The 115,343-nt window shown below is 58.4% G+C and carries 91 protein-coding genes, 1 tRNA gene and 1 pseudogene; 36 read left to right on the plus strand and 57 right to left on the minus strand.

Annotated features, from left to right (window positions below):
• Window positions 1-93: 93 nt before the first annotated feature.
• Complete coding sequence (locus tag KGB03_RS03185; RefSeq protein ID WP_218538353.1) at window positions 94-1,446, minus strand: HD domain-containing phosphohydrolase; 1,353 nt, start codon at window positions 1,444-1,446, stop codon at window positions 94-96.
• Window positions 1,447-1,703: 257 nt separating this feature from the next.
• Here KGB03_RS03185 and KGB03_RS03190 point away from each other — a divergent pair, with 257 nt between their 5' ends.
• The 6 genes and pseudogenes from KGB03_RS03190 (at window position 1,704) to KGB03_RS31280 (ending at window position 10,094) form a co-directional block, all read left to right on the plus strand.
• Window positions 1,704-4,010, plus strand: a complete 2,307-nt coding sequence (locus KGB03_RS03190) for a putative bifunctional diguanylate cyclase/phosphodiesterase (RefSeq protein WP_223526325.1) — start codon at window positions 1,704-1,706, stop codon at window positions 4,008-4,010.
• Window positions 4,007-5,896 (plus strand): putative bifunctional diguanylate cyclase/phosphodiesterase, encoded by a 1,890-nt coding sequence (locus KGB03_RS03195; protein ID WP_223526326.1) that lies wholly within the window; start codon window positions 4,007-4,009, stop codon window positions 5,894-5,896. The genes KGB03_RS03190 and KGB03_RS03195 overlap by 4 nt, the downstream gene beginning before the upstream one ends.
• Before the next feature lie 33 nt (window positions 5,897-5,929).
• Window positions 5,930-6,889, plus strand: a complete 960-nt coding sequence (locus KGB03_RS03200; protein WP_223526327.1) for a cytochrome-c peroxidase — start codon at window positions 5,930-5,932, stop codon at window positions 6,887-6,889.
• Window positions 6,886-8,697: a DAHL domain-containing protein gene (locus KGB03_RS03205; RefSeq protein WP_223526328.1), complete on the plus strand. Its 1,812-nt coding sequence runs from the start codon at window positions 6,886-6,888 to the stop codon at window positions 8,695-8,697. Before KGB03_RS03200 ends, KGB03_RS03205 begins: the two co-directional genes overlap by 4 nt.
• Window positions 8,698-9,287: 590 nt before the next feature.
• Window positions 9,288-9,374: pseudogene (locus tag KGB03_RS31275) on the plus strand (hypothetical protein); the annotation flags it as partial.
• A gap of 57 nt (window positions 9,375-9,431) precedes the next feature.
• Window positions 9,432-10,094 (plus strand): ATP-binding protein, encoded by a 663-nt coding sequence (locus KGB03_RS31280; protein WP_411739836.1) that lies wholly within the window; start codon window positions 9,432-9,434, stop codon window positions 10,092-10,094.
• Between the two features lie 110 nt (window positions 10,095-10,204).
• Here the strand turns inward: KGB03_RS31280 and KGB03_RS03215 are convergent, their stop codons facing one another.
• Both KGB03_RS03215 and KGB03_RS03220 read right to left on the minus strand, forming a co-directional pair.
• A complete protein-coding gene (locus KGB03_RS03215) occupies window positions 10,205-11,530 on the minus strand; it encodes an APC family permease (RefSeq protein WP_218538347.1) in 1,326 nt (441 codons plus the stop codon).
• Between the two features lie 223 nt (window positions 11,531-11,753).
• On the minus strand, window positions 11,754-12,575 hold the full coding sequence (locus tag KGB03_RS03220; RefSeq protein ID WP_218538346.1) for a carbon-nitrogen hydrolase family protein: 822 nt from the start codon (window positions 12,573-12,575) through the stop codon (window positions 11,754-11,756).
• A 125-nt stretch (window positions 12,576-12,700) separates the two neighbouring features.
• On the opposite strand from KGB03_RS03220, the gene KGB03_RS03225 reads away from it, so the two are divergent.
• The 4 genes from KGB03_RS03225 (at window position 12,701) to KGB03_RS03240 (ending at window position 19,434) form a co-directional block, all read left to right on the plus strand.
• The gene (locus KGB03_RS03225; protein WP_111452018.1) at window positions 12,701-13,501 is read left to right on the plus strand and encodes a helix-turn-helix transcriptional regulator; all 801 of its coding nucleotides are present in this window, start codon (window positions 12,701-12,703) and stop codon (window positions 13,499-13,501) included.
• Between the two features lie 271 nt (window positions 13,502-13,772).
• Window positions 13,773-15,416, plus strand: coding sequence for a glucan biosynthesis protein (locus KGB03_RS03230; protein WP_218538345.1), 1,644 nt, complete (start codon window positions 13,773-13,775; stop codon window positions 15,414-15,416).
• Window positions 15,417-15,430: 14 nt separating this feature from the next.
• Window positions 15,431-17,725, plus strand: a complete 2,295-nt coding sequence (locus tag KGB03_RS03235) for a glycoside hydrolase family 3 N-terminal domain-containing protein (protein WP_223526330.1) — start codon at window positions 15,431-15,433, stop codon at window positions 17,723-17,725.
• 89 nt (window positions 17,726-17,814) lie between these two features.
• A complete protein-coding gene (locus KGB03_RS03240) occupies window positions 17,815-19,434 on the plus strand; it encodes an FMN-binding glutamate synthase family protein (protein ID WP_218538343.1) in 1,620 nt (539 codons plus the stop codon).
• A gap of 157 nt (window positions 19,435-19,591) precedes the next feature.
• Here the strand turns inward: KGB03_RS03240 and KGB03_RS03245 are convergent, their stop codons facing one another.
• From KGB03_RS03245 to KGB03_RS03260, 4 genes are all read right to left on the minus strand, one after another.
• Window positions 19,592-19,966, minus strand: coding sequence for a GtrA family protein (locus KGB03_RS03245; protein ID WP_218538342.1), 375 nt, complete (start codon window positions 19,964-19,966; stop codon window positions 19,592-19,594).
• Window positions 19,967-20,115: 149 nt separating this feature from the next.
• Window positions 20,116-21,624: a glucosyltransferase domain-containing protein gene (locus tag KGB03_RS03250; protein WP_223526331.1), complete on the minus strand. Its 1,509-nt coding sequence runs from the start codon at window positions 21,622-21,624 to the stop codon at window positions 20,116-20,118.
• A 1-nt stretch (window position 21,625) separates the two neighbouring features.
• Window positions 21,626-22,567 carry a glycosyltransferase family 2 protein gene (locus KGB03_RS03255; RefSeq protein ID WP_218538340.1) on the minus strand — a complete coding sequence of 314 codons (942 nt, stop codon included), beginning with the start codon at window positions 22,565-22,567 and terminating at the stop codon, window positions 21,626-21,628.
• A complete protein-coding gene (locus tag KGB03_RS03260) occupies window positions 22,564-22,938 on the minus strand; it encodes a GtrA family protein (RefSeq protein WP_111452022.1) in 375 nt (124 codons plus the stop codon). The genes KGB03_RS03255 and KGB03_RS03260 overlap by 4 nt, the downstream gene beginning before the upstream one ends.
• Before the next feature lie 242 nt (window positions 22,939-23,180).
• On the opposite strand from KGB03_RS03260, the gene KGB03_RS03265 reads away from it, so the two are divergent.
• On the plus strand, window positions 23,181-24,305 hold the full coding sequence (locus tag KGB03_RS03265; protein ID WP_218538339.1) for an OpgC family protein: 1,125 nt from the start codon (window positions 23,181-23,183) through the stop codon (window positions 24,303-24,305).
• Window positions 24,306-24,377: 72 nt separating this feature from the next.
• Here KGB03_RS03265 and KGB03_RS03270 read toward each other — a convergent pair whose 3' ends face one another.
• Entirely contained in the window at window positions 24,378-25,796 is a 1,419-nt protein-coding gene (locus KGB03_RS03270) for an amino acid permease (protein ID WP_192410271.1), read from the minus strand.
• Between the two features lie 628 nt (window positions 25,797-26,424).
• On the opposite strand from KGB03_RS03270, the gene KGB03_RS03275 reads away from it, so the two are divergent.
• Both KGB03_RS03275 and KGB03_RS03280 read left to right on the plus strand, forming a co-directional pair.
• Window positions 26,425-26,883 carry an REP-associated tyrosine transposase gene (locus KGB03_RS03275; protein WP_218538338.1) on the plus strand — a complete coding sequence of 153 codons (459 nt, stop codon included), beginning with the start codon at window positions 26,425-26,427 and terminating at the stop codon, window positions 26,881-26,883.
• Window positions 26,884-27,162: 279 nt separating this feature from the next.
• On the plus strand, window positions 27,163-30,279 hold the full coding sequence (locus KGB03_RS03280; RefSeq protein ID WP_192410269.1) for a transglycosylase domain-containing protein: 3,117 nt from the start codon (window positions 27,163-27,165) through the stop codon (window positions 30,277-30,279).
• Window positions 30,280-30,350: 71 nt separating this feature from the next.
• Here KGB03_RS03280 and KGB03_RS03285 read toward each other — a convergent pair whose 3' ends face one another.
• The 5 genes from KGB03_RS03285 to KGB03_RS03305 all read right to left on the minus strand — a co-directional run bounded on the left by KGB03_RS03285 (window position 30,351) and on the right by KGB03_RS03305 (window position 36,021).
• Window positions 30,351-30,851 (minus strand): CS1 type fimbrial major subunit, encoded by a 501-nt coding sequence (locus tag KGB03_RS03285; protein WP_074873991.1) that lies wholly within the window; start codon window positions 30,849-30,851, stop codon window positions 30,351-30,353.
• A 32-nt stretch (window positions 30,852-30,883) separates the two neighbouring features.
• Window positions 30,884-31,630 (minus strand): molecular chaperone, encoded by a 747-nt coding sequence (locus tag KGB03_RS03290; RefSeq protein ID WP_192410268.1) that lies wholly within the window; start codon window positions 31,628-31,630, stop codon window positions 30,884-30,886.
• Window positions 31,631-31,689: 59 nt separating this feature from the next.
• On the minus strand, window positions 31,690-32,910 hold the full coding sequence (locus KGB03_RS03295) for a hypothetical protein (RefSeq protein ID WP_223526332.1): 1,221 nt from the start codon (window positions 32,908-32,910) through the stop codon (window positions 31,690-31,692).
• A gap of 4 nt (window positions 32,911-32,914) precedes the next feature.
• Window positions 32,915-35,437: a CS1-pili formation C-terminal domain-containing protein gene (locus KGB03_RS03300; protein ID WP_223526333.1), complete on the minus strand. Its 2,523-nt coding sequence runs from the start codon at window positions 35,435-35,437 to the stop codon at window positions 32,915-32,917.
• 107 nt (window positions 35,438-35,544) lie between these two features.
• On the minus strand, window positions 35,545-36,021 hold the full coding sequence (locus KGB03_RS03305; RefSeq protein ID WP_192410265.1) for a CS1 type fimbrial major subunit: 477 nt from the start codon (window positions 36,019-36,021) through the stop codon (window positions 35,545-35,547).
• Between the two features lie 507 nt (window positions 36,022-36,528).
• Between KGB03_RS03305 and KGB03_RS03310 the strand changes: the two genes are divergently transcribed.
• The gene (locus tag KGB03_RS03310) at window positions 36,529-37,104 is read left to right on the plus strand and encodes a PadR family transcriptional regulator (RefSeq protein WP_192410264.1); all 576 of its coding nucleotides are present in this window, start codon (window positions 36,529-36,531) and stop codon (window positions 37,102-37,104) included.
• Entirely contained in the window at window positions 37,101-37,886 is a 786-nt protein-coding gene (locus tag KGB03_RS03315) for a siderophore-interacting protein (RefSeq protein WP_223526334.1), read from the plus strand. Before KGB03_RS03310 ends, KGB03_RS03315 begins: the two co-directional genes overlap by 4 nt.
• Window positions 37,887-38,011: 125 nt before the next feature.
• Here KGB03_RS03315 and KGB03_RS03320 read toward each other — a convergent pair whose 3' ends face one another.
• Both KGB03_RS03320 and KGB03_RS03325 read right to left on the minus strand, forming a co-directional pair.
• A complete protein-coding gene (locus KGB03_RS03320; RefSeq protein ID WP_223526335.1) occupies window positions 38,012-38,668 on the minus strand; it encodes a Pr6Pr family membrane protein in 657 nt (218 codons plus the stop codon).
• Window positions 38,669-38,670: 2 nt separating this feature from the next.
• Window positions 38,671-38,901, minus strand: coding sequence for a VF530 family DNA-binding protein (locus KGB03_RS03325; RefSeq protein WP_111452034.1), 231 nt, complete (start codon window positions 38,899-38,901; stop codon window positions 38,671-38,673).
• Window positions 38,902-39,301: 400 nt separating this feature from the next.
• On the opposite strand from KGB03_RS03325, the gene KGB03_RS03330 reads away from it, so the two are divergent.
• From KGB03_RS03330 to cmoB, 7 genes are all read left to right on the plus strand, one after another.
• Window positions 39,302-40,684, plus strand: a complete 1,383-nt coding sequence (locus tag KGB03_RS03330) for a carbohydrate porin (RefSeq protein ID WP_218538333.1) — start codon at window positions 39,302-39,304, stop codon at window positions 40,682-40,684.
• A gap of 214 nt (window positions 40,685-40,898) precedes the next feature.
• On the plus strand, window positions 40,899-43,310 hold the full coding sequence (locus KGB03_RS03335) for a glucose/quinate/shikimate family membrane-bound PQQ-dependent dehydrogenase (RefSeq protein WP_223526336.1): 2,412 nt from the start codon (window positions 40,899-40,901) through the stop codon (window positions 43,308-43,310).
• 545 nt (window positions 43,311-43,855) lie between these two features.
• The gene (lon, locus tag KGB03_RS03340) at window positions 43,856-46,273 is read left to right on the plus strand and encodes an endopeptidase La (RefSeq protein ID WP_223526337.1); all 2,418 of its coding nucleotides are present in this window, start codon (window positions 43,856-43,858) and stop codon (window positions 46,271-46,273) included.
• A 203-nt stretch (window positions 46,274-46,476) separates the two neighbouring features.
• Complete coding sequence (locus KGB03_RS03345) at window positions 46,477-46,869, plus strand: protease inhibitor I42 family protein (protein WP_150658656.1); 393 nt, start codon at window positions 46,477-46,479, stop codon at window positions 46,867-46,869.
• A 2-nt stretch (window positions 46,870-46,871) separates the two neighbouring features.
• Complete coding sequence (locus tag KGB03_RS03350) at window positions 46,872-47,507, plus strand: lysoplasmalogenase (protein ID WP_223526338.1); 636 nt, start codon at window positions 46,872-46,874, stop codon at window positions 47,505-47,507.
• 153 nt (window positions 47,508-47,660) lie between these two features.
• On the plus strand, window positions 47,661-48,440 hold the full coding sequence (gene cmoA, locus KGB03_RS03355) for a carboxy-S-adenosyl-L-methionine synthase CmoA (protein WP_223526339.1): 780 nt from the start codon (window positions 47,661-47,663) through the stop codon (window positions 48,438-48,440).
• Window positions 48,437-49,393: a tRNA 5-methoxyuridine(34)/uridine 5-oxyacetic acid(34) synthase CmoB gene (gene cmoB, locus KGB03_RS03360; protein WP_218538328.1), complete on the plus strand. Its 957-nt coding sequence runs from the start codon at window positions 48,437-48,439 to the stop codon at window positions 49,391-49,393. Before cmoA ends, cmoB begins: the two co-directional genes overlap by 4 nt.
• A gap of 135 nt (window positions 49,394-49,528) precedes the next feature.
• Here cmoB and tadA read toward each other — a convergent pair whose 3' ends face one another.
• The 7 genes from tadA to treP form a co-directional block, all read right to left on the minus strand.
• Window positions 49,529-50,026, minus strand: coding sequence for a tRNA adenosine(34) deaminase TadA (tadA, locus tag KGB03_RS03365; RefSeq protein WP_008042399.1), 498 nt, complete (start codon window positions 50,024-50,026; stop codon window positions 49,529-49,531).
• On the minus strand, window positions 50,026-51,402 hold the full coding sequence (locus tag KGB03_RS03370) for a multicopper oxidase family protein (RefSeq protein ID WP_223526340.1): 1,377 nt from the start codon (window positions 51,400-51,402) through the stop codon (window positions 50,026-50,028). The genes tadA and KGB03_RS03370 overlap by 1 nt, the downstream gene beginning before the upstream one ends.
• A 243-nt stretch (window positions 51,403-51,645) precedes the next feature.
• Window positions 51,646-51,933, minus strand: coding sequence for a PTS transporter subunit EIIB (locus KGB03_RS03375; protein ID WP_223526341.1), 288 nt, complete (start codon window positions 51,931-51,933; stop codon window positions 51,646-51,648).
• 2 nt (window positions 51,934-51,935) lie between these two features.
• Complete coding sequence (gene ptsP / locus KGB03_RS03380; protein WP_223526342.1) at window positions 51,936-54,470, minus strand: phosphoenolpyruvate--protein phosphotransferase; 2,535 nt, start codon at window positions 54,468-54,470, stop codon at window positions 51,936-51,938.
• A gap of 62 nt (window positions 54,471-54,532) precedes the next feature.
• Window positions 54,533-55,756, minus strand: a complete 1,224-nt coding sequence (locus KGB03_RS03385; protein ID WP_223526343.1) for a maltoporin — start codon at window positions 55,754-55,756, stop codon at window positions 54,533-54,535.
• Window positions 55,757-55,862: 106 nt separating this feature from the next.
• A complete protein-coding gene (treC, locus tag KGB03_RS03390; protein ID WP_223526344.1) occupies window positions 55,863-57,509 on the minus strand; it encodes an alpha,alpha-phosphotrehalase in 1,647 nt (548 codons plus the stop codon).
• Between the two features lie 117 nt (window positions 57,510-57,626).
• A complete protein-coding gene (gene treP, locus KGB03_RS03395) occupies window positions 57,627-59,069 on the minus strand; it encodes a PTS system trehalose-specific EIIBC component (RefSeq protein ID WP_223526345.1) in 1,443 nt (480 codons plus the stop codon).
• Between the two features lie 237 nt (window positions 59,070-59,306).
• Here treP and treR point away from each other — a divergent pair, with 237 nt between their 5' ends.
• The 3 genes from treR to KGB03_RS03410 all read left to right on the plus strand — a co-directional run bounded on the left by treR (window position 59,307) and on the right by KGB03_RS03410 (window position 66,377).
• Entirely contained in the window at window positions 59,307-60,011 is a 705-nt protein-coding gene (gene treR / locus KGB03_RS03400) for a trehalose operon repressor (protein WP_223526346.1), read from the plus strand.
• Between the two features lie 134 nt (window positions 60,012-60,145).
• The gene (locus KGB03_RS03405) at window positions 60,146-63,277 is read left to right on the plus strand and encodes a membrane-targeted effector domain-containing toxin (protein ID WP_223526347.1); all 3,132 of its coding nucleotides are present in this window, start codon (window positions 60,146-60,148) and stop codon (window positions 63,275-63,277) included.
• Between the two features lie 58 nt (window positions 63,278-63,335).
• Window positions 63,336-66,377: a membrane-targeted effector domain-containing toxin gene (locus KGB03_RS03410; protein ID WP_223526348.1), complete on the plus strand. Its 3,042-nt coding sequence runs from the start codon at window positions 63,336-63,338 to the stop codon at window positions 66,375-66,377.
• 79 nt (window positions 66,378-66,456) lie between these two features.
• Here KGB03_RS03410 and guaA read toward each other — a convergent pair whose 3' ends face one another.
• From guaA to KGB03_RS03430, 4 genes are all read right to left on the minus strand, one after another.
• Entirely contained in the window at window positions 66,457-68,034 is a 1,578-nt protein-coding gene (gene guaA / locus KGB03_RS03415; RefSeq protein WP_223526349.1) for a glutamine-hydrolyzing GMP synthase, read from the minus strand.
• A 99-nt stretch (window positions 68,035-68,133) separates the two neighbouring features.
• Window positions 68,134-69,603, minus strand: coding sequence for an IMP dehydrogenase (gene guaB, locus KGB03_RS03420; protein WP_102616756.1), 1,470 nt, complete (start codon window positions 69,601-69,603; stop codon window positions 68,134-68,136).
• A gap of 184 nt (window positions 69,604-69,787) precedes the next feature.
• Window positions 69,788-70,336: a hypothetical protein gene (locus KGB03_RS03425; protein WP_046046046.1), complete on the minus strand. Its 549-nt coding sequence runs from the start codon at window positions 70,334-70,336 to the stop codon at window positions 69,788-69,790.
• A 240-nt stretch (window positions 70,337-70,576) separates the two neighbouring features.
• Window positions 70,577-71,344, minus strand: a complete 768-nt coding sequence (locus KGB03_RS03430; protein WP_223526350.1) for a sulfite exporter TauE/SafE family protein — start codon at window positions 71,342-71,344, stop codon at window positions 70,577-70,579.
• 100 nt (window positions 71,345-71,444) lie between these two features.
• Here KGB03_RS03430 and KGB03_RS03435 point away from each other — a divergent pair, with 100 nt between their 5' ends.
• The 3 genes from KGB03_RS03435 to KGB03_RS03445 all read left to right on the plus strand — a co-directional run bounded on the left by KGB03_RS03435 (window position 71,445) and on the right by KGB03_RS03445 (window position 74,687).
• The gene (locus KGB03_RS03435; protein WP_223526351.1) at window positions 71,445-72,395 is read left to right on the plus strand and encodes a LysR family transcriptional regulator; all 951 of its coding nucleotides are present in this window, start codon (window positions 71,445-71,447) and stop codon (window positions 72,393-72,395) included.
• 87 nt (window positions 72,396-72,482) lie between these two features.
• Window positions 72,483-73,862: an exodeoxyribonuclease VII large subunit gene (gene xseA / locus KGB03_RS03440; RefSeq protein WP_223526352.1), complete on the plus strand. Its 1,380-nt coding sequence runs from the start codon at window positions 72,483-72,485 to the stop codon at window positions 73,860-73,862.
• A 3-nt stretch (window positions 73,863-73,865) separates the two neighbouring features.
• Window positions 73,866-74,687: a peptidoglycan DD-metalloendopeptidase family protein gene (locus KGB03_RS03445; protein WP_111450272.1), complete on the plus strand. Its 822-nt coding sequence runs from the start codon at window positions 73,866-73,868 to the stop codon at window positions 74,685-74,687.
• A 52-nt stretch (window positions 74,688-74,739) separates the two neighbouring features.
• On the opposite strand, the gene KGB03_RS03450 is transcribed toward KGB03_RS03445, so the two are convergent.
• The gene (locus KGB03_RS03450) at window positions 74,740-75,096 is read right to left on the minus strand and encodes a hypothetical protein (RefSeq protein ID WP_111450273.1); all 357 of its coding nucleotides are present in this window, start codon (window positions 75,094-75,096) and stop codon (window positions 74,740-74,742) included.
• A gap of 398 nt (window positions 75,097-75,494) precedes the next feature.
• Here KGB03_RS03450 and leuA point away from each other — a divergent pair, with 398 nt between their 5' ends.
• Window positions 75,495-77,174 carry a 2-isopropylmalate synthase gene (leuA, locus tag KGB03_RS03455; protein WP_008147766.1) on the plus strand — a complete coding sequence of 560 codons (1,680 nt, stop codon included), beginning with the start codon at window positions 75,495-75,497 and terminating at the stop codon, window positions 77,172-77,174.
• Between the two features lie 201 nt (window positions 77,175-77,375).
• On the opposite strand, the gene KGB03_RS03460 is transcribed toward leuA, so the two are convergent.
• Window positions 77,376-78,167, minus strand: coding sequence for an amidohydrolase (locus KGB03_RS03460; protein ID WP_192410242.1), 792 nt, complete (start codon window positions 78,165-78,167; stop codon window positions 77,376-77,378).
• Entirely contained in the window at window positions 78,155-79,303 is a 1,149-nt protein-coding gene (locus KGB03_RS03465; protein ID WP_223526353.1) for a pyridoxal phosphate-dependent aminotransferase, read from the minus strand. The genes KGB03_RS03460 and KGB03_RS03465 overlap by 13 nt, the downstream gene beginning before the upstream one ends.
• Before the next feature lie 179 nt (window positions 79,304-79,482).
• Between KGB03_RS03465 and KGB03_RS03470 the strand changes: the two genes are divergently transcribed.
• Complete coding sequence (locus KGB03_RS03470) at window positions 79,483-80,712, plus strand: hypothetical protein (protein WP_223526354.1); 1,230 nt, start codon at window positions 79,483-79,485, stop codon at window positions 80,710-80,712.
• 69 nt (window positions 80,713-80,781) lie between these two features.
• Here KGB03_RS03470 and der read toward each other — a convergent pair whose 3' ends face one another.
• From der to trmJ, 19 genes are all read right to left on the minus strand, one after another.
• The gene (gene der / locus KGB03_RS03475) at window positions 80,782-82,251 is read right to left on the minus strand and encodes a ribosome biogenesis GTPase Der (protein WP_046046039.1); all 1,470 of its coding nucleotides are present in this window, start codon (window positions 82,249-82,251) and stop codon (window positions 80,782-80,784) included.
• A gap of 217 nt (window positions 82,252-82,468) precedes the next feature.
• The gene (gene bamB / locus KGB03_RS03480) at window positions 82,469-83,620 is read right to left on the minus strand and encodes an outer membrane protein assembly factor BamB (protein ID WP_192410240.1); all 1,152 of its coding nucleotides are present in this window, start codon (window positions 83,618-83,620) and stop codon (window positions 82,469-82,471) included.
• Window positions 83,613-84,254 carry a tetratricopeptide repeat protein gene (locus tag KGB03_RS03485; protein WP_111450276.1) on the minus strand — a complete coding sequence of 214 codons (642 nt, stop codon included), beginning with the start codon at window positions 84,252-84,254 and terminating at the stop codon, window positions 83,613-83,615. Before KGB03_RS03485 ends, bamB begins: the two co-directional genes overlap by 8 nt.
• Before the next feature lie 40 nt (window positions 84,255-84,294).
• The gene (gene hisS / locus KGB03_RS03490) at window positions 84,295-85,584 is read right to left on the minus strand and encodes a histidine--tRNA ligase (protein WP_223526355.1); all 1,290 of its coding nucleotides are present in this window, start codon (window positions 85,582-85,584) and stop codon (window positions 84,295-84,297) included.
• Between the two features lie 37 nt (window positions 85,585-85,621).
• Window positions 85,622-86,731: a flavodoxin-dependent (E)-4-hydroxy-3-methylbut-2-enyl-diphosphate synthase gene (gene ispG / locus KGB03_RS03495; RefSeq protein WP_010457850.1), complete on the minus strand. Its 1,110-nt coding sequence runs from the start codon at window positions 86,729-86,731 to the stop codon at window positions 85,622-85,624.
• Between the two features lie 3 nt (window positions 86,732-86,734).
• Window positions 86,735-87,754 carry a helix-turn-helix domain-containing protein gene (locus KGB03_RS03500; protein ID WP_218538184.1) on the minus strand — a complete coding sequence of 340 codons (1,020 nt, stop codon included), beginning with the start codon at window positions 87,752-87,754 and terminating at the stop codon, window positions 86,735-86,737.
• Window positions 87,754-88,512 (minus strand): type IV pilus biogenesis/stability protein PilW, encoded by a 759-nt coding sequence (pilW, locus tag KGB03_RS03505; protein ID WP_218538183.1) that lies wholly within the window; start codon window positions 88,510-88,512, stop codon window positions 87,754-87,756. The genes KGB03_RS03500 and pilW overlap by 1 nt, the downstream gene beginning before the upstream one ends.
• Window positions 88,513-88,524: 12 nt before the next feature.
• On the minus strand, window positions 88,525-89,673 hold the full coding sequence (gene rlmN, locus KGB03_RS03510; protein WP_008147747.1) for a 23S rRNA (adenine(2503)-C(2))-methyltransferase RlmN: 1,149 nt from the start codon (window positions 89,671-89,673) through the stop codon (window positions 88,525-88,527).
• A 28-nt stretch (window positions 89,674-89,701) separates the two neighbouring features.
• Complete coding sequence (ndk, locus tag KGB03_RS03515) at window positions 89,702-90,127, minus strand: nucleoside-diphosphate kinase (RefSeq protein ID WP_007903599.1); 426 nt, start codon at window positions 90,125-90,127, stop codon at window positions 89,702-89,704.
• A 92-nt stretch (window positions 90,128-90,219) separates the two neighbouring features.
• Entirely contained in the window at window positions 90,220-90,420 is a 201-nt protein-coding gene (gene iscX, locus KGB03_RS03520) for a Fe-S cluster assembly protein IscX (protein WP_008147746.1), read from the minus strand.
• A gap of 14 nt (window positions 90,421-90,434) precedes the next feature.
• Window positions 90,435-90,776 (minus strand): ISC system 2Fe-2S type ferredoxin, encoded by a 342-nt coding sequence (gene fdx, locus KGB03_RS03525; protein ID WP_111450280.1) that lies wholly within the window; start codon window positions 90,774-90,776, stop codon window positions 90,435-90,437.
• A gap of 2 nt (window positions 90,777-90,778) precedes the next feature.
• Window positions 90,779-92,641, minus strand: a complete 1,863-nt coding sequence (gene hscA / locus KGB03_RS03530; RefSeq protein ID WP_218538182.1) for a Fe-S protein assembly chaperone HscA — start codon at window positions 92,639-92,641, stop codon at window positions 90,779-90,781.
• A 51-nt stretch (window positions 92,642-92,692) separates the two neighbouring features.
• Window positions 92,693-93,214, minus strand: coding sequence for a co-chaperone HscB (gene hscB / locus KGB03_RS03535; RefSeq protein ID WP_008070981.1), 522 nt, complete (start codon window positions 93,212-93,214; stop codon window positions 92,693-92,695).
• A gap of 8 nt (window positions 93,215-93,222) precedes the next feature.
• The gene (gene iscA, locus KGB03_RS03540) at window positions 93,223-93,546 is read right to left on the minus strand and encodes an iron-sulfur cluster assembly protein IscA (protein ID WP_007903589.1); all 324 of its coding nucleotides are present in this window, start codon (window positions 93,544-93,546) and stop codon (window positions 93,223-93,225) included.
• A gap of 34 nt (window positions 93,547-93,580) precedes the next feature.
• Window positions 93,581-93,967, minus strand: coding sequence for a Fe-S cluster assembly scaffold IscU (gene iscU, locus KGB03_RS03545; RefSeq protein WP_003443374.1), 387 nt, complete (start codon window positions 93,965-93,967; stop codon window positions 93,581-93,583).
• Between the two features lie 84 nt (window positions 93,968-94,051).
• On the minus strand, window positions 94,052-95,266 hold the full coding sequence (locus KGB03_RS03550; protein WP_192410237.1) for an IscS subfamily cysteine desulfurase: 1,215 nt from the start codon (window positions 95,264-95,266) through the stop codon (window positions 94,052-94,054).
• Between the two features lie 50 nt (window positions 95,267-95,316).
• Complete coding sequence (gene iscR, locus KGB03_RS03555) at window positions 95,317-95,808, minus strand: Fe-S cluster assembly transcriptional regulator IscR (protein ID WP_007903581.1); 492 nt, start codon at window positions 95,806-95,808, stop codon at window positions 95,317-95,319.
• A gap of 244 nt (window positions 95,809-96,052) precedes the next feature.
• A complete protein-coding gene (gene cysE, locus KGB03_RS03560) occupies window positions 96,053-96,829 on the minus strand; it encodes a serine O-acetyltransferase (RefSeq protein WP_111450283.1) in 777 nt (258 codons plus the stop codon).
• 2 nt (window positions 96,830-96,831) lie between these two features.
• Window positions 96,832-97,602 carry a tRNA (cytosine(32)/uridine(32)-2'-O)-methyltransferase TrmJ gene (gene trmJ / locus KGB03_RS03565; RefSeq protein WP_192410236.1) on the minus strand — a complete coding sequence of 257 codons (771 nt, stop codon included), beginning with the start codon at window positions 97,600-97,602 and terminating at the stop codon, window positions 96,832-96,834.
• A gap of 146 nt (window positions 97,603-97,748) precedes the next feature.
• Between trmJ and suhB the strand changes: the two genes are divergently transcribed.
• Entirely contained in the window at window positions 97,749-98,564 is an 816-nt protein-coding gene (suhB, locus tag KGB03_RS03570; RefSeq protein WP_008147729.1) for an inositol-phosphate phosphatase, read from the plus strand.
• Window positions 98,565-98,818: 254 nt separating this feature from the next.
• Here the strand turns inward: suhB and KGB03_RS03575 are convergent, their stop codons facing one another.
• The 6 genes from KGB03_RS03575 to queA all read right to left on the minus strand — a co-directional run bounded on the left by KGB03_RS03575 (window position 98,819) and on the right by queA (window position 104,908).
• Window positions 98,819-99,370, minus strand: coding sequence for a glycine zipper 2TM domain-containing protein (locus tag KGB03_RS03575; RefSeq protein ID WP_111450285.1), 552 nt, complete (start codon window positions 99,368-99,370; stop codon window positions 98,819-98,821).
• A gap of 120 nt (window positions 99,371-99,490) precedes the next feature.
• Complete coding sequence (secF, locus tag KGB03_RS03580) at window positions 99,491-100,405, minus strand: protein translocase subunit SecF (RefSeq protein ID WP_223526356.1); 915 nt, start codon at window positions 100,403-100,405, stop codon at window positions 99,491-99,493.
• Window positions 100,406-100,414: 9 nt separating this feature from the next.
• The gene (secD, locus tag KGB03_RS03585; RefSeq protein WP_111450287.1) at window positions 100,415-102,283 is read right to left on the minus strand and encodes a protein translocase subunit SecD; all 1,869 of its coding nucleotides are present in this window, start codon (window positions 102,281-102,283) and stop codon (window positions 100,415-100,417) included.
• Between the two features lie 63 nt (window positions 102,284-102,346).
• The gene (gene yajC, locus KGB03_RS03590) at window positions 102,347-102,685 is read right to left on the minus strand and encodes a preprotein translocase subunit YajC (RefSeq protein ID WP_111450288.1); all 339 of its coding nucleotides are present in this window, start codon (window positions 102,683-102,685) and stop codon (window positions 102,347-102,349) included.
• Window positions 102,686-102,728: 43 nt separating this feature from the next.
• Window positions 102,729-103,844, minus strand: a complete 1,116-nt coding sequence (gene tgt, locus KGB03_RS03595; protein WP_223526370.1) for a tRNA guanosine(34) transglycosylase Tgt — start codon at window positions 103,842-103,844, stop codon at window positions 102,729-102,731.
• A 14-nt stretch (window positions 103,845-103,858) separates the two neighbouring features.
• A complete protein-coding gene (gene queA / locus KGB03_RS03600) occupies window positions 103,859-104,908 on the minus strand; it encodes a tRNA preQ1(34) S-adenosylmethionine ribosyltransferase-isomerase QueA (RefSeq protein ID WP_008147713.1) in 1,050 nt (349 codons plus the stop codon).
• A gap of 107 nt (window positions 104,909-105,015) precedes the next feature.
• Between queA and KGB03_RS03605 the strand changes: the two genes are divergently transcribed.
• From KGB03_RS03605 to KGB03_RS03625, 5 genes are all read left to right on the plus strand, one after another.
• Window positions 105,016-105,100: transfer RNA gene (locus KGB03_RS03605), tRNA-Leu, on the plus strand.
• 163 nt (window positions 105,101-105,263) lie between these two features.
• Entirely contained in the window at window positions 105,264-106,583 is a 1,320-nt protein-coding gene (locus KGB03_RS03610) for a tyrosine-type recombinase/integrase (RefSeq protein WP_223526357.1), read from the plus strand.
• 908 nt (window positions 106,584-107,491) lie between these two features.
• Window positions 107,492-108,472, plus strand: coding sequence for an integrase domain-containing protein (locus tag KGB03_RS03615; RefSeq protein WP_223526358.1), 981 nt, complete (start codon window positions 107,492-107,494; stop codon window positions 108,470-108,472).
• Window positions 108,469-108,744 (plus strand): hypothetical protein, encoded by a 276-nt coding sequence (locus KGB03_RS03620; RefSeq protein ID WP_223526359.1) that lies wholly within the window; start codon window positions 108,469-108,471, stop codon window positions 108,742-108,744. The genes KGB03_RS03615 and KGB03_RS03620 overlap by 4 nt, the downstream gene beginning before the upstream one ends.
• Window positions 108,745-108,940: 196 nt before the next feature.
• On the plus strand, window positions 108,941-111,313 hold the full coding sequence (locus tag KGB03_RS03625; RefSeq protein ID WP_223526360.1) for a TOTE conflict system archaeo-eukaryotic primase domain-containing protein: 2,373 nt from the start codon (window positions 108,941-108,943) through the stop codon (window positions 111,311-111,313).
• A 382-nt stretch (window positions 111,314-111,695) separates the two neighbouring features.
• On the opposite strand, the gene KGB03_RS03630 is transcribed toward KGB03_RS03625, so the two are convergent.
• The 3 genes from KGB03_RS03630 to KGB03_RS03640 all read right to left on the minus strand — a co-directional run bounded on the left by KGB03_RS03630 (window position 111,696) and on the right by KGB03_RS03640 (window position 114,801).
• The gene (locus KGB03_RS03630; RefSeq protein WP_223526361.1) at window positions 111,696-111,998 is read right to left on the minus strand and encodes a hypothetical protein; all 303 of its coding nucleotides are present in this window, start codon (window positions 111,996-111,998) and stop codon (window positions 111,696-111,698) included.
• A gap of 63 nt (window positions 111,999-112,061) precedes the next feature.
• Window positions 112,062-112,766 (minus strand): helix-turn-helix transcriptional regulator, encoded by a 705-nt coding sequence (locus KGB03_RS03635; protein WP_223526362.1) that lies wholly within the window; start codon window positions 112,764-112,766, stop codon window positions 112,062-112,064.
• 661 nt (window positions 112,767-113,427) lie between these two features.
• Window positions 113,428-114,801, minus strand: a complete 1,374-nt coding sequence (locus KGB03_RS03640) for a transposase (protein ID WP_223526363.1) — start codon at window positions 114,799-114,801, stop codon at window positions 113,428-113,430.
• Window positions 114,802-115,343 lie beyond the last annotated feature (542 nt).

A 115,343-nucleotide genomic window follows, 5' to 3' on the forward strand; every position in this document is an offset into this window, starting at 1 on the left:
GTCAACATCAATGTTGAATGAAAAACCGCCTTCGTCGGAACGCCGCCCGGAGCAAGCCCGCTCCCACAAGGGGATTGTCTAGAGTCTGGAAAACTAACTGGCCTCGAGAACCGCAACGTCTTCCGGCACCTTCACGAAAATGCTGTATTTCGCGCCTTCCATGGCTTCGAAGGCGATCAACTTCTCCACCAGTGGCCCGTTCAACACCTTGCCGGCATTGAGCAGCAGCATGCCGTTGTCGGCATTGAGGTTGCGCGCCAGGATCATGCCCGCCGCCACTTCCCGTGTGGTCAGCACCTTGACCGACGGATCGGCCAACGAGACATCGCTCAGGTAGGCGGCACAGACCTGAATGAAATCCTCCACCAACTCGGGATCGTAGAGTCGCCCGGCATAGTTGCGGATGTAGACCAGTGCTTCATCGCTGTTCATCTGCCGCTCGAGGATCAGCCCACGCTGCAACTCAATGAAATCCACCGCCAGTTTCAATAGCCGCGAACCGAACGGAATCGCCTCGCCCTTGAGCCGGTCGGGGAAGCCGCTGCCGTCCCAGCGCTCCTGGTGATGAAGAATCAGACGGGCGGCGTCCTTCATCGGATCGAGCGTCATCAACAGCGATTCGCTCTGCTTGGGATAACCGCGATAACGCTCCCGATCGCTGTGGTGCAGCAGGTCCGCGGGCGCGGTCATCATGCTGTCGGTCCAGCTCAGTTTGCCAATGTTGTAGAGCGCCGCGGCCATGGTCAGGTCGCGACTGGTGCCCTCATCCAGGCCATGAAGTTTGCAGTACACCCGCACCAGTTCGATGATCTGGCGGTTGGTCTGTTTGGCCGGCGGCAGGCGCAGGTTGGCCAGCAGCGAGAACACCTCGGTGCCGGTGACATAGCTGTGCTTGAGCTCTTCGTAGGCCAGGTCGAGCATGTCGGCGGTCTGCTGCAGTTCGGCAGTGCGGGCGGCGACGTGTTTTTCCAGGGTGATGTTGAGCGACTTCAACTGGTCGTTCTGCAACCGGGTCAACTGCTCCAGACGCTGGCGTTCGCGCTCGGAGTATTGATGAGCGAGGGACTGGCGCAAGGTCAGGAGCATTTCCTCGTCGCTCCAGGGTTTGCTGATGTAGCGGTGAATCTTCCCTTCGTTGATCGCTTTGATGATCGTCGGCATGTCCGCGTAGCCGGTGAGCAGAATCCGGGTGGTCGTCGGGTAAAGCTGATGGATGCGGGCCAGCAGCGTGGCGCCGTCCATATTGGGCATGCGTGCGTCGGTCATCACCAGGTCAATGGAGTGTTGCTCCATGATCTCCAGCGCCTGGCCACCGCTGGTGGCCAGCAGCAACTCGTAGGGCTGGCCGCGTAACAGGCGACGCAGGCTGTTGAGGATTGACTCCTCGTCATCGACCAGCAGCACCTTGGGTTTATCGTTCAAAGTCGTGGGGAGTTGCTCTTCCATGGCGTCACCTCAAGAAAAACGGGCACATCGTTGTGGCAGGCCCCGAGGCAAACATCCCCTATTGCCGGAGCCTGACCTACAGGCTAGATGATTTTCAGCCCGCCAACAGAAATGATTCAGCTCATTGAGTTGCGCGAAGTGCTGGACAGGCGACTATGCTGAGCTGACTCGGATCCAAATCTGCACGTTCGGTCAGGTGATCAGGGAAAGGAAGCCCCCATGCGAAAACCGCATCAAGCTGCCGCCGGTACTGGCGTATGTCGATAAATACGCTGCTGGCGCGGACCAACCGACGGATTCTTATCGTCGACGACACAGCCTCGATTCATGCGGACTTCGCCAAGATCCTCAGTCCGCCATCGATCGATGACGACAGCCTGATCAGCGCCGAAAATGCCCTGTTCGGCACTCCTGCGGCGCTATCGCTGCAGAGCTTCGTGCTCGATTCGGCGTTTCAGGGCCTCGAAGCCCTGGACAAGGTCGAGACGGCGCTGGCCAACGACATGCCCTACGCGATGGCCTTCATCGACATGCGCATGCCGCCAGGCTGGGACGGGCTGGAAACCATCGAACGGCTGTGGCAGGTCGATCCCAAGCTGCAAGTGGCGCTTTGCACCGCTTATTCTGACTATTCCTGGGAAGACATCGACGAACGCCTGGAACTGGGCGATCGCCTGCTGATTCTGAAAAAACCTTTCGATGCCATCGAAATCCGCCAGATGGCCAGCGCATTGACGGCCAAGTGGCAAATGACCGAAGACGCAGAGCTGAAGATGTCGCTGCTCGAACAGGCGGTCGAAGAACGCACCCGAGAGCTGTCCGACGCCAACATCATCGTGCAGAACAGCCCGACCATTCTGTATCGGTTACGCGGCGAACCGTCGTTTCCGTTGATGTACATCTCGCACAACATCACCAAATACGGTCATGTCGCGGCGAAACTGGTCACCTCGACCAACTGGGCTCAGGAACTGATCCATCCCGATGATCAAACCAAGGTCGACACCGCCATGGCCCGGGTGCTGGACCGTCATGCGGCAGGCGCTTCCATCGAATTCCGGATGCGCACTGGCGAAGGCGCCTGGCGCTGGGTCGAAAACCGCTATATCCCGGTGCGCGACGATGAAGGCCGTTTGCTGGAAGTCGAAGGCATCATCATCGACATCACCGAACGTAAACTGGCCGAAGAGAAAATCGCCCTGCTGGCCCGCACCGACGGGCTGACCGGGCTGGCCAACCGGGCGACGCTGATCGAGCGGTTGCACCAGGCATTCGCCTCGGCGCGTCGGGGGGCGGCACCGTTCGCCATGTTTTACCTGGACCTGGATCACTTCAAACGCATCAACGATACCCTCGGCCATCCCGTGGGCGACCTGTTGCTGCAAGAGGTTGCCCGCCGGATCAAGGACTGTGTGCGCGAAAACGATGTGGTCGCCCGCCTCGGCGGTGACGAGTTCGCGATCTTGCAACTGGACGTCAGCGACCCGACCCAATCCGCAGCCCTGGCCGCCAAGATCCGCGATACGTTGGTACTGCCCTATTCCCTGGCCGGCAACGATGTGCGGGTCTCAGTGAGTATCGGCATCAGCAGCTGCACCCCGGAAAGCACCAGCGCCGACGGCCTGCTGACCCAAGCCGACATGGCGCTGTACCGCTCCAAGGAACAGGGCCGCAACCAGTACCACTTCCACTCCGAGGAGATCAATCAGGAGGTGGTCGAACGCATGACCATCGCCAGCGACCTGAGAACGGCCATCGAACACGAAGAACTCGAACTGCATTACTGGCCGGAAGTGGACTTGACCAGCGGCAAAATCCTCGGCATGGAAGCGCAAGTCAGCTGGAACCACCCTGAGCGCGGTTTGCTGGAAGCCCCGGCGTTCCTGCCCGCGGCGGAAAAGACCGGCACCATCGTCGCGCTCGGTCACTGGGTGCTGGATCGCGCCTGCCGGCAAATGCGTCAATGGCGCGATGAGGGAATGGCGCCGCCGGTGATTGCGATCAAGCTGTCCCTGGCGCAACTTAAAAGTGGTCCCGAACTGATCTATGACGTGCTGCGCACCACCGCGCGCTGGGAACTCTGCCCCTGGGACCTGCGCTTCGACGTCACGGAAGCGACACTGGCCCAGACCAAATGGACCCACAACGATGTGCTGCCGCGCCTGCGTGAACTGGGGGTGAAGATCGCCATCGACGACTTCGGCACCGAGTACTCCTCGTTCGACTACCTCAAGACCTACCAGGTCAATCACCTGAAACTCGCTCAGGCCTTCATCGACACCGCCGCCCGCGATCCGGCCAGCGCGAACACCTTGCGCGCCATCATCAACTTCGCCCGTGAAGTCGGGATCGGCATCATTGCCGAGGGCGTCGAAACCCAGGAGCAGCGCAGCTCGCTGATGGCCACCGGTTCACCGATGAACGCCCAGGGTTACTTCTTCAGCAAAGCGGTCAGCAGCCAGCAGGCCGCCGAGCTGCTGAAGGCCGGCAGCATCGTGCCCCCCAACCATGACATCGGGCCGATTCTGGAGAACCCGCCGCGCTCCACGGAGGGCAAAGGATGAAAACGCCTTTCGTGCGGACTAACCGGCGCATCTTGATCATCGACGACACGCCCTCGATTCATGAGGATTTTCGCAAGATTCTTGGCGCCGAGATCGAAGGTGAGGAACCCGGCGGCGAACAGACCCTCGCCAGCGCTGAAGAAGCCCTGTTCGGCACCGTGCAGCTTGATCGGCTGACGTTCCAGCTCGACTCGGCCTACCAGGGCCAGGAAGCCCTCGAACTGGTCACGCGCTCACTGGCCGAAGGTCGCCCCTATGCCATGGCGTTCACCGACATGCGCATGCCACCGGGCTGGGACGGCCTGGAAACCATCGAACAACTGTGGAAGGCCGACCCTCACCTGCAAATCGCGTTGTGCACCGCTTTTTCCGATTACACCTGGGAAGACATGGCCGAACGGCTGGAATTCGGCGACCAGTTGCTGGTGCTGAAAAAACCCTTCGACAGCCTGGAAATCCGCCAGATGGCCAGTGCCCTGACCTGGAAATGGCAGATGGCGCAGGACGCGGCGATGAAGGTCCTGAGCCTGGAGCAAACCATCGAGGCGCGGGTCCACGAACTGCTCAAGGTGTCGCACCTGTTGCAGTACGACGTACTGACCGAGCTGCCCAACAGCACCTTGCTCGGTGACCGGTTGAACCAGTCCCTGGCCCTGTCCCGTCGCCATGACAAACAACTGGCCGTGATGTTTCTGGGCCTCGATCGCTTCAAGCGCATCAACAATGCCCTGGGTCATCCGGCCGGTGACGAAATGCTTAAACAGGTCGGGCGCAATCTGGTGGCGACGATCCGCGAGTCCGACTCGGTGTTTCGCTACGGTTCCGATGAATTCGTGGTGATCCTCGCCGACGTCCGCCATCCCCAGCAGACCAAGGGCATCGCCGAAAAACTCTTGAACGCCATCCGCGCGCCCCAGCACATTGCCGGCCACGACCTCAGCGTGACCGCCAGCCTGGGCATCAGCATTTACCCGGACGACGGCTTCGATGCCATCGCGCTGATCAAGAAAGCCGAAACCGCGATGCGCAACGTCAAGGAAAGCGGCCCGAACGATTTCAGGTTTTTCATCGACGAGATGAACCAGCGCGCCCGGGATCAGCAAAGCATCGAGAGCGGCATTCGCCTGGCGCTGGAACGCAACGAATTTGTCCTGCATTACCAGCCCAAACTGGACCTGGTCAGTGGCCAGGTGGTCGGTGCCGAGGCGCTGATCCGCTGGCAAAAACCGGGGCACGGCCTGGTCTACCCCTCGGACTTCATCAGTATTGCCGAAGACAGCGGCTTGATCGTGCCGTTGAGCAAATGGGTGCTGGCCGAGGCATGCCGACAAGCCTGCGCCTGGCAGGCCGCGGGGCTGCCGAAAATCTGTATGTCGGTGAACATGTCGGCCATCGATTTCCGTCAGCGGGACTTTGTCGACGGCATCGAACAGATCCTCAAACAAACAGGTCTGGAACCGGCCTTGCTGGAGCTGGAAATCACCGAAGGCGTGTTGATGCAGAACGTCGAAACCACGGTAAACGCTCTGGCCCGGCTCAAGTTGATGGGCGTACGACTGGCCATCGATGACTTCGGTACCGGTTATTCCAGCCTGAGCTACTTGCGGCGTTTTCCCATCGACGTGCTGAAAATCGACCAGTCGTTCATTCGCGGCTTAAGCCGCGACAGCAGCGACGCCGCGCTGGTCAGCGCCATCATCAGCCTGGGCCGGAGCCTCAAGCTGACCATCATCGCCGAAGGGGTGGAAACCCTCGAACAACTGGACTTCCTCAAGTCACATCAATGTGAAGAGGGTCAAGGTTACTACTTCAGCAAAGCCGTGGCGCCGGACGCCTTCGTCCGGTATCTGGGGTCGGTGAAGCCCTCTTCATCCGCAGCCACGTGAACGATGCGCAGGCCCAAGCCAAGGAATCATCAGATGTCGCCTTCTTTTCACCGTCTGCTATTGGCACCGTTGTTCGGCCTCTGCCTGAGCGCTGGCGCCGCACCGCTGGATGAACCGCTCAAACCACTGCCGGCGGTGCCCCAGCAAAATCCGCTGCGGATCGAGCTCGGTCGCCAGTTGTTCAACGAGACACGCTTGTCGGTCAACAATTCACTGTCCTGCGCCAGTTGCCATCGACTGGAAAATGGCGGTGCCGACAACAAGGCGTTTTCCCTCGGGTTCAACGGCGTTCCAGTGACGATCAACACCCCCAGCGTGTTCAACGCCAGCCTGAATTTCCGACAATTCTGGAACGGCCGCGCCGACACACTGGAAACCCAGATCCACGGCGTGGTGCAAAGCCCCAGTGAAATGGGGAGTAACTGGGAGCATGTGGTGCAGATGCTGACCGCCGATGCGGCTTATCAGACCTCGTTCGCCAACGCCTACCCGGACGGCGTGACCATGAACAATGTGCAGAATGCCCTGGCCACCTATGAACGCACGCTGATCAGCGCCAACTCGCGTTTCGACCAATACCTGCAAGGCGATACCGACATTCTCACCCTCGACGAGAAATACGGTTACCAACGTTTCAAGGACTACGGCTGCATCGCCTGCCACCAGGGCGTCAACATCGGCGGCAACATGTTCCAGAAGTTCGGGGTCATGGGCGACTACTTCAAGACTCGAGGCAACCCCACCGAAGCCGACCTGGGCCGCTATCTGATCACCAAAGACGAAGAGGACCGCAACGTATTCAAGGTCCCGAGCCTGCGCAACGTTGCCGTGACCGCGCCGTACTTTCACGATGGTTCGGCCAAGACTCTTGAAGAAGCGGTGGATGTGATGTTCAAGTTCCAGCTCGGTCGTATTCCCTCTGCCGACGACAAAACGCTGATCATCAAATTCCTCAAGACCCTGACCGGTGAATGGGGAGGCAAGCCCTTATGAAAACGTCTAACCGCCGCAACCTGGCGTTGCTTGGCGTCGTGGCTCTGATGCTGGCTTCAGTGCTGCTGTTTCTGTACCTCAAATCCAGCTCGAACCAGACGATAACCTACGCCGAATCCCGGGACCTGATCGGCCGGATCAAACAGCTGAACGCACAATGGGAAACCGAGATCCTCAAGGCCAGGATCGCCATCAGTCACAACTACGATCCGTTGGTCTCGCCACTGACCGAGATAACGGACCTTTGGGAGCGGTTCGACACCATGGAGTCGAACCACGGCCGCAACGACTCGCCCATCTGGCGCGCCAGCCATGATGCGTACCTGAGCGCCATTCAGGAAAAGACCCGCTTGGTGGAGCAGTTCAAGTCTCACAACGCCGTGCTGCGCAACTCACTGGCGTTCCTGCCCACCGCCGAGGACGACATTCAGGAACAGCTGTCCGGGTTGGTGGGTGAGGACCAACTGCAACTTCAGAACGCCGCCACCGACACCTATGACTTGCTGCTCAGCAGCCTGGAGTTCGCCCAGGTCACCTCCGATGACAGGGCCGCCGACATCCTGCTCGGGTTGAACAAACTGGGGGTGAACAAACAGCGTCTGCCTGAACAGTTCCACAGTCCGATCGACATTATGAGCAACCACATCGCGCTGATTGTGCGCGAACAACCCGTGGTCAATCGGTTACTGGAAAACATCGAAGCCGTTCCCGTGGCCGAACGCCTGGACGACATTACCAACCTGCTGAACACCGACCAGCAGCGGACCGACGCGGTCGATCAGCGTTATCACTTCTACATGCTGGTGTTTTCCGTACTGTTGGTGCTGTTACTGGTGTACCTGGCGATTCACCTGATGCGCAGTTTCACGGTGATCAACCGCGTCAACAAAGCCCTGCAAACCGCCAATGAAGACCTGGAGCTGCGGGTTGAAGAGCGCACCCGCGAACTCAAGGATACCCAGAGCGAACTGCTCGACACCGCGCGCCAGGCCGGCATGGCCGAGATCGCCACCAATGTGCTGCACAACGTCGGCAACGTGCTCAACAGCGTGAACATTTCGGCCGACCTGGTGACCCGCAAACTGCGCGGCAGCAAGGCGCTGGGCCTGGGCAAGGCCATGCAACTGATCAACGACCATCAAGGTGACCTCGGCACCTTTCTGACCGAGGACCCGAAAGGCAAGTTGCTACCCGGTTACCTGAATCAACTGGTGGACGCGATAGCCCTGGAACAACAAGGCATGACCGACGAACTGGCCCAACTGACCAAAAGCGTGGACCACATCAAGGACATCGTCGCCACCCAGCAGTCCTACGCAGGCGCCAACAGCCTGATGGAACCGCTGCACATCAGCGAATTGCTGGAAGACGCCCTGCGCATGAACTCTGGCGCCCTGACCCGACACCACGTCACGGTAGTCAAGGAGTACAGCGATGTGCCGCAGGTCATGGGGGACAAGCACCGGTTGCTGCTGATCCTGATCAACCTGATCAGCAACGCCAAATACGCCATGTCCGACCTCAGCAACCGCCCGCGACAAATGACCCTGGGGGTCAAAATCGTCGAAGACAAGATCCTGCAAGTCAGCGTCAAGGACGACGGCGAAGGCATCGCCGAGGAAAACATGACGCGCATCTTTTCCCACGGGTTTACTACCCGCAAGGAAGGCCACGGCTTCGGCCTGCACAGCTGCGCCCTGGCCGCCATCGAAATGAACGGCCACCTCACCGCCCATAGCGACGGACCGGGCAAGGGTGCGCTGTTCACGTTGCAGATACCGCTGAAAACCGTCAAGGAGGAAGCATGAGCGAGCTTTCGAATCGACGCATTCTGCTGATCGATGACACCCCGTCCATTCACGTGGACTTCCGCAAGATTCTCACGCCCATGCCGGAACAGACCGTCGAACTGGACGAGATGGAGGCCGAGCTGTTTGGCAGCGAAGTGAAATCAACCCGTGCACTGTTCGAGCTCGACTCGGCCTATGGCGGCCAGGAAGGCCTGGGCAAACTCAAATGGGCCTTGCAGGAAAACCGCCCCTACGCCCTGGCCTTTGTCGACATGCGCATGCCCGAGGGCTGGGACGGTGCGCAGACCATCGAACATTTGTGGCAGGCCGACCCACGCCTGCAAGTGGTGGTGTGCACCGCCTATTCCGACTATTCCTGGGATGAACTGCTCGATCGATTGAACGCACATGACCGGCTGCTGATCCTGAAAAAGCCGTTCGACAACATTGAAGTCCAGCAGATGGCCAACACCCTGTTGACCAAATGGGACATGACCGAACGGGCCAGCGTGCAGATGGACCATTTAGGGCAAATGGTCGAACGCCGAACCCGGCAACTGACAGAAACCAGCGTCGAATTGCAGCGGGAAATCGACGAGCGCAAACAGCTGGAAACCCAATTGGTGCAATCGGAAAAACTCGCTTCATTAGGGCAGCTCGCGGCTGGCGTCGCCCATGAAATCAACAACCCCATCGGCTTCATTTCCTCCAACCTCGGCACCCTGGACGGCTACTTCAAACAACTGCAGGAAATGCTCGACGCCTATCGCGATGCGGAAGAGGCGATCGGCTCCAGCGAGCTCATCGAGCGTTTGAACCAACTGCGCGAACGGGTCGAGCTGGAGTTCCTGCGCGAGGACATTCCGCTGCTGATCAAGGAATCCAAGGACGGCATCAACCGGGTCGGGCAGATCGTCAAGGACCTGAAGGACTTCTCCCGGGTGGACTCCAATCAGGAATGGCAGTGGGCCAATCTGCAACAGGGCATCGAATCGACCTTGAACATTGTCGCCAACGAACTCAAGTACAAGGCCGATGTGCTCAAGGAATACCAGGACCTGCCCGACATCGAATGCCTGCCTTCGCAAATCAATCAGGTGATCATGAACCTGATCGTCAACGCCTCTCAGGCCATCGGCCCGGAGCGCGGCACCATCACCTTGCGCACCGGGCTTGAAGCGGAAACGGTGTGGATAGAGGTCGCGGACACTGGCTCCGGCATCGCACCGGACAGCTTGCTGAAAATCTTCGACCCGTTTTTTACCACCAAACCGGTGGGCCAGGGGACGGGGCTGGGGTTGTCCCTGTCCTATGGCATCGTGAAAAAACATCGGGGGGATATTACGGTGCGCAGTGAAGTGGGCGTGGGAACCACGTTTCGGGTCCAGTTGCCGATTCACCAATCCAATCTCTGACCCCCCTGTAGGAGCAAAGCTTGCTCGCGATTGCGGTGTGTCATTCACTATTAATGTCGACTGACACACCGCAATCGCGAGCAAGCTTTGCTCCTACGGGTTTATGCGGGTCAGGTGGCTTCCTGGAAATCCATCTCCGGTGGCTGGCGACGGAAGCCGCCAGTCAGCACCGCCAGGTACACCACGCCAATCGCCAGCCAGCTCAACCCCAGATAGATCGCCAGGTGATCGAGGCTGACCATCAGCCACAAATCCGCCGCCAGACCGATAAACGGGAACAGCAGGAACAACACGAATTCACGCAGCCCTTTGTGCTCACCGCCGATCCAGTAGTGAAAGATCACCGACAGGTTCACCAGACTGAACGCCAGGAACGCGCCGAAGTTGATGAACGAGGTCGAGGTGGTGACGTCCAGTTTCAGCGCCAGCAACGCGACCACGGCGCACAGCAGGATGCTGTTGACTGGTGTGCCAAAGCGTTCATGCAAGGTGCCGAAGAACGATTTTGGCAGCACGCCGTCACGACCCATGGCGAACAACAGCCGCGAGCCGCTGGCCTGCGCCGACAGGCCCGACGCAAACTGGCCGACGATCAGGCCGATCAGAAAGATCGACACGAACAGGTCACCACCAATGTTGCGGGCAATTTCATAGGCTGCCGAGTCGACGCTGTCGAACTGGAACGACGGATGCGCGATCTGCACGAAGTACGACACACCGACGAAGATCAACCCGCCGATCAGGGTGATCAGCATGATCGCTCGCGGGATGGTGCGGCGCGGGTCGCGGGTTTCTTCGGTCAGGGTGCTGACCGCGTCAAACCCGAGGAATGAATAACAGGCGATGGCTGCACCGCTCATGATCAGCGGCATCTGCATATCACCGTTGAAGAACGGTTTGACCGACCACAACGGCGTGCTCGCATCACCACCGACGTAATGAACGCACAGCGCCACGAAGGCGATCAGCACCAGGAACTGCACCAGCATCAGTAACGCGTTGATGCCGTTGGCCAGTTTCAGGCCGACGATGTTGATTGCACTGGTGATGCCGATGAACGCCAGTACCCAGATCCACTGCGGCACGGCCGGGAACGCGGAGTTGAGGTAGGCCGCGCCGATCAGCCAGATCGCCATCGGCAGGAACAGGTAGTCGAGCAGCACGGCCCAACCGGCGATGAAACCGAGTTTCGGGCTGATCGCCTTGCGGACATAGCTATAGGCCGAGCCAGCGACGGGAAACGCCGAGGCCATTCGGCCGTAACTCATGGCGGTGAAAAACATCGCCACCAGCGCCGCCAGGTAAGCGGCCGGGACCATGCCGGCGGTGGATTGAGCGAGGATGCCAAAGGTGCCGAGCACGATGATCGGCGTCATGTAGGCGATGCCGAACAGCACCACCGACCCCAATGACAGGGTGCGTTGCAAATGAGCCATGAGCGACTACTCCGAATTTATTAGATTTATGGCAGAGCCGAGTTCGGCGCTAAATTTCGGGTGTTTCGTTGTTGTTCTGGTTATTGGCCGACACAGATGTGTCGCCTGTCAGGGCCTCTTCGCGAGCAAGCCCGCTCCCACATTTGATCTCGGGAGTTCACACAACCAATGTGGGAGCGGGCTTGCTCGCGAAGAGGCCAGTACAAGCCACAGAGAATTTGGATCAACCTTTTGGAATCAGCAGCTCCCGCAATCCACAAGCATGCTCAACAATCTCTCCCGGCAACCGCAGCCGCTGATCATCCAGATACCGATAATCCTGCCGCGCCGCCGTTAGCTGATTCAGGTCCAGCTCCACTGCAAACTGCCCCTCCTCCCGTCCGGCCTCGAACAACAAAGTCCCCAGCGGATCCACCAGCGCACTGCCACCCGCGAACACCAACCCGCCATCGCCCTCTTCCACCCGGTTGACCATCAGCGCAAACGCCTGGTTTTCCTGGGCGCGGGCCATGATCGCGGTGCGGTGAGTCGGGCCGTAAGGGTCCATGTTGCCGTTGGTGACGATCAGCAGTTCGGCCCCCAATTGCGCCAGGGCCCGGGCGGTTTCCGGGAATTCGATGTCGTAGCAAATCAGCAGGCCGACCCGCACACCGTTCCACTCACACGTGGCGTAACGGTCGCCGGGCTCGAACACACCGCGGTCCGACGCCCACAGGTGCGTCTTGCGATATTTCAGCGCGATACCTTCGGGGGTGATCAGCAGCGTGGTGTTGTAGAAGCGGCCGTTGTCGTTTTCGGCCATGCCGATCACCACGGCGATATTGCGTTCACGGGCCGCAGCCAGCACCGCGCTGACGGTCGGACCGTCCAGCGGTTCGGCGGTTTCGGCCAACGCCTCGAGGGTCGGGAAGCCCATCAGGTGGGTTTCGGGAAACACGATCAGCTGCGTATCGGCAGCACAGGCCGCCATCGCCTTCAGCGCGCGGTCGAGGTTGTAAGCCGTGTCGTTGTCACGGCCCGCCAACTGGGCGAGTTCGACTTTCATGGGTATTCCTTGTTCTTGACCAGGCTGGCAGAAAGATTGCCCGGTCGGTGTCTGTGCGCCAGTATGCGCAGCAAGCCACCGGCCGGGAAATCACGCCGCTGGGGTAACCCGATAGGGGTAGAGGCATGACACTTTCGTTAGACGACATCGCATGGCACCGCTCGGTCGGGCAACTGATCGACGCCCTGGACAAGCCCAATTTCTGGACGCAGTTGGTACGGTTGCTGGATCAGTACGTGACCTTCGACAGCTGGGTGGCGCTGCTTTTCAGCGCTGATCAGCACCCGCAAGTGTTCGCCGAATGCCCGGGCGCGGACGGCAGTCCCGATCAGTTGTTCCAGGACTATCTGCGCGGTTTGTACCTGCTCGATCCGTTCTACATCGCCTGTCGCGAGCAGTCGCGCACCGGGCTTTATCGCCTGTCGGAAGTGGCGCCGGAGCATTTCGAGCTGACCGAGTATTACCAGCGCTACTTTCGTCTGAATGTGGTGGCCGATGAAATCCAGTTCAATTGCCAACTCGAAGGCGACCGCACGCTGTGCCTGTCACTGGGCAGCAAGCAACGTTTCAGCGGCCAACAGATTGCCTTGCTGTCGCTGATCCAGCCCTGGGTGCTCGGCCTGTTACGCCAGCGCCTGCCCTACGAAATCAACGAAGTCGTGGCCCTTGCGCCAGCACCACCGCCAGTCGACTGGCGCGTGCAGCTGGAGACGTCGGTGCAGCAACTCAAAGGCGCGCAATTGACCGCCCGGGAGCTGGATGTCGGACGCTTGATGCTCAGCGGTTGCTCCAGTAAAGAAATCGCCCGCAAGCTGGAAATCTCTGTTGAAACCGTGAAAGTCCATAAGAAACACATGTACAGCAAACTGGGGATCAAATCCCAGTCGGAGCTGTTTTCGATTTTTCTGCAGGCACAAAATGCCTGAGCACCCGTCACTTCATTGATTGTTACCACTTATCGGAAACAGAAGAGACCTGTTATTTCTGACAGTAGACCCGACCCACCTCCCCGCTAAACAATCCGTCTGACGTTGATGTTCAATCAATGCGGTTATGCCCGCACTGCCTGTCCTGGATCTAGCTGAGTAACTAACTCACTTCGTTGATCTAAGCGTGCTCTTGCATGATCAGCGCGTTGCAATTGGACGTTTAAGGTAATTAAACGTTTTTACTCATCAGCCACGGACAGGTTTCCTTATGTTTACACGCCGCTCCTTTTTGACATTCGCGTCACTCTCAACGGCTTTCTGCGCTCTGAACATCAAGTCAGCGGCAATCGCAGAAGAACATCTGAAGCTGGGTGCGTCTGAGGTGTTCTCCTTCGACAGTTTGATTGAACGTGCGCGAGCCTTAGTGTTGAAGCCCTATATCGCTCCAGCAACAGCTTCTGCACAACTCCTGTCAAAGATCGACTACGAAGCCCATGGAAAAATAAAGTTCGACCCGCAACATGCGCTTTTTTCAAAAGGGTCAGGACAATACCCTGTCACTTTTTTTCACTTGGGCACCTACTTTCGTGTACCGGTCCGCCTGCATTTGATTAAAGAAGGTATTGCTCAAGAGATAATCTACGACCCGAGCTACTTCACTATGCCTGCCGAAAGTCCGGCTCATGCACTTCCCCCGGACAGTGGTTTTTCTGGATTTCGTCTTCAGGAAAGTCGCCGGGGTGACCAGAAAAAACGCGACTGGAAGCACAATGACTGGGTGGCCTTTCTCGGTGCCTCGTATTTTCGCGCCATTGGCGAGTTGTACCAATATGGGCTTTCAGCGCGCGGCATCGCGCTGGACGTCGCGCAACCGGATACGGCTGAAGAGTTTCCAAACTTCACGCACATCTGGTTTGAAACCCCCAAGGAGGATCGCAATGAGAGCGTGACGCTGTACGCGTTGCTCGACGGCCCCAGCATCTGTGGCGCCTATCGCTTCACCATTCACCGGACCAAAGGTGTGGTCATGGATGTCGAGTGCGCGCTATTTCTGCGCCAGGATGTTGGACGTTTTGGCATCGCCCCGCTGACCTCCATGCATTGGTTCAGCGAAACCGCCAAGCGCACCGCTGCCGACTGGCGCCCCGAGGTACACGATTCTGATGGCCTGGCGCTTTGGACCGGGAACGGCGAGCGCATCTGGCGACCATTGAACAACCCAGGGCGCACCATGGCGTCGGCTTTCAGCGACAACCATCCACGAGGTTTTGGTTTATTACAGCGGGATCGGGACTTCAACAATTTTGAGGACGGCGTGCATTACGAACGTCGCCCCAGTCTGTGGGTAGAACCTCTTGGCGATTGGGGGGCAGGCAGCGTTCAGTTGGTGGAAATCCCCACTGACGATGAAATTCACGACAATATCGTCGCCATGTGGGTCCCTGCTGAACCTGCCGAGGCAGGCAATACCTATCGGCTACGTTATCGCCTTCATTGGTTGGCGGATGAACCCTACCCTTCTGAATTGGCTCGTTGCGTGGCGACGCGCTTGGGCAATGGCGGCCAACCCGGCCAACCGCGCCCCAAAGGCGTGCGCAAGTTCGTCGTAGAGTTCAAAGGCACACCGCTGGAGAAGCTCGCCTTCGGGGTAAAACCGCAAGCCGTACTGTCTTCCTCGAGAGGAACATTCTCGAATGTATTTACAGAGGCCGTACCAGATGGCGTGCCAGGTCACTGGCGTGCTCAGTTCGATTTAAGCGTCGATGGGAAAGATCCGGTGGAACTGCGCTTGTTCTTACTCCTGGACGGCAAGACGCTGTCGGAAACATGGCTCTATCAATATCACCCATTCGATTCACAATCTGGGGCGATAGCGCTGCAACATCCTTCCGAAACTTTTAACGTTTCCTGAGAGGACTACCGGCCATGGATGTCCGACGCCTCATCAGAAACGCCATCCTGACTACGCTCGTGACGGGAACGTGGGTTCACGCCTATGCGGATTCATCGTCCGGTAACGATAATCTGATTGAAACATTGCTCGCGCAGATGACACTCGAAGAAAAGGCCGGCCAGCTCACACAACTGGGTATGCAAGCGACGCCCACCGGCCCCATTGTGGATAACAAAGGCGAAAACATTGTTCGTGTTGAAGACTCCGGCTCTCTGCTCGGGGTCTATGGCGCCGAAACCACACGTCAACTGCAACGCAGGGCTGTCGAAGGGTCCCGCCTGCATATCCCGTTGCTGTTCTCATTCGACGTGGTTCATGGCTTTCGCACCATTTTTCCAGTTCCACTTGCCGAGGCCTCGGCCTGGGATCCTGAACTGTCACAACGCACTGCCCGTGCCGCCGCCGTCGAAGCAACCGCCAGCGGATTGCACTGGACCTTCGCGCCCATGGTCGATATCGCGCGTGACCCACGTTGGGGTCGGGTGGTAGAGGGTGCAGGCGAGGACCCGTTTCTGGGTTCCTCGCTGGCGGTTGCGCGTGTACGAGGTTTTCGGGGCACCGATGAGAAAAATGCGTCCATGATGCTGGCCACCGCCAAGCATTTTGTTGCATACGGGGCCGCCGAAGGTGGGCGTGACTACAACACTGCCGATATCTCGGAACGTACCTTGCGAGAGGTTTATCTCCCGCCGTTTCGTGCCGCTGTAGAGGCAGGGGCAGATGCGATCATGCCTGGATTCAACGAGATCGCGGGCGCACCGATGCATGCAAACCGCTCGCTGCTTAAGGAAAGACTGCGCGATCAGTGGGGCTTCGACGGGGTCATTGTCAGCGACTACAGCGGCATACCGGAACTGATGGAGCACGGCGTCGCTGCAATCCCCACGACAGCGGTCAATCTCGCACTCGAGGCCACGATGGATATCGACATGGTCAGCGGTCTCTACGCTAAGGAATTACCGGCACTGGTGCGCAGCGGGCAAATTCCACAGCGCTTGCTGGACGACGCTGTGCGGCGTGTACTCCAAACCAAACAACGACTGGGCCTGTTCGAGAACCCTTATCGCTACAGCGACCCGGTCCGCGAACGTCAGCTGACCCTCTCGCCCCAGATGCGCGCGCTGGCGCGGGAAGCGGCGCAAAAATCCATTGTGCTGTTGAAGAACGACAACCAATTGTTGCCGCTGCCCAAGGACATCCACAAACTCTTGGTGGTAGGCGCGCTCGCTACTGACGCCAACGCCACATTGGGCTCTTGGCCAGGGGACGGCCGCCCCGAGGACTCGATTACAGTTCTTGAGGGAATCAAGCGCGCGGTATCGCCCGCGACACAGGTCATCTACAGACCAGGAGCCTCGCCCGACAACGCCGAACTCTCAGGGGTCGACGAGGCACAACGCGCCGCCGCGGATGCCGATGTGGTGATTGCCGTTCTCGGCGAAAGTGCGGATATGAGTGGCGAAGCACGCAGTCGTGCATCCCTGGGCCTGCCTGGTGCTCAAGATGCACTGTTGTTGCGGTTGATCGAATCAGGCAAACCCTTGGTGGTCATTCTCATGAACGGTCGACCCTTGGCCATTCCGAGAATGGCCGAGAAAGTGCCCGCTATCCTTGAGTCCTGGTTTCTCGGTTCCGAGATGGGCCACGGCGTGGCCGATGTGTTGTTCGGTGACGTGAATCCAAGTGGCAAGCTCCCCATCACTTTTGCGCGCTCGGTCGGGCAGGTACCCATTTACTTTGAGCACAAGAATACCGGCCGCCCACCGAGCAAAGAGGCGGTTTTCACCTCGAAGTACGTTGACCAACCCTGGACGCCACTTTATCCCTTCGGACATGGCCTGAGTTACACGACCTTTACATACGACACCCCGAGACTCAGTGCAACGACGCTGACAGCGAGTGAAAAACTGTCGGTGCAGGTGACGGTGCGTAATACCGGCAAGCGAGCGGGAGAGGAAATCATCCAGTTATACCTGCGCGACGATGTCGCTAGCGTGACGCGTCCGGTGCGCAGTTTGCGTGGATTTGTGCGGGTCAGGCTCGCTCCGGAAGAAACACGAACAGTAAGTTTCCTGCTGGATGAGGAGGACTTTGCGCTGCTGGATAAATATTTTCTGCGAGTGGTTGAGCCCGGAACGTTCACGGTGTTTGTCGGCGGCAGTTCTGCCACGGACAATCAGGCGAGCTTCGAGGTAACGTCCGGTAAACGATTGCCGGGGCTCGGTTCAGCCATACCGCGGATGCTGCGCGAGACTTCAGCCATGTGAATGCCGGGGCGGTGTCATTCTCTTTTCACGGGTTCCCTACGGGCGCAGAATGCGGACTGCCCCACCAAGTCCGAACCCAAGGAAACCGTATGAGCCTGTCACTCCTGAGCCGCTACGCCTTCTTTGCTGCCTGCGTGATTTTCACCCTCGCCAGCCTGCCCTTTCTGGAGCACGACTGGCTCTGGCCGATCACTGTCGCCACCGGCATTCTCAGCCTCGTGGGCCTGTTCGATCTGCTGCAAAGCCCTCACGCCGTGCGCCGTAACTACCCGATCCTCGGCAACATCCGCTATCTGGTGGAGGGTATTCGCCCGGAAATCCGCCAGTACCTGCTCGAGTCCGACAGCGACGCCCTGCCCTTCTCCCGGGCTCAGCGTTCGCTGGTCTATTCACGGGCCAAGAACGAAAGCGCCGACAAACCCTTCGGCACCTTGATCGATGTGTATCAGTCGGGTTTCGAATTCATCGGCCACTCCATGCGCCCTGCGCCGTTGAGCGACCCGAGCAGTTTCCGCGTCACGGTCGGCGGCCCGCAGTGCACGCAGCCGTACTCGGCGTCGGTGTTCAACATCTCGGCCATGAGCTTCGGCTCCCTCAGCGCCAACGCCATTCGGGCGTTGAACCAAGGGGCGAAACTCGGCAACTTCGCCCACGACACCGGTGAAGGCAGCATCAGCGCCTATCACCGGGAAAACGGCGGCGACCTGACCTGGGAACTGGGCAGCGGCTACTTCGGCTGTCGCACCGCTGACGGGCGCTTCGACCCTGAACGCTTCGCCGCACAAGCGCAGACGCCACAAGTGCGGATGATCGAAATCAAGATGAGCCAGGGCGCCAAACCCGGCCACGGCGGGATCCTGCCCAAGCACAAAGTCACCCGGGAAATCGCCGAAACCCGCGGCATCCTGATGGGCGAAGATTGCATCTCGCCGTCGCGGCACAGCGCGTTTTCCACACCGATCGAGTTGATGCATTTCATCCAGCAGTTGCGTGAACTGTCCGGCGGCAAACCGGTGGGTTTCAAGTTTTGCCTGGGGCATCCGTGGGAATTCATGGGCATCGCCAAGGCCATGCTGGAAACCGGCATCCTCCCCGACTTCATCGTGGTCGATGGCAAGGAAGGCGGCACCGGCGCCGCGCCCGTAGAATTCACCGACCACATTGGTGTGCCAATGCGCGAAGGCCTGTTGTTCGTGCACAACACGCTGGTCGGCCTGAACCTGCGGGACAAAATCAAACTCGGCGCCAGCGGCAAGATTGTCAGCGCCTTCGACATCGCCAGCGTCCTGGCCATCGGCGCCGACTGGGCCAACTCGGCGCGTGGCTTCATGTTCGCCATCGGCTGCATCCAGTCGCAAAGCTGCCACACCAACAAATGCCCGACCGGTGTCGCCACCCAGGACACACTGCGCCAACGCGCACTCGTCGTCCCGGACAAGGCCCAACGCGTCTTCAACTTCCACCGCAACACGCTCAAGGCCCTGGCCGAAATGCTTGCCGCTGCCGGGTTGGAACATCCTTCGCAGCTATCGGCCAAGCATCTGGTACGGCGCATGTCGGCGACCGAGATCAAATTGTTCTCGCAGTTGCATGTGTTCTTGAAACCGGGGGAGTTGCTGACTGGGGAAGTGAATGGGGAGTTTTACTCGCGGATGTGGCAGATGGCGCGGGCGGACAGTTTTGAGCCGAATGAGGTGGTTGCTGCGTAAACAACGATTGAACGCCAACCTCATCGGGAGGTTGGCTTAACACCAAGGAAGGACAGCATGCTGAAAGTCATCGCTCGGGATTTCATCAAACCCGAATACACTGAAACTGTTCGCCCGTGAAGCGGCCCAAACATCGGGATCGTCGGCTGAGAAGCCCTCATGACTCACATCCACGCAACACCACAAACCTGGAAAAGAAGAACTCGCCAATCAGGTACAACAACCAAAACGATGTCACCGTCACCAAACCATGCACCTGCCACAGATCTGCAATATGTCCGACGCCATAGCTCACGACGCCCATGACAGCGCTGAACAACAGATAGCCCAGCACCATCGCCTTCCTGTCAAAGGTGTAAAGCGCATGCACATGGAAGGAAAAGGTGACCGCGATGCAAAACGCCACAAAGTTGCTGATCGCCTGACTGAGTTCGGCGGCGACGGTGAGTACGAAAAAAATCTGCCAATGGATGAGCGCATTGATCACGCCGATGAACATGTAGCTACAGAATCCTTTCAATAACGCTTTCATGCTGACTCCTGCCAATATCCCTGTTTCAGGTGCCTTTCAAACTAGGTGACTGCCCTGTAGCGGTCTACTGACAGAAATAACAGGCAGGCGAGGATTCCAGACCAACGGTCACATCTAACGATATCGTCGCGAACAGTGCCCCTCACCTTTCACCAGTGCAGCCTCTTAATCGGCGCAGGCTCTTTCATGACAATAAAACCGTAATCGCCGATCAGATAAATCCGGTAGTACTGGCTCTCCACCAGCGGCGGATAACCCTGATACCCCACCCGGGTCGCGTTACGTCGCTCCTTCTCTGCAACGACGTTGGTGATCCCCACTTTCGGCAGGTTCTCGGCCAGCATGTAGAAGTCGATGTTCAGCAGATAGTGCAACACCGGCATCTGCTTGAACGAGCCTGCTGCCCCCAGCAACCAGTGATCGGAATAGGTCACTGACATGTAAATGCGCTTGGCTTCGAACAGCTGTCGATTCGACACGATGTCGTGTTGAAGACTCAATAGCGCGCTGGCCGCGAAGGCTTTCTGCACCGTCAGCACGCGCCCGTAGGCGTACGACAGCGAAAGCATCGCCAGCAACGGAATCACCAACAACAGCGGCAGCCGCTGGTGGATTCGTGCCAGCGCCAGATGGCTCAAATAGAACAACAGCACCAACAGGACCGCGAAGCCCATCAAGGTCCTGGCGCCTTCATTGAAGTCCCGGAAAAACAGCGCCATACCCGACACCAGTAAGGTCACTGCCGGTAATGCCAGCACACAGATCAGGCCGATCAGCATTTTGTTCGCGGTGCTGTCCTGACGCGTCACGACGTTGAGCCCCAGGCGAACCGCGCCAGCTATGGCGCACAGCAACAACCCGGCGAACACCCAGGTAAATCCGCCGTGAAACAGCAGCACGACTTTTTCCAGCACCCTGGCGATGTTGACGTGCAGTTGCAGCAACGGCTCCGCGTTCCAGTTCAGCAGCAGGGTGCGATTGTGTTGAGTGAACGGATAAGCACTGACGGCGTAAATCAGGCAGCCCAGGAAGGCCTGAGCGATTTTCCAGCCGATCAACCCGCACCATTGCGGCCAGGCGAGTTTGTCATTGGCGCCCCTGAGTACCTCCACGCAACACAACCCGAGAAACACATTGAAGCTCACCTGATACAGCCCTATCGCCAAGGCAACCAGAAAGGACGGCACCAGCCACTGCTGAATGCGCGAGGGGGGACGGAAGGTAATCGCATAGATGACCGCCACCACGCTCAACGCCATGGCGGGCCCGTCGTATTGATAAGACAGGTTTTGCAGAAAGAACGGGTTGTACCAGAGCGGTAGCGTCACCAGGCAGCAGGCAATCGTCGGTTGCGGGTAGTAATGAAACGTCAGGCTGGTCAGCGCCGCGGCCATGGCCAGTGTGGCGATCAACAGCGGCAGCGGAAAGATGTTCGGCGCGGCATTGCTGAACGTCAGCAGGTTGTAGAACAGCTCGCTGAACAACCGCCCCTGCCCCGTCCAAGCCAAACCGGCCGACAACGATCGCCAGTTGTCATCGATATACGGATAGTCCGCGAGGAGCAACGGCACCACATACACCAAGGTCGCCAACAGAAAAAACAGCCAGACCTGCCGGCGCCCGAGTTCCTTGCTGAAAAAGTCGCTGAACCTGCCCATGCTAAAACCCGAGCCGGTCTTTGCCGCCAACGATGTCTTTCACCACATAACGCGGCCGATGCTTGGCTTCGATGTAGATGCGGCCGACGTACTCACCGAGGATGCCGATGCCGATCAGTTGCACGCCGCCGAGAAACAGAATGGCCGTCATCAACGACGGGTAACCAGGGACGCTGTTGCCGAAGAAAATCTTGTCCAGCACCATGTACACCGCGTAGAGCACCGCGAAGATCGAAATTCCGCCACCGACGTACGTCCATAAGCGCAACGGCACCGTACTGAACGAGGTCACGCCTTCCAGCGCCAGGTTCCAGAGCTTCCAGCCATTGAACTTGCTGGTGCCCGCCACTCGCTCGGCGCGCTCGTACTCCACCACCACAGTGTTGAACCCGGCCCATGACAGCACGCCTTTCATGAACAACTGGTGCTCGGGAAGCGCGCGAATCACGTCGACCACCTTGCGATCCATCAGCCGAAAATCGCCGACGTTTTCTTCGATGCGGGTGTAAGCGATGCGGTTCAGCACACGGTAGAACAGCGAAGCGCTGTGGCGTTTCAGGTAACTGTCGGTGGTGCGATCCCGGCGCTTGGCGAGCACCACATCCGCGCCTTTTTGCCATTCGCCAATCAACCGCGGGATGACGCTGATCGGGTCCTGCAAATCGACGTCCATGGGAATCACCGCATCGCCGGTGGCATATTCCAGGCCGGCGAACAACGCCGGCTCCTTGCCGAAGTTGCGCGAGAAGTTGATCAGCAAGACCTGTTCATCGGCCTGCGCCAGGGCCTTGACCTCCTCAGCCGTGCGGTCGGAACTGCCATCGTTGATGAACACGATTTCGACCTCGGCCGGGTCAAGCCTCAACTCGCGACGCACGGCCTGATAAAACAGGCTGACCGCCTGTTCTTCATTGAATACCGGAACGATCAACGAGACTCTCATGCACTACGCTCGCGAAAGACCACGTACTTTGAAAACAGAAAGCCAAGCACCAGGCTCAATGCCGAAAAGATAAACACCGTCAGCAGGCCATGAAGTCTCCATACGTCACCGGCATGGCCGACGCCCAGACTCAGCGCCCCCATAGCTCCCAAGAATAGAAGATAACCGCCGACCGACGCCTTGGCTTCGAAGGTATACAGCGCGTTCATGTAGAAGGAAAACGAGGCGGCAACGCAGAAGGCAGCCAGGTTGCTGACCGCCTGACTGAGGCCGGCCCCCACGCTCAGCAGGAAAAAAATTTGCCAGTGGATCAGCGTGTTGGCGACCCCGACTACCGTGTAGCTGGAAAATCCTTTCCACAAAAATCTCATGGTGATTCTCCCGTTTCACGTCATAAAACTTTGAACTTGTCTACTGTCAGAAATCACAGGTGGGCGGACCTTTCAGACCAGCGGTCAAGGCTTGCCTGAATGCCAGGAGACATCCCGTAATATCCCGGTTTTGCAATTGCCCGCGAATCACGCCACCCTGCGCGCCGCCGATGTGCGGCACACAACTCCTTTGGCCCCTTCGGCTACTCCTTATCCCGACACCCGTTCACGAGCCTGCCGTCATGACGTTTGAGCGCGATCACCGAATCGACTTTTTTCGCGGTCTGGCACTGATCTTCATTTTTTGGGATCACGTGCCTCACAACCCCCTTGGTCAAATCACCCTGCGCAATCTCGGTTTCAGCGATGCCGCAGAAATATTCGTGTTTCTCGCCGGCTACGCAGCCGTTCTGGCCTACGGCAAAATCCTTGCGCGCGAGGGTTACCTGATCGCCTGCGTGAAGATTCTGCGGCGCGCCTGGGTGCTCTACGTGGTCCATATTTTCCTGCTGGCCATGCTGATGGGCATCGTGTTCTTCGCCAACAGCCATGTGGAAACCCGCGATCTGGTGGAGGAAATGGGCATGCATCACTTCATCAGCAACCCCCAGCAAGCGTTGACTGATGAGTTACTGCTGCGCTTCAAGCCGAACCTGATGGACCCGCTGCCGCTGTACATCGTGCTGCTGGCGGGATTGCCACTGGTCTTGCCGTTGCTGGTGCGCAAGCCGTGGGCGGTTGTAGCGGTGTCATTGGCGGTGTACTTGCTGGCACCGCGGTTTGGCTGGAACCTGGCGGCCATCAAGGACGGTGTGTGGTACTTCAACCCCGTCACCTGGCAACTGCTGTTTATCCTCGGCGGCTTTATGGCGATTCACGGGCAGCGGCCACGGTTGCCCGACACTCGCCCGCTGTTGCGCCAGCCCTTGTTTGTCAGCGCAGCGGTGTACGTGGTGGTGACCGGGGTGATGACTGTCTCCTTGCGCTGGCCGCAAATACACGATGCCCTGATGCCCGCCAGCCTGAGCAACCTGCTGTACCCGATCAGCAAGACCGATCTGTCGCCGGTCCGTCTGCTGCACTTCCTGGCGCTGGCCTACGTCACCGCCAGGCTCTTGCCCGGCAACGGCTGGACGCAAAACTGGCTGGCGCAGCAATGCTGTCGCATGGGGCGCTATTCACTGGAAGTTTTCTGCCTCGGCGTGCTGTTGGCGCCCTTGGCGGACATGCTCAACGCCCTGACCGACGATGCGTTTGCCATGCAGGTTTTCACCGCGTTGGTGGGGGCCGGGGTGATGGCGTTGCTGGGGGCGTGGCTGGAATTCAACAAGCAGTTGAATCGGCAAATGTCGGTGGCGGCCGCCTAAGATCTTTTGCCCCTACAAACGCAAAAGCCCCGATCATCACGACCGGGGCTTTTTCATTTCAGGCGTTACACCTTACGAAGCACGCACCGCCGCCCCCTGCGACACATTGGTCGGTTGCAGCTTGAACATGTAGAACAACACCGTCAGCAGCACCAGGAACGCCGGCCCCACATAGAGCGCCACGCGAGTGTCCGGGAAGTACGCCATCAGGCCGACCACCAGCACCAAAAACGCCAGCGCCAGGTACGAGCTGACCGGGTACAGCCACATCTTGTATTTCAGGCCGGCACGTTCGCTGGCGCTCAGGCCTTGGCGGAACTTGAGCTGGGCCAGCAGGATCATCACCCAGGTCCAGATCGCGCCGAAGGTGGCAATCGCCGTCACCCAGACGAACACTTTCTCCGGAACCATGTAGTTGAGCAGCACACCCAGTAACAGCACGAAGATCGACAACAGCAACGCGCGACGGGGCACGCCGTTGTTCGAAGTCTTGGCGAAGCCGGCCGGGGCCTGACCGTTCTGCGCCAGGCTGTAGAGCATGCGCCCGGTGCTGAAGATGCCGCCGTTGCAGGATGACAGTGCCGCGGTGATCACCACGAAGTTGATGATACCGGCGGCGGTCTTGATGCCCAGACGCTCGAAGGTCATCACGAACGGGCTGCCCTGGGTGCCGATTTCGTTCCACGGGTAGATCGACAGGATCACGAACAGCGCGCCGACGTAGAACAGCAGAATCCGCCAGAACACCGAGCCGATCGCATTGGGAATGGTCTTCTGCGGGTTCTTCGCTTCACCCGCGGTCAGGCCGATCATCTCGACGCCGAGGTAGGCGAACATCACCATTTGCAGGGACATCAACACGCCTTGCACGCCGTTGGGCATGAAGCCGCCGTGTGCCCAGAGATTGGAAATCCCCAGCGCCACGCCGTCATTGCCAAAGCCGAACGCGATCACGCCGATACCGCCGATCACCATCGCAATGATGGTGACGATCTTGATCAGGGCGAACCAGAATTCGAACTCACCGAAGGCTTTCACCGCGATCAGGTTGATCGAGCCCATGCTGATCAACGCGGCGAGTGCCCAGATCCAGCGCGGTACATCGGGGAACCAGACGCCCATGTACACCGCCACCGCGGTGATTTCCGCAACGCAGGTCACCAGCCACAGGAACCAGTAATTCCAACCGGTCAGGAAGCCCGCCAATGGGCCGAGGTAGTCTTGAGCATACCGGCTGAAGGAGCCGGCGACCGGGTTGTGCACCGCCATCTCGCCGAGGGCGCGCATGATCACCAGGATCGCCAGACCGCCGATGATGTAAGAAAGCATGATTGCCGGACCAGCCATCTCGATGGCTTTGGCCGAACCGAGGAACAGGCCGACGCCGATACAGGCACCGAGCGCCATCAAACGAATATGCCGTTCGCCGAGTTCGCGTTTGAGCGGGCCGCCTTGAGCGGTCTCGCCATTGGACAGGTGATTGCCTGGCATAGGGGTACAACCTCGTCTTGTTATTGGATATGACCACCGAGTGTCGAAGCGCTGACCGGTAAGCCAATGCTTGTCTGAAACCAGGCCTGCTTCGTGGGCAAACCCGTCTTGTAGGACAAAACCTGCAAGATCAGCGGGGCGTGCAGTATAAAAAGCTTCCTATAGGGTTTTTCACTCTATAAACCACAACATTTAGCGAGAACTCTCGGTAAAAGTCCGGTTTACGGAGGGGCATTACCTGGCTTACGTCAGATTATTCGCAACTAAAACGGCGCGGAGTATTGCACGGTAATGGTGCATCGTCATGTTCTTGAATAGGCTGTACTTTCCCTTACACGCGTCTAGAACACTACTTACAGCTTGATGAGATCCTTGTGGCGAGGGAGCTTGCTCCCGCTCGACTGCGTAGCAGTCGCAAAGCCTGTAAACCGTATTTATCAGACGAACCGCGGTCGCAAGGTTTGGGGTTGCTTCGCAGCCCAGCGGGAGCAAGCTCCCTCGCCACAGGAAATTGCGTTTCAAATTGGATCCTTCAATATTTTCAGAATATTCACGCAGGAGTTGCAGCGATGTGTAGGCAGTTGGATGGCTAGGGTGAATGGGGACCACTGCTTAAGGACGCAAAGGAATGCTCTCTCGCCCAAACTCTCACCTGCTTCGCCAAGGACGTTACTCAGAACCAGGACGGGCCTATCTCATTACGGCCGTAGTACATCAACGCCGACAGATATTCACTGATTGGCGGTTGGGACGCCTGCTGGTTGCAGAACTCCGACGGGCCCATGAACTGGGCTGGGTCAACTCAATAGCCTGGGTGGTTATGCCTGATCACTTTCATTGGCTGCTACAACTCGAACAATGCACTTTGGCGCAGCTTATGCAGACCACCAAGTCTCGTAGCACGCTCACCATCAATCGGGCGTTAAACCGTGAAGGCGCGTTCTGGCAAACTGGCTACCACGACCGGGCAATCCGCGATGGAGAAGAACTCCTGCCGTTCGCTCGATACATCGTTGCAAATCCCTTGAGAGCAGGGCTCGTAGACAAAATCGGCGATTACCCACTCTGGGATGTCTGCTGGTTGTAACGTCACTCCTCTTCTGTGGCTACCGAACTCCCTGTGGTGAGGGGATTTATCGGAATGCCGCACCACCCCGTTCGGTTGCGCAGCAGCCGTAAAACCTGAGGACGCGGTGTGACTGACAGAACACAAGGGAGCGCTTCGCACTCCAACGGGGATAAATCCCCTCGCCACAAGTCAAAGTGGATCCATGATATTTGTGTATCCACAATTTTTTCACCAACGCCAACCACCGTCTAAGCTTCAGACAAGTCCTCTCAATCTGCGTAAATGGATCAGTCGACTATGGGCGTTTTGTGGCAAACCGATTCGAGTAAAAATGTGGTTCCGACTGGACGTATGGACGAAACGCCTTTACCTGAAAAACCCCGAAGCAGTCGCACAAAGCACGGCTGGTGGGCGTTCTGGTTGTTGTTGCTGATTATCCTGATTGTCCTGGGGTTGGCTGCGGCCAAGGAAATGCGCACATCGAAGTTTCAATCCCGGGAACTCAGCCAATACGCGGCCACCCTGAGCTACGAGCTCAAACCCGGTCCCAGCGATGCCATTCGCTATCCCGGTGCCGGTCCTTTCGACCTGCGCCTGGGCTACAGCTCTCTGGGTGAGTTCCTGCCGCGTTTGATCAAGCGTGATTACGTTGTGGCGTCACAGACCCGGTTTTCGCAAAAGTTGATGGACTACACCGACAAGGGCTTTTTCGTGCCCTACGCGGAGAAAATCCAGGCTGGATTGGTGATCACCGATTGCCGTGCGGCACCGCTTTACCAGTACAAGTACCCACAACAACTGTATTCAAGCTTTGCGGCGATCCCCCCTGTGGTGGTCAACAGTTTGCTGTTCATCGAAAACCGCTTTCTGCTCGATCCCCGTCAGCCCCGGGCCAACCCTGCCGTGGATTGGCCTCGGTTCGGCATGGCAGCGTGGTCCCAGGTCGCCAAGTTAATGCACCTGCCGGGCCAGTCGGCGGGCGGCAGTACCCTGGCAACGCAACTTGAGAAGTACCGGCATTCGCCCGATGGCCTGACCGTGTCGGGCGCGGAAAAAATCCGGCAGATGATTTCTGCCAGTGTGCGCGCCTATCAGGCCGGACCGGAGACCCTCGAAGCCCGGCAGAACGTGATTCGCGATTACCTCAACAGCGTGCCCCTGTCGGCAGTACCGGGTCACGGTGAAGTGCATGGCATGGCCGAAGGTTTGCGCGTCTGGTACGGCGCCGATTTCAACCAGGCCAACGAGCGGCTGGCCAGCAAGGAGACAGATCCGAAAAGCATGTCGGAAAAAGGTCTGGCCCTGCGGGAGATGCTGTCTTTGATGATTGCCCAGCGCCGCCCTTCCCACTACCTGACCAAGGGGCGCGAGGAACTGGCCGACCTCACCGACAGCCACATTCGCCTGCTGGCACAGAATGACGTGATCGATGCGCCACTCGCGGCAGCGGCATTGGCCAGCAAAGTGACCTATCGCGACTGGCAGACACAGCCAACCATTCAGCCGATCGAAACCAACAAGGGCATCAGCGTGGCACGCAGTCGTCTGGGCGGGTTGCTCAACCGTCCGCTGTACGACCTCGATCGCCTTGATCTTTCCGCCACCAGCACCCTGCAAGGCGAGTTGCAAACCCAGGCTACCGAGTACCTGAAGCATCTGGCCGACCCTGTGTTTGCAACGCAGATCGGCTTGATGGGCGAACGCCTGCTGACCCCCACCAGTACCGCCCAGGTGCGCTACAGCTTCACGCTGTTCGAACTGACCCCGGACGGCTCGCGGGTGCGGGTGCAGACCGACAGCACCGACCAGCCGTTCGATATCAATGAAGGCAGCAAGCTGGAGCTGGGCTCCACCGCCAAGATGCGTGTGCTGACCACCTATTTGCAGATCATGGCCGAGCTGCACGATAAATACGCAACGATGACCGTCCCGGAACTGAAGAAAGTCGAGGTCCCGGAGCAGGACCATCTGAGTCGCTGGGCCGTCGATTACCTGATCCAGAATAAAGACCGCAACCTGCCAGCCATGCTTGGCGCCGCGCTGGACCGCAAATACTCCGCCAGCCCCGGCGAAGCCTTTTTTACCGGTGGCGGGTTGCATGTGTTCCATAACTTTCGCAAGGAAGACAACGGCCGCATGCCGACGCTTCGCGATGCAATACGTGAGTCGATCAACCTGCCGTTCATTCGGCTGATGCGTGATCTGGTGCGCTATACCACCTATTCAGGCCCCAACAGCAGCGCCGAATTGCTCAAGGACGACCGCGACCCTCGGCGTCAGGAATACCTGGCTTCGTTTGCCGACCGGGAAGGCACATCGTTCCTCCTGAAATTCTGGAAGAAGTACAAGAACAAGGACACCCAGGCGCGGCTCGAGACCTTCCTCGACAGCATGCGCCCGACCCCGATTCGCATGGCCGCGGTGCATCGGTATCTGTTGCCACAGGCCAGTCAGGAAAGCTTCAACATGTTCGTGCGCTCGCACCTCAAAGGCGCCAAGCTCACCGAAAAGCTGACCGACGAACGTCTCCAACGGCTTTACGAAAGCTACGGCCCTGGGGCCTACGACTTGCCGGACCAAGGCTTCATCGCCAAGGTCCACCCGCTCGATTTGTGGTTGATGGGTTACCTGCTGAACAACCCGGATGCCAAGTTCAGCCAGATCGTCAAAGCCAGCCAGTTCGAACGCCAGGAAGTCTACAGCTGGCTGTTCAAAAGCCGTCACAAGCTTGCCCGCGACAGCCGCATTCGCACCATGCTGGAGATCGAGGCGTTCCTCGACATTCACCAGCGCTGGCAGAAAGTCGGCTATCCGTTCGATCACCTGGTACCGTCGCTGGCCACCGCCATCGGCAGTTCCGGCGATCGTCCGGCAGCCTTGGCGGAGCTGATCGGTACCATCCTCAACGACGGCGTGCGCATGCCGACACTGCGCATCGACAGCCTGCACTTCGCGGCGAACACGCCGTATGAAACCAAACTGATCAATAACCCGGATGTCGGTAAACGGGTGATGCCTTCCGAGGTAGCCACAGCCATGCGCGAAGCGTTGTCGCAAGTGGTGGATGCCGGTACAGCCAAACGTATCTCCGGCAGTTTCGTAACGCCTGATGGCAAACCGTTGGCCATGGGCGGCAAAACCGGTACGGGCGATAACCGCATCGAAGCCTTCGGTTCGGGTGGGCGAATTCTGAGTTCGAAATCCATTAACCGCACCGCGACCTTTGTGTTCTACATCGGCGATCGTCACTTCGGCACGATGACGGCGTTCGTGCCCGGGCAATCGGCCGAAGCGTTCAAGTTCACTTCGGCCTTGCCAGTGCAAGTGCTCAAAGGGATGGCGCCGATTCTGATGCCGTACCTGCAACCGGGTAGCAGTGTCGCGTGTGCGCCGGTTCCGACATCGCGACTGTGAGTTTCAGACATTGAGTTCAATAGTGGCGGCCGATGCGCGAGCGCCTTGAAAACCGAAGCGCCTGCTTGCGCTCACTCCCCCGGCGCCCTGGCGTTGAACAACAACAGTACGTTGCCGTCGTAATCCCCCGGGCGGTATCCCCCGGGCGGCTTCACTGGCGCGATTTCCAGCAACACCCGCGTGCCTGCCGCCGCTTCAGCCGCTGACACCACCAGCCGTGAAGAAAGGTCCGGGCTCAACTCCACCCCGTTGAAACTGACCCGCAATGCCATGTTGTCACTCGGCCTGCCGTTCGACAGGTAGGGGGTGGCCTCCAGGCGCGCTTCAATGGCGCTGGTGTCATGCCGCACATCGAAATACTTGCGCACGCTGCTCAGGGTTTTTGTGGAAGGGTTCCAGTTCAACCGCTGCGGTCGGTGAATCCAGTCCGACTCGGCCGGGATTACATAAAACCCAAGGGTCGGAATATCCGCCGACACTTCGAACGTGTGCTCCTCCCGCGCCGCGAAAGCGCAAGCACTTATCAGCGTCAAGGCACCCACGCATCCGGCGACGGTCGCTTGCTTGATCATGTCAGTTATCTGTTGCATCACCGATCACCTCTTCATTGCTTGCTGGCGATGCGCAGCGTTTTTTTCGCGTTGCCCTCGACCAGAGTGAAGCGGTACTCGCGACCGGGCTTTTTCTCGAATTCGAACGTCTTGCCCGCGAGGATGTGGTGTTTGGTAGTCGGCTCGCACTCGGTTTCATCCTTCAGCGAGCAGTTGCGAAACTCGTCGACCACTACGACCGTATTGCCGTTATTGCGCAGCGTGTAACGCTCGGCTGCGTCATTGATCACGCTGTCGAAACGAGTGTCCTTTGGCCGCACGAAGAACACCGTGCCAAACCCGGTCATGACGTTGACCCCCGCCGACAGATTCTTTTTGTACTCATCACGTTCCTCGCTGGACACCGCAAAGTCGTCTTCCTTTTCCGGCACCACCGGCACAAAGCGCACGCGAAAATATCGTTCGGTGTCCCGATTGCCCATCAGCAGCAAGCGTGTGCCTTGCATGCCATTGGCCGGCACGATCAAGCGCGCGGGACTGGCCATCAAGCCATCACGGCCACTCTCATCCGCTTGGGTCTTGACCGGCACTTCACGGGACGTGCCATCGTCGTCGTAGAGGATCTCCAGGATGTTGACTTTGACGAACGCGGTGCTGTCACCGCGGTTGAACACACGCTTGAGGTAGGTGCTCTTGTCACCATCCAGATAGTCGTAAACCGTTCCGACGTTAATCTGCGGCCCGGCCTGAAGACCCAATGAAAAACCGCTCAAACCCAACAGCAACCACAGACGTTTCATACCCTTGAACCTCATGACATTGAACACAACACGGATGGCACCTGGCGATACGCAGCCCATCAAAGATCCGAATCCCAGATCACCGTGACGTTGCCGGCGTAGTAGCCCGCCTGACCGGGGCTGAGCATGAAACCCATCTGACTGGATGGAATTTCGAAGTGCAGTACGCCTGGACGCCTTTCCACATAAAAGCTCGGTTGAAACTGCTGGGCATTCGCTGCACCGGTACGTAGCCGGCGTTGCTTGACCGGTTGGCCGGCGAGGTCGGTCAGGCCATTTGGCAGTGTGGTGCTGACCTGCACCTCAACCGCACGCCCGGTCTTTCGGTCCAGGATCATGCACTCGAAAGGGTTTATGGCGATTTCGCATTCCAGGTGCATTTTGAAACGCGTCGACGCCGAGATATTGAAACTCTGATCCCGGAACAGCCGTACAGGCTTGCGCCCTTCCTGCAACCAGCTTTGCCAGCCACCTGCCGGGGTCAAACGGACTTTTTCCCCGCCAGGAGGGATATCGACCTTGAGGGTGTGCTGTACGTCGAGCACGAAGTCCAGGGTCAGGTTACTGTCGTTCGCAGGCATGCTTCCCAAGTCGAAATCGGCGCCTGGGCCGACCCGATAGGTCATCGAACCGGTATAGAGCCCGCTCGACATTCCCAGCGGGTTGGGCGTGCGCAGTTCATAGGCAATATCCAGAGTGTCGAAGGACATGTGCGGGATAGCAAAGTAGGTTCTTTTGTTGCAGGCCGCCTCAATCGGGGTTTTCCAGAAGAATCGATAAGTATTGGGTGTATACGCCCCGACACCGCTGTACTCGCAAGGAGGTGGCGCATATACCCAACTATTGCCGTACCACAGTTTCTGATGTCCCTCGAGAATGTCTGTCACACCGACCAGGCTGGCGGCCGAATGACTCAGGACGTATTCGGAACCAACACCGGTAATGCGCACCTCGACCGTTTCGGTTTCCAGTGTTTGCCTGTTCGTCACCGTCAGTTGCCGCCAGTTGGCCGGTACTTTCACAGGGATGAGATCCAGACGCCCGATGTTTGCCCTCGGTCCGAAGCGAATCGGCAAACGAATGCTGAACATATTGTTGTCCTGGCACTGGTCCGGGTAAGTCGCGCAATAGCCGCTGTTCGGGGTCTTGTTGATGAATACGTTTTTTTGCGGCTGCGAGGGATCGGGGGTGAACAGCGCCCGGATCTCCTGATTAACCGCCCCGACCGATGGAGCCACCAGCGTCATCGCCAGCGCCAGGCCGATAGTAGAGATTTTCATGGCTTCAACCTGCCTTCTGATCAAAGGAACTGGCATCAGCCAGCGTGTCCGGCGTGCACTGCAGATCACCGATCATCAACACGTTGTTTTCACTGCGATGACGATTGGCATCGAGGCGGAAACGGCACAACAGCTGATTGGCGTAACGCACCTCCAGGGTCGGTGAACCGGCGTTCATTTCCATCGAGAAAAACCCGTCGACTTCAGTCACCCCACGACTGGCATGGTTGATCACGTGATGCCCCTTGAGCGGCTTTCCTTGTGCGTCGAGCAAGCGCCCGAGCACGGTCAGGGTTTTCATCACCCGCACCTGGCGATAATCCACGCCGCCCTTGTTGAGGTGATAGCGGGTACGGGAAGGTTCGATGCTCGCCGCCGGCACATGGTTGCCTTCGAAATCAAAGCTCACCGAGCTGTTCCTGTAGGCCGTCAACGGAATGAAATTGCGCCCCGGGCGCAACGCCACGCTGCCGCCACTGAGGTCGTCGGCGCGCAGGGCGATGCCGTCGATATCGGACTCGATGTCGACAATCATCCCGGCGCCGCGCCCCTGATGCTGGCTGGTCAGGGCCATGCGCTGACCACCAACGACCACCGTGCTGTCGAGGTTTACGCCGCCAGTGAAGTTGCCATTGAAGGATGAACGCTGAACAAAACCGTCGCCGTTGATCGCATCGGTGCGAAAGTTCGTCAGGCTCGACAAGCCGACGCCGTAGGTGTCGGTGAGCGCGGTTACCGAGACACTTTGCAGCACATGGTCTTGCAGGTCTTTGCGGTAACCGAGTGACGCGTTGTTGTCGCGGCTGCCGTCACGGGCCGTACGCGAGCCGATGCTGCCGGATACCTGCTGGCCAGGTCCGCCCAATGCCATGTTGATGCTTAGATCAACCCCGCGATTACGCGCATCGCCGCTGCTGTAGCTGCCCGGACGATCGAACAGCGACAGTCGCCAGTTGGCATCGCTGCCCAGCAGCGTCATGCGTTGCGTCCAACCCAGATCCAGACCGACGCCTTCAACGTTGCCGTCGCTGTGAAACACCCGCGCGTTGAGCGAATTTTTGCGGCTGATCCGGTGGTTCAATGCCAGCGATGAATTGCTGGTCTCGCCGATGAACACGTTACGTTGGCGCACGCGGGTGCCGTCGGGCAACGTGTCGTAGGTGTTGGTGGTGTCGAGCCAGCTGCGGTTATGGCTCACTACCAGGCTGCCGGAACCATAGTTGTAGAGTGCTTGCAGATCGGCGCCGCTGCCGTGGTCCTCGGTTTGGTACAGATTGGCGTAGAGGTTGATGCTGTTGGCCAGGCTCCAGTCGATGGAACTGCCGTACTGAAGCGTGTTGCGGACCTGACGTGCCGACAACCCTAGAATCGCTCGAGGATGCAGCAGGTAATTGATCGCAGCTCCCGCCGTCGCGTCACCGTCGCTCTGTTGATCCCAGTTGCTGAGCAGTTTGTTTTCCTGCCCGGCGAACAGGTTGTAGCGCCAGCGCTCATCGAGATTGCGCCAGTTGATCGGTTTGTAGATCAGTTCCTGGGTGGTCGAGGTGATTTGACCGTCTTCGATCAATCGCACTTCCACTTCGTAAATACCACCGGGCAATGGCCGGGTGTCAAGGGTTTGCAAACCTGCCGGGACTGACTGGGTGTTGATCAGTAAACCATCGCGAAAAATCTCCACCGAGGCCTGGCGATTGGCGGTGACATAAATCGGATAAACACTGGGTTTCGGGCTGTCGATCGCCAGGCTGTCAGAACTGCCGTACATCACGCCCACGGCGATATCAGGGCTGGTGCCAAACGAGCGCGGCTGACGAGTGAGGCCTTCGGAATTGGGGGTGAAATAACCCAGTCGAAAAAAACTGCCTTGCAGTTCGCGCTGGGTGTAGAGCTCATGCACCGCGTGGTAGGTCTTGGTGTCCGGGCCGCCAAGACGTGCCAGTTGCATGTTGATGGTCTGGCTCCAGTTGCCAAGGCTACCACTGGCTTCGAGGCCGAAACGCCCGCCCAGATCCTGATCCTGGCCGCCGTTGAGGTTGAGCTGGTTGCGCACCATCAAGCCGCTACTGCCGCCTTCGGGCTGTTCGTAAAAACGCTTGGCTTGAGTGTCGCGCTCGGCATTTTCGGTGACGATCGACAGCAATGAGCTTTCCAGGTTGTAGTGAACCGCCAGCATCTGTTCCGGGCACTGGCCGGTACAGGCGCCCAGCGCCACGCCGGGCTTGAGCACATCGGCCCAGGTTTGGCGCTCACTGGCGTCGAAGCGGCTTTCGCTGGTATCGGTGAAATCGAGCAACGTCACCCGGTCGTCGCGGGACAACACAATCATCGCCTCGCCGAGGGGCTGTTGATCGAGCTCGACCCGAACGGCCAACGGCACATCGAAGAAATGCTCCTCGAAATCCGCCGGCAGACCCTTGGCCTGGGCCAGCAAACTTCTGGGGGTATTATCAATAGAAGTCGGCGCCGCAAATGCGCTGCTACATAACAGCAACGCAAGCGCTGCCGCGATGGGCGTCATCGGGAACATGAACAAGTACTCTGATTACAAGGAAGTCAAAACCCGGCCGACAAACCGAATGTTTGCCGACCGGTTACGTTACTTTGAATAAGTAAACGTTCTGCCGCGAGTCTTACTTAGACGGAAGGTTCAACTACCAGCAGGACAACGCCGGTGTAATCACCTGCATCAGGCTTGCCGCCTGTTGCACTGATTTTGAACGGTGCGCGATAGCGGACGTTGGACTCGGTTTCGCCAACAACTTCCTGCGAAGTGGTTGTCAGCGTTTTGCCGTTGAGCTCCACTTTCAGGTCGATGGTCTTGTTACCGGCAATCAGCTTCGGCACGCCTTCCAGGCGGGCGTGAACCTTGCCGGCGGTGTGCAGCACGTCAAAGTGCCCGTCAACTGTTCTCATGGAGTCGGTAGACGGGTTGTAGCTCATGTCCTGGTCCTTGTTGACCAGGTCCGCATCGACCGGCACCGCGTAGAAATCGTCGGCCGGAACGTGGGCCACAATGTTGATGGAGTGCTTGGCCTCGGTAGCGGCAAACGCCATCGAGGAGCTCAGTGCCAGAACAGCCAAAGGAGCAGCAAACGCGATTTTCTTGAACATTAGTCAGTACCTGTCGTTTTAAAATAATCGATTCGTTGAAAGTTACTGGATAAGTGGAACCGTCACGAGCAGCCCCTTTATCCAGATGAACTTTCAACGCCGAAAGATGATCGGCCAATTATTCTTGAAAGTAAGCAGGCAAGTTCCGACAACCGCGTAGCCAGAGTGCATTAGCGAGGAAAGAAAAAACCTGAAATAACATAAAAGTGACTGTCTGGCTGTAAGACACAGACTACAATTCTTGCTCTATCCGCGATAACAACGAGATATTAAGGAAGTCACTTCTGTAGGACTAACACTACATACCCAGCAAACATTAGGCACGCACATAACATTAGAGAGTTAACACTAATTTCCGGCTTTTCACTGAATTAAAAACCACCATTTTTTTGATATTGCAGGCTTCGACCCGACGCGACGCTCGGGGTGGCCACTGGTCGGGAGTCCTTGCGCTCTCGTTAAGATATATCTTAAGTTGTATCTAAACACGACGAGAGAAAGCAAAAAATGAGAGACCATCATTCCCCCCACCGTGAACACGGTGACAGCCACGACGGCTTCGAGAAACGCCCCGGCCGCGAACGCGGTGGACGCGGTCCCCGGGTTTTCGCCCCCGGTGACCTGAAACTGCTGCTGTTGGCGCTGATCGCCGAACAGCCTTGCCACGGCTACGACCTGATCCGCCAGATCGAAAGCATGTTCGACGGCGCCTACTGCCCCAGCCCCGGTGTGATCTACCCGACCCTGACCTTCCTTGAAGAAAGCGAAATGATCCTGGGCGACGCCGAGGGCGGGAAAAAACGCTACACCATCACCGAGGCCGGACGTCTGTCATTAAGCGATCAGGCGATCGCACTGGATGGTGTGCGGATGCGCATCGAAGTCAGCAAGCGCTCATTGCGCGGCCATGATCGCCCCGCCGAGATTCACGAAGCAGTGCACAACTTGCGTCATGCCTTGCAGATGCATCACGGCCGCTGGAGCCCGGAAGAAATCCTGCGGGTGCGCGACCTGCTCAACAACACCGCCAAAGCCATCGTCGATGGCCCTGTCGTTCAACCCGCTCAGGAGCAAGCCGAATGACCGAAGTGATCGTGCAAACCATCCACCGTGTCAGCCACGAGATCAAACGCCGTCGTCTGGAAGTGTTGCGGGTAGTCGACCTGACGCCGCGCATGCGCCGCATCACGCTGGGTGGACCGGAACTCGCAGGCTTCGTCAGCCTCGGCACGGACGACCACGTCAAACTGCTGTTTCCACAAACCGCGGCGGAACAAGCGGCGCTGGAAACCCTGGTGCTCGGTGCCGGCAAAACCGATCAGCCGATGCCGGCCATGCGCGATTACACACCGCGTCGTTACGACCTGAACACGCTGGAACTGGACATCGACTTCGTGCTGCACGGCGACGGCCCTGCCTCGACCTGGGCCGAGCAAGCCAAACCCGGCCAATTCCTGCACATCGGCGGGCCACGGGGCTCGATGGTCGTGCCGGACATCTTCGACAGCTACTTGCTGATCGGTGACGAAACCGCCCTGCCTGCGATCGCTCGACGCCTGGAAAGCCTGGCGGCCAATCGCCGGGTGCTGGCGGTCATCGAAGTGGAGAACGGTGCCGAGCAACAGAAGCTGGAAAGCGCTGCGCAGGTGAATGTGATCTGGGTCTTGCGCGAAGGCGGGAAGAACAACTTGCTCAACACCGTTAAACAACTGCAAGTGCCCAGCGGCAACCTGTACGCCTGGGTGGCGACCGAAAGCAAAATGTCGCGGCAGATACGCCGGGTGTTGCTGGATGAGCACGGGCTGGATGAAAAGCTCGTCAAAGCCGTGGGTTACTGGCGACTGGATGACAGCGACGAAGAGTGACAACCTCAGCGAAAATCCCCCTGTGGGAGCGGGCTTGCTCGCGAAGGCGGTGTGTCATTCAGCATTGATATGACTGACACACCGCCTTCGCGAGCAAGCCCGCTCCCACAGGGGATTTTTGGCGTTTATAAAATTGGTTTTCGCCAGCGATCCAGTCCCACCACCAACAAGGCAATCACCACAAACCCTACCAATAACCCCCCGGCATTCATGAACACCTGTGGATAACCCAGCTTCTCGACATCTATGAACGGATAGGGATAAACCGCCAGCAGATGTCCGCGCCACAACGAATACGCGAAGTACACCACTGGATAGATCACCCACGCAGCGATATGCCGCAGTCGCAACGCGCCTTTCGGCACACAGCACCACCAATACGCCAGAAACAGCAACGGCATGACGTCATGCATCAGCTCATCGGCCAGCCATTGCCAGCCTTGCGGATGCCATAAATGGCGTAACAACACGTTGTACCCCAGGCCGACCACAGCGATGCTCACGGCAATGCCGCTACTCACCCACGGTTGCAAAAACCAGCGCCGCGTCGCCGACTCGCGGGATGTCAGCTCACACGTCAGCACGGTCGCCACCAGCGTATTGCTCAGCACGGTGAAATAGCTGAAGAAGCTGACCAGCCCACCGAGCAGGCTGGCCGCCAGCGTCCAGCGTGAGTAGAAAATCAGGTACAGCTGAATGCTCAGTCCCGCCCAGCCAAGCACCGCCGCCACGGCCACAAAACGACGCCTCGCGGCAGACCCCGGCGTCGAGAGGCTAACCATGCTCAGACCGGGCGCTTGGTGCGCATCAACTTCACGTACAAGCGCTCGACCTTCTCCCGCGCCCACGGGGTTTTACGCAGGAATGTCAGGCTCGACTTGATGCTCGGATCACTCTTGAAACAGCGGATATCGATGCGCTCGGCCAGCCCCGACCATTCGTAGTGATCAACCAGGGCGTTGAGGATTTGCTCCAGCGTCACGCCGTGCAGCGGGTTGTTGTTCTGTTCGGTCATGCCGGGCCTTTGCGCGAAGAAAGAATAAAGAAGCCGCGCACCTTAGCCGAGGGCTTCGATGGGGGGAAGGACTCAGTTAACTGTAGGCCAACGACAGCGATTTGTAGGAGCAAATAGAACCCTGTAGGAGCAAAGCTTGCTCGCGATGGCGTCTTGCCAGTCAACATAGATGTTGGATTGAGCCGGCGCCATCGCGAGCAAGCTTTGCTCCTACAGGTTGTGCATTTTTTTGCCGGTTAATGCACTGTTACCAATTCCGAAAAGCTGCATGTCAGTAAAAGCGCTTTCTCTCTTTGTAACAGATCATTATCCTGCCGCCCTTAAGCTGAAACGCTTCACTGCCCGATCCATCTCGTTGCCTTCAGTTCACCCCCAGAAAAAGATCAGAATTTCTACTTATATGTCCGACTTCCCAACTCCGCGAGACAGCGCTGTCTGCACCCCTATTGCTCATCGAAAAGCCCTGAACCTGATCGGCGGATTCACCGCGTTGGGCCTCGCCACTTGCACCCAGGCCGCTCCGGCTTTCGACAGTGAGTCGCCGTGGATGCTCGGCGACTGGAACGGCACGCGCACCGAACTTTCGGAAAAAGGCTACGACTTCAAAGTCGATTACACCGGCGAAATGGGAAGCAATCTGCACGGCGGTTACGACCATGACCGCACCGCTCGCTACAGCGATCAGTTTGGCCTCGGCACGCACCTGGACCTGCAGAAGATTCTGGGCTGGGACGACGCCGAATTTCAGCTGACCATCACCGAGCGCAACGGCAACAACATCAGCAACGACCGCATCAATGATCCGCGTGTGGGCGGATTCACCTCGGCTCAGGAAGTCTGGGGCCGTGGCCAGACCTGGCGCCTGACGCAGATGTGGTATCAGCAGAAATTCTTCGATCAGAAGCTCGACATCAAAGTCGGCCGTTTCGGCGAAGGCGAAGACTTCAACAGCTTCCCCTGCGACTTCCAGAACCTGGCGTTCTGCGGCTCGCAGGTCGGCAACTGGGTCGGTGGTATCTGGTACAACTGGCCGGTCAGCCAATGGGCGATGCGGGTCAAATATCACCTGACGCCTGAGCTCTATGCACAAATTGGCGCCTATGAGCAGAACCCGTCGAACCTTGATCGCGACAATGGTTTCAAGCTCAGCGGCAGTGGCACCCAGGGTGCGATCCTGCCGGTGGAACTGGTCTGGTCGCCGAAGCTCAACGGCCTGCCGGGTGAATACCGCGCCGGCTATTACTACAGCAGTGCTAACGCCACCGACGCATACAAGGACAGCAACGGTCAGCCGGCCGCCCTGAGTGGCGAGGCTTACCGCAGTGCGTCGAGCAAACATGGCGTGTGGCTCGGTGTGCAGCAGCAATTGACCAGCCGCGCCAGCGACAACTCCCGCGGCCTGAGCGTGTTCGCCAACGGCACGATGCACGACAAGAAGACCAACGCCATCGACAACTATGTCCAGGCAGGCGTCGTCTACAAAGGCTTGTTCGATGCACGCGCCAGGGACGACATCGGTTTCGCCCTGGCTCGCGTCCACGTCAACCCGGCCTATCGCAAGAACGCCGAGGCGACCAATCAGGCCCGCGCCGTGTTCGACTACAACGACCCGTCCTTCCTGCCACCGCAGGACACTGAATACAGCGCCGAACTCTATTACGGCGTGCACGTCACGAACTGGCTGACCGTGCGCCCGAACCTGCAATACATCCGCCACCCCGGTGGCGTGGACCAGGTCGATGACGCGCTGATTGGCGGGATCAAGATCCAGTCGTCGTTCTAACCAACACCACAAACCCCTGTGGGAGCGGGCTTGCTCGCGAAAGCGGTCTATCAGGCAACCAGGATGTTGAATGTGATGGCCTCTTCGCGAGCAAGCCCGCTCCCACAGGGTAATGCGTCAACCCAACAGTTTTTATCTGAACCCTGCCCGCACCGGATCATCATCTACAGTGAACTTGCGCGGGACTACTTAAAACGTCACGGAGAACCACACTATGAGCACTGATGGTGCTTTGAGTCGAAGCCGTCTGCTGCCGAGCCTGCTCGGTATCCTGCTTCTGCTAATGGGCCTGGCCATGCTGGCCGGGGGGATCAAGCTGAGCATGCTCGGCGGCTCGCTGTATTACCTGCTGGCCGGTATCGGCCTGGCGCTGACCGGCGTGCTGCTGATTGCCGACCGTTATGCAGCGCTGAGTCTGTACGCCGTGGTGTTGTTCGCCAGTACGGTCTGGGCACTGTGGGAAGTCGGCCTGGACTGGTGGCAACTGGTGCCACGTCTGGCGCTGCTCTTTGCCCTCGGGATCGTCATGCTACTGCCGTGGTTTCGTCGCCCGTTGCGCAGCGGTGAGTTCAATCCGGTCGGCACCGGTGTACTGAGCGCTGCCGTGGTCATCGCGGGTATCGCCGCGCTGGCCAGCCTGTTCACCCACCCGGGTGAAATCAAAGGCCAACTGGACCGCGACAGCGTGCCGGGCATGACCAACACCGCCCCGGCCATGCCCGACGGTGACTGGAACTCCTACGGCCGCAGCGCCCATGGCGATCGTTACTCGCCACTGACCCAGATCACCCCGCAGAACGCGAACAAACTCGTTCCGGCCTGGACCTTCCGCACCGGCGACCTGCCAGGGCCGAACGACCCGGGTGAAACCACGGCTGAAAACACCCCGCTGAAAGTCAACGGCATGCTCTATGTCTGCACGCCGCACAGCCAGGTGATCGCGCTGGACCCGGACACCGGCAAGGAAATCTGGCGTTTCGATCCGAAGCTCTCCACGCAAAACGCGGCGAACTTCAAGGGTTGGGCACACATGACCTGCCGTGGCGTGACCTATCACGATGACGCCGTTTATGCGTCCGAACAAAGCCCGACCGGCACCGCCAACCCTGCGCCGGTCAGCAGCGTCTGCCCACGCCGGATCTTCCTGCCGACTGCCGACACCCGTCTGATCGCCCTCGACGCCGACACCGGCAAGATGTGCGAAGACTTCGGCGACAAGGGCCAGGTTGATCTGCGCGCCAACATCGGCGGCTTCACGGCGGGCGGTTACTACTCCACCTCGCCTCCAGCGGTCACTAAAGACCTGGTAGTGATTGGCGGCCACGTCACCGACAACGTCTCCACCGACGAGCCTAGCGGCGTGATCCGCGCGTTCGACGTGCACACCGGCAAACTGGTGTGGAACTGGGACAGCGGCAACCCGGACGACACCACGCCGATTGCCGAAGGCAAGATCTACACCCGCAACTCGCCGAACATGTGGTCCATGTTCGCGGTCGACGAAAAACTCGGCATGCTTTACCTGCCGATGGGCAACCAGACCCCGGACCAGTTCGGTGGTGCGCGCACCCCTGAATCGGAATTGCACGCCGCCGGCCTGACCGCCCTCGACATCGCCACCGGTAAAGTGCGCTGGCACTTCCAGTTCACCCACCATGACCTGTGGGACATGGACGTCGGCGGCCAGCCAACCCTGATGGACCTGAAAACCGCTGACGGCGTGAAGCCAGCGGTACTCGCGTCCACCAAGCAAGGCAGCATCTACGTGCTGGACCGCAGCACCGGTAAAGCGATCGTACCGATCAACGAAGTGCCAGTGCCTCAAGGCGCTGTCGAAGGTGATCACACTTCGCCAACCCAACCGAAATCCGACCTGAACCTGATGCCGCCGCCGCTGAAAGAACGCGACATGTGGGGCGTGACACCGTTCGACCAACTGATCTGCCGGATCGGCTTCAAATCCATGCGCTACGACGGCCCGTTCACGCCGCCATCGCTGCAAGGTTCGATCGTGTATCCAGGCAACTTCGGCGTGTTCGACTGGGGCGGTATCTCGGTTGACCCGGTGCGTCAGATCGCTTTCATGAACCCGGACTACATGGCGTTCAAATCGAAATTGATCCCGGCCGCCGAAATCGCTGCCCAAGGCCCGCGTAAAAGCGAAACCGAAGGCGTGCAGCCGAACAAAGGCGCGCCCTACGGCGTCATCCTCGAACCCCTGCTCTCGCCATTGGGCCTGCCGTGCCAGGCACCGGCCTGGGGTTACGTGACAGCGGTCGACCTGACCACCAGCAAAATCATCTGGAAACACAAAAACGGCACCGTGCGCGACAGCTCACCGGTTCCGATCCCGCTGAGCATGGGCGTGCCTAGCCTGGGCGGCACCTTCACCACTGCCGGTGGCGTGGCCTTCCTGAGCGGCACCCTCGACCAGTACCTGCGCGCCTACGACGTGAAAAACGGCAAGCAACTGTGGGAAGGCCGCCTGCCAGCCGGCGCGCAAACCACGCCGATGACCTACACCGGCAAGGACGGCAAGCAATACGTGCTCGTTGTTGCAGGTGGTCATGGGTCGCTGGGCACCAAGCAAGGTGACTATGTGATTGCGTACAAACTGTCCGAGTAAGTTTTAGCGGCGGTTAAAGGAAAGGCGACTCCTGCGAGGGGGTCGCCTTTTTTGTGCCTGCTATTTTTTGCCACACTGCTGAACAAATGTGGGAGCGGGCTTGCTCGCGAAAGCGGCCTAACATCCGACATTGATGTCGTCTGACACTCCGTCATCGCGAGCAAGCTCGCTCCCACAGTGGAACGGTGTACATCTGCGAATGATTGGTCGGCTGTCAGGCCGTCATCGCGAGCAGGCTCACTCCCACAGGGGATCCGTGTTCGCCTTTCGCCCCTCACCACTCATCAGGCCGAGCGTTAGCTCGCCTGCAGCTCTTGATCTTCATCCACCCGCCCCTTCGGGGGTCTGAGTGGAGGTGTTCATCCGGGGAGTGGCGCGCAGCAATGGATATGTACCCGGTCAACCCAAAACAGGGTCGGCCCAAAGGCCGCCAAGTCAAACGCACCTGTCAAAACCCTGAACACACACCCAGAAATATCCCAAGCCATTGAAACCACCCCCCACCTGCCCCATCTAAGACCCATACCCTATTGCGCAGGTGCCCCATGACCGACCAGCAAGAATTCCCCGAAGACCCGAGCGACTACGCCGACCCAGAGAACGCCGAACACCACTCCACCGGCAAAGGCCTCGCCCTGCCAGGCCAGAACCTGCCGGACAAGGTCTACATCATCCCGATCCACAACCGCCCGTTCTTCCCGGCCCAAGTACTGCCGGTCATCGTCAATGAAGAACCGTGGGCTGAAACGCTGGACCTGGTAAGCAAATCCGATCACCACTCCCTGGCCCTGTTCTACATGGACACGCCCCAGGAAGACCCGCGTCATTTCGACACCTCGGCCCTGCCGCTCTACGGCACGCTGGTCAAGGTGCATCACGCCAGTCGCGAAAACGGCAAACTGCAATTCGTCGCCCAGGGCCTGACCCGCGTACGCCTCAAGACATGGCTCAAGCACCATCGCCCGCCGTACCTGGTGGAAGTCGAATACCCGCACCAGCCCACCGAGCCGACCGACGAGGTCAAGGCCTACGGCATGGCGCTGATCAACGCGATCAAGGAACTGCTGCCGCTCAACCCGCTGTACAGCGAAGAGCTGAAGAACTACCTCAATCGCTTCAGCCCCAATGACCCGTCGCCGCTGACCGACTTCGCCGCCGCCCTGACCTCGGCCACCGGCAGCGAGCTGCAAGAAGTGCTCGACTGCGTGCCCATGCTCAAACGCATGGAAAAAGTCCTGCCGATGCTGCGCAAGGAAGTCGAAGTCGCGCGCCTGCAAAAAGAGATTTCCGCTGAAGTTAACCGCAAGATCGGCGAGCATCAGCGCGAGTTCTTCCTCAAGGAGCAACTCAAGGTCATCCAGCAAGAGCTGGGTTTGACCAAAGACGACCGCAGCGCCGACATCGAGCAGTTCGAACAACGGCTGACCGGCAAGGTTCTTCCGGCTCAGGCGCAAAAACGCGTCGAAGAAGAAATGAACAAACTGTCGATCCTCGAAACCGGTTCGCCGGAGTATGCGGTCACCCGCAACTACCTCGACTGGGCAACCTCGGTGCCGTGGGGCGTGTACGGCGAGGACAAACTCAACCTCAAGCACGCACGCAAGGTGTTGGACAAACACCATGCCGGCCTCGACGACATCAAGGACCGCATCCTCGAGTTCCTCGCGGTCGGTGCCTACAAAGGCGAGATCAGCGGCTCCATCGTGCTGCTGGTCGGCCCGCCGGGCGTTGGTAAAACCAGTGTCGGCAAATCCATCGCCGAATCCCTCGGTCGGCCGTTCTACCGCTTCAGCGTCGGCGGCATGCGTGATGAAGCCGAGATCAAGGGCCACCGCCGCACCTACATCGGCGCGCAGCCGGGCAAACTCGTGCATGCGCTGAAAGATGTCGAAGTGATGAACCCGGTGATCATGCTCGACGAGATCGACAAGATGGGCCAGAGCTACCAGGGCGACCCGGCCTCGGCGCTGCTGGAAACACTTGACCCGGAACAGAACGTCGAATTCCTCGACCACTACCTGGACTTGCGTCTGGACCTGTCGAAAGTGCTGTTCATCTGCACCGCCAATACCCTGGACTCGATCCCCGGCCCGTTGCTGGACCGGATGGAAGTGATTCGCCTGTCGGGTTACATCACCGAAGAAAAAATCGCCATCGCCAAACGTCACCTGTGGCCCAAGCAACTTGAGAAGGCCGGTGTGTCCAAAGGCAGCCTGTCGATCAGCGACAGCGCGTTGAAGGCGTTGATCGATGGCTACGCTCGCGAAGCCGGGGTGCGGCAGTTGGAAAAACAACTGGGCAAACTGGTGCGCAAAGCCGTTGTGAAACTGATCGACGAGCCGAAAGCGGTCATCAAGCTCGGCCCGAAAGACCTGGAAGCCTCACTCGGTCATCCCGTCTTCCGCAACGAGCAAGTGCTGTCGGGGACTGGCGTGATCACGGGCCTGGCCTGGACCAGCATGGGCGGCGCGACCTTGCCGATCGAAGCCACGCGCATTCACACCTTGAACCGTGGCTTCAAACTCACCGGGCAACTGGGCGATGTGATGAAGGAGTCGGCAGAAATCGCCTACAGCTACGTCAGCTCCAACCTGAAGTCGTTCGGCGGTGATCCGAAGTTCTTCGACGAAGCCTTCGTTCACCTGCACGTCCCGGAAGGCGCTACCCCGAAAGATGGCCCGAGTGCCGGGGTGACCATGGCCAGCGCCCTGCTTTCGCTCGCCCGAAACCAGCCACCGAAAAAAGGCATCGCCATGACCGGCGAACTGACGCTGACCGGGCATGTACTGCCGATTGGCGGCGTGCGTGAAAAGGTGATTGCGGCGCGGCGGCAGAAGATCTTCGAGTTGATCCTGCCCGAGCCTAACCGCGGCAGCTTTGAGGAATTGCCGGATTATCTGAAAGAAGGGATTACCGTGCACTTTGCCAAGCGCTTTGCGGATGTGGCGAAAATTCTGTTCTGATAATGGTGTAGTGCTCAAGCGGCCGCTTTCGCGAGCAAGCCCGCTCCCACAAGGATTGCGATGAACCTGTGGGAGCGGGCTTGCTCGCGAAGGCGTTGATACTAACGCCTCCAAACCTCCGCCTGCCGCGGTTCGACTGTCACACTTTGTCTCATCTTCAGTTATGCTCGCCGTTCGTCGTGAATGCCGGAGCCACTGACCTTATGTCCCCCACTCGCCTGTTTGTCCCCCTCGCCCTCTCCTTGCTGGCCGCGTGCGCCACGCAACCGAAACAGAACGTGACCGTGGAAAAACAAAGCGAATGCCCAGTGCAATTGCACAGCGGGCAAAACCTGATCCTGACCCTGCCAAGCAACCCGACCACGGGTTACCGCTGGGCGATCCAGGATTCGGCCGGTGGCGTATTGCGCGCGCTCAGCCCCGAGGTCTACAGCAACCCGCAAGATGCGGGGATCGTCGGCAGCGCCGGCCTCTCCACCTGGCGCTTCCAGTCCTTCGCCGCGGGCACTGGCCGTTTGCGTCTGACCTACTCACAGCCATGGGCACCGGAAGTACCGGCAGTGGAAACGTTCGACTGTGCGATCTCGGTTAACTGATCGTGGGCTGGCTGATTCTGGCGCTGATGGGCGCGGTGACGTTCCTCTACGGCGTCAGTGTGCATGCGGCGTTGCTCTGCCTGCTGGTCAAACCGCTGCCGGTATTGGCGCTGCTCGGTTGGTTGCATGACGCACCGCCCAGCGAATATCGGCGCTGGATCAGCCTTGGATTGATTTTCTCTCTGGTTGGCGATGTGTTGCTGGCATGGCCGGGGGATTTGTTTGTGTTCGGTCTCGGGGCATTTTTGGTCGCGCATCTGGCGTATCTGAAGGCCTATTTGAGTGATTGCCGGCGGTTGGCGCTGTTACCGCTGATCATCGCTGTGGGCGTCGGCGCGGTGTTGTTGGGGATCTTGATTTCCAATGGGCTGGGTCCGCTGCTCATCCCGGTGATCGTCTACGGCCTGGCCATCAGCGCCATGCTTTGGCGGGCGCTGGCTCGACTCGGCACCGATGTGCCCAAACGCTCGGCGCTGCTGGCGGCTGGCGGTGCATTGGCGTTTGTTTTTTCGGACAGCGTGATTGGCATCAATCGATTCGTCGCACCGTTTCATGCCGCGCCTTACGTGATCATCCTCAGCTACTGGTTGGGGCAATGGGGGATTGCGGCGTCGGCATTCACTCAGAAACCGCGCTGAATCCTTCGCGAGCAAGCCCGCTCCCACAGGGAATAGCGCTGTACTTGTGGGAGCGGGCTTGCTCGCGAAAGCGGTCTCACTGAACACGCAAACCTCGGATCCTACCCAGCGTTTATCAGACAACCCGCGCATCGCCCCGTCAATTTGGCTAAAATGCCGGCCTTTTCCACCTACACCGCTGGAACCGCCGTGAGCAAAGAACCCGATCGCCTTTTCGCCCAGCCTTTGGCCCAGGTGCCTGACTTCGCCTTTAACGAGGACGTGGTGCGGGTGTTCCCGGACATGATCAAGCGCTCGGTGCCGGGTTATCCGACCATCGTTGAAAACCTTGGCGTGCTCGCCGCGCAGTTCGCCCAGCCAAACAGCGTGCTCTACGACCTCGGCTCGTCCTTGGGCGCCGTGACTCAGGCGCTGCGCCGACACGTACGCACTGACGGTTGCCGCGTGATCGCTGTGGATAACTCGGCGGCGATGGTCGAACGCTGCCGCGAATACCTTAATGGTCAGGACTCGATGTTCCAGGAGCTGCTGCCGGTGGAAGTGATCGAAGGCGACATCCTGGCCCTCGAATTCCAGCCAGCCTCGGTGGTGGCGCTGAACTTCACCCTGCAATTCATCGCCCCGGAGCAGCGCACCGCATTGCTCTCGCGCATCCACCAATCGCTGTTGCCCGGTGGCGCGCTGATTCTGTCGGAGAAGCTGCGCTTCAACGATCTCGAAGAACATGCGTTGCTCACTGACTTGCACGTCGCGTTCAAACGCGCCAACGGCTACAGCGAACTGGAGATTGCCCAGAAGCGCAGCGCCATCGAAAACGTCATGAAGCCCGACAGCCTCGAAGAACACCGCGAGCGCCTGCTGGCCGCCGGGTTCTCGAAAGTCGTGCCGTGGTTCCAGTGTCTTAACTTTGCCTCGTTGATTGCCTTGCCATGATTGATCTCTCTCCCCTCGCCCGTCGTCTGGCCGGTACTCCGCTGGCCGACTGGGCGAACACCCTGCAGGCCCAACTCGACAAGAAAATGGAAAAGGGTCATGGCGATCTGGAGCGCTGGCAAAGTGCGCTGGACGCTTTGCCGAAGATTCAGCCGAAGGTCGTCGATTTACTGAATGGCCTGACGCTGGACACCGATTGCGATGACCAAACCCGCGTTCAGATGCGCACCGCACTGATGGGTTTGTCGCCGTGGCGCAAAGGGCCGTTCGATCTGTTTGGCGTGCATGTCGACACCGAATGGCGTTCGGACTGGAAGTGGTCGCGGGTTGCACCGCATCTGGATCTGAAGGGTAAACGCATCCTCGATGTCGGCTGCGGCAATGGCTATTACATGTGGCGCATGCTCGGTGCCGGGGCCGACAGTGTGATTGGTGTTGACCCGAACTGGCTGTTCTTCTGCCAATTCCAGGCAGTGCAGCGTTACCTGTCCGAACCCAATGCCTGGCACCTGCCGTTCCCGTTCGAAGACCTGCCGCCGAACATGGAAGGCTTCGACACGGTGTTTTCCATGGGCGTGTTCTATCACCGCCGCTCGCCGATCGAGCATTTGCTGGCGCTGAAGGATTGCCTGGTCAAGGGCGGCGAATTGGTGTTGGAGACGCTGGTGATTGAAGGCGATCAGCAGCAGGTGCTGGTACCGGAAGACCGTTATGCGCAGATGCGTAACGTGTGGTTCCTGCCGTCGGTGCCGGCGCTGGAACTGTGGCTGCGCCGTGCCGGGTTCAGCGATGTGCGTTGCGTGGATGTGAGCGTGACGACGGTCGAGGAACAGCGCGGGACGGAGTGGATGAAGTATCAGTCGCTGAGCGATTTCCTTGACCCGCAAGATCACAGCAAGACCATCGAGGGCTTGCCCGCGCCGATGCGCGCCGTCATCGTCGCCCGCAAGTAAAACACCGATCTCCTTCCCCATGGAGATCAAAATGTGGGAGCGGGCTTGCTCGCGAATGCGGACTAACATTCAACAGAGATGTTGACTGATCCAACGCTTTCGCGAGCAAGCCCGCTCCCACACTGGATTGGTGTTTTAGTCTGCTGGTTTGGCTCTTCGGGCCTTGAAGAACTCGCTCAACACCGCCCCGCACTCCTCGGCCAACACCCCGCCTTCGTACAGCACCCGGTGATTCAAGAATCCCTGGGTAAAAAACTGCCCCTGACTCTGCACAATCCCGGCCTTCGGCTCCAGCGCCCCATACACCACTCGTGCAATCCGCGAATGCACGATCAGCCCGGCGCACATGCTGCACGGTTCAAGCGTCACATACAGCGTGCTGCCGGGCAGACGATAGTTGCTGGCGGCCAACGCGGCAGCGCGGATCGCGACCATCTCGGCGTGGGCACTCGGGTCGTTGCCGCTGATCGGGCAATTGAAACCCCGACCGATGATTTCACCGTCCTGCACCAGCACTGCGCCCACTGGCACCTCACCCAGCGCCGCGCCTTGGGCGGCCAGGGCCAGGGCTTCGCGCATGAAGTCACGATCACGGCTGCGGTCGATGATTGCGGCGGGGCGTATCTGACGCATCAGGCCACCTCGATGGCGGCCATCAGGCCGGTTTCCATGTGGTCGATCACATGGCAATGAAACATCCAGACCCCTGGGTTATCCGCCACCAGCGCCACTTGCGCGCGCTCGTTCTTGCCCAGCAAGTAGGTGTCCGTGAAGTACGGAATAACCTTGTGCCGGTTCGAGGCGATAACCTTGAAGCTCATGCCGTGCAGGTGAATCGGGTGTTGATACTGAGTCATGTTTTTCAATTCGAAAATGTAGCTCTTGCCCTTCTCGAGCTTGGCAATCGGGCGGTCAGCGCAAGTCTTGTCGGTGATGTCCCAAGCCTTGCCGTTGATCTGCCACAGGCTTGGCGGCTTGCCATTATCGACATTCACCGACACTGAGCCTACCCATTCGAAATTGAAGTTGAGTTTCTCCGCGTTGGCCAGGTCCGGCTCGGCCACCGGGTTGGCGGGCAGTGCGGGTGGCCACTGGGTCGGCGCATCGGTATTCGCCACCGAACGGAACGTGCCCAGTCGTACCGGGCCATTGCGCAGGGACAGTTCTTCACCGGCCGGTGGTGCCTTAATCGCCAGGCAAATGCGCATGCCCGGGCCGAGCCAGTATTCCTTGCCCAACGGGCGCGGTTCGATGGGGTTGCCGTCCAGCGCGTAGATCTGCGCTTCGACGCCAGGAATGTTGAGTCGGTAGGTCAGGGTGTTATCAAGATTGAGCAGGCGCACCCGGGTGATCTGCCCGGCAGGCAATTCGATCACCGCTTGCGCGACACCGTTGATGGTCGACAGGCGCCCCGCCGTGCCACCACGGGCCGCTTCGCGAGGAATGCTGAACGCGACAAAAGCGCCCTCTTCATCGACGTGCCAGCTCTTGAGGCTCAACGTCTTTTCGTACTTGAAGCCGGTAGGCTCGCGCTCTTCGATGATCAACGGGCCAACCAGCCCGCGACCGAGTTCTTCGCTGCTGTTCACATGCGGGTGATACCAGTAGCTGCCGGCGTCGGGCACGCGGAATTTGTAGTCGAAGTATTCGCCCGGCAGCACTGGAAGCTGCGAGACGTAGGGCACGCCGTCCATTTCCAGCGGCAGGCGAATGCCGTGCCAGTGAATGGTGGTGGCAACCGGCAGGTGGTTGATGAAGCGCACCCGCAGCCATTCGCCCTGACGCACACGCAATTCGGTGCCCGGCGCCGACGGGCCGAACGCCCAGGCTTGGGTCTTGTGCCCGGCCACCAGTTCAACGTCCAGCGGTGCGGCAATCAGCTCGTAGTCGTGGCCCGCATCGGCGTCGGCCATCTTGCCCAACCAATACCGCGACGCGCCCCCCGCTCCGACGCCAACGACAACAAGACCGGCCAGGCCACCGAGGATTTGGCGACGGGTAAAAGACATGAACTCAACTACCTCACGTATCAGCGACAGGCATGGAGCCTGTAAAAGGCGAATACGATACACCTGCGGATGAGAAACAGTAAGGGTGACCCAGGGCCGCACATCATCTGTGGCGAGGGAGCTTGCTCCCGCTCGGCTGCGCAGCAGTCGTAAATCGGGCAATGCGGTGTGTCAGGCATAACCGGATTTCAGGTTTTGGGGCTGCTGCGCAGCCCAGCGGGAGCAAGCTCCCTCGCCACAGGGTTAATGGAGGCCGGTGATCAGGTGCACCACGCCGTCATCCAGCATCATGACGCCCGGCACACCGGCCACATTCAATGCCTGCCGATCCATCCGCCCCACATCCCGCAACTCCACCCGAACCCGGGTCAGCGCCACCGGCTGCTGCGACTTCAGGTTATCCACACCGCCCAATGCGGCGACGATATCCGGAGCCAGACCAGAAACAGGCTGAGCCACCACTTTCGGCTCATCCACCACCAGATCCGGGGTCAACGCTTTCCAGAACGCCCGCTGCATTTTCTCGAACATGTTCAGTTCTCCAGTACCAGTGAAGTATCGACCGTCGCCTCGTGATACAGCCGCAACGCCTCGCGCACTTGCTCGGCGCTTTCCAGGCCCAGCACTTGCAGGGCGATGGCCTGGCAGTCCAGCAAATCCACTTCGCGAACCGCCGCTTTGATCGCCGGAATCAACGGCACGCTCACCGACAGTTCATCCACCCCAAGTCCCAGCAACAACGGCACCGCCAGCGTTTCCGACGCCATGGCGCCACACACACCGACCCATTTGCCGTGGGCATGGGCGGCCTTCACGGTGCTGGCAATCAAACGCAGCACCGACGGATGAAAGCTGTCGGCCTGACTGGCCAGGCGCGGGTGATCGCGGTCCATGGCCAGGGTGTATTGAGTCAGGTCGTTGGTGCCGATCGAGAAGAAATCCACTTCGGGCGCAAACAGATCGGCCATCAGCGCCGCTGCCGGCACTTCGATCATGATCCCCAGTTTCGGCCGTTCAGTGAGGCCCAATGCCAGCGCCTCTTCCTCAAGCATCTCCCGAGCCAGGCGCAACTCCGACAGCTGCGTGACCATGGGCAACATGATGTGCAGACGGGCCAGCCCGGCGCTGCTGAGGATCGCCTTGAACTGATCGCGCAACAGCTGCGGGCGTTCCAGACACAAACGAATCCCGCGCATGCCGAGGAACGGGTTGGTTTCGCTGTCCATCGGCACGTAGGCCAACGGTTTGTCGCCGCCGACATCCAGAGTCCGCACCACCAGATTGCGCGCCGGCCCCAGGGCGCGGGCGATGGCGCTGTAGGTGCAGGCCTGTTCTTCATGGCTCGGCGCATGATGGCGATCCAGATAAAGAAACTCCGAACGCAACAGTCCGACGCCCTCGCCTCCCAGCGTCATGGCCTGCTGCGCTTCAGCCAGCGAGGCGATGTTGGCCGTCACTTCAACGTGGTGTCCATCGCGGGTACACGCCACCAGCGCTGCGTGCGACAACTCATGTTGATGGCGCGTCTGCTGGCGTTGACGATTGGCTTGCAGCTGCTCGATGGCCGCCAGATCCGGGTCCAGATGCAGCTCGCCCTTGTCGGCGTCGAGCAACACTTGAGTGCCGTTGGCCAGCCCCAGCACCTGAACGGGCAACCCGCAGATCGCCGGCAAACCGGACGCCCGAGCGAGGATCGCGACGTGGCTGGTAGCGCCACCACCGACCGTGGCGAAACCCAGTACCTTGCGGGTATCGAGCCCGGCGGTCTGTGACGGCGTCAGTTGTTCGGCGATCAGGATCGCCGCTTCCGGCAGCTCCATCGCCTGATCCTGTACGCCGAGGATCAGCTTGAGCACTCGCTGGCCAACATCGACCAGGTCCGCCGCCCGCTCCGCCAGCAAGGCATTGCCCAGGCTTTTGAACAAGGTTGCCGCCGACTCGGTGGCCGCGCGCCAGGCGAACCCGGCACTTTTGCCTTCGTTGATCAGCACGTGAGCCACCTCCAGCAAACCCGGGTCTTCGAGCAGTTCCTGATGGGCCTTGAAGATCTCTGCCTGGGCGCTGCCCATGGCGTTATCACGCAGTTGTTGCAGGGCCAGCAGCGCCTCGGCCAGGGCGCGGGACAGATGATCGCGTTCAACCTGTGGTGTGGCGCCGAATTCATTCACTTCCAGGTGTTGTTCGGCTATCTGCACCACTTGGCCAAACGCCGACCCGGCCGATGCGCACACCCCACGCAACACCGTCAGCGATGAAGCCTCGGTCGCCTTCGCCTCAACCTGCGCCGAGGCCGCCACCGCTTCACCGCATCCACTGATCAGCAGCTCGGCCAGCGTCTTGATCGCTGCTTCAGCATCCGGGCCGGCCGCGCTGACTTGCACAACGTCACCGTGCCCCGTCTGCAACGCCATGATCGCCACCAGGGATTTCGCGTTCGCACTCGCCTGCTGTTTATGCAGGTAAATGCTCGCCGAAAAACCTTTCGCCGCCTGAGCGAACACCGCTGCCGGACGGGCGTGCAAACCGTTCGGGTTGGCGAGTGTCACCGGTTTGGAAAACACTGCTTCGCCCGCTTCCGGCACTGGCTCATCCGTTGCCTGCTCGATGGGCTTCAAACTCAGTAACGGCTGGCCACTGTCGACCACACCCGTTTCCGGCGTCAGCCAAGTGAACGGCTCACCGCTGACCACCAGCATCAACGTCAGCAGGCTGCGGGCATTCAACGCCACAAAATCGGCATCGAACTCGATCAGCGACTGCCCAACGTCAACCTGCTGGCCCTCCTCCACCAACCGCGTGAACCCCTTCCCGGCCAGGTTCACCGTGTCGAGGCCAATGTGCATCAACACTTGCACGCCATTTTCGTCGGTGATGCTGATCGCATGCCCGCTGGCCTGCACGTTGCTGACAACCCCTGCCAGCGGCGCGCACAACGTCGTTGAAGTCGGATCGATGCACAGGCCATCGCCGATCACGCGGCTGGAAAACACCGGATCGGGCACGAGGTCCAGTGGCATCAATACGCCGGACAAGGGCGCGTGCAGTTGCAATTGTTGGGGTGTGGCCATGACGTCACCTGCTGTTTTGTTCTTTGAAGTGCCGATGGAGCGCGAGGCTCCGACAGCATCGCTTATTTCCACCAGTACTCGACCTGCAATCCGACATTCGAACCGTGCCGCGCCGTGCCGAAGGCGCCGGTGTCGGACAATGCCGAGCCCTGCGCCTGTTCATTGGCGGCCCGTTTGGCCGCCTCGTTCCAGCTCGCATAGGTGTAATACAGACGCACCTCGGGCCGTGCCCAGAATTCCGGCCCCTTGGGCGACCAGGTCGGGGCGAAGGTGAACTTGCTCAGCTTGCGCGTGCCGCCCGTGGCGTCGACCTGATCGTGACCCAGTTCGGTCACCAGTTTGAACTGCTCGGTGAGCGCATAGGTCGGGCGAACACCCAGGGAAATCCAGTTCTGATCACTGCCGTCGGAGCGAATGTCTTTCTGGTAAACCGCCTCGATCTGCCCGCCAAATCGCGGCGTCACTTGCCAGTCGAAGAACTCCACCACCCGATAGCTTTTGTTGCTGTCGTCGAGCTTCACGTTACCGGTATAACCCAACCCGGTGCCGGGACCTTCGCCGTACTGGAAAGCCAGTTTGTTCTTGCCGCCCAAAAAGCCCTTCTGCACATGCTGGGTGGTGATCGCCCAGCCACGGTGAGCGTCGCGGCTGTCGGGTTTGTCGATGTAGCTCAGCCCGAATTCCAACGCACCGCCGGGGTTGGTGTTGAAGCCGGCAACGTTGAAGTCATGGCGGTTGATGTAGTCCTTCTGGTACAGGTTGTCTTTGCGCGAGAAGGCGTAGCTGTATTTCAGATCGCCGATCAGCACGTCCTCGATACCGCCGCCGGTGGCGCTCTGGTTCCAATAGTAGAAGTCGGAAATGTGAATATCGTTCCGTTTGTAGTAACGCCGGCCGGCCCACAGCGAACCGCCGTTGAGGCTGGGCATGTTCGACCACTGCGCATACGCCTGCGGCAGGCGCACCGAGCCGTTGTCACCGTTGAAGGTCAGGTCCTTGTCGTACTGGTTGTACAACGAAGCCATGCCGTCGACGCTCAGCACCGAGCCGTCATCCAGGGTGTAAAGATCCTGGCGCAATTCCAGTTCGGCGTACTGCTCGCATTCGTTGCCCAAGCGGTATTTGGTCTGCGCACCCGGCAGCTGGAAGCACTGCTGTTTATCGCTGTTGACCGAGGTGCCGACGCCGCTGCGCAAGTAGCCGGCGAACTCCAGCGCCTGGGCCGAAAGAGGCAAAGCCAGGCACACGCCCGCCATTGCAAGGCTGCGATTTATTGTTGTTTTCAAGAGCCACCCCATTATTTTTATTGTGTGCAGCAGCAAAATCGGCGCGCAAAATTCCCCCGCGCAGCGTTCTGCGTGTTTTTTTGAGTCGGTGTTTTTTTGCGGTCGGTCAGTCGGTCATATGCAGCACGAACGACTCATAAGGCCGTAAGCGGACCTGCCGATTTCGCGTCGGACAGTCCGGGTAATTGCTGATGACCAGACGTTGGGCCATGGTTTCGCTGATCACGTCATCTGGCAGTTCGACTTCGCATGACGTGCCATAGAAGTTGTTCAGCACCAGCAAGCGTTCGCCATTGCCCTCACGCACGTACGCCCAGACTTGCGTGTGCTCGGGCAACAATTGCCGATAGACACCGTCGGACATCAGCGCTTCACTGCGGCGCAGAGCGATCAACCGACGGTAGTGATGCAACACCGAATCCGGGTCATCGAGCTGAGCGGCAACGTTGATCTGCCCGGCGTTCGCCGGCACCCCGATCCACGGCTCGACAGCGCTGAAACCCGCGTTGGGCTCGGCATTCCAGTGCATCGGCGTACGGCCGTTGTCCCGGGACTTCTGCATGATCGCCGCCATGTTGTCGGCATCGCTCGCACCCGCCTCGCGCTTGAGCCGGAAGATGTTCAGCGTCTCGACATCGCGGTATTGATCGATGTGATCGAAGCCCGGATTGGTCATGCCCAGTTCCTCGCCCTGGTACACGAACGGCGTGCCCTGGAGGAAGTGCAGCGCCGTGCCGAGCATCTTCGCCGAGAGCACGCGATATTCGCCGTCATGACCAAAACGCGAGACCACCCGTGGCTGGTCGTGGTTACACCAGAACAACGCGTTCCAGCCACCGCCGGCCTGCATGCCGGTTTGCCAGTCGGAGAGGATGCGCTTGAGTTCGAGGAAGTCGAAATCAGCGCGGATCCACTTCTGCAGGTTCGGGTAATCGACCTTCAGGTGATGGAAATTGAAGGTCATCGACAGTTCTTTCGACTCGGGTCGCGAGTAACGAATGCAGTGCTCCAGACTGGTGGAAGACATCTCGCCGACGTTGATCAGGTCATGGCCTTCGAACACTTCGCGGTGCATTTGCTGCAAGTACTCGTGGACGTTCGGGCCGTCGGTGTAGAAACGTCGACCGTCGGTGTTGTCCTCGGGAAAATCCGCCGGTTTGGAGATCAGGTTGATCACGTCCAGACGGAACCCGCCGACGCCCTTGTCGCGCCAGAAACGCATCATCTTGAAGACTTCGGCGCGCACCTTTGGGTTGTCCCAGTTCAGGTCGGCCTGAGTGTGGTCGAACAGGTGCAGGAAGTACTGACCGGTCTGGGCTTCATACTCCCATGCAGAGCCACCGAACTTGGATTCCCAGTTGTTCGGCTGGTCGCGCCAGATGTAGAAATCCCGGTACGGGTTGTCGAGGCTGCTACGGGCCTGCTGGAACCAGGTGTGCTCGATGGAGGTGTGGTTGACCACGATATCGAGCATCAGCTTGATCCCGCGCTTGCCGGCCTCGGCGATCAGTAATTCGCAATCGGCCATGGTCCCGTAACTCGGGTCGATGGCGTAGTAATCACTGATGTCGTAGCCGTTGTCGCGTTGGGGCGAACGCAGGAACGGCGTGATCCACAGGCAATCGACACCCAGCCAGTGCAGGTAATCGAGCTTGGCCACAACGCCAAGCAAATCTCCCGTGGGGTTGCCGGCGTGGCTGTGAAAACTCTTCGGGTAGATCTGGTAGATCACCGAACGTTGCCAGTCTTGCATGGCGCTATTCCTTCAATAAGTTTTGTAGCGGCCCTTAGGGCCTCATCGCGAGCAGGCTCGCTCCCACAGTTGAATGCATTCCCATGTGGGAGCGGGCTTGCTCGCGAATGCGATCTATCAGGCAACCCGATACCCAGGCCGAACAATCTTCATGCTCAACCCGCAGGTCAGAACAAACGGCACGACCATGGCAATCACCATCCCGATCACGAACATCGGAATGAACTGCGGAATGATCGAGATAAAACCGGGCAACCCACCGACGCCGATCGCCGAGGCCTGGACCTTGTTCGGCGACAGGAAAATGCAGCCCAGGGCCGACCCGATCAGGGCCGCATAAAACGGAAATTTGTAGCGCAGGTTGACCCCGAACATGGCCGGTTCGGTGATGCCGAAGTAAGCGGAAATCGCCGAGGTCGAGGCCATGCTTTTATCCCGCACATTGCGGGTCATGTAGAACACCGCCAATGCCGCGCTGCCCTGGGCCAGGTTGGACATGACGATCATCGGCCAGATGAAAGTGCCGCCCTGGGTGGAGATCAGCTGCAAGTCGACCGCGAGAAACATGTGGTGCATGCCGGTGATCACCAGCGGCGCGTAGAGCAAACCGAAAATCGCCCCGCCGACCATCGGCGCCAGGTCAAACAGCATGACCACGCCTTCGGTGATGAGAATCCCCAGATGCCGGGTCACCGGGCCGATCACCGCCAGCGCCAGCACGCCGGTCACAACGATGGTGGTGATCGGCACTACCAGCAATTGAATCGCGTTCGGCACCCGCGCCCGCAGCCATTTTTCGATGACGCTCATCACGTAGGCTGCCATCAGGATCGGCAGGATCTGCCCTTGGTAACCCACCTTCTCAATCTGGAACAAACCGAGGATGTCGAAGTACGGCAGGCTCTGCCCGTCGAGACCCGCAACGGCCTTGCCATAGTTCCAGGCATTGAGCAGATCGGGGTGCACCAGCATCAGACCAAGCACGATGCCGAGGATTTCGCTGCCGCCAAAGCGTTTGGCCGCCGACCAGCCCACCAGCGCCGGGAGGAACACAAACGAGGTATTGGCCATGAGGTTGATCAGGCTCCAGAGCCCGTCAAGCTTCGGATAGGCGTCCAGCAGGGTCTTGCCCTCGATGAACATGCCTTTGGCGCCGATCAGGTTGTTGATGCCCATCAGCAGGCCGGCAATGATCAACGCCGGCAGAATCGGCATGAAGACGTCGGAAAACACCCGTACCAGCCGCTGCATGGGATTGATCTTCTCGACGCTTTTCTGTTTGACGTCGGCGATGGTCGAGGCGGCGAGGCCGGTTTGACGACGCAGTTCGGCGTAGACCTTTTCCACTTCACCAGGGCCGATGACCACCTGGAACAGGCCGCCGGTGAAGAACGAGCCTTTGACCAGATCGATCTGGTTCAGCGTGGCGCTGTTGACCAGGCTCGGGTCCTTGAGGGCCAGGCGCAGCCGTGTGACACAGTGCGCGGCCTGCTCGAGGTTGTCGCTGCCACCGAGGCTTTGCAGCAGCTCGCTGGCGATATTCGGATAGTCGTGGCTCATGATTGTCCTTGCGCTGTAGTTTTTTGTTATTGGCAGCACGCCGAAGCGAAAAGTACTCGTCTGTACGAGTTAAAGCAACAACTCGTACAGACGAGTTTGATTTTGTTTATCCTGAACCCGACAGGCGGCGATGTTTCCTACCTCCAAAGTCAAAGAAACCTAACGCCGCATGGACAAACCCCTACCCTGCCCTTAAGGTTCGAAGCCTTGAGTACAGCGCGGCATAGAGCCATCCCCATGAGTAAATACAACCAGATCTACAGCGATCTGCTTGCCAGCATCACGACCGAACGTCTGGAACGCGGCGCCCGGTTGCCTTCCGAAACCGAACTGATGGACAGCTACCAGGCCAGTCGCGGCACCGTGCGCAAGGCGATCGAGCAATTGCAGGAGCGCGGTTTCGCGCAGAAGGTCCACGGCAAAGGCACGTTCGTGCTGTCGACCAACCCGATCGAATTCCAGCTCGGCGGGATCGTCAGCTTTCAGGAAACGTATCCACGCCTGGGTAACGACGTCAGCACCGAGGTGGTCGAGTTCACTCAGATACCGCTTGAGGGCGCGCTGCTGGAACACATCCAGGCCGAAGCGGGCAGCCTGATCACGCGAATCAAACGGGTGCGGCGGATCGACGGCAAACGGGTGATCCTGGACATCAACCATTTCGTCAGCGACGTGATCCCCGGCCTGTCCCGGGACATTGCCGAGCACTCAATCTACGCCTTCATCGAGCAGACCCTGCAACTGCAAATCGCCTACGCCCAGCGCACCATCGAAGCGGTGCCCCGCAGCAAAGACGACCAGCAACACCTGGACCTCGACGGCCAGAGCCATGTGATCGTGGTCAGCAACCAGACGTTTTTGCAGGATGGTCGGCAGTTCGAGTACACCGAGTCGCGGCATACGCTGGACAAGTTTTACTTTTCTGACATTGCACGGCGCTGAGCCTGACTCTGGTACTCATCATTTCCTACGTCTTGCGTCAGCAACTGACCACCGCCAACGACCCAGTGCCTTACAGCTGGAACCGATGCCCCTTGAGATAGTGAGCGCCCCGACCACCTCTCAAGGAAGACATCATGGACGATACCCAAGAAATTACCCTGCCCGACGCTGCCGATGTGTTGGCCCTCCAGCCCCTGATCACTGATCTCGCTGCCGACTGCCCCGACCTGCACGCGTTGGCATATCAGGTCGCCAAGGACATTCTCGTCCAGCACGACATCACGGATATCGAACCCGACAAAGTCTGGTGGCACCGGTTCCATGGCGCCCAAAGCAGCTCCACGGCCTTTACCGGCTGGCAGCACATCCTTGAAAAACCCAAGGAATCCATGACCTTCCCGCAACTGGTCATGCAACGTTTCAGCGTCCACGACCAGGACAATGCCGACCTGCTGGACCTCTACGGCGGCTTTTATCGTGTGGGGGCGGACGCCGAATCCTACGATGAAACCAATGAAGTGCGCCTGCACGGCAACGACGTGCTGAAAGCCTTTTGGGACATCAATTTCGCTGATCGCTACAAAACGGCCATCGCGACATTCTGGGAAAAGCACAGCGCCAACTTCCGGGCGCTGGCCAAGTGCACGTTCATCGCCAAAGCCATTGAAGACTACGAGAAGGGTTACTTGACCCAAGAACACTTCAGCACGGTGCTCAGCGCCTGCGCCGGTAATGTCAGCAGGCCGCTCACCCGGCAAATGCTGCTGGACGAGGCGACCACACCCAGCGGTTTATCGATTCGCAAGTTTTGCATTGACCACTTCGTGTCGACGGACATCCTCAGCATCACTGACGACAGTGACCTGAACATTCTCTACATTCCGGGCGAGCTCAGAGGATTTCACTGCTTCAACAAGGTCGAAGAGCTGCACGAATGGCTGGTCAATGAGGTCAAGGATGCTGAAGGCCGCGAACGCATGCTCATGCACTTCAAGCAGGAAGAGCGCGACATCGTTCAGGAAAAGCCCACTTCCCTAGGGCACAAACTGGCCAACTTCACCGGCATTGGTCTGATCGTTCATTTCCTGGAAAACACGGAACATGAAAATGTCGGCCTCACCCACGCCTATGACGTTCTACCCAGTGACAATGAAGCCGGGAACGTTCATTTGCTCCACTATCGTGGCGAGAAAATTGCCGGTGATGCGTTCACCCATTTGAGCCAGTCCACCCATGAGCGCATGCTCAGCGACGCCAATTTCCTGCTGCACTCCAACGGCGAGATCAGGAAAAAGCTGTGGATCGGCTACCTCAATGCCTTCAACCACACGTTCGGACCGATGGCCGCCCTTGCATGGCCGGCAGCGCTGGTCGTCATCGGTGCCGGCATCGCCAATGTCGGCCTGCACATCGACCAGGCCATCAACGGCACCACTGCGATGGAACGTAAGGCCGCGGTCAAAGCTGCGATTTTTGGCAGTGTGGATGTACTGTTTAATTTGCCATTCCTGCGCGGCGCAGTTGAACTGGCAAATGCCGCCGAGATCGCAGAGGCCGCCGAGACAGAAGAGGCGCTTGCCTCCGGGGAAGCGCCGAAGACAGACATAGAATCGCCCGCGATACCTTCCCTTTCCGTCGACGCCGAGGCTATTGGCCCCTCAGACATGGACATACTGGCGCCCTTTGAAACCAATGAGGTTCTCGACGGCGAATTCCCGGTGAGTGTTGAAGGTAAATTTCAAGGCATCTATCAACCCGCAACCGGGGGTCACTACATTACTATCGACGACCGTTTTTTTCAGGTGCGTTACAGCAATGAACTGCGGTCCTGGGCAATCGTCGACCCCACCAATCCCTACTCCTTTTTCCGCAACATTCCGGTACGTCTGAATGAAGCAGATGAATGGGAAATGTTCTCGCGACAGGGTTTGAAGGGCGGTGGCAAAAACCTCTCTAAACCGGCGACACCGAAGCCCGGCCAGAGCACCAGCAACTCCGCGCCACCAGTCCCTGTCCCCCTTGAACCAGTAGCTTCTACCTCCCCCCACCCCACAATGCAGCCCCTTCGTACTCTGAGAACGCCATACGATGTTCAGCCGCGACTCCAGGCATCACTAAAAAAATGGGCATTGAACCTATTCGAAACCCATGTCCGCCTTCCAATGCGTCACTTGCCCGTGTTCACGGTGGAAGACCGCTACGTAAGTCACTTCACCGACAAGCTAAACCTGCTGAGGTCCACGGCCGGACGCTTCTTCAACGAGTTGCAGTGGCGCAACCTGCCGTCTCGGCCAATGATTCCTGCCGTCAGTGAGTCCATGACCAGTGCCGAATTGATTGAGAGAGTATTCGAAACAGCACCGGGGCTGGTCGTGGGTGAAACCCTGGATCGCATCAGCAGCATGCGCTTCATGATTGAAAACATGCCTGAATTCGCTCGGCGGGGTGTCAATACGATTTACATGCGCGGCTTGCTCAGTGATTTTGCCCAGCAAGATCTGAATGCCTTTTTCAACACGGGAAGCATGCCCAAGGATCTGCGCGAATACCTGACCGAGCTCGGCCAGGATCCCGCCGGGCGTTTCAACGAACTGGAACTGGTCAAGAGCGCAAGACAAAACAACATCCGGATCCAGGCCACCGACTGCGCAACAAGCTTTAAAAAACCGCTTTTTTTCAGGCCGGTTGAAGAGCAAATGATCACTAACAGCCTGACGAACGAAATCATGCTTGCCGATAAGGCCTTGAACCAGCCGACCAAATGGGTGGTGTTAACCGGACAGGAAAATATCAATACCTTCCGCGGGATGGCCGGCATCAGTGAACTGCAAGGCGGTATCGGCCTGCGGATCGAAGAGGTCAATCCAGGCGAAAGCCTGGGCATCACCTTGGATCCCGGCATCGAAATCGATCGCGGACCGATCATGCAGAACGAGACCATGCGCGGAACTTTCGACCCATTCTATGCAGACCTTCGCATACAAATGGAAGCGATGCCGGCGATCCGAACCGAGCAGCAAATGGAGAAGCTACTCGATGTACCCAGCAAATACCTGTTCGAGAAAACCGGTGACAGCTACACCCTGATTCACCGCGGCAGAAACGAACTGATCAATCGCACGCCGGTCGAGCGACTCGCCAACGGCAGTTTTGTTATCGACCGACCATCCTGGCCACAAAACAGGCTTCCTTTCCCCAGCATCGAAGCGCTGTCGAGCTCGCTGAACAACTCAGGTATGAGGCTGCAGATGCGAATTCCCACTTGATCAGTTGTATGTAACAGCAGTTTTGCCCGCGAATTCACTGCATACCAAGGAAAGCATCATGGACGATACCCAAGACACAATCCTGGCCAACGCCGTCGATACCCAGACGCTTCAGGCTCTGATCCCCGATCTGGTCGACGACTGCCCCGACCTGTACGCCATGGCGTACGAAATCGCCCAGGACATCCTCACCCGACATCACATCACCGACATCACCCCGGACAAAGTCTGGTGGCACCGGTTCCATGGCGCCCAAAGCAGCTCCACGGCCTTTACCGGCTGGCAGCACATCCTTGAAAAACCCAAGGAATCCATGACCTTCCCGCAACTGGTCATGCACCGTTTCAGCGTCCACGACCAGGACAATGCCGACCTGCTGGATCTCTATGGCGGCTTTTACCGGATCGGTGATGACGCCGAGAGTTACGACGAAACCAACGAAGTGCGCCTGCATGCCAGCGACGTGCTGAAAGCCTTCTGGGACATCAATTTCGCTGATCGCTACAAAACGGCCATCGCGACATTCTGGGAAAAGCACAGCGCCAACTTCCGTGCGCTGGCCAAGTGCACGTTCATCGCCAAAGCCATTGAAGACTACGAGAAGGGTTACTTGACCCAAGAACACTTCAGCACGGTGCTCAGCGCCTGCGCCGGTAATGCCAGCAGGCCGCTCACCCGGCAAATGCTGCTGGACGAGGCGACCACACCCAGCGGTTTATCGATTCGCAAGTTTTGCATTGACCACTTCGTGTCGACGGACATCCTCAGCATCACTGACGACAGTGACCTGAACATTCTCTACATTCCGGGCGAGCTCAGAGGATTTCACTGCTTCAACAAGGTCGAAGAGCTGCACGAATGGCTGGTCAATGAGGTCAAGGATGCTGAAGGCCGCGAACGCATGCTCATGCACTTCAAGCAGGAAGAGCGCGACATCGTTCAGGAAAAGCCCACTTCGCTGGGGCACAAACTGGCCAACTTCACCGGCATTGGTCTGATCGTTCATTTCCTGGAAAACACGGAACATGAAAATGTCGGCCTCACCCACGCCTATGACGTTCTACCCAGTGACAATGAAGCCGGGAACGTTCATTTGCTCCACTATCGTGGCGAGAAAATTGCCGGTGATGCGTTCACCCATTTGAGTCACTCCACCCATGAGCGCATGCTCAGCGACGCCAATTTCCTGCTGCACTCCAACGGCGAGATCAGGAAAAAGCTGTGGATCAGCTATCTCAATGCCTTCAACCGCGTCTTTGGGCCAATGGCTGCAGCGGCCTGGCCAGCAGCGCTGGTTGTCATAGGCGCGGGCATTGCCAATGTCGGCTTGCACATCGATCAGGCCATCAACGCCACGACCCCTGAGGAACGCAAGGCCGCGATCAAAGGGGCCATCCTTGGCAGCGTGGACATACTGTTCAACTTGCCGTTCCTGAGAGGAGCAAGCGAGTTCGCGCAAGCATCGGAAGCAGAGGAGGCAATCATCCCTGGGGAAGATTTGAAGTCGCCGAGCCCCCCAGTGCAACTGCCCTTCGAATCCATCAAACCCGACCCGGGAGAAGCCAGCCTGTTGGCGCCTTTTGAAACCAATGAAATTCTCGATGGCTATTCCCCCATCAACGAGGAAGGCAAGTTTCAAGGCATCTATCAGCCCGAGACAGGCGGTAATTACATCGCCATGGGTGACAGTTTCTACCAGGTGCGCTACAGCAACGAACTGAAAACCTGGACGATCATTGATCCGGTCGATCCCCACTCCTTTTACCGCAACATACCGGTGCACCTGGATGAAATGGGTGAGTGGGTGCCCCTCACGCGTCCCGGTCTGGCGGGAGGCGGCAAGTTTTCCGATCTGTTCGCCAGGGCCGAGCCGCCACTGCCCGACTTCGACGCCCCGGCGACTGCATACGATGTTCCTCAGGACATCAAGCCGGCCCTCAAAAAGGCAGCCAATGGTTCGGAAACAAAGGGCGATTTGAAGGACGGCTTTATCAATCCCAACAATCCAGCCGATGAGCTCGAAGCCTTCAAAAGACTACGCCGAAGACTACACGACGACGCCGTGTCCTTTTATTCGCAGCCGCAACCACAGCTGCCACCCAGGCCTGCCATTCCATTGTTCATCGCGAATGCGAAGCTCAAGGACATCATCAAGACCCTGTTCAAGCGCTCACAAAGCCTGGTCGTCGGTGAAAGTCACTCCAGCGTGGGCAGCAAACAGTTTTTGATCGAGAACATGAGCGTGCTGCGCAAACAGAAGGTCAAAACCCTGTACATGGAGCATCTGCTGACGGATTTCCATCAAACGGACCTGGATGTGTTCAACCGCACCGGGGTGATGTCCGAGGATCTGGAAAGCTACCTCAAGGATCTTGATGCTGCTTTTTCGACCGACCCCAGCAAACAATTCACGTTTGAACAGGTCGTCAGGACAGCGCAAAAAAATAACATCCGCGTGCAAGCCATCGACTGCCTGGCCAGTTACCGCAGCGCCGGTATTCAGAGGCCTGATATCAATTTCCGGCAAAAAATGATGAATTTCTTCGCCCAACAAGTCATCGGCGCCGACCAGACAGCCAGAGGCGCCCATCGCTGGGTGGCACTGGTCGGTAACAGCCACGCCAATACCTATGCCGACGTGGCGGGTGTCAGTGAGCTTGAAGGCAGCATCGGCCTGCGTATCGAGAGTGTGGGCGTGGATGAGCTCGGCGGTATCAAGGTCGACCCCGGGATCTCCGATGTGGCGCGCCCGGGGCAAGCGGTCAGTTTTGTCAAAAATGACTTGTTGCTGCAGATCCCGACGCCGAAAAGCGTGGCCCTTGCGCAAAGGCTGGAAGATGGCCTGCCCAGGCCTGGCATGTACACCCTCAGCACCAGTACCGGTGAACCAATACTGGTTCATCGCAGCCGAACCATCACCAGAAACGGCATGGTGATCCGCGGGAAACTCGTTCGCACGCCCATAAAACAAGATGCAAACGGCTACTACATCGAACGGGATTCCTGGCAAATCAGCGGACGACGCTTTCCAACAACCGAGGGCTTGAGTTCCGCGCTGCACAGAATTGGCATGGCCCCCGTTCGGCTACCCGGCGTCTAAAACGCAAAAAGGCCGTGTGAACAGTGTTCACACGGCCTTTTTTGTTACCTGCAATCAAGCCATCAAGGCCTGCGCAGGATCACTCCCACTCAATCGTCGCTGGCGGCTTGCTCGACACGTCGTAGGTGACGCGGGAGATGCCTTCGATTTCATTGATGATCCGGCCGGAAACGGTTTCCAGCAGTTCGTAAGGCAGGTGTGCCCAACGTGCGGTCATGAAGTCGATGGTTTCAACGGCACGCAGGGCAACGACCCAAGCGTAACGACGGCCATCGCCGACCACGCCAACCGATTTCACTGGCTGGAACACCACGAATGCCTGGCTGACCTTGTGGTACCAGTCGGCCTTGCGCAGTTCTTCGATGAAGATGTGGTCGGCGCGACGCAGCAGGTCGGCGTATTCCTTCTTCACTTCACCGAGAATCCGCACGCCCAGGCCCGGGCCCGGGAACGGGTGACGGTAGACCATGTCGTACGGCAGGCCCAGTTCCAGGCCCAGACGACGGACTTCGTCCTTGAACAGCTCGCGCAGGGGTTCAACCAGCTTGAGGTTCATTTCTTCCGGCAGGCCGCCCACGTTGTGGTGCGACTTGATCACGTGCGCCTTGCCGCTTTTGGCGCCAGCCGACTCGATCACGTCCGGGTAGATGGTGCCTTGGGCGAGGTACTTGATGTTGTCCAGTTTGTTGGACTGGGCATCGAAGACGTCGATGAAGGTACGACCGATGATCTTGCGCTTCTTCTCCGGGTCGGACTCGCCGGCCAGGTTGTCGAGGAATTGATCTTCGGCATTGGCGCGGATCACCTTGACGCCCATGTTCTCGGCGAACATGGCCATCACTTGCTCACCTTCGTGCAGACGCAGCAGGCCGTTGTCGACGAAGACGCAGGTCAGCTGGTCGCCAATGGCTTTGTGCAGCAGCGCGGCAACCACCGAGGAATCCACACCGCCGGACAGGCCGAGCAGTACGTTGTCGGTGCCGACCTGGGCGCGAATGTTGGCGATGGCGTCTTCAGCAATCTTCGAAGGCGTCCACAAGGCTTCGCAGCCGCAGATGTCGAGGATAAAGCGCGAGAGGATGCGACCGCCCTGCTTGGTGTGGGTCACTTCCGGGTGGAACTGCACGCCGTAGTAGCCACGCGCGTCGTCGAACATGCCGGCGATCGGGCAGCTTGGGGTGCTGGCCAGGATGTGGAAGTCCTGCGGCATCCTGGTGACCTTGTCACCGTGACTCATCCACACGTCGAGGCCGAACAGGCCGTCGGCGTCGATGTGGTCTTCGATGCCGTCGAGCAGACGGCTCTTGCCGACCACGTCGACACGGGCGTAACCGAACTCACGCAGCTCGGAACCTTCGACCTTGCCACCCAGCTGTTCAGCCATGGTTTGCATGCCGTAGCAGATACCGAAGACCGGTACGCCCAGGTCAAACACCGCTTGCGGGCAGCGCGGGCTGTCGGCGACGTGCACGGACTCGGGGCCACCGGCGAGAATGACGCCTTTGGGAGCGAATTCGCGAATCGCTTCGTCGTCCATGTCGAACGGATGCAGTTCGCAGTACACGCCGATTTCACGCACGCGGCGGGCAATCAGCTGGGTGTACTGGGAACCGAAGTCGAGGATCAGGATGCGGTGAGCGTGAATGTCGAGGGCCATGATTCAGTCTCGTCTAGATAATTCAGAAACAGTCGTGATTCAGAAACAACTCGGGGCTGAATAGAACAGCCCCGGTTGCTTAACGATTTGCTTGAAGCCTCAACCTACGCGGTAGTTTGGCGCTTCTTTGGTGATTTGCACGTCGTGAACGTGGGATTCGGCCATGCCAGCGCCGGTGATCCGCACGAACTCAGGCTTGGTGCGCATTTCTTCGATGTCGGCACTGCCGGTGTAACCCATCGAGGAACGCAGGCCGCCCATCAGTTGATGGATGATGGCGCTCAATGTGCCCTTGTAAGGAACACGCCCTTCGATCCCTTCCGGAACCAGCTTCTCGGCGCCTGCCGAGGAGTCCTGGAAGTAACGGTCGGAGGAACCTTGAGCCTGGGACATGGCGCCCAGCGAACCCATGCCGCGGTAAGCCTTGTACGAACGACCCTGGAACAGTTCGATCTCGCCTGGCGCTTCTTCAGTACCGGCGAACATCGAGCCCATCATCACGCAGGAGGCACCGGCAACGATGGCCTTGGACAGGTCACCGGAGAAACGGATGCCGCCGTCGGCGATCAACGGAACGCCTGTGCCTTCGAGGGCAGCGGCAACGTTGGCGATGGCACTGATTTGCGGGACGCCGACACCGGCGACGATACGGGTGGTGCAGATTGAGCCTGGGCCGATACCGACCTTGACTGCATCGGCGCCTGCTTCGGCCAGAGCCTTGGCGGCAGCGCCGGTGGCGATGTTGCCGCCGATGACCTGCACTTCAGGGAAATTCTGTTTGACCCAGCGAACGCGGTCGATCACACCTTTGGAGTGACCGTGAGCGGTGTCGACCACCACCACGTCAACGCCGGCATTGACCAGGGCGGCTACGCGATCACCGGTGTCTTTACCGGTACCGACTGCCGCACCAACACGCAGACGACCTTGATCGTCCTTGCTGGCCAGCGGGTATGCCTTGGCTTTTTCGATGTCGTTGACGGTCATCATGCCTTTGAGGGCGAATTTGTCGTCGACGATCAGCACGCGTTCGATGCGGTGTTTGTGCAACAACTCGCGGACGTCGTTCTTGTCGGCGCCTTCCTTGACCGTGACCAGACGCTCTTTAGGCGTCATCACTTGACGGACGGTGGCGTCCAGACGGTTTTCGAAACGTACGTCACGGGAAGTGACGATGCCGACCAGGTCGCCATCGTGCAAAACCGGAACGCCGGAGATGTTGTGCATGCGGGTCAGTTCGAACAGTTCACGAACCGTGGCGTCAGCCTCGATGGTGATCGGGTCCTTGACCACGCCGGCCTCATAACGCTTGACCTTGCGCACTTCGGCAGCTTGCTGCTCGATGGTCATGTTCTTGTGGATAATGCCGATGCCACCTTCCTGAGCCATGGCAATTGCCAGACGGGCTTCAGTAACGGTGTCCATGGCGGCAGAAACCAGAGGAATATTCAGCTCGATGCCACGGGTTAGGCGGGTCTTGAGACTGACTTCGTTAGGAAGCACCTCGGAATAACCAGGCACTAGGAGAATGTCGTCGAATGTCAGAGCTTCTTGGCTGATACGCAGCATCGCGGGGGCTCCCGAGCGGGAAAATGGAAGCGCGCCATTATAGTCAGACACCCCCTCGGGTTCAATGTAAAACTCTGTCTATTTCGACACGGTCGATCGACGGGTATTTAACGCCGAATTCTGTAGGAGCACAGCTTGCTGGCGATGGCGCCCTTAAGTCCGCCATCGCCAGCAAGCTGTGCTCCTACAGTTCGACTTTCACCCAACTGACAGGTTGATCGAGCCAATCGGCAAATTCGTCGATAAAGCTCTGTTTGAACCCGGCCTCGGCCCAGTTGTTGAAGATAAAGCCCAGGTTGGAAAAGCCGCATTCCTGCAGGAAAAGAAACCCGTTGATGTCGTCTTCATGCCCGCATTCCGGACACGTGAAGTTATCGGTGCGCCCCGGCATCCAGTCTTCCAGGCTTTCGAACAGCGCTTCGCCGACTTCCTTGCGGCACTCGGCGCAGCCCGCCTCTTCAAGGAAACCCTTGGCGGGCGTGTAGATGCAGCGCTTGGTGATGATTTCCAGGCCATTGATCGGTTCGCCGAACGGCAGCGCTTCAGGATGCAGCACGACAGCGCGGGCACCGTCGGCGATGGCATGAGCCATGCGGTTGCCAGTGCGGCCACAGGTGGTCAGTTCTTCTTTAATGATGTTCTTGCGCACCAGCCAACGCACGACCGCCCGGGCCCGGGGTTCGTGCACCGGCAGGGTGGAAATTTTCGGGACGATGATGCTTTGCGAATTCATGGGTGCAGACTCTGCAAATACTGAATATTCACCCTTGTAGGAGCGAACCTTTGTGGCGAGGGGATTTATCCCCGTTCGGCCGCGAAGCAGACGCCAGCTCATTAATGCGATTGGACTTTGAAGTGCTGGGGCCGCTTCGCGCCCCAACGGGGCGGTGCGACGTATCGCTAAATCCCCTCGCCACAAAAGCTCACTCCTACAGGATTTTCGGCCGGCAGCTTAATCCCTGACACTCTCAGGTCAAGTGCTCAAGTACCGTCCGATCAAGGCAATTCCGCTGGCCAGCACCAACCAGGTCACCAGCCGCACAAACGCCTCGCGGGACAATCTCATGGTCAACCGCCGGCCAATCCACAGCCCCACTGCCATCGCCGGCAATAAACACAGGGCCAATACCAATAAGGGTAGCTCGGCGTACACACCTGCGACGGCAAACAGGCTCAAGCGCACCACCGTGCTGCAACTGATCAGCGCACTCTGGGTCGCCCGGGCCGCCTCTTTGGGCAGACGACTGTTCAAATAGATCGCATATAAAAATCCGCCACTGCCAAACAAGGCCCCGAACATCCCCCCCACCGTGCCCATTGGCACGGCCCAAGCGGCGGACAATTGGGTCGGACGGGTTTTGACCCACAAGCTGTAAATCGCATATGCGCTGATAAACAGCCCCATCAACAGCACCAACACATCGGATTTCAGATTCAGTAGAAAAATCACCCCCAGCGTGCAGCCCACCGCCATGCACGGCAGCAGCCGCAGCAACTCAGGCTTTGCCACATCCCGTCGCGAAGGCAGCAGATTGCCGAACGCCGCGACGAAATCCAGCAGCACCAACAGCGGTACGATTTTCGACAGCGGCATGAACAGGATCAGAATCGGCCCCGCCACCAGCGCCGTACCGAAACCGGCAATACCGAACACGATGTAGGCCAGTGCCACACCCAGCCCAATCACTAGCCAGCCCATCGCCCCCCACGGCCATTGGTGTAATAACTCCAGCATATTCATCGACACGGCTTCCTTTTAATCCTGCGATGACTTTAGCCAGCGCCGAGCGTTGCGACTAATATCTTCAACGTCGACCACCCATCTCGAAAAGGCATACCTGGTGCTTTCAACTCGCCAATTGCGTTACTTCGTGGAAATCGCCGAAAGCGGCAGCTTCAGCGCTGCAGCCGAACGACTGTTTATTGCTCAATCCGCCTTGAGCCGGCAGATAAAGGACATGGAAACCCGGCTGCAAACGCCGCTGTTCGAACGCACCGCGCGCCAGCCTCGACTGACGGCAGCGGGTGAAGCCTTTTTGCCTCGGGCGAGAATCCTGCTGATCGAACTGACCAAGGCCAGCGAGATGGCCACCCAAGTGGGCAGTGGTCAACTCGGCGTGTTGCGCCTGGGTCACTCCAGCACTGTGCCCATGAGCGGTCGGCTGTTGCGAGGCATCAGCGACTATCTGGATCGGCACGCCGGTGTGTCCATGGACATCGTCAAGCTGTCCTCCGAGGCGCAACTGGAAGAATTGGCAGAAGGTCGTCTCGATGTGGGACTGTTGCGCCTGCCGGTGCTGCGTCAGCGAGAAGGGGTGCAGATTGTTCCGCTGTACCGCGAGCGTTTGTTGCTGGCGGTGCCACCGAATCATCGGCTGGCTGTGGATAAGTCCGCACCAGGCATCGATCTGGCGCAGTTGAAGAAGGAAGCGTTTATTTCCATCCCTCATCCACAGCGTGGTGGCCTGAGCTATCTGTCCGCCGAGTTGTGCATGCGCCAAGGGTTCTTTCCCCAGGCTGCTCGGGTGGTGTCGCGCAAAACCACGCAACTGCAATTGATCCAGGCCGGGTTCGGCATCGCGTTGTTACCGGAATCGATGCAGGACATCGCGCCACCGGATATCCACTTCTTGACCTTGGCCGACCCGGATTGCCACAGCACGGTCGCCCTCGCCTGCCGGCAAAATCCTACGGCACTGGTTCAGCAATTTATCAATACCTGCACAAATCCCTGTGGGAGCGGGCTTGCTCGCGAAGGCGGCGTGACAGTCGACATTAATGTTGAATGTTAAACCGCTTTCGCGAGCAAGCCCGCGCCCACAAAAGGGATTTGCGTGAAGCATGGAGATTGTTTGTCGAATGCCTTTAAACTGCGCCCCATGATTAAAGATCCCTTTACAAGACTCGGCCTGGACCGTGAAGTCCTGACTGTCAGCCAGCTCAACGGCCGCGCGCGGGTGTTGCTCGAAGACGTGTTCAGCAACATTTGGGTCGAAGGCGAAATCTCCAACCTCGCCCGCCCGGCGTCCGGCCACGTGTATTTCACCCTCAAGGACAGCGGTGCCCAGGTGCGTTGCGCACTGTTCCGGCAGAACGCCGCACGAGTGCGTCAGGCATTGAAGGATGGCCTGGCGGTGAAGGTCCGCGGCAAGGTTTCGCTGTTCGAGGGCCGTGGCGACTATCAGTTGATCCTCGATACCGTGGAGCCGGCCGGCGATGGTGCGCTGCGTCTGGCCTTCGATGCACTGAAAGAAAAACTCAGCGCCGAAGGCCTGTTCAGCGCCGAGCGCAAAGTACCGCTGCCCGCGCATCCGCAACGCATCGGCATCATCAGCTCGCCCACCGGCGCGGTGATTCGCGACATCATCAGCGTATTCCGTCGCCGTGCACCGCAGATCCAACTGACGTTGATCCCCACTGCCGTGCAGGGCCGCGAAGCCACTGCGCAGATTGTCCGCGCATTGAAACTGGCGGACGCCCGTGGTTTCGATGCGTTGATCCTGGCCCGTGGCGGCGGCTCGCTGGAAGACCTTTGGTGCTTCAACGAAGAAGCCGTAGCGCGCGCCGTGGATGCCTGTGTGACGCCGATTGTCAGCGCCGTTGGCCATGAAACCGACGTGTCGATCAGCGACTTCGTAGCCGACGTCCGCGCCCCGACCCCTTCCGCCGCTGCCGAACTGCTCGCGCCGGACTCCAGTGACCTGGTCCGTCGGCTCGAAAGCCTGCATCGACGGCTGGTGATGCGTATCCGCGACCGCTTGATGCGTGATCGACTGCGCCTGGAAGGCATGTCTCGCCGCTTGCGTCATCCCGGCGAACGTCTGCGCCAGCAAGCGCAGCGCCTGGACGATCTGGACATGCGCATGCGCCGCGCGTTCGAACGCAGCCTCAATACCCGTCGCGAACGGTTGATCCGCCTGGAAACCCGCCTCGCCGGGCAACATCCGGGACGGCAACTGGCGATGCTCCGTCAGCGCCTCGACAGCCTTGCCGAACGCTTGCCCCGTGCCATGCGCGAAGGGCTCAAATCCCGTCGCCTGCAACTGCAAAGCCAGATGCAGACGCTGCATGTGGTCAGCCCGTTGGCGACCCTTGGCCGTGGCTACAGCATTTTGCTGGACGAACGCGGCAACGCTATCCGCAACGCCGCGCAAACCCACAACGGTCAGCGCCTGAAAGCCAGACTTGGCGAAGGCGAACTGCAAGTGCGGGTCGAAGACAATCACCTGACGCCTGTCACCCTTTCTTTACTGGATTGATCCATGCCGCGTTTTTTAGCTCCGCTGCTGTTGCTGTGCCTGACCTTCAATGCCCACGCCGACAGTTACATCACCCGCCTGTTGAACAAACCGGTGCCGGGCGGCGTGGCCGTGGTGGATCTGGGTGCCTCTGCGCAGGCGCCGAAGGCCAGCTATCAAGGCAAGCCTGTGCTGGTGGTCAAGGAACAGAACAACTGGCTGGCGATTGTCGGTGTGCCGCTGACGGTTAAACCGGGCACGCAGCAGGTCAGCAGTGACGGGCGGAATCTGAATTTCACGGTCGGCAACAAGAAATACCCGGAACAGCACATCACATTGAAGAACACCCAGCAGGTCAATCCGAACCCGGAGAATCTCAAGCGCATCGAAGGTGAGTTGGCCGAACAAATTCAGGCTTACCGCAGCTTCAGCCCCAACACCCCGAGCAATCTGTTGCTGGACAAACCAGTCAACGGCCCGCTGTCGAGCAAGTTCGGCGTGCGCCGCTTCTTCAATGGTGAAGAGCGTAACCCGCACGCCGGCCTGGACTTCGCCGTGCCTGCCGGTACGCCGATCAAGACCCCGGCTGCCGGCAAGGTGATCCTGATCGGCAACTACTTTTTCAACGGCAACACGGTGTTTGTCGACCATGGGCAGGGGTTTATCAGCATGTTCTGCCACATGTCGAAAATCGACGTGAAGGTCGGCCAGCAATTGGCCCGTGGTGGGGTGGTCGGGAAAGTGGGGGCCACCGGGCGGGCGACCGGGCCCCATATGCACTGGAACGTCAGCCTGAATGATGCGCGGGTTGATCCGGCCATCTTTATAGGTGCATTTCAGCCCTGAATAGGCGGTGACGCGGCTGGCCTGCTCGCGATGGCGGAATAACAGACACCATCTATTCCGCCTCCAAGTCCTCAATCCCATGAATCTCCCTGTGTGCCAGGCACTCTTTGATCCACGCCTGAGTTTCCTCCGAGAAGCCCGCCAACTCTTCAGCGCTGATCAACTCATGCGTACACAGCCCCAGCAAGTGAGCAGGCGCCTCATTGCGTGAGTGACCGAACACGCCAAACGCCCAATACAGCTCCTGTTGACCCGCCTTCAGCCTTTCCTCACTGGCTTCAATACGCTCGTAAGGCGCAGTGCTTTTATCCAGCACGATGCGCTCGACTTCTTCCATGATCCGGATGCACAGCCGCTCATGGGCCAACGGACGCAGTGCGCTATAAAGTTTCCAATCCGACTCGTTCATTGCCGACTCCTGCCTGACAGTAGTCCTTGGTGAGGCTTTAAGAATAGCCGCGCTGACACGCCCCATCACCGAAAGCCTTCAATTGCGCATCGCTCAAACCTCGCGCAAACATAAAAACGATCACCGCCGTTCACCGCAATAAAATCTCGATAACCACGACTTTTCGAGGATTCCTCTCAATTTTTTTCGACCGCTTGCCATCCTTCACCCTCGCGGTTAGGGTTGAAGGCATGAAAACCTCTCACACCCTCATTCAGCTTCGCCAGCACCGCAGCCTGTGCCTTGTCAGTGCACGACTGCCAGGCTGAATCGCGGTGCCTCGTCCTACGCTTTATCCCCAGAACATTTGATCCACCGGCAGGCCGCCTTTTTTCGGCCCACACAATAAGGATTTCCCGATGAGCATGCTCAAAGACCCGTCTTCGAAATACCGCGCGTTCCCGACCATCGACATTCCGGACCGCACCTGGCCGTCGAAGACCATTACCGCCGCGCCGATCTGGTGCAGCTCCGACCTTCGTGACGGTAACCAGTCGCTGATCGAGCCAATGGACGCGGTCAAGAAACTGCGTTTCTGGAAAACCCTGGTGTCGGTCGGCGTGAAAGAAATCGAAGCGTCGTTCCCGGCGGCTTCGCAAACCGACTTCGACTTCGTGCGCACCCTGATCGAAGGCAACCATATCCCGGACGACACCACCATTCAGGTGCTGACCCAGGGCCGTGAAGATTTGATCGAGCGCACCTTCGAATCCCTGCGCGGAGCGAAGAAAGCCATCGTTCACCTGTACAACGCCACCTCCCCTTCCTTCCGTCGCATTGTCTTCAACCAGGACAAGGAAGGGGTCAAGGCCATCGCCGTGAACGCGGCCAAGCTGTTCGTCAAATATGCCGCCCAGCAGCCAAACACCGAGTGGACCTTCGAGTACTCGCCAGAAACCTTCAGCGCCACCGAGCTCGAGTTCGCCAAGGAAGTCTGCGACGCCGTCATCGAAGTCTGGAACCCGACGCCTGAGCACAAGGTGATTCTCAACCTGCCAGCCACCGTCGAATGCGCGACCCCGAACATCTATGCCGACCAGATCGAATGGTTCGGCCGTCACATCAACCGTCGTGACAGCGTGATCATCAGCCTGCACACCCACAACGACCGTGGCACTGGCGTTGCGGCTACCGAACTGGGCCTGATGGCCGGCGCCGACCGTGTCGAAGGCTGCCTGTTCGGCAACGGCGAACGTACCGGTAACGTCGACCTCGTGACCGTGGCGCTGAACCTCTACACCCAGGGCATTCACCCTGAGCTGGACTTCTCCGACATCGACGGCGTGCGCAAAGTCGTCGAAGAATGCAACCAGATCCAGGTGCACCCACGTCACCCGTACGTCGGCGACCTGGTGCACACCGCGTTCTCCGGCTCCCACCAGGACGCCATCCGCAAGGGCTTCGCCCAGCAGAAACCGGACGCCCTGTGGGAAGTGCCGTACTTGCCGATCGACCCGGCCGACATCGGCCGCAGCTACGAGGCGGTGATCCGCGTCAACAGCCAGTCGGGCAAGGGCGGTATCGCTTACCTGCTGGAACAGGAATACGGCATCAGCTTGCCGCGTCGCATGCAGATCGAGTTCAGCCAGGTGGTGCAGCGTGAAACCGATCGCCTGGGCCTTGAGATGACGGCTCAGCAGATCCATGCCCTGCTGCACAGCGAGTACTTGCAGGCCAACACCCCGTACGCGCTGGTCAGCCATCGCTTGCAGGAAGAAAACGGTCATAGCGCCGTCGAAGTGGAAGTCTCGGGCAAAGGCCAGGGTGAAACCAACCTGCACTGGCGCGGCAAGGGCAACGGCGCTCTGGAAGCGCTGGTGGCCGGTCTGCCGATTCCGGTTGAAATCATGGACTACAACGAACACGCCATCGGTTCGGGCACCAATGCCAAGGCTGCGGCCTACATTGAACTGCGCGTGAACGGCGAACGTGCGGTGCACGGCGTCGGCATCGATGAAAACATCACCACTGCCAGCTTCAAGGCCCTGTTCAGCGCACTGAACCGCTCCCTGAGCCAGCCGGAAGCGAAAGCGGCGTAAGCCTTCGCTGCAATGCAAAAGGCCCCGAGGTGCGAACCTTGGGGCCTTTTTTTGGCTGTGTTTTTTTGTTGACTGTACCGGCCTCTTCGCGGGCAAGCCCGCTCCCACAGTAGACAGTTGTGAACACCGAATTTGTGTACACCAAAGCACACTGTGGGAGCGGGCTTGCCCGCGAAGACGCCGGGTCAGACAGCGCAGATATCAGGTGAACTGGAAAGTATCGGCATCCAGATTCGCCGGAAACCGCGTGCGATAAGCTTGAAGGTCAGCAGCATTCAGAACAACCTGAAACACCCCATCCGCCTCGCCTGCACTGAGCAATGTCTCCCCCTGGAAATCCAGCACCTGGCTATCACCGGTGTAGGCGAAACCTTTGCCGTCAGTACCAACGCGATTCACCGCCGCCACGTAGCAGAGATTCTCGATCGCCCGCGCGGGCAGTAAACGGTTCCAGTGCTGACGCCGCGCCCCCGGCCAGTTGGCGGTGTACAGCAGCAAATCAGTGTCTTGAGCATCGCGGCTCCAGACCGGGAAGCGCAGGTCGTAGCAAATCAGCGGCCGCACGCGCCAGCCCTTGAGTTCGAACTGCACCTGACGCTCACCGGGGGTGAAGTGGTTGTGCTCGCCAGCCATGCGGAACAGGTGGCGCTTGTCGTAGTGCCACACCTCCCCGTCCGGTCGCGCCCACAACAGGCGATTGCGATGACTGCCGTCAGCCACCTGGACGATGATGCTGCCGGTGATCACCGCATCCAGTTTCGCCGCCTGAACCCGCAGCCATTTGCTGGTGGGACCGTTTTCCGATTCGGCGAGCGTTTCCGACTCCATGGAAAAACCGGTGGTGAACATCTCCGGCAGGATGATCAGGTCAGCGCCGCGAGCCTGTTCCAGCAACGGTTCGAAATGCTCCAGATTGGCCTGACGATCGTGCCAGGCCAGGGTGGTCTGGATCAGCGCGATGTTCAGATTGGGGAGCGCACTCAGATCACGCATAGTTTTGCCGCTGCTTCACGCAGGGTCTCCTCGCGTTTGGCGAAGCACAGGCGCACCAGGCGCTGGCCTTCGGGTGGGGTTTGGTAGAACACCGAGATCGGGATGCTCGCCACGCCATGTTCGCGGGTCATCCACAACGCCATCTCGACGTCGTTGAGGTCCGGGCGAATCTGCGAGTAATCGACCAATTGGAAATACGTGCCGGCCACTCGGCTGAAACTGAAGCGCGACGGTGTTAGCAGATCGCAGAACAGATCGCGCTTGGCCTGATAGAAAGCCGGCAGTTCTTCAACGTGTTCCGGGTGCTCGGCCATGAAGTCGGCCAAGGCATATTGCAGCGGCGTTACACCGCAGAAACTGACGTATTGGTGAACCTTGCGCAGCTCCGCTGTGAGGGCCGGCGGTGCGACCACGTAGCCTGTTTTCCAGCCAGTGACGTGATAGGTCTTGCCAAAGGAGCTGACCACGAAAGCACGCTGATACAGCTCTTCGTGATTCAGCACGCTGGCATGAGGCACACCATCGAACACCAGGTGTTCGTAGACTTCGTCGCTGACGATGTAGATGTCGCGATCCCGGATCAACGCCGCCAGCTGATCCAGCTCGGCACGACTGATCAGTGCGCCACTTGGGTTATGTGGAGAGTTGAGGATGATCATCCGCGTGCGCGATGTAATGGCTTCACCCAGCTTCTGAAAGTCGATAGCGAAGTCATTCAGGCCCAACTGCACATGGACGCAACGACCACCGGCCAGCTCAACCGAGGGTTCATAACTGTCGTAGGCCGGATCGAACACGATCACTTCGTCACCGCTGCGGATAACTGCTTGAATGGCGCAGAAAATCGCCTGGGTTGCGCCGGGCGTGACGGTCACTTCATGGTCGACATCCACATTGACGCCGTAGCTGCGGGCGATCTTCGCCGCAATCTGCTGACGCAATGCCGGAAGGCCGGTCATCGGCGAATACTGGTTATGGCCATTCGCGATATGCCGTCCGACCGCATCGCACAGGGCCTGCGGGGCGTCGAAGTCGGGAAAACCCTGGGACAGGTTCAGCGCCCCGGTTTGCGCCGCGAGCTGAGACATCTGAGTGAAGATAGTGATGCCGACATTCGGCAGCTTACTGGTGATCATCGGTGTTTCCCTGCTCTACACCCGGCTCTACGGCGGCGCGGGAGAGCCCGAGAATAGCCCAAACGCTCCTCATAAAAAAAGCACTGTATATCTACACCTGTAATTTCTGACAGTAGACGGCCGGGAACCCGAGGGATCAACTACGAACTCCATCAATGTCTATTGAAAGGAGAACTGCAATGCTCACCCCTGGCGATCTTGATCTGTCTTTTGCAACAGGAGGGAAACTGGAACTCGTTTTCCCTGGAAGTAGCAATTATCTCGCACAGAGCGTGATGTTTTCTGCAAGTGGAAAACTGATGCTCAGCTGGGCCAATGACCGCCCAAAGTTCGGCAGCGTTCAAGGCTTTTACGGAATGGAGTGTCTGAATAAAGACGGCACTCCGGACACTTCTTTTGGCGAAGGAGGCTATGTGCATGATCGATTCGTTGAGCGCGAAGACGTATTGCCTTCTGCCGGACAACAAACTTTGCAAATGTCAGACGGGCATTATCTGTTATTCGGCACGTTCAAAAACTCAAATAACTGCTACATTCCCTGCCTTGCCATGTACACAAAAGAGGGGCATCTCGACGAAAGCTTCGGTCAGAAGGGAAAATTCGTATTTGACGATCCCATATCTACAGGCCCTTACAATTCGCAGTTTGCATGGGCAAGCTTTCAATCCAGCGAACACATCATGATCGCTTATCAACGAACCTTTGGCGTAGACGACTGGGCTAACGTGCTTGTGCGTGTCACTACTTCAGGACATGTCGACAGTACCTTCAATGACAATAAGGGCGAAGCCATAGCGCGCCCTTCCCCAGGCGAAAACTGCAACTGTCTAGGTATCGCTATTCAGCCTGATCTGAAAATCCTGGTCTATGGCCAGAGCGAAAGTGGCGATGCCTTTATTCAACGCTTTGAATCCAACGGCCAGATTGACACAGGCTTCGCGGACAGTGGTGTTTATCGCCGGCCGGACTGGAAGATAAACCATTTAATGGTCCAACCAGATGAAAAACTACTGCTATGTGGCGAATCCGAAAATACAGCCCTATTGGTACGTTTGAATGCAGACGCTAGTTTTGACCAACACTTCAATGAGGGCAAACCGAACTTAACACCTCTAGGAGAGGATTCGCGCTGGAGTAAAGTGGCTTTACACAACAACGGTCAGATCGTAACTATTGGTTCCAATACTCCTTTTATGAGTGGCACCTCTGTACTAGGGCGATTTCAGTCTGACGGAAAATTGGATGAAGGATTCGGCAAAGGAACGGGGTGGGTGGCGACCGACTATGGCTTGGGTGTAAGTCAGCCAATTGATCTGGCGCTTGATATGAGAGGATTCATTTACGTCTTGGGCAAACACCAAGGTCTTGCCGTACAACCGGATTTACTACTGTTGCGCTATATAGACTAAAGGCCGTGTTACGAATGTAAAAATGCCCACATCTTGCGAAGTGGGCATATTCTGATAGACGAGCTACCGTCAGCGCTTGTCGCGGCGCTTCTTGTCGGCTTTCTTGTGGTGCGACATCATCCGACGCTTCTTGTTGACCTGACGGTCGGTGAGCGAGTTCTTGTTGCCTTCGTACGGGTTCTCGCCGCCCTTGAACTCGATGCGGATCGGCGTACCGACCAGTTTCAAGACACGGCGATAAGTGTTTTCCAGATAGCGCACGTAAGACTTCGGCACCTTCTCAATCTGGTTACCGTGAATCACGATGATCGGCGGGTTCGCGCCACCCAAGTGGGCATAACGCAGCTTGATCCGGCGGTTGTTGACCATCGGCGGCGCGTGCTCACCGACCGCATCTTCCAGAATCGTGGTCAGGCGGTTGGTTGGCCAGCGGGTGACCGCAGACTTGAACGAGTTCTGTACGGAGGCGTAGAGGTTGCCCACGCCCGTGCCGTGCAGGGCCGAGATGAAGTGAATGTCGGCGTAGTCAACGAAGAACAGTCGACGTTGCAGCTCGACCTTCACGAAGTCGCGCTCGCTCGGCGTCATGCCGTCCCACTTGTTGATCGCGATCACCAGCGCACGACCCGACTCAATGGCGAAGCCCAGCAGGTTGAGGTCGTGGTCGACCACGCCTTCGCGGGCGTCCATCACAAAGATCACCACGTTGGCATCTTTGATCGCTTGAAGGGTTTTGACCACGGAGAACTTTTCAACTTCTTCATGGATCTTGCCGCGCTTGCGCACACCAGCGGTGTCGATCAGCGTGTACTTCTCGTCGTTACGCTCGAACGGGATGTAGATACTGTCGCGGGTGGTGCCGGGCTCGTCATAGACGATTACCCGGTCTTCACCGAGCATACGGTTGACCAGGGTCGACTTGCCGACGTTCGGACGGCCGATGATCGCGATCTTGATACCGTCTTTTTCGCTTGGGCCAGGAATGCGCTTGGCTTCCTCGCCTTCGGCAACGATCTCTTCTTCGCCTTCTTCCAGCTCGTCATCGTCTTTCGGGAAGTCGCTCAGGGCGATTTCCAGCATCTGGGTGATGCCACGACCATGAGCACCGGCGATCGGGATCGCGTGGCCCATGCCCAACGGGGCGAATTCGGCGCGGGCCATTTCAGGGTCGATGTTGTCGACCTTGTTGGCAACCACGTAAGAACGCTTGTTACGTTTGCGCAAATGCTCGGCGATCATCTGGTCGGCGGCGGTGAAACCGGCCTTGGCATCTACCAGGAACAGAACGACATCCGCTTCTTCAATGGCCAGCAGCGACTGCTCGGCCATTTTTTCGTCCATACCGTGCTCGTCACCGGAGATACCGCCGGTGTCGACCAGAATGTAGGAACGCCCTTGCCACTTGGCCTCACCGTATTGGCGATCACGGGTCAGACCGGACAAGTCGCCAACGATGGCGTCGCGAGTCCTGGTCAGGCGGTTGAACAAGGTGGACTTGCCGACGTTCGGTCGGCCCACCAGGGCGATTACGGGAACCATGCGGCTCTCCACTTCGTTATTTCAGAAAATACAAAAGCCGCTGCGAGGCAGCGGCTGGTGCTCGGGGCAGCACTGTGGGAGCGGGCTTGCTCGCGAAAAAACGTAGCAGCACCGCGTTTATTCAGGCTGTACGCGTCATCGTTGACGCCCTTCGCGAGCAAGCCCGCTCCCACAGGTGAAGCCGCTTGGGGGTTAAACCCCAAGCATAGTCAAACCTTTACTTAATGGTCAGGGCTTCCAGTTTGCCGCTGTTGCCATACAGATAAATCGTGTCACCCACCACCAGCGGACGGGCACGCAGGCCAGCGCTGTCAATGCGTTCGCGGCCGACGAAACGACCGTCCACCTGGCTCAGCAGGTGCAGGTAGCCTTCCATGTCGCCGACTGCAACGTAGCTGGAGAACACTTCCGGAGCCGACAGTTGACGGCGAGCCAGCGAATCGTTGCTCCACAAGGCTGTGGTGGAACGTTCGTCGACGCCTTCAACAGTGCCCGAAGACAGGCTCACGTAGACGTTGCCAAAACCCTGGGCGACACCGGCATAGCTGGAAGCATCACGCTGCCAAAGCTGACGACCGCTTTGCAGGTCCAGTGCCGCAACGCGACCCTGGTAGCTGGCGACGTACAGCGTTTCGCCAGAAAGCAGCAGGCCGCCGTCGATATCGACAACGCGCTCCAGTTCCGAACGACCCTGTGGAATGGCTACACGTTGCTCCCAAACCGGCACGCCGTTGGAAATATCGAGAGCGACCACTTTACCGGTCGACAGGCCAGCCACCGCGAGGCGGTTGGTGACGATCGGCGCACTGGTGCCGCGCAGGGTCAATACCGCCGGAGTACTGTCATACAACCAGCGCTGGTTGCCGGTAGTGGCATCCAGACCGATCAGACGGTCATCCTGAGTCTGAACGACAACGACATCACCGTTGTTGGCCGGCGGTGCGAGGACTTCACTGGACACGCGAGCGCGCCATTTCTCTTCACCGTTGATGGCGTCCAGGGCAACGATTTCACCCTTGATCGTACCGATCAGGAGCAGACCGTAACTGACGCCGACAGCGCCGGAAACGGGCAATTCGAGATCTTTCTTCCATTTGACGTCGCCATTGCTGCGATCCATCGCCATCACCACACCGGTGACGTCGGCGGCATAGATGGTATCGCCATCGATCGCCGGAACCAGCATGTTGTACGACTCGCCCTGACCGTCACCGATCGAACGACTCCACTGCTTTTGCAGAACCACTTCTTCTTTGAAGTCGGTCAACTCGGCCGGTGGCAGTTCTTTTTTGCTGTTGCTGCTGCAACCCGCGGCCAATATGGCCAGAGCCAGCAATGCTGCATGTTTCCAACGAATCACGTCACGCATCCCCTTTGGCCAGGTCGTCCAGCTTGATTTGTAGGCCACCCACTGCCGCTTCATCCGACAGTGCCGCCTTGGCTTTTTGATACGCCGTGTTCGCTTCGTCGGTACGACCCAACTGCACCAGCAGATCGCCTTTGAGTTCTTCGCGAGTGGCCAGGAATGCTTTATCGGCATCGCCTTCGAGCAGCTTCAGGGCTTCATCGGCCTTGTTCTGCGCGGCCAGCACCTGAGCCAGACGCTGACGAGCAATTTCGCCCAGCGCCGGGTTGGCCGGTTTGGCAACAATGGCTTTCAGCTCGCTGGCTGCGTCATCCAGCTTGCCGCTGTCGACCGCAACTTTTGCCACGAACAGGCTGCCGTACTGCGCGTAAGCGCTACCGCCGAACTCGCTGTTGAGCTTGCCGGCCAGGTCCGCAACACGGGCGGCATCAGGCTTGCCGTCTGGCGTCAGCGTGGTTTCCAGCAGTTGCTGATAGAGCATCGAGGCGCCTTGCGACTGATTGCTCTGATACTTATGAAAGGCCTGCCAGCCGAACACGATGACCAGCGCCAACAGGCCGCCAGTGACCAGGGGCTTGCCGTTGCGTGTCCACCAGTCCTTAAACTCCGCCAGATGTTCGTCTTCGGTACTCGACACCCCAATACTCCTTAATCGCTAAATCGGCTGTTTGACAGCTTCAACCCTGCACGACGCAGGTGGCCAGGTGTGCAGCAAGCGCATCCCAGGCAATGCGTTGTTGTTCGCCCTGGCCACGCAGGGGTTTGAAACCTACCACTTGCTGGGCCATTTCGTCGTCACCGAGGATCAGCGCGTACAACGCACCACTCTTGTCGGCTTTCTTGAACTGGCTTTTGAAGCTGCCGGCGCCGGCATTCACTTGCAGGCGCAGGTTGGGCAATTGATCACGAACACGTTCACTCAGGGCCAGACCGGCCAGCTCGGCGGCTTCACCGAAGGCGCAGAGGTAGACGTCGACCTGACGGGAAATCTCTTCCGGGATCTGCTCCAGGGTTTCAAGCAGCAGTACCAAGCGCTCGATGCCCATGGCGAAACCAACGCCCGGGGTCGGCTTGCCGCCCATTTGCTCCACCAGACCGTCGTAACGACCACCGGCACACACGGTGCCTTGGGCGCCCAGCTTGTCGGTGACCCATTCGAAAACGGTCTTGCTGTAGTAATCGAGCCCGCGAACCAGCTTCGGGTTGATCACGTAAGGAATGCCGGCGGCGTCCAGGCGAGCCTTGAGGCCCTCGAAGTGCACGCGGGATTCTTCGTCGAGGTAGTCGGCCATTTTCGGCGCGTCGACCAGGACCGCTTGAGTGTCGGCGTTCTTGGTATCAAGAACCCGCAGCGGGTTGGTTTTCAGACGGCGCTGGCTGTCTTCGTCCAGCTTGTCCAGGCGGGCCGAAAGGAACTCGACCAGCGCTTCGCGATAACGACCGCGGGATTCGGCAGTGCCCAGGCTGTTGAGTTCGAGCTTGACCGCATCACGGATGCCCAGCTCGCCCCACAGGCGCCAGGTCAGCACGATCAGCTCGGCATCGATGTCCGGACCGTCGAGGTTGAAGACTTCGCAACCGATCTGGTGGAACTGACGATAACGGCCTTTCTGCGGACGTTCGTGGCGGAACATCGGGCCGATGTACCAGAGTTTCTGCACCTGGCCGCCGCCGGTAATGCCATGCTCGAGCACCGCACGCACGCAGGCCGCTGTGCCTTCGGGGCGCAGGGTCAGGGAGTCGCCGTTGCGGTCGTCGAAGGTGTACATCTCTTTTTCGACGATGTCGGTCACTTCACCGATGGAGCGCTTGAACAGCTCGGTGAACTCGACGATCGGCATGCGGATCTGCTTGTAACCGTAGTTATCCAGCAAACGCGAGACAGTGCCTTCGAAATGACGCCACAGGGGAGTCTGCTCGGGCAGGATGTCGTTCATGCCACGTATGGCTTGCAGAGACTTGCTCACTATAAATCCTTAAATTCGTTCGGCTCTTTAGTCGGGCTCAGCCACGCGCGATAACGGCAGCGTCAGCTTCGACCTTTTCGGCCGCTTTCTGGCGGATCAAGCGTTCAAGCTCATCCACCAGATTGTCATTCGTCAGTTTCTGCGACGGCTTGCCGTCGATGTAAATCAGGTTTGGCGTGCCGCCGGTCAAGCCGATATGGGCTTCCTTAGCTTCGCCCGGTCCGTTGACCACGCAACCGATGACCGCGACATCCAGCGGCACCAGCAGGTCTTCGAGGCGCCCTTCCAGCTCGTTCATGGTTTTGACCACATCGAAGTTCTGCCGCGAGCAGCTCGGGCAGGCGATGAAGTTGATGCCACGGGAACGCAGATGCAGGGATTTGAGAATGTCGTAGCCGACTTTCACTTCCTCGACCGGGTCGGCCGCCAATGAGATGCGAATAGTATCGCCAATCCCTTCGGCGAGCAGCATACCGAGGCCCACGGCGGATTTCACCGTGCCTGAACGCAAACCACCGGCTTCGGTGATCCCTAAGTGCAGCGGCTGAACGATTTCCTTGGCCAGCAAGCGGTAAGCGGCGACGGCCATGAACACGTCAGAAGCTTTCACACTGACCTTGAAGTCCTGGAAGTTCAGGCGTTCAAGGTGCTCGACGTGACGCAGGGCAGATTCAACCAGCGCAGCCGGAGTCGGCTCGCCGTATTTCTTTTGCAGGTCTTTTTCCAGGGAACCGGCGTTCACGCCGATGCGGATCGGAATCCCGCGATCACGGGCGGCATCGACTACCGCACGCACGCGGTCTTCGCGACCGATGTTGCCCGGGTTGATGCGCAGGCAGTCAACGCCCAGTTCGGCTACGCGCAGAGCGATCTTGTAGTCGAAGTGGATGTCGGCAACCAACGGCACCTTGACCAGTTGCTTGATCTTGCCGAAGGCTTCAGCCGCATCCATGTCGGGCACGGAAATACGCACGATATCGACGCCAGCCGCTTCCAGACGATTGATCTGGGCCACAGTGGCGGCGACGTCGTTGGTGTCGCTGTTGGTCATGCTCTGCACAGCGATAGGCGCATCGCCGCCAACGGGCACGTTACCGACCCAGATCTTGCGGGATTCGCGACGTTTGATTGGAGATTCGCCGTGCATGACTTATTGACCCAACTTCAGGCGAGCAGTCTCGCCACTGGTGAACGGAGCGACATCAACCACCTGCCCGTTGTAGCTGACCTGCGCGCCACGGGCGAAGCCCAGACGCACGGAAAACGGTGGTTTGCCGCTGACGGAAACGTTTTCGCCTTTACGCTTGAGACCGCTCAACAACACCTTGCCGGTGCCATCGGTCACTTGCGTCCAGCAATCAGAAGTGAACTGCAGTTGAACCTGCCCCTGGCCAGCAACCGGAGCCGCCGCTGCTGGAGCGGGAATGGTCGGAGTAACCGAAGCGCTCGCAGGCGGGGTTGAGACAACAGGAGCCGTCGGGGCTGGCGCGACTGGAGTCGCGACAACCGGAGCGGTGCTGTGAGCCGGTGCAACAGGCGTTGGCGCGGGTGCAGCAGGCGCAGTCGCTTCAGCTTCGGCCGGCGCTTCAGCCGACGTCTCGGCTTGCGGCAACGCAAGAGCGGTTGTGCCTTCAGCCTGACCTTGCGCGACGGCTTGGTCTTCCGGCTCGTCCAGCGGATGGATCTGGGTGGTGCCGTCAGCGCCTTCGACTTCAACGTGTTCCGGGCTCAGGCTGATCAGGTCTTTGGTACGCAGTGAGGTCTGATCCTGCCACCAGACAAAACCACCACCAATCACTGCGATCAGCAACAGCAGGCTGACAATTCGCAAAATGGTGTGGGAAACCCGAACCGGCTCTTCGATACGCCCCAGGCTATGAACGTTGCTGCCCTGGGAGTCGGTGCCGGTGGATTGGTCGAACTGTTGGACCAGTACGGTTTGATCCATGCCGAGCAATTTCGCGTAGGCGCGAATATAACCGCGAGCAAAGGTATGCCCAGGCAGCTTGTCGAAAGCGCCGGCTTCCAGATTGCTCAGGGAATTGACGGTGAGGTTGAGCTTGAGGGCCACTTCGGCCAGCGACCAGCCATTGCTTTCGCGGGCCTGGCGTAAAGTCTCACCGGGATTAACGCGATTCGCTGCTACAACTTCGGGATGCGCCGCTTTCATCATTGCTCCGACAGGTATTGCTGATATTCCGGCGTACCGGGATAGAGTCGTTTTAGTTGCAGGCCAAAACTGGCGGCCTTGTCGCGATCTTCAAACACTTTTGCCAGCCGAACGCCGAGCAATAGACTACGTGCATTTTGCTCGGTGAGCAGGCTAAAACGATCGTAATAGTCACGCGCGGGCACATAATGCCTGTCTTCGAAGGACAACTCAGCCATTTCCAGCAAGGCACGCGGCTGTTGGCGATTCAAACGCAGGGCTTTTTCCAGCTGCTGCTGGGCCAGATCACGCTGCCCCAGCCTCGAAGCGGTCATTCCGAGGTTCTCGAACACCCGCGAACGCTCGGGGTACAAGGTATCGGCGGCGGCCTGTTCAAAGCGTTCGTAAGCTTCTTTGTAGCGTTTCTCTTCGAAAAGAAAACTGCCGTAGTTGTTCAGGATTCGCGCATCGTTGGGGCGGGAAGACAGCGCCTTGCGAAAATGCTGATCCGCCAGCTCCGGCTCCATCTCGGCCTGGAATACCAGCCCCAGCGCAGCGTTGGCATCCGGATCCGAGTCATCCAGATCCAGCGCTTTCTTTAACGGTACTTTCGCCCGTTCGGTCATGCCCTGCTGCAAGTACCCCAAGCCCAGCTGCACATAGGCAACGCGCGCTTCATCGCGACCCTTGCTGGTCTTCATCGGGTTGAAATCGCCCGACAGGACACAGCCAGCACACAGGCTGGCCAACAGCAAAAGCAGCGCGAAGCGCAGGGACATAGAGATCCTCTCTTAATTATTGTTCGCAGCGTTTGTTGCGATATCGTTTTCGGCGCTTAACTCGCGCACGGCGATATAACGTTCGCTGCGACGGGTGCGATCCAGCACCTGTCCTACCAATTGGCCACACGCGGCATCGATGTCTTCACCGCGGGTGGTGCGTACGGTGACATTGAAACCGGCATGGTGAAGCTGATCCTGGAAACGACGAATCGCGTTGTTGCTCGGGCGCTCGTAACCGGAATGCGGGAACGGGTTGAACGGAATCAGGTTGATCTTGCACGGGATGTTCTTGAGCAACTCGATCATTTCGACCGCGTGTTCAACCTTGTCGTTGATGTCCTTGAGCAACGTGTACTCAATGGTCAGCACCCGCTTCTCGCCCAGGGACGACATGTAGCGCTGGCACGACTCGAGCAGCATCTTAAGCGGATATTTCTTGTTGATCGGCACCAATTGGTTACGCAATGCGTCGTTCGGTGCGTGCAGGGACAACGCCAGGGAGACGTCGATGTGCTTGGACAGCTCATCGATCATCGGCACCACACCCGATGTAGACAGGGTTACGCGGCGCTTGGAGATCCCGTAGCCCAGGTCATCCATCATCAGATGCATGGCGGCCACGACGTTGTCGAAGTTCAGCAGCGGCTCACCCATGCCCATCATCACCACGTTGGTGATGGCACGGTCGGCGGTCGCCGGGATGCTGCCGAACGATTTATTGGCAATCCACACCTGGCCGATGACTTCGGCGGCGGTGAGGTTGCTGTTGAATCCTTGCTTGCCCGTGGAGCAGAAACTGCAATCCAGGGCACAGCCTGCCTGGGACGAAACGCACAAAGTGCCGCGTTTGCCCTGGGGAATGTACACGGTCTCGACGCAGCTGCCGGACGCCACGCGCACCACCCACTTACGGGTGCCGTCGGTGGAAATGTCCTCGCTGACCACTTCAGGACCGCGAACTTCGGCAATAACCTTGAGCTTGTCGCGCAAGGCCTTGCTGACGTTCGTCATGGCGTCGAAATCATCGACGCCAAGGTGGTGAATCCATTTCATTACCTGACCGGCACGGAAACGCTTCTCCCCGATTGAGTCGAAGAATTTTTCCATTTCCAGCTGAGTCAGACCCAGCAGGTTGGTTTTTACAGTCGATGTAGTCATGGATTCACCTTCACTCTTAAGCCAATGCTTAGCGAGTGGTTACTTCAGTAGCTGCGAAGAAGTACGAGATTTCGCGAGCAGCAGCGGCTTCGGAGTCCGAACCGTGTACAGCGTTGGCGTCGATCGAATCAGCGAAGTCAGCGCGGATGGTACCGGCAGCAGCTTCTTTAGGGTTGGTAGCGCCCATCAGCTCACGGTTCAGAGCGATAGCGTTTTCGCCTTCCAGAACCTGAACGACAACCGGACCGGAGATCATGAAAGCAACCAGGTCGTTGAAGAAACCACGAGCGCTGTGCTCAGCGTAGAAGCCTTCAGCTTCAGCTTTGGACAGTTGCTTCAGTTTCGAAGCTACAACGCGCAGGCCAGCTTTTTCGAAACGAGTGGTGATCTCGCCGATAACGTTTTTTGCAACAGCGTCAGGCTTGATGATGGAGAAAGTACGTTGAACAGCCATGGTGTAACTCCAGAAACGGTAATTTGCGAAAAATTAAACCCGCGAATTATACGCGGGTTCTTGGGTATTGCCTAACTGCATACGGCGCAGACTCAGTCTGCTTCTTCGATCCAGGCGGCCTGAATGGCTTCAAGCACCTTCTCGCCACCGCGGGTCGGATCATCACTGAACTCCGGCAATGCCAGCACCCATTTGTGCAGATCGACGAAGTTCACGTAACGCGGATCCACATCCGGCTTGGATTCAGCCAGCTGGATCGCGATTTCCAGCACATCAACCCATTTCAGACTCATTTCAGTTCCTTGAATCAGTGCGGCGCTTCAGCCGCATGGTTGACCGAGTATTTCGGAATTTCGACAGTCAGGTCTTCAGTCCCGACGATCGCCTGACAGCCTAGACGCGATTGCGCCTCCAGACCCCAGGCACGATCCAGAAAGTCTTCTTCCAGCTCGTCCGCCTCTTCCAGCGAGTCAAAGCCTTCACGAATGATGCAATGACAGGTGGTGCAGGCGCAGACGCCGCCACAGGCGCTTTCCATCTCGATATGGTGTTCGTGGGCCAGCTCGAGAATGGATATGCCAGGCTCAGCCTCCACAACCATACCTTCCGGGCAGAACTTCTCGTGTGGCAGAAAAATGACCTGCGGCATCGTTATTCCTCAATCTCATTCAGGTTGCGCCCCGCCAACGCAGCTTTCACCGTCGAGTCCAGGCGGCGGGCGGCAAAGGCGTCGGTCACTTGCGACAGACGCTTGGTCTGCTGCTCGATGGCGTAACCATCAGTACCTTTCATCAGTTCGGTCAGTTCCTGCATCTGCAATTCGATGACCATGCGCTCTTCGGCATCGAGCAAGCGCTCGCCATCGACATCGAGGGCGCCCTGCACCGCTTCGATCAGGCGCTGGGCATCGACCTGCTGTTCACGCAAGACACGAGCGACCTTGTCGTCGTTGGCGTGCTGGAACGAATCCTTGAGCATCTTGGCAATTTCGCCATCCGTCAGACCGTAGGACGGCTTGACCTGGATGCTGGCCTCAATGCCCGAGCCCAGCTCGCGAGCAGAAACGCTGAGCAGACCGTCGGCATCGACCTGGAAGGTCACGCGAATCTTCGCCGCACCAGCCACCATCGCCGGAATGCCGCGCAATTCGAAGCGTGCCAGGGAGCGGCAGTCGCTGATCAGCTCGCGCTCGCCCTGCAATACGTGGATCGCCATGGCCGACTGGCCATCTTTATAAGTCGTGAAGTCCTGAGCGCGGGCGACAGGGATGGTGGTGTTGCGCGGAATCACCTTCTCCATCAGGCCGCCCATGGTTTCCAGCCCCAGGGACAACGGAATCACGTCAAGCAACAGCAACTCATCGCCATCGCGCTTGTTGCCAGCCAGGGTATCGGCCTGGATCGCGGCACCGATGGCGACCACTTGATCCGGATCGATTTCGGTCAGCGGTTCGCGGCCGAAGGCTTCAGCGACGGCTTCGCGGACACGAGGCACGCGAGTCGAGCCGCCGACCATGACCACCGCGTGCACCTCGTCCAGCTCGATGCCGGAATCACGCACAGCGCGGCGACAGGCTTTCAGGCTGCGGGCAACCATTGGTTCGATCAGCGTATTGAAGGCTTCACGGGTCAGCTCGGCTTTCCAGTCGCCATAAGCGACTTCAATAGACGAGGCATTGGTCAGCGCTTCTTTGGCCGCACAAGCGGTTTGCAGCAGATTGCGTTGCTCACCCGGATCGAGGTCGGCGGACAAACCGGCGCTCTCGATAATCCAGCCGGCGATTGCATGGTCGAAGTCATCGCCGCCCAGCGCGCTGTCGCCACCGGTGGCCAAAACCTCAAACACACCGCCGGTCAGGCGCAGAATCGAAATATCAAAGGTGCCACCACCCAGGTCATAAATCGCGACCAGGCCTTCAGCGTGCTGATCCAGACCGTAAGCCACAGCGGCAGCGGTCGGCTCATTAAGCAGACGCAGCACATTCAGACCGGCCAGTTTGGCCGCATCCTTGGTGGCTTGACGCTGAGCATCGTCGAAATAGGCCGGAACGGTGATTACCGCGCCCACAAGTTCGCCACCCAAGGTCGCTTCGGCGCGCTGACGCAGCACCTTAAGGATATCGGCGGAGACTTCGACCGGGCTTTTCGGGCCCTGAATCGTGTCGATGAACGGCATGTGCGACTCGCCGCCGACAAAGCGGTACGGCAGTTGATCGCCCAACTGCTTGACGTCGGACAGACCACGACCCATCAAGCGCTTGACCGACAGCACAGTGTTCAAAGGGTCGGTGGCGGCAGCCAGCTTGGCCGACTCGCCGACTTCAACGCGATCAGCGTGATAGCGCACGGCAGACGGCAGAATGACCTGCCCATCTGCGTCAGCCAGAGGTTCGGAAAGACCACTGCGCAACGCAGCGACCAGCGAATTGGTAGTGCCCAAGTCGATCCCCACAGCCAGACGACGCTGGTGCGGTTGAGGACTTTGGCCGGGTTCGGCGATCTGCAGTAGGGCCATCGTTATCAGGACTTATCTGTATATCAGGCGTGCGACCGGAGCGGCACTGGGTTAATCGTCGAGGCGCTCTTCTAACTGGCGCACTTCGTAGGTGAGCTTGTCGAGGAACTGCATGCGCCGCATCAGGCGTTCGGCCTGTTCACGTTGCGCTGCATCATCCCAACAGGCCGCGAAGCTTTCGTTCAGTTCATCCTGCGCAGTCTTCAGGCGACGCTTGAACACTGCAACACCCGCCAGGTCGGCGCTGTCTTGCAGGTCTTCGAGCTCTTCACGCAGCTCCATCTGCTGCAGAAGAAACTCCGGATCATGCACCGTGACCTCCAGCGGCAGCTCGCGACCGCCCATGGCGAGCAAGTAACGCGCGCGCTTTGGGGGACTTTTGAGCGTCTGGTAGGCCTCGTTGAGGCTCGCGGATTGCTCTAGCGCCAGCCGCTGCTCGCGCTCGGAAGCGTCTGCAAAGCGGTCCGGATGAACACCGCGCGCCAACTCACGGTAGCGCGTGGCCAACTGATCGAGATCCAGACGGAAGCTCGGTTTCAGCTCAAATAAAGCGAAATGACAAGGAGTACCCACGAGCAGCCTCAGATATTGAAGCTTTCGCCGCAGCCACATTCACCGCGCACGTTGGGGTTGTTGAACTTGAAGCCTTCGTTCAACCCTTCCTTGACGAAATCGAGTTCGGTGCCGTCCAGGTAGGCCAGGCTTTTCGGGTCGATGATCACTTTCTCGCCGTGACTTTCGAACACCTGATCCTCTGCAACCACCTCGTCGACAAACTCCAGCACGTAGGCAAGGCCGGAACAGCCTGTGGTGCGAACACCCAGACGAATCCCTTCACCTTTGCCGCGCCCGTTGAGGGAGCGTCGCACGTGTTGAGCAGCCGCTTCTGTCATGCTGATAGCCATCGGTGACTCCTTACTCGTCGCCAAAACCTGAAAGTCAGATCAAGCCTTTCTTCTGCTTGTAGTCGCGAACGGCCGCTTTGATAGCGTCTTCAGCAAGTACGGAGCAGTGAATTTTTACTGGCGGCAGAGCCAGTTCTTCAGCCAGCTGAGTGTTTTTGATGGTCTCTGCTTCATCCAGAGTCTTGCCTTTCATCCACTCGGTCGCCAGGGAGCTGGAGGCGATAGCCGAACCGCAGCCATAGGTCTTGAACTTGGCGTCTTCGATGATGCCTTGCTCGTTGACCTTGATCTGCAGACGCATCACGTCGCCGCACGCCGGAGCGCCGACCATGCCGGTGCCGACATCAGGGTCTTCCGCGTCCATCTTGCCGACGTTGCGCGGGTTCTCGTAGTGGTCGATGACCTTTTCGCTGTAAGCCATGATTCTTAATCCTCACTCATCAGAGAGTCGCTCTTGAAGCCCTGCGCCCGAAGGTTCACAGGGCCGGTTTGCGGCGACTTGAAATCAGTGTGCCGCCCACTCGATTTTCGAAATGTCGACACCGTCTTTGTACATGTCCCACAGCGGCGACAGGGTGCGCAGCTTGGTAACGGCCTCGCAGACTTTCTGCGCGGCGTAGTCGATTTCTTCTTCGGTGGTGAAACGGCCGAAGGTGAAGCGAATCGAGCTGTGTGCCAGTTCGTCGTTGCGGCCCAGGGCGCGCAGTACGTACGAAGGCTCAAGGGAAGCCGAGGTGCAGGCCGAACCGGACGAAACCGCCAGGTCCTTGAGCGCCATGATCAGCGACTCGCCTTCAACGTAGTTGAAGCTCAGGTTCAGGTTGTGCGGAACACGAGCGGTCATGCTGCCGTTGATGTACAGCTCTTCCAGGCCTTCGACCTGCTTGAAGAAGCGGTCACTCAGGGCCTTGATGCGGATGTTCTCGGCAACCATGTCTTCCTTGGCTACACGAAAGGCTTCGCCCATGCCGACGATCTGGTGGGTCGCCAGGGTGCCGGAACGCATGCCACGTTCGTGACCGCCGCCGTGCATGGTCGCTTCGATGCGAACACGCGGCTTGCGGCTGACGTACAGCGCGCCGATGCCTTTAGGGCCGTAGGTTTTGTGAGCCGAGAACGACATCAGGTCGACTTTCAGCTTCGACAGGTCGATTTCGACCTTGCCGGTGGACTGAGCAGCATCGACGTGGAACAGGATGCCCTTGGAACGGGTCAGTTCGCCGATGGCTGCGATGTCGTTGATGGTGCCGATTTCGTTGTTCACGTGCATGACCGAAACCAGGATGGTGTCGTCGCGCAGCGCCGCCTCGATCATCTCTGGGGTGACCAGACCATCAGTGCGAGGCTCGATGTAGGTGACTTCGAAGCCTTCACGCTCCAGTTGGCGCATGGTGTCGAGGACAGCCTTGTGCTCAATCTTGGTGGTGATCAGGTGCTTGCCTTTAGTGGCATAGAAATGCGCCGCACCCTTGATTGCCAGGTTGTCGGACTCGGTGGCACCGGAGGTCCAGACGATTTCACGCGGATCGGCGTTGACCAGGTCAGCGACCTGACGACGAGCGTTTTCGACGGACTCTTCAGCTTTCCAGCCGAACACGTGGGAACGGGACGCCGGGTTACCGAAGTTTCCGTCAACCAGCAGGCATTCACTCATTTTTTGCGCTACACGCGGATCAACCGGGGTGGTCGCAGAGTAATCAAGGTAAATCGGCAATTTCATGGACTATCTCCTAAATCAGGCTGGCTGGCGTGCCGCTAGCTCTTTGGCTGTCATTCGACGGCGGACGCTTCAATCTTGTCCAGGCGTGGCGCCTTGCTGTTGCAACGGCGTTGATCCTGACGCTGGGCTACTTCTTGTACCTCACGGCGAGTGACAAGGTCAGCCAAGCTGATACCGCTGAGAAATTCGTGAATCTGCAGGCTCAGATCGCACCACAAGTGGTGGGTCAGACAGGTGTCGCCTTGATGGCAATCACCCTGGCCCTGGCATTTGGTTGCATCGACCGATTCGTTTACCGCATCGATCACCTGGGCGACCTGAATGCCCTGCATGTCGCGCGACAGCTGATAGCCGCCGCCTGGACCACGGACGCTGGACACCAGATTGCTGCGGCGCAATTTGGCGAAGAGCTGTTCGAGGTAGGACAAGGAGATGCCTTGGCGCTCGGAGATATCGGCCAGGGACACCGGCCCGTGCTGCGCGTGCAACGCCAGGTCAAGCATGGCGGTTACGGCGTATCGGCCTTTTGTAGTCAGTCGCATGGACAATTACCACGGAGTTCGGAATGGGGCGAGTATGCAATTCCCGAGTATTTAAGTCAACTATAAGACCTAGTGCTTTACTCGGGATTACCCGCAAAAGAGCGGGCGCATCATAGCAAAGGCTGGCGGCGTACAGCCAGCAATTGCGCGTTATCGCTCTTCGCGAGCAGGCTCACTCCCACAAGGAACCCATACACACCACAAGCCCAATGTGGGAGCCTGCTCGCGATGAAGTTGACTCGGTTTAGCTGGCCTGGCTCTGATCCTTGTCCTTCACACAGGCAAAGTCTTCTTCGCGCAGCTCAGGCAGATCTTTCGCACAGTAATTGCTACCCAGATCCTTCAGCGCCCCGCACATCCCCTCAAGTCGACCATCTACAGCCTGCAAATGATCGAGCAACTGGTTAATGGCTCGAGCCACTGGGTCCGGCATGTCTTCACCGACACCGTAGGCATCGAAACCGATCTTCTCGGCCATTGCCTTGCGCTTGGCGTCCTGCTCTTCATCGGACTTGACGATGATCCGCCCCGGAATCCCCACCACCGTCGCCCCGGGCGGAACCGCCTTGGTGACCACGGCGTTGGAGCCGACCTTGGCACCAGCGCCGACCGTGAACGGGCCAAGCACCTTGGCCCCCGCCCCGACCACAACGCCATCCTCAAGCGTCGGGTGGCGCTTGCCCTTGTTCCAACTGGTGCCACCCAGAGTCACACCCTGATAAAGGGTGACGTCATTACCGATCTCAGCGGTTTCACCGATGACGATGCCCATGCCATGGTCGATAAAGAAGCGACGACCGACCTTGGCGCCCGGATGGATCTCGATCCCGGTCAACCAGCGACCGAAGTTCGACACCAGCCGCGCCAGCCACTTCCAGCCCATGCCCCACAGGACCGACGACAAGCGGTGGATCCAGATGGCGTGCATGCCCGGGTAGCACGTCAGAACTTCAAAGGCGTTGCGCGCTGCCGGATCACGATGGAAAACACTCTGGATATCTTCACGCAAACGCTCGAACATTTTTAATCCTTCCGCTTAAGAAGCTCACCACGGGCCGCTTTCTGGGTTTCCGTGAGGATGCCACGCAATATATTCATTTCCGCCCGGCTGACCGAGCTACGTCCGTACAACCGGCGCAGGCGCGCCATCAAGTGCCGTGGCTTTTCCGGATCGAGGAATTCAATGGCCACCAGGGTTTGCTCCAGGTGCTCATAGAATCGCTCCAGCTCATCCATGGTCGCCAGCTCAGCGCTTTTGACGGAGGCCACTTCTTCCTTCTCGACCTTGCTCGGCTGGCCTTGGGCCGCCAGCCAGGACATGCGCACTTCATAACTCAATACCTGCACCGCTGCCCCAAGGTTCAGCGAGCTGAACTCAGGGTCTGAGGGGATGTGCACGTGATAATGACATCGCTGCAGCTCTTCATTGGTCAGGCCGGAATCTTCACGACCAAAGATCAAGGCAATCTCGGCACCCTGCGCCGCCTCCTCGACCACTTTCACGCCGCATTCGCGGGGATCGAGCAATGGCCAGGGAATGCGACGGTCACGGGCACTGGTGCCGAGCACCAGATTGCAGCCAACCAAGGCATCTTCCAAGGTGGCGACGACTTGCGCGTTTTCAAGGATGTCACCGGCACCGGAAGCACGAGCATCGGCTTCGTGATGCGGGAATAACCGCGGTTCGACCAGCACCAGCCGCGACAGGCCCATGTTCTTCATGGCACGCGCAGCACCGCCGATATTCCCGGGGTGGCTGGTATTGACCAGGACGACACGAATGTTTTGCAGCAAGGGAGGCGCTCTCGAACACTTTAATGGGGAGCAGAATCTTACAGCTCAACCTACCGTTAAGCTATGAAAGCGAACACCGACCTTCTCCTGTAGAAACTTTCTGATAGAATGCCCGGCTTTCTTTAACAACCTTAGGTGACACATCCATGCAGCCCATGCTGAATATCGCGCTGCGCGCCGCCCGCAGCGCCAGTGAATTGATCTTCCGCTCCATCGAGCGCCTGGATACCATCAAGGTCGACGAAAAAGACGCCAAGGATTACGTATCCGAGGTGGATCGCGCCGCTGAGCAAAAAATCATCGACGCGCTGCGCAAGGCCTACCCTACCCACGGCATTCTCGGTGAAGAAACCGGCATGCACCCGGGCAGCGGCGAAGGCGAAGAATACCTGTGGATCATCGATCCGCTGGACGGCACCACCAACTTCCTGCGCGGCATTCCTCACTTCGCTGTCAGCATCGCCTGCAAATACCGCGGTCGTCTGGAACACGCTGTTGTTCTGGACCCGGTTCGCCAGGAAGAATTCACCGCCAGCCGTGGTCGCGGCGCTCAACTGAACGGTCGTCGTCTGCGCGTCAGCGGCCGCACCAGCCTGGACGGCGCCCTGCTGGGTACCGGCTTCCCGTTCCGCGATGACCAGATGGACAACCTCGACAACTACCTGGGCATGTTCCGCGCCCTGGTTGGCCAGACTGCCGGCATCCGCCGCGCTGGCTCGGCGAGCCTGGACCTGGCTTACGTAGCGGCCGGCCGTTTCGACGCCTTCTGGGAGTCGGGCCTGTCCGAATGGGACATGGCTGCAGGCGCCCTGCTGATCCAGGAAGCCGGCGGTTTGGTGAGCGACTTCACCGGCGGTCACGACTTCCTTGAGAAAGGCCACGTCGTTGCCGGTAACACCAAATGCTTCAAAGCAGTACTGACGGCCATTCAGCCGCACCTGCCGGCCTCGCTGAAGCGCTAAGCGAGCAGCCACAAAAAAGCACCCTTCGGGGTGCTTTTTTTATGCCTGAAAATCCAATTCCCGAAAACACTACAGATCCAATGTGGGAGCGGGCTTGCTCGCGAAAGCGGTGCATCAGCCACAGTCAATATTGAATGTGAAGCCGCCTTCGCGAGCAAGCCCGCTCCCACAGTGGATTGGTGGTGATGCATAAATCGTGGACACAAAAAAAGCACCCCGCAGGGTGCTTCTTTTTGACTCTCAAACCTGAATATTTAGCGGTTCTCTTCGTTCTGCCCCAGGATCAGCTTGCCTTCCTTGTCGACCGGAATCTGATTACCCGGATCGCGATCCATCCGCACCTTGCCTTCCTTGCCATCCAGCGAATAACGCACGTCGTAACCTACGACCTTGTCACTGATGTCATTCACCGTATTGCAGCGAGTTTGGGTCGTGGTGTAGGTGTCGCGCTCCTGCATGCCTTCTTGCACCTTGTTACCCGCATAACCACCGCCGACCGCACCGGCCACCGTGGCGATCTTCTTGCCAGTACCGCCGCCGATCTGATTACCCAACAGACCACCCGCCAGCGCACCAACCACCGTACCGGCGATCTGGTGCTGATCTTTCACCGGCGCTTGCCGGGTTACTGCAACGTCCTTGCATACTTCACGTGGCGTCTTGATTTGTGTCTTGACCGGTTCAACGGCTAGAACTTGCGCATACTCAGGGCTGCTTTTTTTAACAAGGCTGTAGGTGGCAACAGCACCCCCGGCCGTCACACCAACAGCACCCAATACTGCACCAACCAGCATCGACTTGTTCACATGAACCTCCTGACCATCACATGCGGGACATGCCCGCGCTTCTCCTAGCCTTGGAGCATAAAAAAAGGCGCGAGTTCAACACTCGCGCCTTTTCGGCCAACAGCTGGAAAACGATAGCCGTTATGGGCGGTCGTCAACTTCCTTATCGGTAGCCACCGCAGGAATCAGATCCTCGGTGCTCAGGTTCAGCCAGATCAGCACGACGTTGGCGATGTAGATCGACGAGTAGGTACCCGCCAATACACCGACAAACAGCGCAATGGAGAAGCCGAACAGGTTGTCGCCACCAAAGAACAGCAGGGCCGCGATCGCCAGCAAGGTGGAGATCGAAGTCGCCATGGTCCGCAGCAGGGTCTGGGTAGTCGAGATGTTGATGTTCTCGATCAAGGTCGCCTTGCGCAGCACACGGAAGTTCTCACGAACCCGGTCGAATACCACGATGGTGTCGTTGAGCGAGTAACCGATAATCGCCAGCACCGCCGCCAACACCGTCAAGTCGAAGGTGATCTGGAAGAACGACAGGATACCGACAGTCACGATCACGTCGTGAATCAACGAAACGATGGCACCGACCGCAAACTTCCACTGAAAGCGGAAAGCCAGGTAGATCAGGATGCCGCCCAATGCCATCAGCATGCCGAGGCCGCCCTGGTCGCGCAGCTCTTCGCCGACCTGAGGGCCGACGAATTCGACACGCTTGACCGTCGCCGGGTTGTCGCCGCCGACTTTCAGCAGCGCTTCTGCCACTTGATGACCCAGCTGCGGGTCTTCACCCGGCATACGCACCAGCAAATCGGTAGTTGCACCGAAGCTCTGCACGATGGCTTCGTGATAACCCGATGTCACCAGTTGCTCACGCACTTTGGTGACGTCGGCCGGACGCTCGTAGGTCAGCTCAATGAGCGTACCGCCGGTGAAGTCCAGGCCCCAGTTCATGCCCTTATGGAAGACGCTGAAAATGGCCAGCACCGTAAGGAACAATGTGACGCCGAACGCAAAGTTGCGAACGCCCATGAAGTTGATTGTACGTAACATGGCAGCCCCTTAAATCCACAACTTCTTGAAGTCACGACCGCCGAAGATCAGGTTGACCATCGCGCGGGTCACCATGATGGCCGTGAACATCGAGGTAAAGATCCCGAGGGACATGGTCACTGCGAAGCCTTTGACCGGGCCGGTGCCCATCGCAAAGAGAATCCCGCCGACCAACAAGGTTGTCAGGTTGGCGTCGAGAATCGCGGTGAATGCCCGGCCGAAGCCTTCGTTGATTGCCCGTTGTACGGTCATGCCCGCTGCGATCTCTTCACGTATCCGCGAGAAGATCAGAACGTTGGCGTCGACCGCCATACCCATGGTCAACACGATACCGGCGATACCCGGCAGGGTCAGCGTTGCACCCAGCAGCGACATCAAGGCCAGCAGCAGCACCATGTTCACTGCCAGAGCGACGGTGGCGATGATGCCGAAGAAGCGGTAGATGGCCATGATAAACAGCGAGACAAACAGCATGCCCCACAGCGATGCATCGATACCTTTGACGATGTTGTCGGCACCCAGGCTCGGGCCAATGGTGCGCTCTTCAGCGAAGTACATCGGGGCAGCCAGACCACCGGCACGCAGCAGCAGCGCCAGCTCGGACGACTCGCCCTGACCGTTCAGGCCAGTGATGCGGAACTGAGCACCCAGCGGCGACTGAATGGTCGCCAGGCTGATGATCTTCTTCTCTTCCTTGAACGTCTGGACCGGCACGTCTTTCTCGACGCCGTTAACCACTTGCTTGACGTAAGTGGTAACCGGACGTTGCTCGATAAAGATCACTGCCATGCTGCGACCGACGTTGCTGCGAGTCGCACGACTCATCAGCTCGCCGCCGTGGCCATCCAGACGGATGTTCACTTCTGGCGTGCCATGCTCGCCGAAGCCAGCCTTGGCGTCAGTCACCTGGTCGCCAGTGATGATCAAGCCACGCTCGATCTGTGCTGGCGGACGCTTGCCTTCACGGAACTCGAAAGTTTCGGAAGTGGCTTTCGAAGCACCTGGCTCAGCGGCCAGACGGAACTCAAGGTTGGCCGTCTTGCCGAGGATACGCTTGGCTTCGGCGGTGTCCTGCACGCCCGGCAGCTCAACCACGATGCGGTTGGCGCCCTGACGCTGAACGATTGGCTCGGCAACACCCAGCTCATTGACGCGGTTACGTACCGTGGTCAAGTTCTGCTTGATGGAGTATTCACGGATTTCCGCCAGCTTGGCCGGGGTCATCGCCAGACGCAGTACCGGTTGGCCATTGAGGTCGGCCGGAACAATGTCGAAATCGTTGAAGCTCTTGCGGATCAGCGCACGGGCTTGTTCGCGGGCTGCTTCATCAGTGAAGCCCAGCTGAATGGCACCGTTGAGTTGCGGCAGGCTGCGATAGCGCAGTTTCTCTTTACGCAACAGGCTCTTCACATCGCCTTCGTACACTTTCAGGCGAGCGTCGAGGGCTTTGTCCATGTCCACTTCCAGCAGGAAGTGCACACCACCGGACAAGTCCAGACCCAGCTTCATCGGGTGCGCGGCCAGGCTGCGCAGCCATTGCGGGGTGGTTTGTGCCAGGTTCAGTGCAACGACGTAGTCATCACCCAATGCCTTGCGCACGACGTCCTTGGCAGGTAGCTGATCTTCAGCCTTGGTCAGACGAATCAGACCGCCCTTGCCGTTTGCTGCCAGGGTGGCAGCCTTGACGTTGATCCCGGATTCCTTGAGCGCTGTGCTCACACGATCCAGATCAGCCTGATTGACCAACAGCGCAGTGCTTGCACCGCTGACCTGAATGGCCGGGTCATCAGGATATAGATTGGGAGCGGAATAAATCAGACCGACCGCCAGCACCGCCAGGATCAGAATGTATTTCCACAGAGGGTATTTGTTCAGCATCACGCCGCCCGCTTATGACGCGGGGCGCCTTGCGCGCCCCGTCGATTGAGTAGAAGTTGAAACTTAGATCGCTTTTAGCGTGCCTTTTGGCAGCGTGGCGGCGATGGCGCCTTTCTGGAACTTCATTTCGATGGTGTCGGAAACTTCCAGAACAACGAAGTCGTCGGCCACTTTAGTGATCTTGCCGGCGATACCACCGGTGGTCACAACTTCGTCGCCTTTCTGCAGGCTGCTCAGCAGGTTCTTCTGCTCTTTGGCGCGCTTGGCCTGTGGACGCCAGATCATCAGGTAGAAGATGACCAGGAAACCGACCAGGAAAATCCACTCAAAACCGCCACCCATAGGGCCGGCAGCTGCCGGTGCAGCAGCGTCAGCCATGGCATTAGAGATAAAAAAGCTCATTTAGCACTCCAGTTGCAAATGTTGAATCTTGGGGTCAGAAAACTCAGTCCAAAGGCGGAACAGGTAACCCGCGTTTGGCGTAGAAGGCATCGACAAAGGCGGCCAATGTACCCTGTTGAATAGCCTCGCGCAAACCAGCCATAAGCACCTGGTAATGGCGCAAATTGTGGATGGTATTCAACATGCTACCCAGCATTTCGCCGCACTTGTCCAGATGGTGCAGATAAGCACGGGAGAAGTTCTGGCAGGTGTAGCAATCGCAGGTCGGATCCAGCGGCGAATCATCATGGCGATGGAACGCGTTACGGATCTTCAGCACGCCTGTATCAATGAACAGATGCCCATTGCGGGCATTACGGGTTGGCATCACGCAATCGAACATGTCCACACCGCGGCGCACACCCTCAACCAGATCTTCCGGTTTGCCAACGCCCATAAGGTAACGAGGTTTGTCAGCCGGCATCTGACCCGGCAGGTAATCCAGCACCTTGATCATCTCGTGTTTCGGCTCGCCCACCGACAGACCGCCAATGGCCAGGCCATCGAAGCCGATATTGTCGAGGCCTTCCAGGGAGCGCATGCGCAAATCCTGGTGCATCCCGCCCTGAACGATGCCGAACAGTGCCGCCGTGTTGTCGCCATGGGCTTCTTTCGAACGCTTGGCCCAACGCAACGACAGCTCCATCGACACCCGCGCGACGTCTTCGTCGGCCGGGTACGGGGTGCATTCGTCAAAGATCATCACGATGTCCGAGCCCAGGTCACGCTGGACCTGCATCGACTCTTCCGGGCCCATGAACACTTTGGCGCCGTCGACAGGAGAAGCGAAGGTTACGCCCTCCTCCTTGATCTTGCGCATGGCGCCCAGGCTGAACACCTGGAAACCGCCGGAGTCAGTCAGAATCGGGCCTTTCCACTGCATGAAATCGTGCAGGTCGCCGTGCTTCTTGATCACTTCGGTGCCAGGACGCAGCCACAAGTGGAAGGTGTTGCCCAGAATGATTTCCGCGCCTATGGCGGTGATATCCCGCGGCAACATGCCCTTGACCGTGCCGTAGGTGCCCACCGGCATGAAGGCCGGGGTTTCTACGGTACCGCGTGGAAAGGTCAAACGACCGCGACGAGCCTTGCCGTCGGTAGCAAGTAACTCAAACGACATACGACTTTGGCGACTCATTCTGTTTCCTCAGGGCCACGTGGTGCTGGGTTACGGGTGATAAACATCGCATCACCGTAGCTGAAAAAGCGGTATTCATGCTCCACGGCGGCTTTATAAGCGGCCATGGCTTCGGGATAACCGGCAAACGCCGAAACCAGCATCAACAGCGTGGATTCGGGCAAATGGAAATTGGTGACCAGGGCATCGACCACATGAAACGGCCGGCCCGGGTAGATAAAGATGTCGGTGTCGCCACTGAACGGCTTGAGCACGCCATCGCGCGCGGCACTTTCCAGAGAACGCACGCTGGTGGTCCCCACGGCCACCACGCGACCACCGCGAGCGCGACAGGCTTCGACGGCATCGACCACGTCCTGGCCGACTTCCAGCCATTCGCTGTGCATGTGGTGATCTTCGATCTTCTCGACGCGCACCGGCTGGAACGTGCCGGCGCCGACGTGCAAGGTCACGAACGCCGTCTCGACGCCCTTGGCGGCAATCGCCTCCATCAGCGGCTGATCGAAATGCAGCCCCGCCGTCGGCGCCGCCACCGCGCCCAAACGCTCGGCGTAGACCGTCTGATAACGCTCGCGGTCCGAGCCTTCATCCGGGCGGTCTATATAAGGAGGCAACGGCATGTGCCCGACGCGGTCGAGCAGCGGCAACACCTCTTCGGCGAACCCCAACTCAAACAACGCGTCATGGCGCGCCAGCATCTCGGCTTCGCCACCGCCGTCGATCAGGATCTTCGACCCCGGCTTCGGCGACTTGCTGGAGCGCACATGGGCCAGCACGCGATGACTGTCCAGCACCCGCTCCACCAGGATTTCCAGCTTGCCGCCGGAAGCCTTCTGGCCAAACAGCCGCGCCGGAATCACCCGGGTATTGTTGAACACCATCAAATCGCCCGGGCGCAAATGCTCAAGCAAATCAGTGAATTGACGGTGTGCCAGGGCGCCGCTGACCCCATCAAGGGTCAACAGGCGACTGTTGCGACGCTCGGCCAAAGGATGGCGGGCAATCAGCGAATCAGGGAGCTCGAAGGTAAAGTCAGCAACGCGCATGATGGGGTTCGTCTAGCAGGGCCGGGAAGTCTAGCGGAAATATCAAAAATTCTCCATGTACCTGATTGACCGACGGTTATCTCATCTCTATACTTCGCCGCCATTGAGCCCTGATGGCGGAATTGGTAGACGCGGCGGATTCAAAATCCGTTTTCGCAAGAAGTGGGAGTTCGAGTCTCCCTCGGGGCACCATTTGCAGTACATAGACGACTACCAGCGTCTACGCAACACCCCTAGAGCCCGCTAACTGCGGGCTTTTTGGTCTCTGGGGTTCCATCTCCGTCCCTTGCAAGCCAGCCTCTTTTTGGTACATTTTCTGTACAGATTCCAGTTCGAGAACCGGAGGTGTACAGCCATGCCCCTCACTGCCTTGCAAGTCAAAGCGTCCAAGCCTGTCGACAAGCAATACACGCTGAGTGATAGTTCGGGTCTTGCCCTTCTAGTCCAGCCGAACGGCCACAAGTACTGGCATTTCCGCTATTCGTATCATGGTCGCCCGGCGCGCATGTCATTGGGCGTCTACCCGAGCATCTCCTTGCAGGAAGCTCGCGAACGGGCTGCCGAATGCCGCAAGCTGCTCAAGGAAGGAACCAATCCTGGAGCCAAACGCCGGGATGACAAGCAGCAGCAACGGGAGGCTGGGCTCAACACCTTCAGGCGAGCTACGGAGTACTGGTATCAGTTCAAGGCCGATTCCGGCCGCAGCCATGCGACGCTAAAGAAGATTCGCGACTACCTCGACAAGGATCTGCTACCGGCGCTCGGCGAGATGCAGCTGGAGCACATTACTCGCGCCGACTGCGCGAAGTTGCAGGCCAGCATCGAAAAGCGCGGGGCGTTCAATGTGGCAGACAAGGCTCGGACCTGGCTCAAGCAGATTTTCAGTCAGGCGATTGCGCGGGGGTTGTGCGAACACAATCCGGCTTCAGAACTTCATGCCATCGCGTTGGCGCCGCCTTCCCCTGAGCACTATCCGCATTTGCGTGAAAGCGAGCTGCCGGAATTTCTTCAGGCGCTGAGCAAAACCACCAGCCGGCTGCCGTCGAGGATTGCTTCGTGGATGGCAATACTGACGGCGAGCCGACCCGGCATGGTTCGGTATGCGACGTGGGATGAAATCGATTTTGAAGAAGGGACGTGGACCATACCGGCTGAACGCATGAAGATGCGCCGGGACTATGTCAGTCCCCTGCCCCATCAACTGATCGCGATGCTGATCAAGCTCCACCAATGCACTGGACGCAGCCGCTACCTGTTTCCGGGTAGTGGCGAGAAACGGCCCGTCATCAGCGAGAACACGATCAATCTGGTGTTTGCCAAGATTGGCTATAAAGGGCGGATGGTGAGCCATGGCGTTCGCCACACCGCGAGCACGCTGCTGCGCGAACATGGGTGGCTGAAGGATCATGTTGAAAGTCAACTGGCTCATGTCGAGGGTGGCATTGCTGGGGAGTACAACCAGGCGCTATACCTGACGCAACGGCGGATCATGATGCAGTGGTATGCCGATTATCTCGATGCGCTCAGGGTTGGGATTACGGCGAGCCTGCGGGATCAGTTTGATACGCGAGTTAATCAGTTTCTGTCGCGTAAGTCTTCGGAGCTTCTCGGGGTCAACGCGGTCGGTGGCGGCATCAGCGCCTTGGAAGATGAGCGTGGCGCATTCCAGCGCTAACACGTCAGTGAAAAATCTCCACAGCTTTGCCTTCCACGCGGGCCCTTCCAAGCAGGGCTGCAAAGCCGCCCTGCTTGGAAGGGCCTCACTTGAAAAATCTAAAATCAGCGTAACCGTCTTCTAGAAACCACGGTTTTCCATAGACGGCTTATGCCATTCGCAGCCGCAGAATTCTCGAAAAATCGAGCATTGACCCTGTCTATCGGATCGCGTAGAAAAGATCGTGCAAACGCTGTCGTTGACAGCAACCCAGGTAGCCAGAACCTCTAAGGCTACGCCACACCGTGGTGGTTCTCCCAAAGTGCGATTAGCGTCCGGCGGCTCGCACGGTCACAGCGATGTGATGGATGCCTACTTTTACCAGTGTGCCCACTGCGGCAACTCACCCCCTTTCATAGCTGCCCTGCAGCAACCTATTCGCTTGGCCATTTCCTTGCGCCAACCTGCGCCCGTCTCTTTCTCCCGGAAAGAGACGGGCGCTCTTACCGCTGCTGCAGCCCAACTCGTACAAGGCTTTACGGCATTTCCCCTAGTGACAATCGGCGTGACAAACACCGACGTCACCAGCAACAGCGATGCAGATGATGGTGCCGCACCCCACGGAATGGACTGCACCTGACTGACAGTCAGGTATGCCCCGATCATCGCTTCACTGCCTTCACCCGACTCAGGATCTCGCGGCGTTGGTCTCGTCAGCCGGTGCAGCCTCCACCCGCCCACTTCTGCGGAAGTGTTCAGGAGGCCAGATCATGAGATGCCCAAGCTCCCGGTCGTAAGGAGCCGCCAGTCCCGCGTCAGTGGACATCCCTCACAGGTCGCAGGGGCCTTGATCCCTGATAACACTCAACATTCTTGGCGGGATGACGTGGGGAAGGTTTAGAAGTTTTGGCTTCGAGCGGAGTTCGATCATGGCACTGATAGGTAAACGTGACGAGCACAATTTTGGCTATGGTCGACAACTGAGTTATGCCGGACCCCAGGCGCTGAAAGATCTATTTTGCGGCGGGCATTACGGCACGGTCAAAGCGCACAGTGATCGGTGGCAGGCGTTTGTGCACTGGTGTCGCTCGGAGGATGGGCCGGGGGTTAACGATGCGCGGCAAATTGATCGGAAGACCTTGCTGGACTATGCCGAACATCTGCGCCAGCAAGTTGAACAAGGTGAGCTCGCCATCGCCACTGCGCAAAACCGATTGTCCAGCGTCAACCGGACCCTGGCAGCGCTTCGCGGTGATCAATATGTGAAAGTGCCGAGTCCGAGCAAGGCGCTGGGAATGCGGCGCACCGGTGTTCGTCGTTCGGTGCCGCAAGGCCAAGACTGCGAACATGTGAACAGGGTCGTAGAGGTGCTTTGCGCACACCAGCAGCCGCGTGCCGCGGCCATCGCTCAGTTAGCGCGAGCCACCGGCATGCGCTTACGTGAGGCCATTCTGGCCGACCTACCGCGACTCAAGCGTGAAGCCGAACATTACGACAAGATCAACATCCAGGACGGCACCAAAGGTGGCCGCGGCGGCGCAACCGCGCCTCGTTGGATCACGGTGGATGACCATATTCGCGAAGCGCTCAGGTACGCCGAACAGATCTCACCCGACGGTAGCCGCAACCTGCTGGCACCGAACGAGAGCTACCTCGATTTCCAACGGGAAATCGTCCGCCCCGCCCGACACATCCTCCATCAGCACAACCTCAAAGGTTTCCACGAACTGCGCGCGGCTTATGCGTGCGAACGCTATGAGCAGATCACCCATCACCTAGCGCCCATCAACGGTGGCAGGTGCAGGCGCCTCGATCCACGCCTTGATCGAGAGGCACGCTTACAAATCAGCTATGAGCTGGGACACGGTCGAATCGACGTGGTATCGGCGTACATCGGTGGTCGGGTATGAATAAACCATTCGATATGGAGATCTTCTTGGCTGGGGTGCTGACTGGAGCCCATGCCACACGCGAACGTCACATCCGCCAGGCCAAGACTATTCAAGCAGCGATTTCTGAACGCTGGAACCGAGATAATCCATGGACATGGCAAAGAAAACATCTCGTTTGGTTTTTGAACAGCCACATGAACTCAAACTCGAAATCGACGCGCTACTACTACCTGCTGACCACAAACCTGATCACTCTGCGCCTAGGAAAATCCTGGAATTTTCAACGTTAGCCGAATGCCAGCAACTGCGCGCTCAGTATCCCTAACTGGCAGATTGAGCCAGCCAACGATTTGATTGGGATTAGGGCGGGCCTCTTGAGCCCCTGAACCTAACCTCTGTTGTTTGATAACCTCTATGTTTTACTGATGGACTGAGGGTTGTAGCTCGAGGCTACAGGCTTCACCTGAGACGTAGAGGCTGAAGGCGGTGATAGACACTAGTCTGGTGGCGAAGCTAAGGGCTGAGAATGCAAGATTGGTTGCCTTGCTGGATGCTCATGGCATCGAATGGCGCCCGCCTGCTGAGCCAGTCAAGATAACGATTGTCCAAGCAGAACAATCACAGCAACTCGATACTGATGGAAAGCTTGCCCTATTCCGAAGCTTGTTTCGTGGTAGGACGGACGTTTATCCCATCCGCTGGGAAAGCAAGGCAGGCAAATCAGGATACGCACCCGCTTGCGCAAACGAATGGAGGCCTGGCGTTTGTGAGAAGCCCCGAATTAAATGTGGCGACTGCGGTAACCGCCAGCTGCTTCCGCTGACCGATGAGGTGGTCTATCGCCATCTGGCGGGCGAAGTGGTCGTTGGTATCTACCCCCTACTCTCTGATGACACTTGTTATTTTTTGGCGGTCGACTTCGATGAGGCCGAATGGCGTGATGATTCCAAAGCTTTTGTGCAGTCATGCCATGAGCTGAACGTCCCGGTGGCGCTGGAAATATCGCGCTCAGGCCAAGGGGCTCATGGCTGGATTTTCTTTGAGCGTAATGTTCCTGCCTGCGATGCGCGCCGCCTCGGTGCCACAATCATCAGTCATGCCTGTGAGCGCACCCGGCAGTTGGCGCTCAGCTCCTATGATCGACTGTTTCCAAACCAGGACTATATGCCCAAAGGCGGCTTTGGAAATCTCATCGCGCTCCCTTTACAAAAGCGGGCCAGGGCCCAAAACAATAGCGTTTTTGTAGACGACTCGCTTGAGCCTCATCCTGATCAATGGGCCTTCCTGGCATCGATTCAGCGCATGAGTCCAGAAGATATCCAGCCCGTTATTATCCAGGCGATGGGTAATCGGGACCCTTTAGGGGTCGCCTATGTCGATGACGAAGGTGATGCAGAACCTTGGAAAGATCGTGAGTCGAGATCACGTAAATTGACATGCCCGTTGCCTGCTGCTGTGAACATCACGCTGGCTAATTTAATTTACTTTGAAAAGTCGGAATTGCCACAGCCATTGGCAAACCAGCTTGTCCGGCTCGCTGCCTTTCAAAATCCTGAGTTCTACAAAGCTCAGGCCATGCGCATGTCAGTGTGGAACAAGCCAAGGATTATCGGCTGTGCCCAGAACTTCCCCAAACATATTGCGTTACCACGTGGCTGTTTGGATGCTGCGCTGGAGCTTTTAGAGGAAAACGGGGTTACCCCTATTCTTAAAGACGAACGCTTCGCGGGCGACCCCATCGACGTGAGCTTTCTCGGGACCCTGCGTTCTGACCAAGAGGCTGCTGTCAGCGCAATGCTAAGTCATGACACCGGTATCCTCTGCGCACCGACAGCTTTCGGTAAAACGGTGAGTGCTGCTGCGTTGATTGCCGCACGTGGCATTAACACGTTGGTGCTTGTGCATCGGACGGAACTGTTAAGGCAGTGGCAAGAGCGCTTGCAGGCGTTCTTGGGAGTCGGGAATGGTGTCGTTGGTACTCTTGGGGGCGGAAAAGCGAAGCTTACCGGCATCATCGACATTGCCGTAATGCAGTCGTTATCGCGAAAAGGCGAGATCAGCGATCAGGTAAAAAATTACGGCCAGATCATCGTTGATGAGTGTCATCACCTATCAGCAGTGTCATTCGAGGCACTACTGAGGAGCGCGACCGCGCGGTACGTACTGGGACTCACAGCAACCCCAGTGCGCCGAGATGGGCAGCAGCCCATTATTTTCATGCAGTGCGGACCGATCCGACATTCTGCTGCTCGACCAGCGAGTGCGCCCCATGACCTATCTGTCGTGCCTCGATTACTGCCCAAACCAATAGTGGTCCCCGACGGTTTTGGGATTCAGGACGTTTTTCGGCGTCTAGCCGACGACTCTGAGCGGACAGCCAAAATCGTCTCGGAGATTGAGCTGGCGTACAACGAGGGTAGAAAAATTCTAGTGCTAACGGAGCGGACGGAACATGTGGATGCCCTTGAATTAGAATTGAAGCCGCGCGTGCATAACCTTTTCACGCTTCATGGGCGAGTGCCTAAGAAACAGCGAATTTCCCGTATGCATGAGCTTGAGTCCCTTCCCCCTGATGCTCCACGGGTGCTGTTGGCAACAGGAAAACTAGTAGGTGAAGGCTTCGATCACCCGCCGTTGGACACTCTGGTACTGGCGATGCCCATCTCATGGAAGGGAATCCTTCAGCAATATGCGGGGCGGTTGCATCGATCGCATGCCGATAAGGCCGACGTGCGAGTGATCGACTTCGTTGACGAGGGTAATGTTGCGCTGCTGAGGATGTGGGATAAGCGCCAGGCGGGTTACAAAGCGATGGGCTACCGTATGGCTGATTCCATGGCCACCATGGACCTACTCTAACGTGGTTGACAGTTGACATATCAACGACCCCACTTTCGTAGACGAATGACCGGCCGCTGTGGGCCCAGGCTGTGTAAAAACGCAGACACTGTTTTGAAGCCTGCGTCGCTACGTAAAATTTGCCAATGATTGGTGTATCAGCGGACCTGAAATTTGCGTAGGAACGCGATTTTCGTTCTGGTTCTGACTGTCAAACCTGCTCTAAACCGTTTTTACACAGCCTCAGTCGAAAGCGGTCGGTATCCACGGTTTGGAGCTGATCCGCGCGGATACCCTAGGTGGTGACCATTTGCGGTGACCACCACCAGTGACCACTTTTTGCTGGTCACATAGACAACAACTCTCGTGCGCGAAAGGAGCCTAAGAGTAGGGCGCTGAGTTTCTACTCAGGGTAAAAATGTCCCATGAACGTAAGTGCTTCAATCGCCCAGGCGTAAGGGGCAAACCTCGGATCTCCACCCTCGAATGCCTGTGCGACTTTCTGAGCATTTTCAAGGCTGTCCCATTTAGCCAGGTCGGCGAAAACACGACCTTGTGGTTCGGGACAATAACCTGAGAACTCAATCAACCCATCAAACCCCTTGAGGGTTTCCCGAAGCATCAACCGCAACTCAGGCATTTTGCCTTCGAAGCCCTCCTTGACAGTGAAGATTGCTAGCTCGAGTACGTGGCTGTTCTGCGTCATATATCACTCCGATTGTATGGTGAGGAGCGACCAGTATGTGAGGGTCATACTGACACCGTACTGTCAGTGCTGGAAAGATTGCTGAGCCGCCCATTGATCTGACTGAAACTGCATGTATGACCGCAGATTCCATTCCGCCTCAAGCTTCTGACCATCCGTCATGAACTGCAGGCTTCGTATCCGGTCAACTCGAAAGTCTCTGTATGCCTTTCGGGACGTACACCAGGTTCCGACAGTCCACTTTCCTCCCCAGTAGAAAAGACCCAAGGGGAACACCGTCCTGTCCGAGGTCTCTCCACTCAAGCTGAAATATGAAAAGCGGACAGCTTTTGCCTGCTGAATAGCACGATGGAGATCGTCCAAACATCGTTGGTCTGGAGTGACGGGCTTAACCCTCAACGCTCGGATATTGGAAAACGATGGCTCCGTATTGCGGAACGGCAATGCGGCAGCAACTTTGCTTAACAGCGTCCTTGCAGAAGAAGCGAGTTCAGCGCCTGCAGAATTTGAAAGCATCTCAACGCCCAGCATCAGCGCGTCGAGTTCATCCTGGGTGAGTGTCAGAGGCGGCAACTCAAACCCTTCGTGCAGAGCATACCCAACACCAGCGACGCCATAGAGAGGAATACCGCTTACAGACAGGTCGTCGACATACCGATAAATCGTGCGGACTGAGACGCCAATACGCCCTGCCAAGTCTTCCGCTGTAATCGGCTGATGTACCCGGATCAGGTTTACTACCTGGAATAGCCGATCTGATTTACGCATGTACTCAAGGACCAATGTGCTCGATTTTAGGAAGGGCGTTGCCATCGCCTCCGAAGCATCCCATGTGTCGGGCGCATCTCGTCTGCGGGGCACTGGAGTGAATCAAAACCTGCTCTACTCAGAGCCAAAGTGTTTATTCTCCCCCATTTGGGGAAACAACCCCATGAATGAGCCGCGTCAAGTGCCTAACGGCGTGTTTTCAAGCAGTGTTTCACGCAGACTTTTCACGCAGGTGGAATGCGCGAAACTGTCTCTGAGACAGAATTGTCCGGCATTGGTACGCAGCCAGGTACGCACCATTGGTACGTACTCGCCAATGCGTACCGGCCACGAGTTCGCACCCAAGTTCGCACTTCTGGTTCGCAGTGCTGGCGTGCGAAATTGCACTCCACTTGCCCACCCGTTTGCATTCGACCTGGCCAGTCATTTGCATTCGCTCTGACCACCGATTGCATCGGATTTGGCCAACACGCTCTGTAACTATGACCGGCAGAAATCGGCCGATTCTGTTGAAAAAGTCGGATTTTCAGCTCGCCTGAACCCAGGCACGGCCGTCGGCGGATAACCTACTCACCACATTGAGTGGTTTTTCGGCCCTTCGTTGACCTTTGCGGGTCTGTTATTGGGTTAGTTTGAGGTTTTTGGCTTGGTGCAGGCGCACCTATCCCGTAGAAGGTGGCCCTTGAGATGCAAGTTTGGCCAGACGTCGCAGGTTCTGTACCGCGGCCGCCAGCGTGAACTCATCGGACGCGCCACTCATGCCACGTAGTCGCAAGCGATCCAGTTTCAGGATGCGCTTGAGGTGGGCAAACAACATTTCGACCTTCTTACGCTCGTGGCGAGAGCGCACGTATTGCGCCGTCGCTGCGATGCGCCGAGCCACATCACGAGCGGCTTCATGGACGCTGCGAGCGATCTTCCGAAACGCAGTGTTGGGGCAACACTTGGCCTTCATCGAACAGGCTACGCAGTCGGCCTGTCGGGATCGGAAGATGATGGTGTTGGCTTTGGTGACGTGTGAGCGCTCGTTCTTGAAGGCTCGCCATTCGCTACGTAATACGTTGCCGGCTGGGCAGCGGTATTCCTCAGCCTCTTCATTCCAATGGAAATCGTTACTCGAATAGCTGTCGTTCTTGCGCTCAGTTTTGTCCCACACCGGCACATGCGGTTCGATGTCTTTTTCCTCCACCATCCAGGCCAGCATCGGCGCTGTGCCGTAAGCGGTGTCGCCAATGAGGCGCTCTGGCTTGATGTCGAACTGCGCTTCGACCCGATCGATCATCGTCTTGGTGCTCTCGACTTCTGCGGTTCGATGAGCCGGTGTGGGTTCCACATCCATGATCACGCCGTGCTCGGTATCGATCAGATAGTTCGTGGAGTAAGCATAGAAAGCTGGGCCGCCTGGAGCAGCGGTCCAGCGGGCTTGAGGATCCGTCAGCGACAGGCGCTTCGGTAGCGTTTCGGACAAAGCCTCTTCATCGAGGCCTTCAAGGTACTCACGCACGGCGCGGGTGCTCAGGGCCGGATCGCTCCAGTTGACCTGTTCATCACCCGGTACGCCGCGCTGCCGACTCGCATCCGCTTTGATGATGCTGGCGTCCACGGCAAATCCTTCGCCTTTAACCAGGCCTGCGTCCATGCAGCGACGCAGCACTTCATTGAACAACCAGCGAAACAGATCACTGTCCCGAAAACGGCCGTGTCGATTTTTGGAAAAGGTCGAGTGATTGGGGACTTCATCTTCAAGGCTCAACCGGCAGAACCAGCGATATGCCAGGTTCAAATGGGCCTCTTCGCACAACCGCCGTTCGGAGCGGATGCCATAGCAGTAGCCGACGATCAGCATGCGGATCATCAGTTCAGGATCAATCGACGGACGCCCAATCGGGCTATAGAAATCGGCGAGGTAATGGCGCAGGTCGCTCAGATCAAGACACCGATCAATGTTGCGCAGAAGGTGATTGGCTGGAATGTGATCTTCAAGGTTGAACGAGTAAAACAGTCGTTCCTGCCCACTCGATAACTGTCCCATCATGCTGCGTGCTTCCCTGCTGGCCAATGTAGAGATTTTGCCGCAGGCCAAACAGGGGAGCTACTTTTTCAACAGAATCGGCCAGAAGCAGCCACTCGGCTGGATCCTTTCGTTTGATTATAGGATGGGGTTTATCCCGTCCCCGGCGAGCGAAGCGAACGCTTGAACCGTAGATTCGGCTCTAGGAGTACACGGTGCCGGGCGGCATTTTTATGCCGCACAGTGCACGGTAGCAAACACCATTTCCATATACCAAGCATTTATCCTGGGCTTGAGCTTTAAGTATTAACGCTCGCAACCTTTGGACAATCCGAACGGCTCGACGTCTGAATAACAGCGGTTTGATTGGCCGCTTTTCTTGCCTTGGGTGTTGGATTTCACCGAGATACTCCTGCCAACTTGTTGGTTGCTGATAGAGCTGTGTTTCGAGACCGTTCAAAATTGCCAATGCGTCAGCTAGATCGTCAGTTCTCAAGCGGAACATTACATTCATTGATGTAATGCTTATCCGTGCATCTCTTTGTGCATATCGTTCAAAAGCAGGT

It is taken from the genome of Pseudomonas sp. BF-B-26 (genome assembly GCF_019956495.1).
Classification (GTDB): domain Bacteria; phylum Pseudomonadota; class Gammaproteobacteria; order Pseudomonadales; family Pseudomonadaceae; genus Aquipseudomonas.

Coding starts and splice junctions, on each gene's coding strand:
- KGB03_RS03375 (WP_223526341.1), bottom strand. CDS start 51,933: ATGTTCGAGAAAATGCAGCGGGCGTTCTGGAAAGCGTTGACCCCGGAT.
- KGB03_RS03370 (WP_223526340.1), bottom strand. CDS start 51,402: ATGTCTTTTACCCGTCGCCAAATCCTCGGTGGCCTGGCCGGTCTTGTT.
- KGB03_RS03345 (WP_150658656.1), top strand. CDS start 46,477: ATGTCCCCCACTCGCCTGTTTGTCCCCCTCGCCCTCTCCTTGCTGGCC.
- pilW (WP_218538183.1), bottom strand. CDS start 88,512: ATGTCCCTGCGCTTCGCGCTGCTTTTGCTGTTGGCCAGCCTGTGTGCT.
- KGB03_RS03305 (WP_192410265.1), bottom strand. CDS start 36,021: ATGTTCAAGAAAATCGCGTTTGCTGCTCCTTTGGCTGTTCTGGCACTG.
- KGB03_RS03325 (WP_111452034.1), bottom strand. CDS start 38,901: ATGACCGAACAGAACAACAACCCGCTGCACGGCGTGACGCTGGAGCAA.
- ndk (WP_007903599.1), bottom strand. CDS start 90,127: ATGGCTGTTCAACGTACTTTCTCCATCATCAAGCCTGACGCTGTTGCA.
- fdx (WP_111450280.1), bottom strand. CDS start 90,776: ATGCCGCAGGTCATTTTTCTGCCACACGAGAAGTTCTGCCCGGAAGGT.
- cmoA (WP_223526339.1), top strand. CDS start 47,661: ATGCCGGCCTTTTCCACCTACACCGCTGGAACCGCCGTGAGCAAAGAA.
- KGB03_RS03320 (WP_223526335.1), bottom strand. CDS start 38,668: ATGGTTAGCCTCTCGACGCCGGGGTCTGCCGCGAGGCGTCGTTTTGTG.
- KGB03_RS03225 (WP_111452018.1), top strand. CDS start 12,701: ATGACACTTTCGTTAGACGACATCGCATGGCACCGCTCGGTCGGGCAA.
- cysE (WP_111450283.1), bottom strand. CDS start 96,829: ATGTTCGAGCGTTTGCGTGAAGATATCCAGAGTGTTTTCCATCGTGAT.
- KGB03_RS03235 (WP_223526330.1), top strand. CDS start 15,431: ATGGATGTCCGACGCCTCATCAGAAACGCCATCCTGACTACGCTCGTG.
- guaB (WP_102616756.1), bottom strand. CDS start 69,603: ATGCTGCGTATCAGCCAAGAAGCTCTGACATTCGACGACATTCTCCTA.
- KGB03_RS03230 (WP_218538345.1), top strand. CDS start 13,773: ATGTTTACACGCCGCTCCTTTTTGACATTCGCGTCACTCTCAACGGCT.
- KGB03_RS03200 (WP_223526327.1), top strand. CDS start 5,930: ATGTCGCCTTCTTTTCACCGTCTGCTATTGGCACCGTTGTTCGGCCTC.
- treC (WP_223526344.1), bottom strand. CDS start 57,509: ATGCAAGACTGGCAACGTTCGGTGATCTACCAGATCTACCCGAAGAGT.
- xseA (WP_223526352.1), top strand. CDS start 72,483: ATGATTAAAGATCCCTTTACAAGACTCGGCCTGGACCGTGAAGTCCTG.
- queA (WP_008147713.1), bottom strand. CDS start 104,908: ATGCGCGTTGCTGACTTTACCTTCGAGCTCCCTGATTCGCTGATTGCC.
- KGB03_RS03245 (WP_218538342.1), bottom strand. CDS start 19,966: ATGAAAGCGTTATTGAAAGGATTCTGTAGCTACATGTTCATCGGCGTG.
- KGB03_RS03550 (WP_192410237.1), bottom strand. CDS start 95,266: ATGAAATTGCCGATTTACCTTGATTACTCTGCGACCACCCCGGTTGAT.
- KGB03_RS03195 (WP_223526326.1), top strand. CDS start 4,007: ATGAAAACGCCTTTCGTGCGGACTAACCGGCGCATCTTGATCATCGAC.
- der (WP_046046039.1), bottom strand. CDS start 82,251: ATGGTTCCCGTAATCGCCCTGGTGGGCCGACCGAACGTCGGCAAGTCC.
- secD (WP_111450287.1), bottom strand. CDS start 102,283: ATGCTGAACAAATACCCTCTGTGGAAATACATTCTGATCCTGGCGGTG.
- guaA (WP_223526349.1), bottom strand. CDS start 68,034: ATGGCCCTCGACATTCACGCTCACCGCATCCTGATCCTCGACTTCGGT.
- KGB03_RS03190 (WP_223526325.1), top strand. CDS start 1,704: ATGTCGATAAATACGCTGCTGGCGCGGACCAACCGACGGATTCTTATC.
- iscA (WP_007903589.1), bottom strand. CDS start 93,546: ATGGCTATCAGCATGACAGAAGCGGCTGCTCAACACGTGCGACGCTCC.
- cmoB (WP_218538328.1), top strand. CDS start 48,437: ATGATTGATCTCTCTCCCCTCGCCCGTCGTCTGGCCGGTACTCCGCTG.
- KGB03_RS03290 (WP_192410268.1), bottom strand. CDS start 31,630: ATGAAACGTCTGTGGTTGCTGTTGGGTTTGAGCGGTTTTTCATTGGGT.
- KGB03_RS03330 (WP_218538333.1), top strand. CDS start 39,302: ATGTCCGACTTCCCAACTCCGCGAGACAGCGCTGTCTGCACCCCTATT.
- KGB03_RS03640 (WP_223526363.1), bottom strand. CDS start 114,801: ATGATGGGACAGTTATCGAGTGGGCAGGAACGACTGTTTTACTCGTTC.
- KGB03_RS03260 (WP_111452022.1), bottom strand. CDS start 22,938: ATGAGATTTTTGTGGAAAGGATTTTCCAGCTACACGGTAGTCGGGGTC.
- KGB03_RS03250 (WP_223526331.1), bottom strand. CDS start 21,624: ATGGGCAGGTTCAGCGACTTTTTCAGCAAGGAACTCGGGCGCCGGCAG.
- treR (WP_223526346.1), top strand. CDS start 59,307: ATGAGTAAATACAACCAGATCTACAGCGATCTGCTTGCCAGCATCACG.
- ptsP (WP_223526342.1), bottom strand. CDS start 54,470: ATGGCCACACCCCAACAATTGCAACTGCACGCGCCCTTGTCCGGCGTA.
- KGB03_RS03405 (WP_223526347.1), top strand. CDS start 60,146: ATGGACGATACCCAAGAAATTACCCTGCCCGACGCTGCCGATGTGTTG.
- suhB (WP_008147729.1), top strand. CDS start 97,749: ATGCAGCCCATGCTGAATATCGCGCTGCGCGCCGCCCGCAGCGCCAGT.
- KGB03_RS03425 (WP_046046046.1), bottom strand. CDS start 70,336: ATGAATTCGCAAAGCATCATCGTCCCGAAAATTTCCACCCTGCCGGTG.
- secF (WP_223526356.1), bottom strand. CDS start 100,405: ATGTTACGTACAATCAACTTCATGGGCGTTCGCAACTTTGCGTTCGGC.
- KGB03_RS03215 (WP_218538347.1), bottom strand. CDS start 11,530: ATGGCTCATTTGCAACGCACCCTGTCATTGGGGTCGGTGGTGCTGTTC.
- KGB03_RS03630 (WP_223526361.1), bottom strand. CDS start 111,998: ATGACGCAGAACAGCCACGTACTCGAGCTAGCAATCTTCACTGTCAAG.
- KGB03_RS03445 (WP_111450272.1), top strand. CDS start 73,866: ATGCCGCGTTTTTTAGCTCCGCTGCTGTTGCTGTGCCTGACCTTCAAT.
- KGB03_RS03500 (WP_218538184.1), bottom strand. CDS start 87,754: ATGAAAGCGGCGCATCCCGAAGTTGTAGCAGCGAATCGCGTTAATCCC.
- KGB03_RS03270 (WP_192410271.1), bottom strand. CDS start 25,796: ATGCCAGGCAATCACCTGTCCAATGGCGAGACCGCTCAAGGCGGCCCG.
- iscX (WP_008147746.1), bottom strand. CDS start 90,420: ATGAGTCTGAAATGGGTTGATGTGCTGGAAATCGCGATCCAGCTGGCT.
- KGB03_RS03240 (WP_218538343.1), top strand. CDS start 17,815: ATGAGCCTGTCACTCCTGAGCCGCTACGCCTTCTTTGCTGCCTGCGTG.
- KGB03_RS03295 (WP_223526332.1), bottom strand. CDS start 32,910: ATGAAAATCTCTACTATCGGCCTGGCGCTGGCGATGACGCTGGTGGCT.
- KGB03_RS03430 (WP_223526350.1), bottom strand. CDS start 71,344: ATGAATATGCTGGAGTTATTACACCAATGGCCGTGGGGGGCGATGGGC.
- yajC (WP_111450288.1), bottom strand. CDS start 102,685: ATGAGCTTTTTTATCTCTAATGCCATGGCTGACGCTGCTGCACCGGCA.
- KGB03_RS03620 (WP_223526359.1), top strand. CDS start 108,469: ATGAATAAACCATTCGATATGGAGATCTTCTTGGCTGGGGTGCTGACT.
- KGB03_RS03280 (WP_192410269.1), top strand. CDS start 27,163: ATGGGCGTTTTGTGGCAAACCGATTCGAGTAAAAATGTGGTTCCGACT.
- KGB03_RS03410 (WP_223526348.1), top strand. CDS start 63,336: ATGGACGATACCCAAGACACAATCCTGGCCAACGCCGTCGATACCCAG.
- KGB03_RS03220 (WP_218538346.1), bottom strand. CDS start 12,575: ATGAAAGTCGAACTCGCCCAGTTGGCGGGCCGTGACAACGACACGGCT.
- rlmN (WP_008147747.1), bottom strand. CDS start 89,673: ATGACTACATCGACTGTAAAAACCAACCTGCTGGGTCTGACTCAGCTG.
- tadA (WP_008042399.1), bottom strand. CDS start 50,026: ATGCGTCAGATACGCCCCGCCGCAATCATCGACCGCAGCCGTGATCGT.
- KGB03_RS03460 (WP_192410242.1), bottom strand. CDS start 78,167: ATGCGTGATCTGAGTGCGCTCCCCAATCTGAACATCGCGCTGATCCAG.
- KGB03_RS31280 (WP_411739836.1), top strand. CDS start 9,432: ATGCTCGACGCCTATCGCGATGCGGAAGAGGCGATCGGCTCCAGCGAG.
- leuA (WP_008147766.1), top strand. CDS start 75,495: ATGAGCATGCTCAAAGACCCGTCTTCGAAATACCGCGCGTTCCCGACC.
- KGB03_RS03310 (WP_192410264.1), top strand. CDS start 36,529: ATGAGAGACCATCATTCCCCCCACCGTGAACACGGTGACAGCCACGAC.
- KGB03_RS03285 (WP_074873991.1), bottom strand. CDS start 30,851: ATGATCAAGCAAGCGACCGTCGCCGGATGCGTGGGTGCCTTGACGCTG.
- KGB03_RS03275 (WP_218538338.1), top strand. CDS start 26,425: ATGCTCTCTCGCCCAAACTCTCACCTGCTTCGCCAAGGACGTTACTCA.
- KGB03_RS03470 (WP_223526354.1), top strand. CDS start 79,483: ATGCTCACCCCTGGCGATCTTGATCTGTCTTTTGCAACAGGAGGGAAA.
- tgt (WP_223526370.1), bottom strand. CDS start 103,844: ATGTCGTTTGAGTTACTTGCTACCGACGGCAAGGCTCGTCGCGGTCGT.
- KGB03_RS03335 (WP_223526336.1), top strand. CDS start 40,899: ATGAGCACTGATGGTGCTTTGAGTCGAAGCCGTCTGCTGCCGAGCCTG.
- bamB (WP_192410240.1), bottom strand. CDS start 83,620: ATGCGTGACGTGATTCGTTGGAAACATGCAGCATTGCTGGCTCTGGCC.
- KGB03_RS03465 (WP_223526353.1), bottom strand. CDS start 79,303: ATGATCACCAGTAAGCTGCCGAATGTCGGCATCACTATCTTCACTCAG.
- KGB03_RS03635 (WP_223526362.1), bottom strand. CDS start 112,766: ATGCGTAAATCAGATCGGCTATTCCAGGTAGTAAACCTGATCCGGGTA.
- KGB03_RS03615 (WP_223526358.1), top strand. CDS start 107,492: ATGGCACTGATAGGTAAACGTGACGAGCACAATTTTGGCTATGGTCGA.
- iscR (WP_007903581.1), bottom strand. CDS start 95,808: ATGCGACTGACTACAAAAGGCCGATACGCCGTAACCGCCATGCTTGAC.
- KGB03_RS03315 (WP_223526334.1), top strand. CDS start 37,101: ATGACCGAAGTGATCGTGCAAACCATCCACCGTGTCAGCCACGAGATC.
- hscA (WP_218538182.1), bottom strand. CDS start 92,641: ATGGCCCTACTGCAGATCGCCGAACCCGGCCAAAGTCCTCAACCGCAC.
- KGB03_RS03610 (WP_223526357.1), top strand. CDS start 105,264: ATGCCCCTCACTGCCTTGCAAGTCAAAGCGTCCAAGCCTGTCGACAAG.
- KGB03_RS03185 (WP_218538353.1), bottom strand. CDS start 1,446: ATGGAAGAGCAACTCCCCACGACTTTGAACGATAAACCCAAGGTGCTG.
- ispG (WP_010457850.1), bottom strand. CDS start 86,731: ATGCACGGCGAATCTCCAATCAAACGTCGCGAATCCCGCAAGATCTGG.
- KGB03_RS03205 (WP_223526328.1), top strand. CDS start 6,886: ATGAAAACGTCTAACCGCCGCAACCTGGCGTTGCTTGGCGTCGTGGCT.
- iscU (WP_003443374.1), bottom strand. CDS start 93,967: ATGGCTTACAGCGAAAAGGTCATCGACCACTACGAGAACCCGCGCAAC.
- treP (WP_223526345.1), bottom strand. CDS start 59,069: ATGAGCCACGACTATCCGAATATCGCCAGCGAGCTGCTGCAAAGCCTC.
- KGB03_RS03265 (WP_218538339.1), top strand. CDS start 23,181: ATGACGTTTGAGCGCGATCACCGAATCGACTTTTTTCGCGGTCTGGCA.
- lon (WP_223526337.1), top strand. CDS start 43,856: ATGACCGACCAGCAAGAATTCCCCGAAGACCCGAGCGACTACGCCGAC.
- KGB03_RS03450 (WP_111450273.1), bottom strand. CDS start 75,096: ATGAACGAGTCGGATTGGAAACTTTATAGCGCACTGCGTCCGTTGGCC.
- KGB03_RS03255 (WP_218538340.1), bottom strand. CDS start 22,567: ATGAGAGTCTCGTTGATCGTTCCGGTATTCAATGAAGAACAGGCGGTC.
- KGB03_RS03300 (WP_223526333.1), bottom strand. CDS start 35,437: ATGTTCCCGATGACGCCCATCGCGGCAGCGCTTGCGTTGCTGTTATGT.